The organism is Paracoccus tegillarcae (assembly GCF_002847305.1).
GTDB lineage: Bacteria > Pseudomonadota > Alphaproteobacteria > Rhodobacterales > Rhodobacteraceae > Paracoccus > Paracoccus tegillarcae.
Map to the genome: position 1 here is coordinate 2464966 of NZ_CP025408.1, position 113971 is coordinate 2578936.

At 63.2% G+C, this 113971-nt stretch carries 108 protein-coding genes and 1 other RNA gene (2 of these 109 running past the window's edge); 66 read left to right on the top strand and 43 right to left on the bottom strand.

Going from position 1 to position 113971, the window contains the following annotated elements; all coding sequences use genetic code 11:
• The 9 genes from CUV01_RS12050 to CUV01_RS12090 form a co-directional block, all read right to left on the bottom strand.
• Positions 1-1169, bottom strand: partial view of an ABC transporter permease gene (locus CUV01_RS12050; RefSeq protein ID WP_101460694.1) — the 5' portion only. Its footprint begins 583 nt before the window's first position; the window shows 1169 of its 1752 coding nt (coding positions 1-1169); the start codon lies at positions 1167-1169; the stop codon falls past the left edge of the window.
• 119 nt (positions 1170-1288) lie between these two features.
• Positions 1289-2611, bottom strand: coding sequence for an extracellular solute-binding protein (locus tag CUV01_RS12055; RefSeq protein WP_101462056.1), 1323 nt, complete (start codon positions 2609-2611; stop codon positions 1289-1291).
• Between the two features lie 137 nt (positions 2612-2748).
• Positions 2749-4050 (bottom strand): sigma-54-dependent transcriptional regulator, encoded by a 1302-nt coding sequence (locus CUV01_RS12060; protein ID WP_101460695.1) that lies wholly within the window; start codon positions 4048-4050, stop codon positions 2749-2751.
• Positions 4043-5998 (bottom strand): sensor histidine kinase, encoded by a 1956-nt coding sequence (locus CUV01_RS12065; RefSeq protein ID WP_101460696.1) that lies wholly within the window; start codon positions 5996-5998, stop codon positions 4043-4045. The genes CUV01_RS12060 and CUV01_RS12065 overlap by 8 nt, the downstream gene beginning before the upstream one ends.
• A complete protein-coding gene (locus CUV01_RS12070; protein WP_157994843.1) occupies positions 5995-7272 on the bottom strand; it encodes an ABC transporter substrate-binding protein in 1278 nt (425 codons plus the stop codon). Before CUV01_RS12070 ends, CUV01_RS12065 begins: the two co-directional genes overlap by 4 nt.
• Positions 7273-7476: 204 nt before the next feature.
• On the bottom strand, positions 7477-10833 hold the full coding sequence (locus CUV01_RS12075; RefSeq protein WP_101460698.1) for an error-prone DNA polymerase: 3357 nt from the start codon (positions 10831-10833) through the stop codon (positions 7477-7479).
• Positions 10830-12308 carry a Y-family DNA polymerase gene (locus CUV01_RS12080; protein ID WP_101460699.1) on the bottom strand — a complete coding sequence of 493 codons (1479 nt, stop codon included), beginning with the start codon at positions 12306-12308 and terminating at the stop codon, positions 10830-10832. The genes CUV01_RS12075 and CUV01_RS12080 overlap by 4 nt, the downstream gene beginning before the upstream one ends.
• Positions 12250-12810: an ImuA family protein gene (locus CUV01_RS12085; RefSeq protein WP_101460700.1), complete on the bottom strand. Its 561-nt coding sequence runs from the start codon at positions 12808-12810 to the stop codon at positions 12250-12252. Before CUV01_RS12085 ends, CUV01_RS12080 begins: the two co-directional genes overlap by 59 nt.
• A 78-nt stretch (positions 12811-12888) precedes the next feature.
• On the bottom strand, positions 12889-13644 hold the full coding sequence (locus CUV01_RS12090) for a GNAT family N-acetyltransferase (RefSeq protein WP_101460701.1): 756 nt from the start codon (positions 13642-13644) through the stop codon (positions 12889-12891).
• Between the two features lie 89 nt (positions 13645-13733).
• On the opposite strand from CUV01_RS12090, the gene msrB reads away from it, so the two are divergent.
• The gene (gene msrB / locus CUV01_RS12095) at positions 13734-14135 is read left to right on the top strand and encodes a peptide-methionine (R)-S-oxide reductase MsrB (protein WP_101460702.1); all 402 of its coding nucleotides are present in this window, start codon (positions 13734-13736) and stop codon (positions 14133-14135) included.
• Here the strand turns inward: msrB and CUV01_RS12100 are convergent.
• Positions 14132-15289 (bottom strand): AI-2E family transporter, encoded by a 1158-nt coding sequence (locus CUV01_RS12100; RefSeq protein WP_101460703.1) that lies wholly within the window; start codon positions 15287-15289, stop codon positions 14132-14134. The two genes, msrB and CUV01_RS12100, sit on opposite strands and share 4 nt — an antisense overlap.
• A 220-nt stretch (positions 15290-15509) precedes the next feature.
• Here CUV01_RS12100 and ndk point away from each other — a divergent pair, with 220 nt between their 5' ends.
• The 7 genes from ndk (at position 15510) to CUV01_RS12130 (ending at position 22147) form a co-directional block, all read left to right on the top strand.
• A complete protein-coding gene (ndk, locus tag CUV01_RS12105) occupies positions 15510-15932 on the top strand; it encodes a nucleoside-diphosphate kinase (RefSeq protein WP_101462057.1) in 423 nt (140 codons plus the stop codon).
• A 258-nt stretch (positions 15933-16190) separates the two neighbouring features.
• A complete protein-coding gene (locus CUV01_RS12110) occupies positions 16191-17357 on the top strand; it encodes a peptidoglycan glycosyltransferase FtsW (RefSeq protein WP_101460704.1) in 1167 nt (388 codons plus the stop codon).
• On the top strand, positions 17357-18442 hold the full coding sequence (gene murG / locus CUV01_RS12115) for an undecaprenyldiphospho-muramoylpentapeptide beta-N-acetylglucosaminyltransferase (protein ID WP_101460705.1): 1086 nt from the start codon (positions 17357-17359) through the stop codon (positions 18440-18442). Before CUV01_RS12110 ends, murG begins: the two co-directional genes overlap by 1 nt.
• The gene (gene murC, locus CUV01_RS12120) at positions 18439-19872 is read left to right on the top strand and encodes a UDP-N-acetylmuramate--L-alanine ligase (protein ID WP_101460706.1); all 1434 of its coding nucleotides are present in this window, start codon (positions 18439-18441) and stop codon (positions 19870-19872) included. The genes murG and murC overlap by 4 nt, the downstream gene beginning before the upstream one ends.
• Positions 19872-20132: a DUF2484 family protein gene (locus CUV01_RS19650; protein WP_157994844.1), complete on the top strand. Its 261-nt coding sequence runs from the start codon at positions 19872-19874 to the stop codon at positions 20130-20132. The genes murC and CUV01_RS19650 overlap by 1 nt, the downstream gene beginning before the upstream one ends.
• The gene (locus tag CUV01_RS19655) at positions 20129-20476 is read left to right on the top strand and encodes a hypothetical protein (protein WP_157994845.1); all 348 of its coding nucleotides are present in this window, start codon (positions 20129-20131) and stop codon (positions 20474-20476) included. Before CUV01_RS19650 ends, CUV01_RS19655 begins: the two co-directional genes overlap by 4 nt.
• Before the next feature lie 48 nt (positions 20477-20524).
• On the top strand, positions 20525-22147 hold the full coding sequence (locus CUV01_RS12130) for a hypothetical protein (RefSeq protein ID WP_157994846.1): 1623 nt from the start codon (positions 20525-20527) through the stop codon (positions 22145-22147).
• 12 nt (positions 22148-22159) lie between these two features.
• Here CUV01_RS12130 and CUV01_RS12135 read toward each other — a convergent pair whose 3' ends face one another.
• Entirely contained in the window at positions 22160-23107 is a 948-nt protein-coding gene (locus CUV01_RS12135) for an AEC family transporter (RefSeq protein ID WP_101460708.1), read from the bottom strand.
• A gap of 79 nt (positions 23108-23186) precedes the next feature.
• Positions 23187-24110, bottom strand: a complete 924-nt coding sequence (locus tag CUV01_RS12140) for an AEC family transporter (RefSeq protein ID WP_157994847.1) — start codon at positions 24108-24110, stop codon at positions 23187-23189.
• Between the two features lie 63 nt (positions 24111-24173).
• On the opposite strand from CUV01_RS12140, the gene gatC reads away from it, so the two are divergent.
• The 7 genes from gatC to rnpB all read left to right on the top strand — a co-directional run bounded on the left by gatC (position 24174) and on the right by rnpB (position 28542).
• Entirely contained in the window at positions 24174-24461 is a 288-nt protein-coding gene (gatC, locus tag CUV01_RS12145) for an Asp-tRNA(Asn)/Glu-tRNA(Gln) amidotransferase subunit GatC (protein ID WP_101462058.1), read from the top strand.
• Positions 24458-25942: an Asp-tRNA(Asn)/Glu-tRNA(Gln) amidotransferase subunit GatA gene (gatA, locus tag CUV01_RS12150; RefSeq protein WP_101460710.1), complete on the top strand. Its 1485-nt coding sequence runs from the start codon at positions 24458-24460 to the stop codon at positions 25940-25942. The genes gatC and gatA overlap by 4 nt, the downstream gene beginning before the upstream one ends.
• 33 nt (positions 25943-25975) lie before the next feature.
• On the top strand, positions 25976-26554 hold the full coding sequence (locus tag CUV01_RS12155) for a hypothetical protein (RefSeq protein ID WP_101460711.1): 579 nt from the start codon (positions 25976-25978) through the stop codon (positions 26552-26554).
• Positions 26551-26997, top strand: a complete 447-nt coding sequence (locus CUV01_RS12160) for a cupin domain-containing protein (protein WP_157994848.1) — start codon at positions 26551-26553, stop codon at positions 26995-26997. The genes CUV01_RS12155 and CUV01_RS12160 overlap by 4 nt, the downstream gene beginning before the upstream one ends.
• On the top strand, positions 26994-27674 hold the full coding sequence (locus tag CUV01_RS12165; RefSeq protein WP_101460713.1) for an N-acetylmuramoyl-L-alanine amidase: 681 nt from the start codon (positions 26994-26996) through the stop codon (positions 27672-27674). Before CUV01_RS12160 ends, CUV01_RS12165 begins: the two co-directional genes overlap by 4 nt.
• Complete coding sequence (locus CUV01_RS12170) at positions 27671-28105, top strand: GFA family protein (RefSeq protein ID WP_232962208.1); 435 nt, start codon at positions 27671-27673, stop codon at positions 28103-28105. Before CUV01_RS12165 ends, CUV01_RS12170 begins: the two co-directional genes overlap by 4 nt.
• Before the next feature lie 57 nt (positions 28106-28162).
• Positions 28163-28542: RNase P RNA component class A (gene rnpB / locus CUV01_RS12175), an RNA gene on the top strand.
• Positions 28543-28619: 77 nt separating this feature from the next.
• Here the strand turns inward: rnpB and edd are convergent.
• On the bottom strand, positions 28620-30422 hold the full coding sequence (gene edd / locus CUV01_RS12180; RefSeq protein WP_101460714.1) for a phosphogluconate dehydratase: 1803 nt from the start codon (positions 30420-30422) through the stop codon (positions 28620-28622).
• A 177-nt stretch (positions 30423-30599) separates the two neighbouring features.
• On the opposite strand from edd, the gene CUV01_RS12185 reads away from it, so the two are divergent.
• The 5 genes from CUV01_RS12185 (at position 30600) to pgi (ending at position 36189) form a co-directional block, all read left to right on the top strand.
• Positions 30600-31796: an RSP_2647 family RNA methyltransferase gene (locus tag CUV01_RS12185; RefSeq protein ID WP_101462060.1), complete on the top strand. Its 1197-nt coding sequence runs from the start codon at positions 30600-30602 to the stop codon at positions 31794-31796.
• Positions 31793-32341 (top strand): RSP_2648 family PIN domain-containing protein, encoded by a 549-nt coding sequence (locus CUV01_RS12190; RefSeq protein ID WP_101460715.1) that lies wholly within the window; start codon positions 31793-31795, stop codon positions 32339-32341. The genes CUV01_RS12185 and CUV01_RS12190 overlap by 4 nt, the downstream gene beginning before the upstream one ends.
• Before the next feature lie 65 nt (positions 32342-32406).
• Positions 32407-33864 (top strand): glucose-6-phosphate dehydrogenase, encoded by a 1458-nt coding sequence (gene zwf, locus CUV01_RS12195; protein WP_101460716.1) that lies wholly within the window; start codon positions 32407-32409, stop codon positions 33862-33864.
• 2 nt (positions 33865-33866) lie between these two features.
• Positions 33867-34538, top strand: coding sequence for a 6-phosphogluconolactonase (pgl, locus tag CUV01_RS12200; RefSeq protein ID WP_198731931.1), 672 nt, complete (start codon positions 33867-33869; stop codon positions 34536-34538).
• A 37-nt stretch (positions 34539-34575) separates the two neighbouring features.
• Positions 34576-36189 carry a glucose-6-phosphate isomerase gene (pgi, locus tag CUV01_RS12205; protein ID WP_101460718.1) on the top strand — a complete coding sequence of 538 codons (1614 nt, stop codon included), beginning with the start codon at positions 34576-34578 and terminating at the stop codon, positions 36187-36189.
• Here pgi and CUV01_RS12210 read toward each other — a convergent pair whose 3' ends face one another.
• On the bottom strand, positions 36190-37242 hold the full coding sequence (locus tag CUV01_RS12210; RefSeq protein WP_101460719.1) for an alkane 1-monooxygenase: 1053 nt from the start codon (positions 37240-37242) through the stop codon (positions 36190-36192).
• Between the two features lie 122 nt (positions 37243-37364).
• Between CUV01_RS12210 and ftsY the strand changes: the two genes are divergently transcribed.
• The 4 genes from ftsY to CUV01_RS12230 all read left to right on the top strand — a co-directional run bounded on the left by ftsY (position 37365) and on the right by CUV01_RS12230 (position 40702).
• Positions 37365-38615, top strand: coding sequence for a signal recognition particle-docking protein FtsY (ftsY, locus tag CUV01_RS12215; protein ID WP_101460720.1), 1251 nt, complete (start codon positions 37365-37367; stop codon positions 38613-38615).
• A gap of 76 nt (positions 38616-38691) precedes the next feature.
• Entirely contained in the window at positions 38692-39477 is a 786-nt protein-coding gene (gene xth, locus CUV01_RS12220; protein ID WP_101460721.1) for an exodeoxyribonuclease III, read from the top strand.
• A 93-nt stretch (positions 39478-39570) separates the two neighbouring features.
• The gene (locus tag CUV01_RS12225) at positions 39571-39912 is read left to right on the top strand and encodes a hypothetical protein (RefSeq protein ID WP_157994849.1); all 342 of its coding nucleotides are present in this window, start codon (positions 39571-39573) and stop codon (positions 39910-39912) included.
• A 70-nt stretch (positions 39913-39982) separates the two neighbouring features.
• A complete protein-coding gene (locus CUV01_RS12230; protein WP_101460723.1) occupies positions 39983-40702 on the top strand; it encodes a L,D-transpeptidase in 720 nt (239 codons plus the stop codon).
• Between the two features lie 80 nt (positions 40703-40782).
• Here the strand turns inward: CUV01_RS12230 and CUV01_RS12235 are convergent, their stop codons facing one another.
• Complete coding sequence (locus CUV01_RS12235; RefSeq protein ID WP_101460724.1) at positions 40783-41106, bottom strand: hypothetical protein; 324 nt, start codon at positions 41104-41106, stop codon at positions 40783-40785.
• Positions 41107-41233: 127 nt separating this feature from the next.
• A complete protein-coding gene (locus tag CUV01_RS12240) occupies positions 41234-43093 on the bottom strand; it encodes an extracellular solute-binding protein (RefSeq protein ID WP_101460725.1) in 1860 nt (619 codons plus the stop codon).
• Between the two features lie 312 nt (positions 43094-43405).
• Here CUV01_RS12240 and CUV01_RS12245 point away from each other — a divergent pair, with 312 nt between their 5' ends.
• Positions 43406-44188, top strand: coding sequence for a 3-hydroxybutyrate dehydrogenase (locus tag CUV01_RS12245; protein ID WP_101460726.1), 783 nt, complete (start codon positions 43406-43408; stop codon positions 44186-44188).
• A 231-nt stretch (positions 44189-44419) separates the two neighbouring features.
• Here the strand turns inward: CUV01_RS12245 and CUV01_RS20090 are convergent, their stop codons facing one another.
• From CUV01_RS20090 to CUV01_RS12295, 10 genes are all read right to left on the bottom strand, one after another.
• Entirely contained in the window at positions 44420-45703 is a 1284-nt protein-coding gene (locus CUV01_RS20090) for a TFIIB-type zinc ribbon-containing protein (RefSeq protein ID WP_232962212.1), read from the bottom strand.
• A 1-nt stretch (position 45704) separates the two neighbouring features.
• Complete coding sequence (locus CUV01_RS12255; RefSeq protein WP_101460727.1) at positions 45705-46829, bottom strand: SPFH domain-containing protein; 1125 nt, start codon at positions 46827-46829, stop codon at positions 45705-45707.
• 128 nt (positions 46830-46957) lie between these two features.
• The gene (locus tag CUV01_RS12260; RefSeq protein WP_101460728.1) at positions 46958-48013 is read right to left on the bottom strand and encodes a DUF2927 domain-containing protein; all 1056 of its coding nucleotides are present in this window, start codon (positions 48011-48013) and stop codon (positions 46958-46960) included.
• A gap of 7 nt (positions 48014-48020) precedes the next feature.
• Complete coding sequence (locus tag CUV01_RS12265; protein ID WP_101462061.1) at positions 48021-49202, bottom strand: toxic anion resistance protein; 1182 nt, start codon at positions 49200-49202, stop codon at positions 48021-48023.
• 217 nt (positions 49203-49419) lie between these two features.
• Positions 49420-51606: a 3-hydroxyacyl-CoA dehydrogenase NAD-binding domain-containing protein gene (locus tag CUV01_RS12270; RefSeq protein WP_101460729.1), complete on the bottom strand. Its 2187-nt coding sequence runs from the start codon at positions 51604-51606 to the stop codon at positions 49420-49422.
• A 15-nt stretch (positions 51607-51621) separates the two neighbouring features.
• Entirely contained in the window at positions 51622-52833 is a 1212-nt protein-coding gene (locus CUV01_RS12275) for an acetyl-CoA C-acetyltransferase (protein ID WP_101460730.1), read from the bottom strand.
• Complete coding sequence (locus tag CUV01_RS12280; protein ID WP_101460731.1) at positions 52830-53471, bottom strand: glutathione S-transferase family protein; 642 nt, start codon at positions 53469-53471, stop codon at positions 52830-52832. The genes CUV01_RS12275 and CUV01_RS12280 overlap by 4 nt, the downstream gene beginning before the upstream one ends.
• A gap of 269 nt (positions 53472-53740) precedes the next feature.
• Complete coding sequence (locus tag CUV01_RS12285; RefSeq protein WP_101460732.1) at positions 53741-55516, bottom strand: acyl-CoA dehydrogenase C-terminal domain-containing protein; 1776 nt, start codon at positions 55514-55516, stop codon at positions 53741-53743.
• Between the two features lie 11 nt (positions 55517-55527).
• Positions 55528-55917 (bottom strand): MerR family transcriptional regulator, encoded by a 390-nt coding sequence (locus CUV01_RS12290; RefSeq protein ID WP_101460733.1) that lies wholly within the window; start codon positions 55915-55917, stop codon positions 55528-55530.
• Positions 55918-56042: 125 nt separating this feature from the next.
• The gene (locus CUV01_RS12295) at positions 56043-56423 is read right to left on the bottom strand and encodes a MerR family transcriptional regulator (protein WP_101460734.1); all 381 of its coding nucleotides are present in this window, start codon (positions 56421-56423) and stop codon (positions 56043-56045) included.
• 148 nt (positions 56424-56571) lie between these two features.
• On the opposite strand from CUV01_RS12295, the gene CUV01_RS12300 reads away from it, so the two are divergent.
• The 3 genes from CUV01_RS12300 to CUV01_RS12310 are packed head-to-tail and all read left to right on the top strand — an operon-like array spanning position 56572 to position 58850.
• A complete protein-coding gene (locus tag CUV01_RS12300; RefSeq protein WP_101460735.1) occupies positions 56572-57018 on the top strand; it encodes a PaaI family thioesterase in 447 nt (148 codons plus the stop codon).
• A complete protein-coding gene (locus tag CUV01_RS12305; RefSeq protein ID WP_101460736.1) occupies positions 57011-57514 on the top strand; it encodes a PaaI family thioesterase in 504 nt (167 codons plus the stop codon). Before CUV01_RS12300 ends, CUV01_RS12305 begins: the two co-directional genes overlap by 8 nt.
• Positions 57507-58850, top strand: coding sequence for an MATE family efflux transporter (locus tag CUV01_RS12310; protein ID WP_101460737.1), 1344 nt, complete (start codon positions 57507-57509; stop codon positions 58848-58850). Before CUV01_RS12305 ends, CUV01_RS12310 begins: the two co-directional genes overlap by 8 nt.
• Positions 58851-58978: 128 nt before the next feature.
• On the opposite strand, the gene CUV01_RS12315 is transcribed toward CUV01_RS12310, so the two are convergent.
• Positions 58979-59296: a DUF1476 domain-containing protein gene (locus tag CUV01_RS12315; RefSeq protein ID WP_101460738.1), complete on the bottom strand. Its 318-nt coding sequence runs from the start codon at positions 59294-59296 to the stop codon at positions 58979-58981.
• 129 nt (positions 59297-59425) lie between these two features.
• Between CUV01_RS12315 and purC the strand changes: the two genes are divergently transcribed.
• From purC to CUV01_RS12355, 8 genes are all read left to right on the top strand, one after another.
• The gene (purC, locus tag CUV01_RS12320) at positions 59426-60190 is read left to right on the top strand and encodes a phosphoribosylaminoimidazolesuccinocarboxamide synthase (RefSeq protein WP_101460739.1); all 765 of its coding nucleotides are present in this window, start codon (positions 59426-59428) and stop codon (positions 60188-60190) included.
• Positions 60191-60204: 14 nt separating this feature from the next.
• Positions 60205-60444: a phosphoribosylformylglycinamidine synthase subunit PurS gene (gene purS / locus CUV01_RS12325; RefSeq protein WP_101460740.1), complete on the top strand. Its 240-nt coding sequence runs from the start codon at positions 60205-60207 to the stop codon at positions 60442-60444.
• A 94-nt stretch (positions 60445-60538) separates the two neighbouring features.
• On the top strand, positions 60539-61330 hold the full coding sequence (locus CUV01_RS12330; RefSeq protein ID WP_101462062.1) for an ABC transporter ATP-binding protein: 792 nt from the start codon (positions 60539-60541) through the stop codon (positions 61328-61330).
• 26 nt (positions 61331-61356) lie between these two features.
• Complete coding sequence (locus tag CUV01_RS12335; RefSeq protein ID WP_101460741.1) at positions 61357-62094, top strand: transporter substrate-binding domain-containing protein; 738 nt, start codon at positions 61357-61359, stop codon at positions 62092-62094.
• Between the two features lie 53 nt (positions 62095-62147).
• Positions 62148-63026 (top strand): ABC transporter permease, encoded by an 879-nt coding sequence (locus CUV01_RS12340; RefSeq protein WP_101460742.1) that lies wholly within the window; start codon positions 62148-62150, stop codon positions 63024-63026.
• A complete protein-coding gene (locus CUV01_RS12345; RefSeq protein WP_101460743.1) occupies positions 63023-63847 on the top strand; it encodes an ABC transporter permease in 825 nt (274 codons plus the stop codon). Before CUV01_RS12340 ends, CUV01_RS12345 begins: the two co-directional genes overlap by 4 nt.
• Positions 63848-63896: 49 nt before the next feature.
• Positions 63897-64703 carry a molybdate ABC transporter substrate-binding protein gene (locus CUV01_RS12350; RefSeq protein ID WP_101460744.1) on the top strand — a complete coding sequence of 269 codons (807 nt, stop codon included), beginning with the start codon at positions 63897-63899 and terminating at the stop codon, positions 64701-64703.
• Positions 64704-64712: 9 nt separating this feature from the next.
• Complete coding sequence (locus CUV01_RS12355) at positions 64713-66044, top strand: glutamine synthetase family protein (protein ID WP_101460745.1); 1332 nt, start codon at positions 64713-64715, stop codon at positions 66042-66044.
• Positions 66045-66199: 155 nt separating this feature from the next.
• Here the strand turns inward: CUV01_RS12355 and CUV01_RS19660 are convergent, their stop codons facing one another.
• Positions 66200-67090 (bottom strand): alpha/beta fold hydrolase, encoded by an 891-nt coding sequence (locus tag CUV01_RS19660; protein ID WP_157994850.1) that lies wholly within the window; start codon positions 67088-67090, stop codon positions 66200-66202.
• Between the two features lie 120 nt (positions 67091-67210).
• On the opposite strand from CUV01_RS19660, the gene CUV01_RS19665 reads away from it, so the two are divergent.
• A complete protein-coding gene (locus CUV01_RS19665; protein WP_157994851.1) occupies positions 67211-68281 on the top strand; it encodes an autoinducer binding domain-containing protein in 1071 nt (356 codons plus the stop codon).
• On the opposite strand, the gene nadC is transcribed toward CUV01_RS19665, so the two are convergent.
• From nadC to CUV01_RS12390, 5 genes are all read right to left on the bottom strand, one after another.
• Positions 68278-69135: a carboxylating nicotinate-nucleotide diphosphorylase gene (nadC, locus tag CUV01_RS12370; protein WP_101460748.1), complete on the bottom strand. Its 858-nt coding sequence runs from the start codon at positions 69133-69135 to the stop codon at positions 68278-68280. The genes CUV01_RS19665 and nadC overlap by 4 nt on opposite strands.
• A gap of 1 nt (position 69136) precedes the next feature.
• Complete coding sequence (locus CUV01_RS12375) at positions 69137-70681, bottom strand: L-aspartate oxidase (RefSeq protein ID WP_101460749.1); 1545 nt, start codon at positions 70679-70681, stop codon at positions 69137-69139.
• Entirely contained in the window at positions 70678-71610 is a 933-nt protein-coding gene (gene nadA, locus CUV01_RS12380; protein ID WP_232962214.1) for a quinolinate synthase NadA, read from the bottom strand. The genes CUV01_RS12375 and nadA overlap by 4 nt, the downstream gene beginning before the upstream one ends.
• A gap of 103 nt (positions 71611-71713) precedes the next feature.
• Positions 71714-72541 carry an NUDIX hydrolase gene (locus tag CUV01_RS12385; RefSeq protein ID WP_232962216.1) on the bottom strand — a complete coding sequence of 276 codons (828 nt, stop codon included), beginning with the start codon at positions 72539-72541 and terminating at the stop codon, positions 71714-71716.
• 177 nt (positions 72542-72718) lie between these two features.
• Complete coding sequence (locus tag CUV01_RS12390; protein ID WP_101460751.1) at positions 72719-73534, bottom strand: lysozyme family protein; 816 nt, start codon at positions 73532-73534, stop codon at positions 72719-72721.
• A 182-nt stretch (positions 73535-73716) separates the two neighbouring features.
• On the opposite strand from CUV01_RS12390, the gene CUV01_RS12395 reads away from it, so the two are divergent.
• From CUV01_RS12395 to CUV01_RS12430, 8 genes are all read left to right on the top strand, one after another.
• Positions 73717-74820 (top strand): ABC transporter ATP-binding protein, encoded by a 1104-nt coding sequence (locus CUV01_RS12395; RefSeq protein ID WP_101460752.1) that lies wholly within the window; start codon positions 73717-73719, stop codon positions 74818-74820.
• Positions 74821-74875: 55 nt separating this feature from the next.
• A complete protein-coding gene (locus CUV01_RS12400) occupies positions 74876-75949 on the top strand; it encodes an ABC transporter substrate-binding protein (protein WP_101462064.1) in 1074 nt (357 codons plus the stop codon).
• A 111-nt stretch (positions 75950-76060) separates the two neighbouring features.
• A complete protein-coding gene (locus CUV01_RS12405; RefSeq protein WP_101460753.1) occupies positions 76061-77134 on the top strand; it encodes an ABC transporter substrate-binding protein in 1074 nt (357 codons plus the stop codon).
• A 116-nt stretch (positions 77135-77250) separates the two neighbouring features.
• Complete coding sequence (locus CUV01_RS12410) at positions 77251-78327, top strand: ABC transporter substrate-binding protein (RefSeq protein ID WP_101460754.1); 1077 nt, start codon at positions 77251-77253, stop codon at positions 78325-78327.
• Positions 78328-78387: 60 nt separating this feature from the next.
• Complete coding sequence (locus tag CUV01_RS12415) at positions 78388-79686, top strand: ABC transporter permease (RefSeq protein ID WP_101460755.1); 1299 nt, start codon at positions 78388-78390, stop codon at positions 79684-79686.
• Between the two features lie 6 nt (positions 79687-79692).
• On the top strand, positions 79693-80646 hold the full coding sequence (locus CUV01_RS12420) for an ABC transporter permease (protein WP_101460756.1): 954 nt from the start codon (positions 79693-79695) through the stop codon (positions 80644-80646).
• Between the two features lie 11 nt (positions 80647-80657).
• Complete coding sequence (locus CUV01_RS12425; protein ID WP_101460757.1) at positions 80658-81278, top strand: LysE family translocator; 621 nt, start codon at positions 80658-80660, stop codon at positions 81276-81278.
• The gene (locus tag CUV01_RS12430) at positions 81275-81835 is read left to right on the top strand and encodes a hemerythrin domain-containing protein (RefSeq protein WP_101460758.1); all 561 of its coding nucleotides are present in this window, start codon (positions 81275-81277) and stop codon (positions 81833-81835) included. The genes CUV01_RS12425 and CUV01_RS12430 overlap by 4 nt, the downstream gene beginning before the upstream one ends.
• Before the next feature lie 74 nt (positions 81836-81909).
• Here the strand turns inward: CUV01_RS12430 and CUV01_RS12435 are convergent, their stop codons facing one another.
• Genes CUV01_RS12435 through CUV01_RS12460 form a run of 6 tightly spaced genes read right to left on the bottom strand, consistent with a single transcriptional unit; the run spans position 81910 to position 87363 of the window.
• Entirely contained in the window at positions 81910-82854 is a 945-nt protein-coding gene (locus CUV01_RS12435) for an AEC family transporter (RefSeq protein WP_101460759.1), read from the bottom strand.
• The gene (locus tag CUV01_RS12440; RefSeq protein ID WP_101460760.1) at positions 82851-83681 is read right to left on the bottom strand and encodes an MBL fold metallo-hydrolase; all 831 of its coding nucleotides are present in this window, start codon (positions 83679-83681) and stop codon (positions 82851-82853) included. Before CUV01_RS12440 ends, CUV01_RS12435 begins: the two co-directional genes overlap by 4 nt.
• Positions 83678-84493 carry a TatD family hydrolase gene (locus CUV01_RS12445; RefSeq protein ID WP_101460761.1) on the bottom strand — a complete coding sequence of 272 codons (816 nt, stop codon included), beginning with the start codon at positions 84491-84493 and terminating at the stop codon, positions 83678-83680. Before CUV01_RS12445 ends, CUV01_RS12440 begins: the two co-directional genes overlap by 4 nt.
• A 1-nt stretch (position 84494) precedes the next feature.
• The gene (locus CUV01_RS12450; RefSeq protein WP_101460762.1) at positions 84495-85598 is read right to left on the bottom strand and encodes a DNA polymerase III subunit delta'; all 1104 of its coding nucleotides are present in this window, start codon (positions 85596-85598) and stop codon (positions 84495-84497) included.
• Positions 85595-86206, bottom strand: coding sequence for a dTMP kinase (tmk, locus tag CUV01_RS12455; RefSeq protein WP_101460763.1), 612 nt, complete (start codon positions 86204-86206; stop codon positions 85595-85597). Before tmk ends, CUV01_RS12450 begins: the two co-directional genes overlap by 4 nt.
• Positions 86206-87363 carry a D-alanyl-D-alanine carboxypeptidase family protein gene (locus tag CUV01_RS12460; protein ID WP_101462065.1) on the bottom strand — a complete coding sequence of 386 codons (1158 nt, stop codon included), beginning with the start codon at positions 87361-87363 and terminating at the stop codon, positions 86206-86208. Before CUV01_RS12460 ends, tmk begins: the two co-directional genes overlap by 1 nt.
• A gap of 115 nt (positions 87364-87478) precedes the next feature.
• Here CUV01_RS12460 and CUV01_RS12465 point away from each other — a divergent pair, with 115 nt between their 5' ends.
• Positions 87479-87937: an SRPBCC domain-containing protein gene (locus tag CUV01_RS12465; RefSeq protein ID WP_101460764.1), complete on the top strand. Its 459-nt coding sequence runs from the start codon at positions 87479-87481 to the stop codon at positions 87935-87937.
• Positions 87938-88032: 95 nt separating this feature from the next.
• Here the strand turns inward: CUV01_RS12465 and CUV01_RS12470 are convergent, their stop codons facing one another.
• Both CUV01_RS12470 and CUV01_RS12475 read right to left on the bottom strand, forming a co-directional pair.
• Complete coding sequence (locus CUV01_RS12470; protein WP_232962218.1) at positions 88033-88707, bottom strand: DUF2270 domain-containing protein; 675 nt, start codon at positions 88705-88707, stop codon at positions 88033-88035.
• Between the two features lie 64 nt (positions 88708-88771).
• Positions 88772-89344 (bottom strand): thymidine kinase, encoded by a 573-nt coding sequence (locus tag CUV01_RS12475; RefSeq protein ID WP_101460765.1) that lies wholly within the window; start codon positions 89342-89344, stop codon positions 88772-88774.
• 297 nt (positions 89345-89641) lie between these two features.
• On the opposite strand from CUV01_RS12475, the gene CUV01_RS12480 reads away from it, so the two are divergent.
• Together CUV01_RS12480 and rpmG are read left to right on the top strand one after the other, a co-directional pair.
• A complete protein-coding gene (locus CUV01_RS12480) occupies positions 89642-90835 on the top strand; it encodes a multidrug effflux MFS transporter (protein WP_101460766.1) in 1194 nt (397 codons plus the stop codon).
• Positions 90836-90949: 114 nt separating this feature from the next.
• Complete coding sequence (rpmG, locus tag CUV01_RS12485; RefSeq protein WP_011750518.1) at positions 90950-91117, top strand: 50S ribosomal protein L33; 168 nt, start codon at positions 90950-90952, stop codon at positions 91115-91117.
• A 159-nt stretch (positions 91118-91276) separates the two neighbouring features.
• On the opposite strand, the gene CUV01_RS12490 is transcribed toward rpmG, so the two are convergent.
• Together CUV01_RS12490 and CUV01_RS12495 are read right to left on the bottom strand one after the other, a co-directional pair.
• Entirely contained in the window at positions 91277-92026 is a 750-nt protein-coding gene (locus CUV01_RS12490; protein WP_101460767.1) for a Bax inhibitor-1/YccA family protein, read from the bottom strand.
• Positions 92027-92163: 137 nt separating this feature from the next.
• Positions 92164-93129, bottom strand: coding sequence for an NADPH:quinone oxidoreductase family protein (locus CUV01_RS12495; RefSeq protein ID WP_101460768.1), 966 nt, complete (start codon positions 93127-93129; stop codon positions 92164-92166).
• A gap of 178 nt (positions 93130-93307) precedes the next feature.
• Between CUV01_RS12495 and CUV01_RS12500 the strand changes: the two genes are divergently transcribed.
• From CUV01_RS12500 to mraY, 18 genes are all read left to right on the top strand, one after another.
• Complete coding sequence (locus CUV01_RS12500; protein ID WP_101460769.1) at positions 93308-93667, top strand: helix-turn-helix domain-containing protein; 360 nt, start codon at positions 93308-93310, stop codon at positions 93665-93667.
• Positions 93668-93779: 112 nt separating this feature from the next.
• On the top strand, positions 93780-94568 hold the full coding sequence (gene hisN, locus CUV01_RS12505; protein ID WP_101460770.1) for a histidinol-phosphatase: 789 nt from the start codon (positions 93780-93782) through the stop codon (positions 94566-94568).
• A gap of 40 nt (positions 94569-94608) precedes the next feature.
• Entirely contained in the window at positions 94609-95997 is a 1389-nt protein-coding gene (gene mgtE / locus CUV01_RS12510) for a magnesium transporter (RefSeq protein WP_101460771.1), read from the top strand.
• The gene (locus CUV01_RS12515) at positions 95994-96527 is read left to right on the top strand and encodes a 5-formyltetrahydrofolate cyclo-ligase (RefSeq protein WP_101460772.1); all 534 of its coding nucleotides are present in this window, start codon (positions 95994-95996) and stop codon (positions 96525-96527) included. The genes mgtE and CUV01_RS12515 overlap by 4 nt, the downstream gene beginning before the upstream one ends.
• A gap of 503 nt (positions 96528-97030) precedes the next feature.
• A complete protein-coding gene (locus tag CUV01_RS12520; protein ID WP_101460773.1) occupies positions 97031-100675 on the top strand; it encodes a vitamin B12-dependent ribonucleotide reductase in 3645 nt (1214 codons plus the stop codon).
• A 17-nt stretch (positions 100676-100692) separates the two neighbouring features.
• On the top strand, positions 100693-101226 hold the full coding sequence (locus CUV01_RS12525) for an ImmA/IrrE family metallo-endopeptidase (RefSeq protein WP_157994852.1): 534 nt from the start codon (positions 100693-100695) through the stop codon (positions 101224-101226).
• Between the two features lie 237 nt (positions 101227-101463).
• Complete coding sequence (locus CUV01_RS12530; protein ID WP_101460775.1) at positions 101464-102162, top strand: type 1 glutamine amidotransferase; 699 nt, start codon at positions 101464-101466, stop codon at positions 102160-102162.
• On the top strand, positions 102162-102770 hold the full coding sequence (locus tag CUV01_RS12535; RefSeq protein ID WP_101460776.1) for an FMN-binding negative transcriptional regulator: 609 nt from the start codon (positions 102162-102164) through the stop codon (positions 102768-102770). Before CUV01_RS12530 ends, CUV01_RS12535 begins: the two co-directional genes overlap by 1 nt.
• Positions 102767-104128, top strand: coding sequence for a glutamine synthetase family protein (locus CUV01_RS12540; RefSeq protein ID WP_101460777.1), 1362 nt, complete (start codon positions 102767-102769; stop codon positions 104126-104128). Before CUV01_RS12535 ends, CUV01_RS12540 begins: the two co-directional genes overlap by 4 nt.
• Positions 104125-105336 carry a hypothetical protein gene (locus CUV01_RS12545; protein ID WP_101460778.1) on the top strand — a complete coding sequence of 404 codons (1212 nt, stop codon included), beginning with the start codon at positions 104125-104127 and terminating at the stop codon, positions 105334-105336. Before CUV01_RS12540 ends, CUV01_RS12545 begins: the two co-directional genes overlap by 4 nt.
• A complete protein-coding gene (locus tag CUV01_RS12550) occupies positions 105314-106624 on the top strand; it encodes an NAD(P)/FAD-dependent oxidoreductase (protein WP_101460779.1) in 1311 nt (436 codons plus the stop codon). Before CUV01_RS12545 ends, CUV01_RS12550 begins: the two co-directional genes overlap by 23 nt.
• A gap of 645 nt (positions 106625-107269) precedes the next feature.
• The gene (mraZ, locus tag CUV01_RS12555; RefSeq protein ID WP_101460780.1) at positions 107270-107782 is read left to right on the top strand and encodes a division/cell wall cluster transcriptional repressor MraZ; all 513 of its coding nucleotides are present in this window, start codon (positions 107270-107272) and stop codon (positions 107780-107782) included.
• A gap of 4 nt (positions 107783-107786) precedes the next feature.
• The gene (gene rsmH / locus CUV01_RS12560; protein ID WP_101460781.1) at positions 107787-108755 is read left to right on the top strand and encodes a 16S rRNA (cytosine(1402)-N(4))-methyltransferase RsmH; all 969 of its coding nucleotides are present in this window, start codon (positions 107787-107789) and stop codon (positions 108753-108755) included.
• Positions 108755-109141: a cell division protein FtsL gene (gene ftsL, locus CUV01_RS12565; protein WP_198731816.1), complete on the top strand. Its 387-nt coding sequence runs from the start codon at positions 108755-108757 to the stop codon at positions 109139-109141. The genes rsmH and ftsL overlap by 1 nt, the downstream gene beginning before the upstream one ends.
• Positions 109138-110967 (top strand): peptidoglycan D,D-transpeptidase FtsI family protein, encoded by a 1830-nt coding sequence (locus CUV01_RS12570; RefSeq protein ID WP_101460782.1) that lies wholly within the window; start codon positions 109138-109140, stop codon positions 110965-110967. The genes ftsL and CUV01_RS12570 overlap by 4 nt, the downstream gene beginning before the upstream one ends.
• Positions 110968-110979: 12 nt before the next feature.
• Positions 110980-112464: a UDP-N-acetylmuramoyl-L-alanyl-D-glutamate--2,6-diaminopimelate ligase gene (locus CUV01_RS12575; protein WP_101462067.1), complete on the top strand. Its 1485-nt coding sequence runs from the start codon at positions 110980-110982 to the stop codon at positions 112462-112464.
• Complete coding sequence (locus CUV01_RS12580; RefSeq protein ID WP_101460783.1) at positions 112461-113846, top strand: UDP-N-acetylmuramoyl-tripeptide--D-alanyl-D-alanine ligase; 1386 nt, start codon at positions 112461-112463, stop codon at positions 113844-113846. The genes CUV01_RS12575 and CUV01_RS12580 overlap by 4 nt, the downstream gene beginning before the upstream one ends.
• A protein-coding gene (gene mraY, locus CUV01_RS12585; protein WP_101460784.1) for a phospho-N-acetylmuramoyl-pentapeptide-transferase crosses the window boundary here: on the top strand, positions 113846-113971 show its start. It continues 957 nt past the right edge of the window; 126 of the gene's 1083 nt are visible here — the first part of the coding sequence; it begins with the start codon at positions 113846-113848; its stop codon lies off the right edge, out of view. The genes CUV01_RS12580 and mraY overlap by 1 nt, the downstream gene beginning before the upstream one ends.

The window sequence follows — 113971 nt, forward strand, 5'->3', positions numbered from 1 at the left end:
ATCGCCGTGCCCAGGATCACGTCACCCAATGCGGCGATGCCGGCATAAAGCAGCGTATTGATGATGTATTGCTGCGAGCCTTCCCACATGCGGATGTAGTTGGCCCAGGTATAGCCATCGGGCAGGGGGGCAAAGCTCCAGATCGTGCTGAAGGACAGCAGCAGCAGCCCGATATGCGGCGACAGCACCAGCAGCAGGATCAGCAGCACGGCGCCATAGGACAGTATCTTTTCGCCCCGGCTCAGGTCGCGCTTGGACAGACCGCCGCCACCCTTTTGAACGGTTGCATAGTCCTTGCCACGCATGACCAGAAAGGATGCCCAGAGCGACAGGATCGAAAAGGCCACCAGAATGACGGAGATGACATACCCCATCGGATCGCTGATCCCGACCGAGGTGATGCGCAGATAGGCCTGCGGCGCCAGCATGTTGTTGACGTTGAGCAGCAAGGGCGTGCCCAGATCGTCGAACACCTTGATGAACACCAGAACCGCACCGGCGATATAGCCCGGCATGGCCAGCGGAAAGACGATGCGCCGGAACAGCCGCATCCCTGATGAGCCCAGGTTCTGCGCGGCCTCTTCCATCGAGCGGTCGATATTGCGCAGCGATGCCGACAGGTTGATCAGGATGAAGGGAAAATAGTGGATCGATTGAACCAGAATGACGCCGTTCAGCCCCTCCATGAAGGGGATGGTAAAGCCGAAATTGTCGCGCAGCAGCAGGTTCACCGTGCCGTTGCGACCAAAGATCAGTGACATCGCCACCGCGCCCACGAAGGGCGGCATGATCAGCGGGATGAAACCCAGGCTCTGGATCAGGGCCGAGCCGCCAAAGTTGAAACGGGTCGTGATATAGGCCAGCGGCAGGGCAATGATCGTCGCCACCACGACCGACATGGCCGAGACGTAGAACGAATTGAGAAAGCTTTCCCTGAACAGGCTGGTCGAAAAGAAATCGACAAAGTTCTGCAGGGTCAGCCCGCCACTGCGCGGGTCGATAAAGGCGACATAGATCACCTGCAGGACCGGAAAGATCAGAAAGCCCATCAGGAAGATTGCGATGAAGATGGCTGTGAGGGCAGTGCCGCTGAGCCGCGGAAACAGCGCTGAGGGCAGGCGAGCGGCCAAAGAGGTCCCGGCCGCCGGGGGCGGGGTGTCATGAGACATGGTTTTGGGTTCCAGATGTCAGGGTGTCGTCGTGGCGGGGGGCGACCGAGCCGCCCCCGCGCCGATCACGGGTCTGGCAGACTGCGCAATGAGAGGGAGGCGCAGCGCCAGGTCGCGATTCACATGGCGGCGGCTTTCTCGGCCAGTTCCTTGGCGTTGCGATAGTTTTCGGTCACCGTCGCATCCCATTGCTGCTCGATTTCGGCCTGACGGGCCTCGATCTCGTCGCCGGCCTCTTTGCGCACGCCGGTAAAGGCGGCGTTGAAGGCGGGATCAAGGCTTTGCTCTTCGGTGATCGGCACCGCCACAATCAGGGCGCGGGCCTCGTCGATCAGCGCCTTGGCCTCGGCATTGCTGCCATCGGCATGTTTGGCTTCGGCGTCCTGCAGGGCCTTTACCGCAGCTTTCAGATCGTCCAGCCGATAGGTGATCATCACGTCAAACAGCGAGCTGACGACGTAATACCGCGCGCCCGAGGTGTCGACGTCGAACTTGACCTCTGCCCCGATCGAGCTGTCCTCGAACGGATTTGGCAGGCCCTCTGGTGCCTCTGCATAAACCTCGGGGTTCACCGGCAGACGCATGATTGCCGGGTCAAACAGCAGCTTTTGGCCATCCGTCGACAGCAGGTATTCGACAAAGGTGGTGGCGCCAGCCTCGTTCGGCGCATTGGCGATGACCCCGATATTCGCGGGCACCAGTGCCGTCACCTTCGGATACGAGAACTCGACCGGAAAGCCCGACGCCTTGGACGAGAACGCGAAAAAGTCGATCACGATGCCCAGGCCGAAGCTGCCGGTATTGACCCCGTCAGGCACGCCAAAGCTGCGCTCGGTGACGGATGCGAAATTGCCGCCCATCAGTTTCCAGTCGGCCCAGCCCTGATCCCAGCCTTCGCCTTGCAGAACCGTTTCCACGGTCAGGTGCGTGGTGCCCGAACGCGACGGCGCCGACATGCCGACATGACCGTGATATTCCGGCTTTTCCAGATCGACCCATTCCTTCGCCGGCTCGAGGCCGTTGCCCTCGAGATAGCGGGTGTTCCACATGATGCCGTAACCCGAGGCGGCAAAGCCGAAATAATACCCCTCGTCGTCATTCATCGGATAAGCGCCGATCATGTCGGGGATGCCGGCCACATTCGGCGTGATCTGGGCCAGCTTGTCGTCGGATTTCAGCACCTCGAAGGCATCGGGTGCCGAGGCCCAAAAGATGTCGGCGGTATTGGCCGATGCGATCTCCTGGACATATTTCACGCCCGACGAGGTGCTCTTGTTCAGGATCTCCAGATCATATTCGGGATGTGCGCCCTCGAATGCGGTTTCGATCACCGAGGTCATCTCTTCGGGGAATGATGTCACGACGACGACTTTTTCTGCGGCCAATGCGCCGCTGGCCATCAAGCCGGACATGGCGACACTGCTGATCAGTAGTTTTTTCATGGTTGGTCTTCCTCCCTGTTCGGTCCGCAGCATGGCGGATCAGGGCAAAGCCTGCCTAGACTTGGAAATCTTATCAAGCCTTTGTATAAAAAAGAAAAAACAACGCAAATCGGGTCAGGATCGACCCGGCTGATGGGTCAGTCCTGACCCGCAGGCAGCAATCCGCAGGCCTTCATTCGCAGATAAAGCCGCTTGCGCGGTACGCCCAGCACGGTGGCCGCTTCGGCCTTGCGGCCTCCGGTCTTTTGCAGCGCCGCGCGCAGCAGTGACGATTCGAAATCCCGCATCGCGTCGTCATAGCTCAGGTCATCGGCCAGCCGGGCGCCGATGGCAGTGGGGGCGGCGGGTTGCAGCGTGACCTTGAGCCCGATGACCAGCTTTTCCGCGACATTGCGCAATTCCCGCAGATTGCCCGGCCAGTGATAGCTGCGATAGGGGCGCAGATCCTGCTGGGTCAGTTCGGGAAAGCGGCGATCGTGGCGCTGTGCTGCCTCGCGCAGGAATTGCGCCAGCAGCAGATAGATATCGCTTTCACGCTCGCGCAGCGGCGGCAGTTCGACCTCTGCCAGGCTGAGGCGGTAATACAGATCGTCGCTCATCGCGTCGGTCTGGCGCAGCTGCTCGATGCTGCCATGGGCCGAGGCAATGACGCGGAACCGGGCATCGGACCGGCGCGCCTCCATCAGGGCCAGCAGCCGGTTCTGCAAGGGCGGGATCAGCGCATTGACGCGTTCCAGATACAGCGTTCCCCCGTGCGGCATCGGGGTGGTGACGGGCGCATCATCGCCTTGGCCCAGCATCACCGCTGCGAAATTCGCCTCGGTCAGGGTGGCGGCATCGACCTGGACGAAATCACCGTTCAGACCCGAAAAATCATGCAGCGCGCGGGCCGCCAGTTGCTTGCCCGTTCCCGGCTCACCATACAGCAATACGTCTATATCCAGCGGTGCCACCGCCGCCAGCTCGCGCCGGCAATTGCGCATCGCGACCGAACGACCCAGCAGTCGCGCCCTCAGATCGGTGCCGCGTGCGATCCGTTCCTTGAGCCGGCGGTTCTCCAGCAGCAGTCGCCGGGTTTCCAGCGCGCGGCGAATGACGGCCAGCAGATATTCGGGCGGGGCGGGCTTTTCGATGAAATCAAAGGCACCGCTTTGGATGGCCTGGACGGCGCTGCGCACATCGCCATGAGCGGTGATCAGCAGAAATGGCACGCCCGGCGCCATCGTCCGCGAATGAGCCAGCAGTTCCAGCCCTGACATCTCGGGCATGCGGATATCCGACAGGATCACCCCGTCCCATTCCGGATCCAGTTCCGCCAGCATCGCCCGCCCGCGCGAGAAGCCGCGCACCGGCATTCCTGCCGCCTCGATGATCTCGACCATGGCCGACAAGAGATCGGCATCGTCATCGACGACATATATTTTTGGCTGATTATTCATGTGTAACTGCGGGCAGGCGCAGACGCGCCACAACGCCCCGGTCGGGCGCTGCGGCCAGCGTCAGATCGCCACCCATATCCTTTGCAATATTATAGGAAATCGACAGGCCCAGCCCCATGCCGCGACCCGCCTCTTTCGAGGTCACAAAGGGGTTCACGGCCTCTTCGGGCGACAGCGCGCCCAGACCGATGCCGTTGTCGCGTACGGTCAGATCGACCCAATCCTCGCCCTCGCTGGCATCCAGCACGATCCGACCGTCGGATTGTCTCTCGACGATGGCATCCAGCGCGTTGGTCAGAAGGTTGATGATGATCTGTTCGGTCAGCAGCGGATCGCCCATCACGCGGGCCTTTGTCGCGTCTTCGCTGACGGTGATCGTGCCGGCGCTTTCGTCGATGCGACCTTGCAGCAACGTGAAGGCAGCCTCGATCTGGTTACCCAGTTGCAGCGGCTCGCGCCGGTTGTCGGCCCGCCGGGCAAAGCGGCGCAGATGCGAGATGATCGCCTGCATCCGGTCGGTCAGATCGGCGATGCGGTTCATCTGGCGGCTGATCTCTGGCTCGTTTCCGGCCTCTTGCGCGCTTTCAAGCAGCACGATCCGATAGCGCAGGGCGGCAAGAGGCTGGTTCAGTTCATGACTGATCCCGGCCGACAGGTTGCCCAGTGCCGCCATCTTGCCGGCCTGCACCAGTTCGGCCTGCGTTTGCCGCAACTTGTCGATGGCCTGATCACGCGCGGTGATGGCGCGGCCAAAGGCGTTGACGGCGCCGCGGATGCGCCCGATCTCATCGCCGCTGTCCGCGTCGGGCAATGCGGCCTCGGCCCGATCGGCGATGACCAGCATGCGCCCGGTCAGCGCACGCAGCGGCGCGATGATGCGGCTGCGCATGACGCCAAAGACGATGGCCAGACCCGCGCCGCCCAACAGCAGGGTCAGCGCGACCATCCAGGTCATCGTGCGCCGCGCCGCGTCCGCCGTGCCCTCGATCGAGCCAAGGACGGTTTGCTTTTCCGTGATGGCCAGGCCGGCCAGATAGTCCTGCAACCGCGCCACGCCGTCCTGGACCGACTGGATATTGCCATAGATGTGCGCCTGCAGCGCCACCCCGGCCTTGCGCCGCGCGATCAGCCCGTCATCGGTTTCGACCAGGATGCGCAAGCGTTCGACCGATTGGCGCAGGGTCAGAAACTCGGTCCGCTGCGGCAGGTTTGCGACCTGTTCGCCCAAGCGGGCCAGCAGGTCATGGGCCAGTTCGGACAGTTGATCGATCTGTCGTTCATCGCCCGAGACGGCGATCTGCAACAGCAGCGTGACCGCCGAGCCGGCGTCGCTGCCCAGTTGAAACACCCGGTCGCGCAGTTGCCGGTCCTGCGCCAGTCGCGTTGTCAGCGCGCTGCGGGCGTTGCGATCATCCTGATCCCTCAATTCCAGCATCCGGGCGCGGATGTTGAAGTCATAGTCGTTCAGCAGCGGATCGACCTCGTCCTGAATGTCGACATTCAGCCAGCGCAGCAGGTCGATATCGCGGGCAATGCTGTCGGCCAGTTCCGCGCGGCGCTCATAAAGTGGCGGCAGTGCCGCCAACTCGCGCCGCAGGGTGTCGATGGCGATGGCGTTGCGCATCTCGGGGGGCAGTTCCAGCGCCGGATCGTTCAGTGCGGTGTTCAGCCGCGAAGCTATGGCGGTCAGTTCGTCCGGCCGGGGCTGATTTTCGCCCTCGCCCCCGATGATGCGGGTCGAAAGGCCTGCCAGTTGTGCCGAATAACCGGCCAGTTCCCCGGTCAGCGCGATGCGCGGCACCTGCGAGGCGGCCAGACTGGAAAACTGGGTCTGAAACCGCGCGAATGTCACGCTGGTCAGCGCCAGTGCCAGCCACATCAGCGTCACGGTGCCGCCGATGAGCAGCATCAGCCGCTGCCACAATCCCAGTTGCGCGCCGATCCTCACGGCGTGGCCTCAAGCCTGCTCAGCGCCGCGTCGGCCTGATCCAGCAGATCGTGGGAGGCCTTGGTCCAACGGTCATGCAGCGCCTTTTGCTGATCGGTCAGAACGGTGAAATCGGTGATCCGGCCCGGCAATTCGTTCAGGTCATGGCCGATTGCCTCGGCCTCGGATACCGGCAGCGTGGTCAGCAGACGTTCGATCCGGGCCGTTTCCGCCGCCATATCGGGTGCCTCTGGGGTGGCCTCCAAAGCCCGCAGCCGTGCCCATAATTCGCGTCGCCGCGGCAGATGGTCCGAGATAAAGAGATCAAAGATCGCATTCACTGACCAATAGCGCTGCTTTGCCAGATCGGCGTTATAGGGCTGCCATGACAGTTTGATCGCGTGACGCATCAACTCGGGGACTGCATCGCCTGCCTGCGCGCGCAGGGCGGCAGAGACCGGGATGCGCCCGACCGAGGGCGTCAGCAGCAGGCGCTGGCCGTCATCCGACAGCACAAAGCGGATGAAATCGCAGGCCAGATCAGGTGCCCCGCCCGCGGCCAGAAGACCGATCTGCGCGGGAAAGATCATCACCGGGCGGCCATATCGAAAAGCCAGGTCAGGCTCGGTCACTGCCAGGAAATCAATGGTCAGCCCGATGTCAAAGCGGTCGGATTTGACTCCGTCGAGAACCCCGAAACTGCGTGATGTCAGCGTCGACAGGTTCTCGCTGAGGCTCATGAAATAGGCCCAGCCCCTCTGCCAGCCACGCACCTGCAACAGACGTTCGACCGTCATATGAGAGGTGCCCGAACGCGAGGGCAGGGCCATCCCGATCCGTCCGCGATAGGCCGGCATCAGCAGGTCGTCCCAATCGCCGGGCATGAAGAGCGTGGAATCCTTGCGCCGTGTCCACCCGATGGACGACAGCGCAAAGGTCGCGTGACCCTCGGGGGGCAGGGCCGGACAGCCGGTTGCGGCAAAGCCCTGATGCTCGCCGACCAGCACGAAGGCTTCGGGCGATGAGGCCCAGAAGATGTCAAAGCCGCGCGGGTTGCCGCGCACGATCTCATCGACGCCGGAATTGGTGTTCTTGTTCAGAACCAGCACCTCGGCGGTGGGATAGCGCTGGCGAAAGCTGGCAATGAAGGCATCGGTCAGCGGCGGTGGCATCGAGGTCAGGATGCGCAGCGGCTCGGCCAGCGCCGGGCCGCCCGTCAGCGTGGCCGCCGTGATCATGCCGATGCAGGCAGCAGCCAGCGTTTGTCGCGCATGCGCCATGATCTTGCGGATCATCGGCATTGCGGTTCGATTTTGCGCAGGTGGCTGCAGCAGGCATCTGTCCGCAGGTGTCCGGTTGCTGGCATCGTTGCGATTCCTCTCTTGCGCTGATGGTTGTTGGCCAGAGCAAGTGCTTAGCACAATCAAAACCCATAGCGTGAAGGTGAATGCGTCAGTTTTGACACGTTACGTTGAGCCGCCCGGAAATGCGACTGGTGATCAGTGGAAATCCCGGCTGGGAAACAACCGTTTGGCCTGTTCGCGCGGATGCGTGGCGCGCGGTGGGGTCGGGCTGCGCGGGGCGCTGTCGGTCTGCGGCGTCGTCTGGCCGACCGCGGCCTCCAGCGGATGGCCCAGACTGCCCAATTCGGATGAGACATCCTCGATTTGCTCTGCGATCAGATGGACCACGATCCCTTCGCGCTGCAGCCGGCCGGTGACGCGCAGCAGGCGCCCGCCCATGACCGCTCGGCGGTGGGTTTCAAAGACCTTGCGCCAGACGACCACATTGCTGACCCCTGTCTCATCCTCAAGCGTCAGAAAGATCACCCCCGAGGCGGTGCCGGGCCGCTGACGGGTGATGACAAGCCCGCAAACGGTGGTGCGCTGCAAGGGCGCGTCGGCCAGCTTGTCATGCGGGGTCAGGCCGGCCATCGAGGGGCGCAACAGCTCCATCGGATGTGCGCGCAGCGTCAGGCGGGTGGCGACGTAGTCCTCGACCACCTCTTCGCCCAGATGCATGCCGGGCAGCGTCACCTGCGGTTCCTGGATCGCCTCGCCGTCGATCGGGTCGTTGAACAGCGGCAGCGGTGCCTGTCCGCGAATGGCGCGCACCTGCCACAGCGCATCGCGCCGGGTCAGCCCCATGCCGGCAAAGGCATCCGCCTCGGCCAGCCGTTCCAGCACGGCGGGGGCCGTGCCGGCGCGCAGCCAGACCGATTCCGGGTCCTGATAGCCATTGCCGCGCGCCGCAGCGATCCAATCGGCATCCTCTTCCTTGAACCCCTTTATCTGTCGAAAGCCCAATCGCAGGGCCAGTGATCCATCGACCCGGCGTTCCAGACGGTTGTCCCACGCGCTTGCATTGACGCAGATCGGTCGGGTTTCGATCTGGTGATCGCGTGCATCGCGGACGATCTGGGCCGGGGCATAGAAACCCATCGGCTGGCTGTTGAGCAATGCGCAGGCAAAGACCGCCGGATGATGGCGTTTCAGCCAGGCCGAGACATAGACCAGCAGCGCGAATGCCGCCGCATGGCTTTCGGGGAAACCGTAATCGGCAAAGCCTTCGATCTGCGAAAAACAGCGGCTCGCGACCTCGGGGGAATAGCCGCGCGCCAGCATCCCGCCGATGAATTTGTCGCGATGTTCGCCAATGGTGCCCATGCGCCGGAAAGAGGCCAGCGCCCGGCGCAGATGATCGGCCTCTTCTGCGGTATATCCGGCGCCGACCACCGCGATCTGCATCGCCTGTTCCTGAAACAGCGGCACGCCAAGGGTGCGCTTTGTGACCTCTTCCAGTTCGGCGCCGAAAGGTTCGGGTTTTTCCAGCCCCTGACGGCGGCGGATATAGGGCTGGACCATGCCACCCTGGATCGGGCCGGGGCGCACGATGGCGACCTCGATCACCAGATCATAGAATTCGCGCGGCTTCATGCGCGGCAGGAAATTCATCTGCGCCCGGCTTTCGACCTGAAACACCCCCACCGCATCGGCCACCTGCAACATCTGATAGGTTCGCGGGTCTTCGGGCGGCACGGTGGCAATGGTCAGGCGCTGTTTTTCGTGTTCATCCAGCAGATCAAAGGCCTTGCGGATACAGGTCAGCATCCCCAGCCCCAGCACATCGACCTTGAGGATGCCAAGCGCGTCGATATCGTCCTTGTCCCACTCGATGACGGTGCGGTCCTCCATCGCGGCGTTCTCGATGGGACACAGCTCGTCCAGCCGCCCCTTGGTGATGACAAAACCGCCGACATGCTGCGACAGGTGGCGCGGAAACCCGATCAATTCGCCGATCAGACGCAGCGTCTGGGCAAGACGGCGATCACTGGGGTCAAGGCCCAACTCGCGGATGCGGTCCAGATTGGGACCATCCTCGGAATGACCCCAGATCTGTCCTGACAGCCCCGTCGTGATATCCTGGCTGAGGCCCATCACCTTGCCGACCTCGCGGATCGCGGCGCGGGACCGGAAATGGATCACCGTGGCGCAAAGGCCCGCGCGATGACGGCCGTATTTCTGATAAATCCACTGAATCACCTCTTCGCGGCGTTCATGTTCGAAATCGACGTCGATATCAGGCGGCTCGCCGCGATGGCGCGATACGAAACGTTCGAACACCATGCCGATCACGTCGGGCGAGACATCGGTGACGCCCAGCAGATAGCACAGGATCGAATTGGCGGCCGAGCCGCGCCCCTGACACAGAATGCCCTGACTGCGGGCATATTGGACGATGTCATGCACGGTCAGGAAATAGGCCGGAAAGCCCAGTTCGGCGACCACCGCCAATTCCTTTTCCATCAGGTCCAGCGCCCGCTGACCCGCGCCTTGCGGATAGCGGCGGGCCAACCCTTCCTGGGCCAGCCGCCGCAACCGGTCCATCGGCGTTTCACCCCCCTCGGCGATCTCGTCGGGGTATTGATAGCTCAGCTCTTGCAGGCTGAAGCTGCAGCGCGCGGCGATTTCCAGGGTCCGGCGCAGCGCTGCGGGGTGATTGCGAAACACCCGCGCCATATCCGCATGACCCTTGAGCCGGCGTTCGGCATTCGGCAGTGCGCGGGTGCCGATATCGTCGATGGTGCAGCCTGTGCGCATACATGTCAGCACATCGGCCAATTGACGGCGACTGGCCCGGTGCATCAGCACGTCGCCCACCGCAACCATCGGTGTCGAGCAGCGCAGGGCCAGTCTTGCGCAGCCGTTCAGATAGGCCTGATCCGAACCGTCATAGCGTGGCGCGGCGCCCAGAAAAACAAAACCCGGAAAGCGCCGTTGCACCCGCTGAATATCGTGCAGGGCGGCGTCCGGCCCGGCTTGTGGCAGGGCAATCAGGATCATGCCGGTGCCGCCCGCCAGCAGATCGGGCAGGTCCAGGTGGCATTGTCCCTTTTCGGCCCGACGCTTGCCCAGGGTCAGCAGGCGGGTCAGCCGCTGATAGGCCGCCAGATCGGTGGGCAGGGCCAGCCATTCCACCGCGCTGTCGCGCAGGACAAGCCGGCAGCCGGTGATCAGCTGTGGCAGATGCGATGCCTTGGGGCGGATGATGTCCTCGGGCGTGCCGATCTCTAGCCGCGAGCATGCGTCGGTCCGATGCTGTGATCGAATGCGCAGGGCATCATCCGCCTCGCGCTGCAATTCCTTCAGCGCGGCATAGGCCCGCACCACCCCGGCCACTGAATTGCGGTCGGTGATGGCGATGGCGGCAAGACCCAGTTCGGCGGCGCGGGCGACAAGTTCCTCGGGATGCGAGGCACCGGTCAGAAAGGTGAAATTCGTGGTAACGCAGAGTTCGGCATAATCGCCCGTCTGCTGTTGCTGTTGCTGCTGTTTGTGGTCATGTGACGGGGTCATGGAAATTCCCCCTGCACGAACCAGCCGGGCTCTTGCGGGGTGTAAAACAGCCACAATCGACGGCCCTGCCGGGTCTCGACCCGCCAGTAATCGCGCATTCCGCTGCGCCAGTTCTGATCATCAAGCCACCATTCCGGCGCGATCCGTTCCGGTCCGGTCGCGCGCAGGGTGGTCAGCGGCATCCGGCGCCAGCGAAACTGCTGTGGGGGTTGCGGGCCGGTTGCGCGGATGGATTCGGGCGGGAACATGATCAGCGGCCGCGCGCGCGGGTCCGATGGAAAGCTTTCGGGGCTGGAATAGGCCGCCGGCGCGATGAGAAAGCTGCGCTCGGGGATATGGCTGTCGGCGGGCAGAAACCGGCGGATATTCTCCAGCCCGATGCGGGTGCCGATGCGGGTGATCAGATCGTCCAGCTGGCCCGGCGAGGTGTCATCGCTGTGGCTGGTCTGTTGGGTCGGCAAGGCCTCGACCTGTGTCGCCTCAAGGCGCAACTGGTCGATCCCGTAGCCGGCATCCACCTCGGCGATGCCCCGCGAGAAAAGTGGCAGGATGCGTGCCGGATCGCGCATCGGACGGGCCAGCCGCAATTCCACATGCTGCCCCTGCTGGTCGACGCGCCGCAGGGTCAGGTTCAGCACGCGCACGCCGGTTTCCTGTGCCGCCAGCTTGTCGCAAAGCCGTTCCAGCAGACGTGTGGTGGCGGCCATCACATCGGCCTCCAGTCCGATCGGCTCGGGCAGGCTGATCCGGACCCCGTAATGCGGCGGATCGCGCAGCGGCGAGATCTGCTCGGGCTGCAAACCCGCCGCCTGATCCAGCCGCATCAGCAAGCCCGACCCGAACCGGCGCGCAAGCGGGGCGCGGGCCGTATCGGCCAGTTGTCCGATGCTGCGCAGCCCCAGTCGCTGCAAGGCGGTGACGGTTTCGTCGTCCAGCCGCAGCGCCGCCACGGGCAGGGGGGCAAGTGCCGCCATCGCCTGACCGGGTTGCGCGACACCTTCGCCGTGATGCGCCAGCGCCCAGGCCGCGCCGCGTGTATCGCCCAGCCCGATCTGTGCGGTCAGCCCGGCATGCGAGAACTGTTGGCGCAGATCGCCCAGCATTTCCGCCTCGCCCCCTGACAGATGCGCCGAGCCGGTGATGTCCATGACCAGCCCGTCATCCCCCTCCAGCCCGACCCAGGGACAATAGCGTGTCGCCCATCGCCGCAACCCGATCAGGAACCGCCGGTCGGTCATCAGATCCGCCATGCGGCTTTGCAGGTCCGGGCAAAAGGCGCGGGCATCGGACAGGGCCATGCCGCGATACAGCCCCTGCTTTTCTGCTGCGGCGTTCAGGCAATGGATGTGGTTGGTATTGTCCTCTTTCAGCGTCAGCACGAAAGGTCCGCTGACGGGGTGCCGCCGCAGGGCCCGGTCACTCGCGAGCCGGGGAAACCATAGTGAGACGACGCGCCGATTGGCTCCATCGAACATGCCAGACACCCAGTGTTCCTGATTTGTTCTTGATAAGCTGCCACCGCTGCAGAGTCGAGTCCTCGGCGGGCTGTTCCGGATCTGGCAGCGGGCTGCACCGCCATCGCGTTTCCGCTGCATTGCTGCCCATGCCGTCCTGAATGAGACACAGTCCAGTGCATTTTCCTGCCTGCGCCGCCAGTTGCAGCCTGCGCCCGGCGGTCAGGCTGAGCGGCGCGGACAGTTCCATCACCACCAACGGCAGCGCGCCGTCGCGCAGGCCCAGTTCCGCGACTGTCAGGGTTTCTGTCTGGTCCTTGGCCTCTGCCAGCAAAAGCCGCGAGGGGTCGAGATAGGCGGCCAGCCCGATCGGGCTGATCGCCTCGGGGCGCCAGCTTTCGCGCACCCACAGCACCCCGCCGGCCTCGGCTGCGGCGGCTGCGGCCAGACCAGCCGCCAGCGGGCCGCATGCCTCGTGGACACGGGCGGAGCGCAAGGGAAAGGCGGTGATCTGCGGCAACATGGGACGAAAATACCCTCACCTGCTGTCAGGTTCAAACTGTCGGAAAGACAGGGCTGGAACACAAAGCCGTCGGCGGCCCTATCCCGGACTGCCGCGCAGCAGCCGTTTGCGCGCGGGTGGAATGGCACTGATTTCCAGCCCGGTAAAGACATGCAGCGTGTTCAGTTGCTGATCCACGACAGCGTGATCGCTGACCCAACCGCCCATGGCCAGATAGCTGCGCAGCAAGGGCGGCATCGCGGCCAGGGCCTTGCGCGAATCGGCACGGCGCAGGCGCAAGGCGCGGGCAAAACGAAAGACCTGCGGCGCCTTGACCCGTGGCAGCCAGCGTTTCGGCGCCAGATGACGTTCGCGCAACATGGCGAAGGCGTCGGCGTAAGCGCCGGGATCGGTGCCGATAAAGCTGGAACAGCCGAACAGCAGTTCCACGCCTTCGGTCTCGACGTAATCGGCCAGTGCGGCCCATGCGACGCGCAGAATGTCGGGATCGTGCCATTCGGGATGGATGCAAAAGCGGCCCATCTCGATCAGCTTGCCGTCATATCCGGCCAGTGAGGACAGGTTGTAATATTGCGCCGAATAGCTGCGCGCGATCTCGGACCCGCACGATAGCGGGAGTATCCGAAAGCAGCAGACCAGGGTGCCGCTCTGCTTGTCCTCGATCAGCACATGGCGGCAGATCTCGTCATGGGCATCGCTGTCGAGTGCCTCACCATGATCGGTGCGGTCCGAACCGTGGTCGCGGGGCAGAAAACACAGCCCGCGCAGACGCTGCGCCGCGCGAATATCCGGGGCAGTTTCGGAGAAGCGGATGGTATAGTGGCCCTGGCGCATCTGATCACCTGCTGCGATTGCCTTTGCGTTCTTGCCTATGTCTACCCATATGCTGTGACAGAAACGCAAAAGTGCAAGCCGAGGATAGCATGGCTCCGAAGATTCAGAAATCCGATGCAGAATGGCGACAGCAACTGTCACCCGAAGCCTATCACGTCACCCGCGAGGGCGGAACCGAGCGGCCGTTTTCCCATGAGGGCTTTCCCAAGGGGCCGGGGCATTATGTCTGCGTTGGCTGTGGCGCGCAGTTGTTTGACGGCGATCAGAAATTCGAAAGCCATTGCGGCTGGCCCAGTTTTTCAAAGGCGGGCGGTGCCATTGATGAACATAGCGACACCACCCACGGCATGAGGCGCACCGAAGTCCGTTGTCATGATTGCGACGCGCATCTGGGTCATGTCTTTCCCGATGGCCCGCCACCGACGGGCCTGCGCTATTGCATCAACGGCGTGGCGCTGCGCTTTGAGCCGGAAACGGATGCGGGCGCCTAGTCGGCATCCCTGATCGGTTTCGTGGGCGGCGCCGCGGTGTCGCCCAGGATACCCTCGATATACAGCCGCTTGGTCAGCACGATGATCACCAGAACCATCGGTGTGGCCAAGAGGATGCCGGCAAAGCCGAACATGCTGCCAAAGGCCACGATGCCCATCACCGTCAGCACCGGCGGCAGGTCCGAGGCATATTTCTGGATCAGCGGCAGCAGCACATTGCCCTCGAACTGTTGCACGAAGATGAACAGCAGCAACACATAGACCGCCATGTCAAAGCCCTGCGTCAGCCCGAACAGCACGGCCGGCGCGCCCGACAGGAACGGGCCGACATAGGGGATGATATTGGTCAGCCCCGCGATCAGCCCCAGCACCATCGCCAAGGGCATTCCCAGCAGCCAGAGCCCGAACCCGGTCATCAGCGCGACGGCGACCATGTCCACGGCCTGACCCGCCATCCAGCGGCCAAGCGAGGTGCCCAACTCATCCGAGATGAACCGCGCCTGCGGGCGATAGGGGATCGGCACCAGACGCAGCGCGCCATTGCGGTATTCCGGCCCGTCCAGCGCCAGAAAGATCGCGATGGTGATCATCAGCACCAGATTGGCGACGCCGCCAAAGACGCTGGTGATCGTGCCGGTGAGGAACCCGAAGATCTGCGGCAGGCCGTTCGTGGCACTGGCCGCGGGCGCATTTTCGGTGTCCAGCTGACGCTCGATAAAGTTTCCAAGGCTGCTGTTGTCCAGCCAGTTGGTGACTTGCTCCCACGCTGCGGGCAGGCCGTTTAACAGCTGTGTGAACTGCGCGCCGATGGCCGGGCCGATGCTTTGCGCCAGAATGACCATGACAATGACGATCAGCACCACCGTCAGCAGAATTCCCAGCTTTATATTGATCTTGAGCAGCCGGTGCAGCAGCCGTCCGCCACCGCGCAGCGCGATCGCGACAAGGATGGCGGCAAAGCTCATCAGGATCAGTCCCTTCCAGGACCAGAGCGCCGCCAGCAATATGGCGATGCCGAAAAAGGTCAGGATGGCGGCCAGAGGGACCGGTCGCAGCGGTGCCAGCGGTCCATGGGCCACATGCCCGTCAGATGGGCCATGAGACGCTTGATCCGATGTCGATTTCTGCGGGGCGGCATTGTCTGTTTCGTTCATTGGCGACCTCCGGCACAACTAGGGCGAATATGCCCGTCTCGCTAACGCACCAATATCACGGCATCGTGTCTGATGTCAGTGTCAAAGCACAGGGGCATCTGTCCTCGGCGGTTTGCCTATCGCTCGGGCGCGGCTTGCCCAAGCTGGCCAAGCCTGTTAACCGGGCGCGAATTTTCTCGGGTTCCGCCGCATGGTGGCCCCTTATGACAGGATCCAAGACATGGCGACCGAACGCACGCTTTCCATCATCAAACCCGATGCGACCACCCGCAACCTGACCGGCAAGATCAACGCCAAGTTCGAGGATGCCGGCCTGCGCATCGTCGCCCAAAAGCGCATCCACCTGACCCCGGCACAGGCGGGTCAGTTCTATATCGTCCACAAGGATCGCCCCTTCTTTGGCGAACTGACCGAATTCATGGCCTCGGCCCCGGTCGTCGTGCAGGTGCTGGAAGGCGAAGGCGCCATTGCCAAGAACCGCGAAGTGATGGGCGCAACCAACCCCGCCGACGCAGCCCCCGGCACCATCCGCAAGGAATTCGCGGAATCGGTCGGTGAGAACTCGGTCCACGGCTCGGACGCCCCGGAAACCGCAGCGGAAGAAATCGCCTTTTTCTTCAGCGGCCTGGAACTGGTCGGCTAAGCAATCTCAGCAATTTACGGGAAAGGGGGCCGCGAGGCCCCTTTTTCTATGGCGCACGGCGCGACTCGCCCCGGCCATCAGCGCCTTGGCCCATTAAGTGCGCCATCGCATGTGGCAGCTTACATATGATCGCATCCGATGTCGCGATCATATGCGGGCAGGGCCATTCCACAGTAGCGCGCGCGATTCTTTCGCGCTATGCTGTCAGTTAGATCCGGGAAAACCGGACGAATGAGAGGCAGTGAAGGCGGTACTCCCATGACCGAGATGGTCTTTGGCACCACGTCCGTAAGGGCGGGTGATCCGATTCTTCCACGTTGGTGGCGGACGGTAGATAAATGGTCCCTGGCCTGTGTGCTGGGACTTTTCGCGATGGGCTTGCTTTTGGGCTTGGCGGCGTCAGTGCCGCTGGCTGAAAAGAACGGGTTGCCGCGATTTTATTATGTGCAGCGTCAGGCGATCATGGGCGGTTTCGCTATCGTCGTGATGCTGGTGATCTCGATGCTGTCGCCGCGGCAGGTGCGCAGGCTGGGTGTGCTGGGGTTCCTGTGCGCCTTTGTCGCGATTCTCGCGCTGCCGGTGATCGGCACCGATTTCGGCAAGGGTGCCACCCGCTGGCTGTCCATCGCCGGCATGTCGGTGCAGCCCTCGGAATTTCTCAAGCCCGGCTTTGTCGCACTCTGCGCCTGGTTCATGGCCTCCAGCCAGGAGGTCGGTGGTCCGCCGGGCAAGATCTATTCGTTCTTCGCGGCCTCGATCATCGTCGTGCTGCTGGCATTGCAGCCTGATTTCGGCCAGGCCTCGCTGGTGCTGTTCTCCTGGGGCGTGATGTATTTCGTCGCCGGCGCGTCGATGGTGCTGCTGGTCCTTGTGGCCGCGCTGACCGTGTGCGGCGGCGTCTTTGCCTATGGCGCCTCTGAACACTTCGCCCGCCGCATCGACGGGTTCCTGTCACCCGAGGTCGATCCGCGCACCCAGTTGGGCTATGCCACCAATGCCATCCAGGAGGGTGGCTTCTTCGGCGTGGGCGTCGGCGAAGGCACCGTCAAATGGTCGCTGCCTGACGCGCATACCGATTTCATCATCGCCGTGGCAGCCGAGGAATACGGGCTGATCATGGTGCTGGCGATCATCACGCTTTACTGCGTCATCGTCACCCGTTCCCTGTTGCGCCTGCTCAAGGAAAGCGACCCGTTCGTCCGCATCGCGGGCACCGGCCTTGCCTGCGCCTTTGGCGTACAGGCGCTGATCAACATGGGCGTCGCGGTGCGCCTGCTGCCGGCAAAGGGAATGACCTTGCCGTTCGTCAGCTATGGCGGCTCATCCGTCATCGCGTCTGGTATCGCCATGGGCATGCTCCTGGCGCTGACCCGCACCCGCCCGCGCGGCGAGATCGCCGAAATCCTGCGCAGGGCAGGTCGCTGATGGCTGAACGACTGGCCCTGATCGCGGCCGGCGGTACGGGCGGACATATGTTTCCCGCGCAGGCACTGGCCGAGGTCTTGCTGGCCGAGGGTTGGCGTGTGCGCCTGTCCACCGATGATCGTGGCGCGCGCTATGCCACCGGCTTTCCCGAGGCGGTCGAGCGCAGCGTCGTATCCTCTGCGACAACCGCGCGCGGCGGGCTGGCGGGCAAGCTGGCAGCGCCATTCAGGATTGCTGCGGGCGTGCTGGCCGCGCGCAAAAGCTTTCGTACAGACCGCCCCGATATCGTTGTGGGCTTCGGCGGCTATCCGACCATACCGGCGATGGCCGCGGCGCTGACAAGCCGCGTGCCGCGGATGATCCATGAACAAAACGGGGTAATGGGCCGGGTCAACACGGCCTTTGCCCGCCGCGTCGATGCGGTCGCCTGCGGCACATGGCCGACCGAATTGCCCGATGGGGTCGACGGCGTCCACACCGGCAACCCGGTCCGCGCCACCGTGCGCGACCGCGCCGCTGCGCCCTATGTGCCGCCCGGCGCGGGGCCGATCCATATCACCATCATCGGCGGCTCACAGGGGGCGCGCGTTCTCTCGGATATCGTGCCCGCGGCGATTGCCGATCTGCCCGCCGATCTGCGGCCCCGGCTGCGCATTGCCCATCAGGCCCGCAAAGAGGATCACGACCGGGTGGTCGCCGCCTATTCACAGGCCGGTGTCACCGCCGAGGTCCGTCACTTCTTTGACGACGTGCCCGAGCGGTTCGCGCGTTCGCAGCTGATCGTGGCGCGCTCGGGCGCCTCGACCATCGCTGATCTGACGGTCATCGGCCGTCCCTCTATCCTGATCCCGCTGCCGACCGCGACCGGCGATCACCAGACCGCCAATGCGCGCCCTCTGGCCGATGCCGATGCCGCGCTGATGCTGCCGGAATCGGTGCTTGACGGCGAAAGCCTGACGCGCGACATGCTTTCGATCATTTCCGATCCCGCCCGCGCGTCCCGCATGGCCGCCGCCGCCCTTTCGCTTGGCCGCCCCGACGCGGCCCGCCGCCTGTATGATCTCGTCACGGAGTTGTCCGCATGAATGCCGCCGCCGCAACCAAGCTGCCCATGGAACTGGGTCCCATTCATTTCGTCGGCATCGGCGGCATCGGCATGTCGGGCATCGCCGAAGTGCTGCTGACCCTCGGCTACCGCGTGCAGGGCAGCGATCTGAAACGCTCGAAAATCACCGACCGGCTGGAAAAGCTGGGCGCGACCGTGTTCGAGGGCCAGCGCGCCGAAAACATCGGCGAGGCAGGCGTGGTCGTCATCTCGACCGCGATCAAGAAGGGCAACCCGGAACTGGAAGAGGCGCGCCGCAGCGGCCTGCCCGTCGTGCGCCGCGCGGAAATGCTGGCCGAACTGATGCGGATGAAATCCAACATTGCCATCGGCGGCACCCACGGCAAGACCACCACCACCACCATGGTCGCCACGCTGCTGGATGCGGGCGGCATCGATCCGACCGTCATCAATGGCGGCGTGATCCATGCTTACGGGTCCAACGCACGCGCGGGCGAGGGCGAATGGATGGTCGTCGAGGCCGACGAATCCGATGGCAGCTTCAACCGCCTGCCCGCCGATATCGCCATCGTCACCAATATCGACCCCGAGCATATGGAGCATTGGGGCGATTTCGACGCGCTGCGCAAGGGTTTCTATGATTTCGCCTCCGGCATCCCGTTTTACGGCCTCGCCGTCTGCTGCACCGATCATGCCGAGGTTCAGGCGCTGGTCGGCAAGCTGACCGACCGCCGCGTGGTGACCTTTGGCTTCAACGCGCAGGCCGATGTGCGCGCGTTGAACCTGACCTATGAGGACGGCATCGCGCATTTCGACGTGGCGTTGCAGGGCGAAGGCCCCACCGAAAACGGCGATATCGAGATGATCGAAGGCTGCACCCTGCCGATGCCCGGCGATCACAACGTCTCGAACGCGCTGGCCGCCATTGCCGTCGCCCGTCATCTGGGCATGAAAAAGACCGAGATCCGCGAGGCGCTGGCCAATTTCGGTGGCGTCGGTCGCCGCTTTACGCGCGTGGGCGAGGTGAACGGCGTCACCATCATCGACGATTACGGCCACCACCCGGTGGAAATTGCCGCCGTGCTGAAAGCCGCGCGGCAATCGACCAGAGGCCGCGTGATCGCCGTGCACCAGCCGCACCGCTATAGCCGCCTGTCCAGCCTGTTCGAGGATTTCTGCACCTGTTTCAACGAGGCCGATGTCGTCGGCATCACCGATATCTATGCGGCTGGCGAAGACCCCATTCCGGGCGCGGGCCGCGACGATCTGGTCGCGGGCCTGATTGCCCACGGCCACCGCCACGCCCGCGCGGTGATCGACGAAGAGGATCTGGCCCGGCTGGTGCGCGAACAGGCCCGGCCCGGCGATATGGTCGTCTGCCTCGGTGCGGGCACCATCAGCGCCTGGGCCAATGGGCTGCCCGAGCGCCTGCAAGGAAAGGCCGCGTGATGCTGGATGCCGCCCAAGGCGCATTGGTGCTGGCGGCCCTTTGGCTGATCGTGGCGCTGTTTGCGCCGCTGATTTTTCCGCGCCGTGGCACGGTGGCGGTCTGGACGCTGATCGCGGTGGGCATCCCGGTGCTGGGCTGGCTGACGCTGCATTGGGGGCCTATGGCCGGGGTCAGTGCCCTGGCGGCTGGCGCCGTGCTGATCTCATCGCCGCCCCTGGCCCGCCGCCCGCGCGCGCCCGAACGGAGCCCGGCCGAATGAGCCCCTGGCCCATTGCGCTGGCCTGCCTGCTGGGTGCGATCTTCATCGCCGGCTGGTGCTCCATGCGCCGCCTCTGGTGGCCCTATATGGTGCTGGCAGTCCTGACTGCGGTGATCGCGCTGCAACTCTTTTACGCCTTCCGCGGCCATGCCGGTTACCACGACCTGTCCGCCCTGACCGCGATGAAAGCCACCGTCATGCCGGCGCTTGTCGGCACAGCCATCGGCACCCTTGCGGGCGAGCGTCTGGGCACCGGCCTCAACTGGCGCAGCTGGCAAGGGGCGGTAGCGCTGATCGCGCTGGCCGTGGCGTTGGGCGCGGTGGTGCGGGCGTTGTTGATCTAGGCGCGTTCGCCGGTTGCTCTGACGCGCCAAACGGGCAATTCTGCGCGAATGAGTGATCTGCCGAAAATCCACGACGACGACTCGCTGAGAGCATGGCTTGAAACGCGCCCGCCCGAGGACGCCGTCATCATCGCCCACCGCGTCGCGATGCGCGTCACACCGATCTGGTGCGCAGAGATGGGGGAAGGATGGGCGCGGCAAAGTGAATTGACGGCTATACTGATTGCGCGGTTGAATCTGACCTCTGGGGTTGCGTGCAAATATCCAACCCCAGAGGTCACCCGCGCCGCCGACTCCGCCTTCGTTGCCGCCTTCGCCGCCAACGCCGCCGACTCCGCCTTCTCCGCCGCCAACGCCGCCGACTCCGCCTTCTCCGCCGCCAACGCCGCCGACTCCGCCTTCTCCGCCGCCAACGCCGCCGACTCCGACTCCGCCTTCGCCGCCGCCGCCCGCTCCGCCGCCGCCGCCCGCTCCGCCGCCGCCGACTCCGCCCGCTTCGCCGCCGCCGCCAACGCCGCCCGCGCCGCTTTTTGGACGCAAATCGAGCAGGATGCTCACGCAGTTCTGGCAGAGACTGACCTGCTTGCAGCACCCTTGTGGCAACAGGAAAACCCGCTTGCCCAGATATGGCAAACCGCGCAACCTGTCCTGCGTGAAAGCCCCGGCGGCGCGTTCTGGATCGACTGGTATCAACGCACCCTCGACGGTCGCCCGCAGAATTGGCCGCTGCTGCGCGATGTTGCGCTGATCGACAATGCGCTGTGGGACGAGGGCGGCGAGGCGCTGGATCGGGAAATCAAGCGTTTGGTTGCCACACATCGGTCGGGCGATGGGACGGCGCTTTCTCGTGCCTCGCCGGTCGATTTTGATTTCGATGAACATTTGCAACAGATGCAAATCGTCGGCTTTGCTGAGGATGTCGCGCATCTTGACGATCCGGCAGCGGTTGCGGCTTTTTCTGCCGACGCTGAAGAATTGCAAGAGGGGTTGCAGGACTTTCTGGATTTCGCGGCAGATGCAGGGCGAAGCTCGAACCAAGCCTTTCGCAGCGCGCTGGCGGCAGAAAAGCTGTTGAAAGAGTTGGGCCGCTGCAACGATGCCGAATCCATTCGTGCCCGTCGACTGATCATGCTGGGCAAGACATTTGCTGATATGGCCCTTGACGATCACGAGCGCGCAAGGCTTGGCGAGGCGCTGACAAACATGATGGATAGTCAGGTTAGCCTGCTGCGCACGATCTACCGCAAACATCTGGCCCTGGCGTTGGAACGGCTGCGGCCCTTGATGACGCTAGAACTAGGTGAGCAGGATCCCGACGAACTGTTGGCCGCCGCAGAGAAGCTGGCGGAAATGCTGGAGAACGCCGACAATAGAGAGTTGGCCCGTTTGTCGCCCGAGGCCCGCGCCGTGATCGAAGACTTCGTGGACGAACTTCGCCAACAGCGAGGTGCACTTGGCGACGCCTCCTCGCCCGAAAGAGAAGCGGCGTTGAGTAAGAGGTTTGCCGAAGCCTACGGCGCTGTCGCGGTGGCTTATGGTCGCTTACTCGAAAAAGGTAAGCCGCATGTTGAACGTGCCAGCGAAGGCGTTGATTGGGTGATCAGGCAATACAAGCGCTGGGATAGCTTGGATAAGATTGCAGATACGATCAAGGATTGTTCCTGCTATTGATCCAATGCCCGCTTAACCCGCCAGCGATGTGGCCAGCAGCAGCCAGAGCGGCAGGCTTAGTGCCGAGAGGACGGTTTGCCAGGTGAAGGTGTCGGCGTAGAACTCGGCGTCTCCGCCCATTTGCCGCGCCAGGATATAGCCGACCGAGGCGCCGGGTGCGGCGGTCAGCAGCAGGCCCGAGGCGATCTGGTTGCCGGGCAGTTGCATGGCCAGTGCCAGCAGCAGGAACAAGAGCGGGCAGACCAGCAGGCGCAGGCTGACGGCGATCCACAAGGCGGCGTCGGTTTGCCACAGCCGGCGCAGCTCGATCCCCGCGCCGACGGTCAAGAGGCCCACGGCAAGCGCGCCCTGGCCCAGCCAGTCCAGCGGTGCCAGCACGGCGGCTGGCAGCACGGTGCCCGACAGGTTGAGGATCAGCCCTGCCGCGCAGCCAAGGACCAGCGGGTTGCGGATGATCTCGGCGGTGATGCGGCGGCTGACCTGGGCGCGGGTCGGCTTGGTGGCGCCCGGTGTTTCAGGCGGAAACGCCGTCAGCGCGACGATGGCGCTGATGTTGAAGGCGGGGATCAGAAAGGCCATCGCAACCGCCAGATCGCTGACCGCAGCCGGCCCCAGCCCCTGCGCCGCGACCGCCAGCACCAGCAGCGAGTTGAACCGCATCGCAGACTGAAAGAACGAGGTCAGCCGCGGGTTCGACAGCCGCAACGGACGGCGCAGCGCAAATGCGGTCAGCCCGATGGCCAGAAAGGCCAGCGACACGGCCAGCACATAGGGACCGACCCGGCCAAGCGACAGGTCCGAGCGATAGATCGAGGTCAGCAGGATGGCAGGGAACATCAGGCGAAAGCCCAACTGCTCGACCCCCGGCCAGTTCTGCGGCGCAATGATGTTCGCGCGCCGTGCGGCGTAGCCAAGGGCCACCAATGCGATGACAGGCAGGATCGACAGGGCGGCTTGCATCGTGGTCTCTTGCTTGGGTTGGCCGTGGCTTCACTGCCATTGTGTTAGCGACAGGCGCCCGCAAGGAAAAGCCGCCATCTCACCCCGGCAGGGCGAGCCACAGCCAAAACGGAATGGTCAGCGCGGACAGGACGGTCTGCCAGGTCAGGATGTCTGCGTAAAGCTCGGCGTCGCCGTTCATCTGCCGGGCCATGATATAGCCGTTTGCGGCCGCCGGAACCGCCATTGCCAGCGTGCCTGCGACCAGGGCATCAGTGCCCAGCCCGACCAGTTTGCCGGCGATCAGAAACAGCCCCGGCATCCCGATCAGCCGCAACCCGACCCCGGCCCAAAGCACCGGCGCGATGCTCAGCAGCCTGCGCGGCTGGATCGCGGCGCCCACCGCCATGATCCCGACGGCCAGTGCCGCGCGCCCGATCATCTCCAGCGCCTGCATGACCGCATCTGGCAGCGGATTGCCCGCAAGATTCAGCGCAATGCCGATCAGACAGCCCTGCACCAAGGGGTTTCGCAGCACCTCGGCGGCAATCTGCGCAGCCGTGCGCTGCTGCGGGCCGTAGGCGGCGAGAATGATGATATTGGCGACGTTGATCGTGGGGATCATCACCGCCATCCCGACCGAGATCAGCGTGATCCCCTGCGACCCCGTCAGCAGCGCCGCGATGGCCAGCGCGATAAAGCCGTTCCATCGTGTCACCGCCTGAAACAGGCTGGTAAACTGCGGATTTGGCAGGCGCTCAGGCGGCAGCAGCCAGCGCATCGCCATCAGCGCCAGAACCGCCAGCGCCAGCACGCCCAGCAGCGTCAGGCCAAACCGGCCGATTGTGTCGCGGCCCAGATCGGCGGGCGCAATGGCCGAGATCAGCATGGCGGGGAACAGCAGGCGATAGGCCAGTCTCTCGACCCCCGACCACGCGTCGCGCGGCACCAGCCCGCCCGCACGGACAGCATAGCCTGTCGCGATGACCAGTATGACAGGCAGAACGGCAGAGATAATCGGCATCCGGGTCTTCTTGCAGCGCGGCTGCGGCCACGATAAACCCCGGCTCAAGCGAAAGGAAACCCCATGTCGATCACTCAAGACGAGGCCCGCAAGGTCGCGCATCTGGCGCGGATCAAGGTCGAGGATGAGGCGCTGCCCGCGCTGGCGGCCGAGTTGAACAACATCCTGCATTTCATGGAGCAACTGAACGAGGTCGACGTCGAGGGGATCGAGCCGATGACGGGTGTCACGTCCATGCGCCTGAAGCGCCGCGAGGATGTGGTGACGACGGGCGAGATGGCCGACAAGATCCTGCACAACGCCCCCGACGCGCGTGAGGGCTTTTTCGCGGTGCCGAAGGTGGTGGAATGAGCGATCTGAACAAACTGACCATCGCCGAGGCGCGCGACGCGCTGGCCAAGGGCGACGTGACCTCGGTTGATCTGACCGAGGCCTGCCTTGGCGCTGTCGAAGCCGCCGGCGCGCTGAATGCCTTTGTCCACAAGACGCCCGACATGGCCCGCGACATGGCCCGCGCAGCCGATGAACGCATCAAGGCAGGCAACGCCGTGCCGATGACGGGGATCCCGCTTGGAATCAAGGATCTGTTCTGCACCACAGGCGTGGAATCGCAGGCGGCCAGCCGCATTCTGGACGGGTTCCGCCCGGAATATGAATCGACCGTGACCCAGAACCTCTGGGATGCGGGCGCAGTGATGCTGGGCAAGCTGAACATGGACGAATTCGCCATGGGCTCGTCGAACGAGACCAGCACTTATGGCAATGCGGTCAATCCGTGGAAGGGCAAGGATGGCGCTGAACTGACGCCGGGTGGATCGTCGGGTGGGTCCTCTGCCGCAGTGGCAGCCGATCTGTGTCTGGCTGCGACCGGCACCGATACCGGCGGCTCGATCCGCCAGCCCGCGGCCTTCACCGGCACGGTCGGGCTAAAGCCGACCTATGGCCGGGTCAGCCGCTGGGGCACGATTGCCTTTGCCAGCAGTCTGGATCAGGCCGGGCCCATGACCAAGACCGTGCGCGACGCGGCGATCATGCTGGGCGCGATGGCCTCGGTCGACGACAAGGACTCGACCAGCGCCGATATCCCGGTGCCCGATTTCGAGGCTGCGCTGACCGGCGACATTCGCGGCAAAAAGATCGGTATCCCGCGTGAATACCGCATCGACGGCATTCCCGATGAAATCGACGCATTGTGGCGGCAGGGTGCCGAGATGCTGCGTGATGCCGGCGCAGAGATCGTCGATATCAGCCTGCCGCATACCAAATACGCGCTGCCGGCCTATTACGTCATTGCACCGGCAGAGGCATCGTCGAACCTGGCGCGCTATGACGGCGTGCGCTATGGCCGCCGCGCCAAGCTGGGGCAGGGCGACGGCATCAACGATATGTACGAAAAGACCCGCGCCGAGGGCTTTGGCCCCGAGGTACAGCGCCGCGTGATGATCGGCACCTATGTGCTGTCGGCAGGGTTTTACGATGCCTACTACAACCGCGCCCGCAAGGTGCGTGCGCTGATCAAGCGCGACTTCGATCAGGTTTACGCCGATGGGGTCGATGCGATCCTGACGCCGGCCACCCCGTCCAGCGCCTTTGCGCTGGGTTCGATGGCCAAGGCCGACCCGGTCGAGATGTATCTCAACGACGTGTTTACCGTGACGGTGAACCTTGCCGGTCTGCCGGGTATCTCGGTGCCCGTCGGGCTGGACGGGCAGGGGCTGCCTTTGGGCCTGCAACTGATCGGACGGCCCTTTGACGAGGGCGAATTGCTGAACGTCGCGCAGGTCATGGAAGGTGCTGCGGGATTTGTGGCCAAGCCGGATCGCTGGTGGTAGGCTGCCCGGCAAAGGGACAGGATCGGGAACGGTATGATGCATAAGATGGTGTTGGTCGGTTTGCTGGCCCTGGCGGGCTGCAATGAGCATCAGGGCGGCAATCCCAATTACCAGATGAGCGACAGCCGCTATGGCCAGTATCTGCGCGACCGCGAGGTTGCTCTGATGACCGGCTCGCAGCCGCCCGCGACCATTCCCGTCGCCCTGCCCGCCGAGGCGCCGACCGCGGCCCAGATCAAGGGCCCGACGCTGATGCAGATCATCGGCGCGAATTATCGCAGCCAGGTCGCCTCGGCGCAGGGTGGCGGCACCGATGTTCCGACCGAGGGCTTGCCGGTGGTGACATCCGGCCCCTATCCGGGCTCGACCCCGGTTCTGGTGCGCTATGCCTTTGCCGCACAGCACGCGCCGGGAACGACGGTCTGGGCGCGTCAGGGTGGCTCGACCGCGACGGCGGCACGGCAATGCGTGACCCATCCTGATGCGGCAGCGGCGCAGACGGCGTTTCTGTCACTGGGTGGACCAGAGCGCGATCCCAGGGGCATGGACCCCGATGGTGATGGCTTTGTCTGTGGCTGGGATCCCGCGCCTTATCGGCAAGACCAACTGTGATCCTGCGCAAGGGCAGCGTCGAGGGTCAGCAGATCTTCGGCTCGGCACCGCGGACCGAGGAACGGTTTGGCGACGTGGCGGGGCTGAAAATTCTGGGCGTCAATATCGTGACGCTGGCGCCGGGTGAACACTCGGCGCAGAAACATTGGCATTCGGGCAGTGATGAATTCATCATGGTGCTGGAAGGCATGGCCACCGTGATCGAGGATGACGCGGCGACCCAGATCGGCCCCGGCGATATGGCGCTGTGGCCCGCGGCCAGCGAAATCGGTCATCAGATCGTCAATCGCAGTCAGGCGCCGCTGCGCTATCTTTGTGCCGGGACCAACCCGGATGCGGAAACCGTGCGCTATCCCGATCAGGGCGAAACGCTGCACTGGATCAGGCCGGACTGGCATGTGCAGGGCGATGACGGCACCGTCCGGCGTCGCGGGACGGAATGAGCGCCGCCTATCCGTCGCCCAATCATGGCGACCGGCGCGGGCATTCTGTCGAACTGATCGTGTTGCACTATACCGCAATGCAGGATGGGCCGTCAGCCCGCGATCGCCTGTGTGATCCCGATGCAGAGGTTTCGGCGCATTGGCTGGTCCATGAGGACGGCAGCCCCGAAGCACTGGTCCCCGAGGATCGCCGCGCATGGCATGCCGGTGCGGGGTCGTGGCAGGGCCGCGAGGATGTGAATTCGCGCAGCATCGGGATCGAGATCGTCAATCCCGGCGACCACCCCTTTCCCATGGTCCAGATGGACGCGGTGGTTACGCTGGTCCGCGAGATTGCCGCCAGACACGGGCTTGGCCCTGCAGCAGTGATCGGCCATTCCGACATGGCACCCGGACGCAAATCCGACCCCGGCCCGCGCTTTGACTGGGGGCGTCTGGCACGCGAAGGGCTGGCCCTTGCGGCCGGTCAGGGCGAGGATCGCCCGCTTTGCGACAGTCTCGACGCCATCGGTTATCCCGCTGCTGATCCCGACACCCGGCTTGCGGCCTTTCGGTTGCGGTTCCGGTCCTGGGGGCGCGGCCCGGAAACAGAGGCCGATCGTCGCGCTGCCGCCTCGCTGGCTAAGCAGCAGGATGCTGCCGCCGTGCCTGCCGCGCGGGGATCCGGGTCAGAATGAGCGGGCAGGACATGGATCCTGATATGCGACAGGCAGATGGGGCCTGCCATTGTGGGGCGGTCAGGTTCCAGGTGCAGTTCAGCGACGGGCTGCGAACCGCACGGCGCTGCGATTGCAGTTTTTGCCGGATGCGCGGCGCGGTTGCGGTCAGTGCCCCGCTGGATGGGTTGATCATCACCCAGGGCCAGGACGATCTGACGCTGTATCGGTTCGGGACAAAATCCGCCCGGCATTATTTCTGCCGTCATTGCGGCATCTACACGCATCATCGCCGCCGCTCGAACCCCAGCCAGTTGGGGATCAATGTCGCATGCCTTGAGGGCGTGAGCCCGTTCGACTTTGCCAGGGTTCCGGTGATGGACGGACACAATCACCCCAGGGATGGCGGCGGCGGTGTGGTGGGGGCGCTGACTTATCTGCCCGCAGGGTAAATTCCTTGGTATGACCGCCATTGACCCGGCAGCGCATCCCGGCCATATGCCCCTTGCGCGGATGGCCGGATGACCGCGTGGGTGCGTGCACTCGCGAGGAAAGTCCGGACTCCACAAGGCATCGGTGCCGGGTAACGCCCGGCGGGGGAAACCCCAGGGAAAGCGCCACAGAGAACAGACCGCCCGCCCTGCGGCGGGTAAGGGTGAAACGGTGGGGTAAGAGCCCACCGGGGGGCTGGTAACAGACCCCGCATGGCAAGCCCCACCGGGAGCAATGCCGAATAGGGACCTTGTGCCCCGGCAACGGGGCAGGGCGGCCTTGCCTGAAAGGTCCGGGTTGGCAGCTAGATCCCGTCAGCAATGGCGGGCCCAGAGGAATGGTCATCCAGAGGGGGCAACCCCTTGGACAAAATCCGGCTTACAGGCCATCCGCGCGCTTGGCACCGGTGAAGGGGCAAGGGGCAAGGGGCAATATCGCCCGCTTGCCCCTGTATCCGCAGCGCCAGCCGTCAGGTCAGACGACGCAGCCTGCCCCTTCCGTCGCCAGCCCGGCATTGTTGCGGAAGAACGCGAACATCTCGCGGCCCATGCCCTCGGCATTGGCGCTGAGGTCGGCCTGCGCCGGTTTGCGAACGTCGAAATCATCGGCCAGACAATCGATCGTTCCCATGGTCGCATCCAGCCGGATCACGTCGCCATCGCGCACCCGCGCCAGCGGTCCGCCGACCGAGGCCTCGGGTGAGATATGGATCGCTGCCGGCACCTTGCCAGATGCGCCCGACATGCGGCCATCGGTGAGCAAAGCGACCTTGAGCCCGCGATCCTGCAAGACGGCCAGCATCGGGGTCAGTGAATGCAGTTCCGGCATCCCGTTGGCGCGCGGCCCCTGAAAACGGACCACAACGATGGTGTCTTCGGTGAATTCACCCGCCTGAAACGCGGTCTTGACCTGATACTGGTCGGTAAAGACGCGGGCCTTGGCCTCGATGATGTGGCGTTCGGCGGCGACGGCGCTGACCTTGATCACGCCACGCCCCAGATTGCCCTCTAGCTGCTTGAGACCGCCGGTCTGGGCAAAGGGATCGCTGGCGGGGCGCAGGATCTTGTCGTTCAGCGTCTCGCGCGCACCGTCCTCCCAACGCACCCGTTCGCCATCCAGCTTGGGCTCGGCGGTGTAGCGTTCCAGCCCGTCGCCGACGATGGTCTTGACGTCAGGATGCAGCAGGCCTGCCTCGAGCAACTGTCCGATCATATAGCCAAGACCGCCAGCGGCGTGGAAATGGTTCACATCGGCCAGACCATTGGGATAGACGCGCGCCATCAGCGGCACGGATTCGGAAATGTCGTGGAAATCCTCGATATCCAGCAGCACGCCCGCCGCCCGCGCCATGGCGGGCAGGTGCAACACCAGATTGGTCGATCCGCCAGTGGCCATCAGCCCGACCATGCCGTTGACGAATGCCTTTTCATCCAGGATTTCGCCCGCCGGACGATAGTCATTGCCCATCCGGGTGATCGCGGCGGCGCGTTCGACGGCACTGACGGTCAGCGCGTCACGCAGCGGCGTGTTGGGGTTGACGAAGCTGGAACCGGGCAGGTGCAGGCCCATGAACTCCATCAGCATCTGGTTGGTATTGGCGGTGCCGTAGAAGGTGCAGGTGCCCGCGCCGTGATAGCTGGCCATCTCGGCCTTCATCAATTCGTCGCGCCCGACCTCGCCGGTGGCAAATTGCTGGCGGACCTTGGATTTTTCGTCATTGGGCAGACCCGAGGGCATCGGGCCCGCAGGCACGAAGACGGCGGGGATATGGCCGAACGTGGCCGCGGCGATGATCAGGCCCGGCACGATCTTGTCGCAAACGCCCAGATACATGGCTGCGTCGAAACAGTCATGCGACAGTGCTACACCGGATGCCAGGGCGATCACATCGCGCGAGAACAGCGACAGCTCCATCCCCGGACGGCCCTGCGTGACGCCATCGCACATGGCAGGCACGCCGCCCGCGACCTGCACGGTGGCGCCGGCCTGTTTGCCGGCCCGGCGGATCAGCGCGGGGTAGGATTCGAAGGGCTGATGCGCCGACAGCATGTCATTATAGGCGGTGACGATGCCGATATTGGGCATGCGCGTATGGGCCATGTCATCCTTGTCATCCATCGCCGCATAGGCATGGGCCTGGTTGCCGCAGGACAGATGTGCGCGGCGCGGACCCTCCTCGGCGGCGCGGGCGATCTTTTGCAGATAATGTGCCCGGCTATCGGCGCTGCGCTCACGGATACGGTCGGTCACACGGGAAATCGTTGCATTGAGGGTCATGCTGGCCTCCTGAGGGTTTGGATCTGGTATACAGTGTTAGCGATAACGCATCAAGTAGATGGACGGCGCAGGCCGCTCTGATGGTGCGATTTGAATGGATATTTATATGAAGAAGAAAGTGAGCGCGCTTGTTCCTGCCCACGCGCCATGTCAGATCGGCGGCGAAAGGAATATTTCATGTCCGACCTACCCGTTATCCGGCTGCGGCCGAAATCCAAGCCGCAGGCGATTCGCCACGGTTTCCCCTGGGTTTTCGCCGATGAGGTGGTCGCCGATCGCCGCACGCGCGCGATCCCGCGCGGCAGTTTTGCGGTGCTGGAGGATGCCGAGCGGCGGCCCTTGGCGCTGGTGACGGTGAACCCGGACAGCAAGATCATCGGGCGGGTGATGGATGCTGATCCGCAAGCCGTGATCGATGGTCAATGGCTGCGCACGCGGCTGACCCGCGCGCTGGCCATGCGCGAGCGGCTGTATGACGCGCCGTACTACCGTCTGGTGCATGCCGAGGCGGATGGCTTGCCCGGTCTGATCATCGACCGATTTGGCGATGCGGCTGTGATGCAGCCCAATGCGGCCTGGGCGGATGGAATGGCGGCTGAAATAGCAGAGGCGCTGGTCGATGTGGCGGGCGTCAGCACCGTGATCCTGAACGGTCAGGGGCGTACGCGCGGCCTCGAGGGGCTGGACGAACGCATGGAGGTGCTGCGCGGCACCGCGCCCGGGGCGCCGTTGCAGGTGCCGATGAATGGCGCGACCTATCTGGCCGATCTGATGGGCGGGCAAAAAACCGGGCTGTTTCTGGACCAGCGGCCGAACCATGCGTTTGTGCAGCGTCTGGCCAAGGATGCGCGGGTGTTGGATGTGTTTTCCCATGTGGGTGGTTTCGGGCTGTCTGCGCTGGCAGCCGGTGCCAGTCACGCAACCTGTGTAGATGGCAGCGCGGCGGCGCTGGAACTGGCCAAGGGCGGTGCCGAGGCGATGGGCATGACCGAACAGATGACCATCATCCAGTCCGATGCCTTCAAGGCGATGGAGCAACTGGCCGAAGAGGGCGCGCAATTTGACGTGGTGGTTTGCGATCCGCCAGCCTTTGCCCCATCCAAACCGACGCTGGAGGCGGGGTTGCGCGCTTATGAACGTGTGGCCAAGCTGGCCGCGCCGTTGGTGGCGCCGGGCGGCTATCTGGCCCTGTGTTCTTGTTCCCATGCTGTCGATCTGAGCGCCTTTCGCAATGTCAGTGCGCGCGGGATCGGGCGCGGCGGGCGGCGCGGGCAGTTGATCCATTCGGGGCAGTCCGGTCCTGATCACCCGACTTTGCCGCAATTGGCCGAGACCGGCTATCTCAAGGCGCTGTTCTTTCGGCTGGACGGATGAAGGCGGCTCTGGACGCCAATGTCCTTTATCCGACCGTCCTGCGCGAGATCCTGACCGATATCGCGGCGGCGGGCCTCTACCAGCCTGTCTGGTCGCAGCGCATTCTGGATGAGTGGCGCCATGTTGCCACGCGCCACGGCGCCGATCAGGCCTTGGTTGCGGGGGCCGAGATCGCCTTGCTGATCGACCGCTTTCCCGATGCGCTGGCCGATGGTTGGGGCAACCGCACCGCCGGTCTGGATCTGCCCGATCCCGCCGATGCCCATGTGATCGAAGCCGCGCTGAATGGCGGAGCGGATCGGATCGTGACCGCGAACTTGCGCGATTTCCCCAGACCCGCCATGTCGGCGGTCGGTTTGCGGGCGGTTCATCCCGATGTTTTTCTGACCGATCTCTGGGCGAAAGACCCTGATCCGGTCGCAGAGGCCGCGCGTGCCGCACATGCCAAAGCCGAGCGGATTGGCGGTGCGATGTCATTCAAGGCCTTGATGAAGCGCGCGCGACTGCCCAGACTGGTGCGGGCGATAATGCGTGATGCGGGTTGATGTTAACGCTAACGCGAGATAAGACGCGGGCAAAGAAATAACCTGCGACGCAAAGGAGGCTGAGCATGGTTTCACGGGTAATTCCGGTCGAAGATTTCGACCTCGTGATCTTTGGTGCCACAGGTGATCTGGCGCGGCGCAAGATATTGCCCGGGCTTTATCGCCGGTTTGTCTCGGGGCAGATGCCCGATGGCGCGCAGATCATCGGTGCGGCGCGCACCGATCAGGATGACGCTGCCTTTCAGGCCGAAACCAGGGCCGCGATCATCGAATTCGGCAAGGTGACCGAAGGCGATGCCGATCTGGACCGCTTTTTGAAGCACTTGCACTACGTGGCCATTGACGCCAAGGGCGAGGGCGGCTGGAAAGAGCTGAAATCGAAGATGCGCGAGGGTGTGGTGCACGCCTTTTACTTCTCGGTCGCGCCTTCGCTGTTTGGCGATATCGCGGAACGTCTGGCCAAACATGACATCGCCGATGATGACAGCCGCATCGTGGTCGAAAAGCCCTTTGGCCGCGATCTGGAAAGTGCGCGGGCGCTGAACAAGGTGCTGTCGCAGCATTTCGATGAGCAGCAGATTTACCGCATCGACCATTATCTGGGCAAGGAAACCGTCCAGAACCTGATGGCCGTCCGCTTTGCCAACATCCTGTTCGAGCCGTTGTGGAACGCCCAGTATATCGACCATGTCCAGATCACCGTGGCCGAGACCGTTGGCGTCGGCGGCCGCGGCAGTTATTACGACAATTCGGGCGCGATCCGGGACATGGTGCAGAACCATATGATGCAGCTTTTGTGCCTGATCGCGATGGAGCCGCCCTATCATTTCGATCCGGATGCAGTGCGCGACGAAAAGCTGAAGGTGATCCGCGCGCTGGAGCCAGTCGCGCCCACCGAAATCGTGCGTGGCCAGTATCAGGCCAATGGCGAGCCGGGCTATCTGGAGGATGCCGAGAACCCGCAATCGCGCACCGAAAGCTATATCGCGATGAAGGTCCGCGTTTCGAACTGGCGCTGGCAGGGCACGCCTTTCTATCTGCGCACCGGCAAGAAACTGCGTGCCCGCACCAGCGAGATCGCGATCACCTTCAAAGAGCCGCCGCATTCGATCTTTGAGGATGCCGGCGCGGCGGGTGAGCCAAAGGCAAACGAGTTGATCATCCGGCTTCAGCCCAACGAAGGTATGGATCTGAAGGTCATGATCAAAGAGCCGGGACCGGGCGGCATGCGCCTTGTGCAGGTGCCGCTGGACATGACCTTTGCCGATGCGCTTGGTCCGGATGCGGCCGATGTGACGGACGCTTATGAGCGGTTGATCATGGACGTGATCCGGGGCAACCAGACCCTGTTCATGCGCGGCGACGAGGTCGAGGCGGCATGGGCCTGGACCGATCCGATCATCCAGGCTTGGGATGAGGGCAAGGCACGGCCAGAGCCCTATGATCCGGGCTCGTCGGGGCCGGATGAGGCGCTTGGCCTGATGCATCGCGATGGTCGTCGCTGGCGGGAGATCAGATCATGAATATCGACTTTGTAGAATACCCGGACCGGGAAATGCTGGCGCTGGTTCTGGCCGACAAGCTGGCCAGCCAGTTGGGTCAGCACTTGCGCACCAGCGATGCCGCCAGCCTGTGCGTGCCCGGAGGCACCACGCCCGGCCCGGTGCTTGAATCGCTCAGCGCCACCGATCTGGACTGGGACCGCGTGACCGTCTGTCTGGGTGATGAGCGTTGGGTTGATGGCGATCACAAGCGCAGCAATTCGCGGCTGCTGCGGCGGCACCTGCTCAAGGACAAGGCCAAGGACGCGGCCTATATCGACCTTTATACCGGCGATGCAGAGCCCGATGATGCCGTGACGACGCTGAACACGCGCTTGCAACCGATCTTTCCGATCACGGTTGCGCTGCTGGGGATGGGCAATGACATGCACACCGCCAGCCTGTTTCCGGGCGCCGATCATCTGGCCGCCGCGCTGGCGCCCGATGCGCCGCCGGTGATGGCGATTCGCGCCGACGGTGCCGAAGAGCCGCGCATCACCCTGACCGCGCCGTACCTGCGCAACGCCATCAATCTGCACCTGCTGATCACCGGCCCGGAAAAGCGCGAGGCATTCGAGCGCGCGCAGAAACTGGACCCGCAAGAGGCGCCGATCCGCGCCATGATGGACAATCTTACCGTGCATTGGGCCGAGTGACGGCCCGGCACCCTTTCCACCGATAAAGGGACCGGCCATGAGCGACTGGAACAAGCTGAAATCATACCGCGCAGCGCAAGGCGATCTGCGGATCACCGAGCTTTTCGATGCCGACCACACCCGCGCCACCGGCTTTTGCGCCGAGGCCGAGGGCATGGTCTTTGACTATTCCAAGACCCTGATCGACACCGAGGCGCGCGATCTGTTGCTGGCGCTGGCCGATAACGCCGATCTGGCATCGCGGCGCGAGGCCATGTTCACCGGCGAAAAGATCAACGAAACCGAAGGCCGCGCGGTGCTGCACACGGCGCTGCGCAACCTCAGCGGCTCGGTCACCGTTGATGGCGCCGATGTCATGCCCGAGGTCCGCGCGATCCACGAACGGATGTCCGATTTCGCACGCGCGGTTCGCAATGGCAGCTTTGCCGGGCAGGGCGGCGCAATCACCGATGTCGTGAATATCGGCATTGGCGGGTCCGATCTTGGCCCGGCGATGGCGGCACTGGCGCTGGCGCCCTATCATGACGGACCGCGCGTGCATTTCGTCAGCAATGTGGACGGCGCCGATATCCATGACACGCTGGACGGGCTGAACCCAGAAACGACGCTGGTGATCGTGGCGTCCAAGACCTTCACCACCATCGAGACGATGACCAATGCGCAAACCGCACGCGACTGGATGGCAGGCAAGGTCTCTGATCCCGGCGCGCAATTTGCAGCACTGTCCAGCGCCGTCGAAAAAACGGCCGAGTTCGGCATCGACCCCGCCCGCGTCTTTGGCTTTGAGGATTGGGTCGGCGGTCGCTATTCCATGTGGGGACCGATCGGACTGTCTTTGATGATTGCCGTCGGGCCGGAAGGGTTCGATCAGTTCCTTTCGGGCGGCGCGGCGATGGATACGCATTTCCGCCGCGCGCCTCTTGCTGAAAACCTGCCTGTGTTGCTGGCGCTGACCGGCATCTGGCACAATCAGGTCTGCGGCTATCCGACCCGCGCCGTTCTGCCCTATGACAACCGGCTGATGCGGCTGCCGGCCTATCTGCAGCAGCTTGAAATGGAATCGAATGGCAAGGGCGTGGCCATGGATGGCAGCGACCTGGAGGTCGCCTCGGGGCCCGTGGTCTGGGGCGAGCCGGGCACCAACGGTCAGCACGCCTTTTACCAACTGATCCATCAGGGCACGGCGGTTGTTCCCTGCGAGTTCATGCTTGCCGCGCGTGGCCATGAACCGGATCTGGCGCATCATCATATCCTGCTTTGCGCCAACTGTCTGGCCCAGTCCGAGGCGCTGATGCGCGGACGTTCGCTGGACGAGGCGCGCGCCCTGATGCAGGCCAAGGGGCTGACCGGTGCCGAGTTGGACCGTCAGGCCCGCCATCGCGTCTTCAAGGGCAACCGTCCCTCGATCACGCTGCTTTTCAATCAACTGACGCCGTTTGTTTTGGGTCAGATCGTGGCGCTCTACGAGCATCGGGTCTTTGTCGAAGGCGTGATCCTGGGGATCAACAGCTTTGATCAATGGGGGGTCGAACTGGGCAAGGAACTGGCGCTGAAGGTCGAGCCGCTGTTGAAGGGCCAGGACATGCCGGGCCACGACGCCTCGACGCTGCATCTGGCCGCAGAGGTGCGGCGTCTGCGCGGCGAGGCCTGATCAGCCGCCCATCATCCGTGCCGCCCGGCGGTCCATCACACGCCGCCACAGGGGCGGGATCAGCGCCAGCCCTGCCATGACCGCCAGCGGATATGGCAGCAGCGGACGCGGCTGCCCCGTGCGCTCCAGCTGCAGGGCAGGATAGGCGCGGTTCGGATGGGTGTGGTGGTCGGAATGGCGCGGAGCATTGACCAGCGTCAACGAGGACAGCGCGTGCGGGCTGTCCCAGCTGTGTCGCGGTCCGACAGGCTCGGTCTTGCCGCCCGCGGTCATCTGCCGGCGCAACCCGTAATGCTGCACGTAATCCGACAGCATCAATTGCATCTGCGCATAAAGACATAGCGCCAGATAGTCAGCCAGCGCACGCGGCCCAAGCATCAGCCCCACCGCCGCCGCCAGTCCCAGCCCGCCACCGACCCAGATCGCATAGGGGTTCAGACGACCGGGTTTTCGCGCCGAAAGATCACGCTCGGCCGCCAGTCCGGCCCGAAACGATCCGATCCAGGCACGGGGAAAGAACCGCCAGAAGCCCATGCCAGCGGGCGCAGAGTTCGGGTCTGCGGCTGTGGCGACATGGCGGTGATGGACCAGACGGTGCGCGCTGGTGTGATGGCCAAACAGCAGGCTGACATAGGCCGCGGCACCCAATCGAAACGGCCAGCGACCTGCGCGGTGGATCAACTCATGCGCGGTGGCGTTGGTGACCTGCCCGAAATACATCCCCGCGCCCAGAAACAGCGCGACCCGTTCCGCGCCGCCAAGCCTATCACCGGCAAAGCCCGCCAGGGCTGCCGCCAGCAGCGCAAAATGCAGCCCGATCAGGATCACCAGCGCGGCCTCGGTCGCGCGAAACCGTGCCTGCGGATCGGCATCGGGAAAGGATCGTGACAGCGCCACATCGGCAGCGGGCGCGGCCAGCGCCATCCAGAGCAGCCCCGCCCAGAGCGCCCAGCCACCCCAGAGAGCCCCCGCGATCAACAACAGCGCCGGCGCCGCGCCAAAGGCTGCGAAGGCCAGGGCCGGGGGTGCGGTGGTAAACAAGCGGTCGAACATGGTGCCTCATGCGGATGCGCCGGATGATAGAGCCGCGTGCTGTCCTGCGCCAGCCGGGCTTTTCCTTCCGGCGTTCCATGATTAGGTTGCGCGCAGCGATCCTTGAGGCAACGGGACATCACATGTCGTTCTTTTCCAAACTGCGCGAGCGGCTGACCCGTTCTTCTTCGAAGATCGGCGACGGGCTGGATGAAATCGTGGGCGGCAGCGATCAGGCGGACGCGGCGGCCCCATCCGCGCCGGTCGATGCGCCCGTGCCCGAACCCGAACCCGCGCCGAAGCCTGCAGCACCCGAACCCACCGCCGCCCCGCAGCCGGCGCCTGATCCTGCACCCGCGCCGCCGCCCGTGACCGAACGCCGGCCGGCCCCCGCGCCGCAACCGCGCCCCGATGCGACGCCGCGCTCGCAGCCGGCACCAGCCCCCGCACCGCAGCCGCAACCAGATCCGGCGCCGCGTCCGGCAACGGCCACGCCTGAACCCGCTGCCCAGAAACCGGGCCTGATGGGACGCATCTTCGGGCGCGAGGCCGTGCCTGCCGAACCGCGCCGGGCGCTGGACGACGAGATGCTGGAACAGCTGGAGGATATGCTGATCCAGGCCGATATGGGCGTCGAGACCGCGCTACGCGTCAGTGCCAATATCGCCGAAGGGCGGATGGGCCGCCGGGTGTCCTCGACCGAGCTCAAGGAACTGCTGGCCTCTGAGATTGCGCGGATCATGCAGCCTGTGGCGCGCCCCCTGCCGATTTATTCCAAGACGCCGCAGGTGGTGCTGGTGGTAGGGGTCAACGGCTCGGGCAAGACCACGACCATCGGCAAGCTGGCCAGTCAGTTCAAGGCGGCAGGCAAGAATGTCATCATCGCGGCGGGCGATACCTTTCGCGCCGCCGCCGTCGAGCAGTTGCAGGTCTGGGGCGACCGTGCCGGGGTTCCGGTGATGACGGCGCCGGAAGGGTCCGACCCGGCCAGCCTGGCCTTTGACGCGATGACCCGCGCCGAGGCCGAAGGCGCCGATCTGCTGATGATCGACACCGCCGGGCGGTTGCAGAACCGTGCCGATCTGATGGAGGAACTGGCCAAGATCGTCCGCGTGATCCGCAAAAAGGACAGCACCGCGCCGCATAACACCCTGCTGGTTCTGGATGCGACCACGGGACAGAACGCCCTGAACCAGGTCGAGACCTTTCAAAAGCTGGCCGATGTGTCCGGGCTGGTGATGACCAAGCTGGACGGCACGGCGCGCGGCGGCGTGCTGGTGGCGCTGGCAGATCGGTTCGGGTTGCCGATCCATGCGATTGGCGTGGGCGAGCAAATCGACGATCTGGATGCCTTTGACCCCGAAGAATTCGCCCGCGCTCTGGTCGGTTTGTAGGCGTGGGCGCGCGTGCGCATCGTCATGCCGCGACCCATCGGTTGCCAATTGCCCCCTGATTGCTAAGGATGCCCGGATGAAAATAGCGACATTCAACATCAACGGTATCAAGGCTCGGATCGAAGCCCTCACCGCCTGGCTGGAAGGCGCGGGCGCGGATGTGGTGGTCCTGCAGGAAATCAAATCGGTCGACGAAGGTTTCCCGCGCGAGCATTTCGAAGACCTGGGTTGGACGGTCGAGACGCACGGCCAAAAGGGCTTTAACGGCGTGGCGATCCTGTCCAGGCTGCCGCTTGAGGACGTGATGCGCGGGCTGCCGGGCGATGAGGGTGACGAACAGGCGCGCTATATCGAGGCAACGGTGATCGGCGAACAGGCGGTGCGGATCGCGGGGCTTTATCTGCCAAATGGCAATCCCGCGCCGGGGCCGAAATACGATTACAAGCTGGCATGGATGGACCGGTTGCAGGCGCGGGCCGCACAATTGCTGACCGAGGAAATCCCGGTGGTGATGATGGGCGATTATAACGTCATCCCGCAGCCGCGCGATGCGGCCCGTCCCGAGGTCTGGGTGGATGATGCACTGTTTCGCCCCGAAAGCCGCGCGGCGTTTCGGCGGATCGAATTTCAGGGCTGGACCGAGGCGGTGCGCATGGCCGATCCCTACGCTACACGCGGGCCGTTTACCTTCTGGGATTATCAGGCCGGTGCCTGGCAAAAGGATAACGGCATCCGCATCGACCATCTGCTGCTGAGCCCGCAGGCCGCCGATCTGGTCGAGGAAACCGGCGTGGACCGCGAGGCGCGGGCCGCCGACAAGCCAAGTGATCACGTCCCGGTCTGGGTACGGCTGGCCGCCTGAGGGCCTGACGCGCCTGATGGGCTGACTCGAATGTGAAGCGACGTGTACCCTCCGGTGCTGGACCCGTCGCCGGCGATCGGCAACAAGGCTTTGGTGAGACCTGTCCGGCATATCCTCTTGTCGCTGCTGCTGATCGCGGCGGTACTGCCCTGGGGCGCCTATGCCGCAGTCTGGGCGAACCCCACGCCTGTCGCCGCCTCGGCCGAGGTTGGGCTGACAGCCCCCACTGATCCTGCCGCCGATTTTGTCATGTCGCCACGGCGGTGCCATGGGCCTGCGTTGCCGGGCGCGGTTTGCGTGGGCGATGGCCTGATGCTGCCGGGCGCGTCACTGCCCGTAAGCCGCGACACAAGTGGACGGTTGCGGCCCGGCGGCGACTGGCATTCGCAGGCCGTTTCGGGCTTTGGGCTGCTGGACCCGCCGCGGGCGGGCTGATTGCAACATCTGTTGCCGTGCCGGAATGATCCGGTGCGGCAGATAGCCATCAGCCCGAAAGGATATTCTCATGCTGAGCCGACGTCTGTTCGTCGCGGCCGCCCCGGTCGCAGCCCTTGCTGCCTGCGCGCGGCCATCATCCCGCAACCCTGCGCCGGTTGTCGCCCCTGCCACCGAGGCTGCGGCACCTGTCGCGCCGATACCGCCCCTGCCAGCGCGCTATGGTGCGATCAACGGCGAGCCGCATCCCGTGCCTGCCGTCCCCGAAGGCGTGGTGCCACCCGAACTGTGGCGCCAGCCCATCGCCAATCCCTATGCGCAGCGCAGCCCCGGCGATATCGTGGTCGATCCCGACAACGCGTTTCTTTATCTGATCGAGCCTGACGGTCAGGCCCTGCGCTATGGTGTCAGTGTCGGCCGCGCTGGCTTTGCCTGGGAAGGCGATGCGGTGGTGCAGTTCAGCCGCGATTGGCCGCGCTGGAAGGTGCCCGAAAGCATGATTGCCCGGCAGCCGGAACTGGCGCCCTATTCGGTCAATAACGGTGGCATGGCCGGTGGGCCGGGCAATCCGTTGGGGTCCCGCGCGCTGTATCTGTTCCAGAACGGTCAGGATACGCTCTACCGGATCCATGGCGGCTGCGAACCCCGGTATCTTGGCCAGGCGGTATCGTCTGGCTGTATCCGAATGCTGGATCAGGACGCGATCGACCTGGAAACCCGCGTGCGCCACCATGCCAAGGTGATGGTGCTGCCATCCTTCAACAACGGCAACCGGACGATCATGTACTGACCGGCCGAGGCGGGACTTAAGAAAACGGGCGGGCGCTGGCTGCACCCGCCCGTTGTAGCCCGGCGTTGCGACCTTGGGGGTCAGCCGGCCGTGTCATCCCCGAAACGCGCGTCGTCGTCATATTCGTCCTCGCCTTCCGGGACGAATTTGGACGACAGCGCAATCGAGTGATTGTCGTGGGTCGGGTCCATCACCACATCCGCCGGGATCTCGCCGATCAGCCACTCCCGGATCTCTTCGCGGGCTTCGCGAGGATCCTGATCGGTCAGCTCGGCGATATAGGCGACAAAGGCGCGCTGGTCGCCGTCGATCTCGTCAAGCTCGGCCTCGTCGGCGTCGTCCCATTTATCCAGAATTGCCTCGTAAAAGGCAGACCAGTTTTCCTGAACATGATGCCATTTCATTAGTACCCCCCCGGCATACCACCTTGGACAGAGCGGGCGGCGCCAGTGATATCCTCGCCTACGCCCACGATCGTGTTGCATCCGGCCAGAAGCGTGCCGACCAGAACCAATGAGCAAACCGTCCGTATCATTGGCTTGCCTCCCACCAGGTTTCGGGCATGAAGCCGGGCCAATCGCCATAGGCCGGTATCTGTTCAGGATAATGCAGGCTGACATCATGCGCCAGTCGTGAGACGGGCGAATAGCTGACCGGAATGACATAGCGCCCGGCGGTCAGGATGCGGTCCAGCGCGCGCACAGCGGCGGTGAAATTCTCGGGGCCGTCAGCGTTCAGCATTTCGGTCACCATCGCCTCGGCTGCCGGGCTGTTCATGCCCATCCAGTTGCGGCTGCCCGGCTCGGTCACGCCATTGCTGCCCCAATACAGCATCTGTTCATTGCCCGGCGACAGCGACAAGGCGCGTTCATACCAGGTCATGTCGAAATCATAAGCATTGGTGCGGGCAACATATTGCGCCGAATCCAGCAGGGTGATTTCAGGGGTGATGCCCAGATTGCGCAGGCTTTCGACATAGATATCCACCATCTGCTGCATTTCCGAGGAATTGCGCATGGCGCTGCCTGACTGATTCAGCAGGATCTCGAAATCAAAGGGCTGACCCTCGGCATTTTGCAGCACGCCGTCCTTAACGGTCCAACCGGCCTCTTCCAGAAGGGCCAAGGCGCTGCGCAGCGAACGGCGGTCCAGCGCCCGTTCCGAGCCCTCGGGCAGGGTATAGCCGTCAATCGTTCCGGGCAGCAGATCCGCCTCGAAAGGGGCCAGCAACTCGGCCACCCGTCCCTCGGCTGGGCCGGGGCGCATGGCCAGTTCCGAGTTCGAGAAATAGGACGTGATCCGGGGTTCCTTGCCGCCGTTCAGCGTGTTGTTGATGAACTGGAAGTTGAACGCCTCGGTCAGCGCCTGACGCACCCGCCAATCGGCAAAGATCGGATTGCGGGTGTTCATCACCAGACCCATGATCCCCGAGGGGCGATCGTTATCGATCTCGGATTTCACCACCTCGCCCGAGGTGACACGCGGAAAATCATATTCGCTGTCCCATTTGGCCGGCGACAATTCGCGCCAGGCATCGACCTCGCCGGCGCGAAAGGCCTCGAACATGGCATTGGCATCGCCGAAATAGTCGTAGCGGATCGTGTCGAAATTGTTGCGGCCCGCATTCACGGCCAGATCATTGCCCCAGTAATCGGGATTGCGCTTGAAGGTGATCGAGCGGCCGGGGTCGGCACGTTCGACCGTATAGGCGCCCGAGCCGATAGGAACCTCCAGCCCGGATTCACTGAAATCCTGTCCCTCCCACTGGGCCTTTTTGAGGACCGGGCGCATACCCATCAGCAAGGGCAATTCGCGATCTTCGACATTGAAGGTCAACCGCACGCTGCGCTCGCCCGTCTGTTCGATCTTTTCGACCTTGCTCCAGGCGCCCAGATAGCGCGGATGGCCCTGCGTGCCGAGTGTCTCATAGGACCAGATCACATCCTCGATAGTGACCGGGGTACCGTCCGAAAACGCCGCTTCGGGGCGCAGTGTAAACTCGATCCAGCTGCGGCTGTCATCGACCTCGACCGACTCAGCCAGCAGACCGTATAGGGTGAACGGCTCATCGATGCTGCGATACATCAGCGACTCGGTGACCATGCCCATGGTGCCGTAAAAGACCGGATTGCCCTTCAGCACCCAGGACTTCAGCGAATCGAACCCGCCGGGTTCCGCGAACCGAATCGTTCCGCCTTTCGGCGCGTCGGGGTTTGCATAGGGCAGCGATGTGAATCCGGCATCAAGCGCAGGTTCTCCATACATTGCAATGCCATGGCTGGGCTCTGCATGGGTTGCCAGCGGCATTGCTGCAACAGTTCCTGCGGTGGTCAAAGCCAGGCAGAACGCCGTTCTGATCGCGGAATCGTTAGGTTTTTTGAAGATTTGCATGGTTTGGTGTCTGCCTCTTGGTGGTTTTCCAGTGATTTCAATCGACAGTAGAGGGGCGCGTCAACCAAGCTGGCAACTTCTACCTTGGACTCCGGCGGTCTATCGCGTATAAATAACTCACTGCTCGATAGGTTTCTTGCCTGTATGAAACCTGCCTCATGACTTGCGCCCGCCTTGTGCGGGCGCTTTTTTTGTGGTGATCGCGGTCGATCCCTTCTCCGTGAACACGGCATGTCCGCCGCAAATTTCGTGCTGCGCCGGCCGGCCGGGTTCATTATGCTGCGCCTGCAAATACGGTGAATTGGAGATACCATGTTCGACACTTTCCTGACAGGCAAGACAGCGGTGATCACCGGATCGAATTCCGGCATCGGCCTTGGCGTGGCGACCGAACTGGCGCGTGCGGGCTGCGATGTTGTTCTGAACAGCTTTACCGACCGCGACGAGGATCACGCTCTGGCCGAAAAACTGGGCAAAGAGCATGGCGTGACGGCGCGCTACATCAAGGCGGACATGTCGAAAGCCGACGAATGCCGCGCGCTGATCGAACAGGCTGGTGCCTGCGACATTCTCGTCAACAATGCCGGTATCCAGCATGTCGCGCCGATCCAGGATTTTCCGACCGAGAAATGGGATGCGATCATCGCGATCAATCTCAGCTCGTCCTTTCACACCACCGCGGCGGCGCTGCCGCTGATGCGCAAAGCGGGCTGGGGGCGCGTGGTGAACGTCGCCTCGGCGCATGGTCTGACCGCCTCGCCCTTCAAATCGGCCTATGTCGCGGCCAAGCACGGCGTCGTCGGGCTGACCAAGGTGACGGCGCTGGAAACGGCGGAAGAGCCGATCACCTGCAACGCCATCTGCCCGGGCTATGTGCTGACCCCGCTGGTTGAGGCGCAGATCCCCGACACGATGAAGGAATACAAGATGAGCCGCGAGGACGTCGTTCGCAACGTGCTGCTGACGCGCCAGCCCTCAAAGCAATTCGCCACGGTCGAAGAGATCGGCGGCACCACCGTATTCCTGTGCAGCGATGCGGCGTCGCAGATCACCGGAACCACGATCTCTGTCGATGGCGGCTGGACGGCGCTTTAAGCGGGACATTGATGTGAAACAGTCTGGCGGCTTCGGCCGTGCGTGCTCACAGAATGAGCTTATTGCGCAGCAGAGCATGTAGGGCGGCGCTTCAGGGATTGGCAGCCAGCCCCAGGCGCCCGGATCGTGTTGCGGCAGAGATCAGTTCAAGATGGTCGGCAAACATTCCAGTGTGCGTCGCAGCACAAGGAACGATTCGCCTATATTTGCCTAGGCTCTACCGTAACCCTGCTAATAGCCCTGGATCACATAGCCGCCCGGTATCGCGTCCAGCGGGATATCGATGCTGCCCGAAGGATCGAACTGCACATAGCCGCCGGCATTGGCCAGGTAGAGCATGACCAGCAGCGCGATCGCAGCGGCGATCACGGCAAGGGCGATCTTCCAGGCGGAGTAGGGGCGTTCGCCCTGCACCCGCCCCGACTGGCCGTTGACGACAAAGCGAAAGCTCTTGCCGTTGTATTTATAGGCAGCCGTCCAGACCGGCAGCAGGACATGCTTGAAGGTCTCGCCCGAGAAATCCGTGCGGACCTGTTCAACGCGCTGCTCATCACCGCCGATATCGCGGCGCGCATCCATCATGATGACGCCGGCCATTTCCTGCCGGGCAATCCCGTGCCCGTCTGCCAGCGGGATGGTATAGCGCTCGGCCTCGAACCCGGCCAGATATTCGGGCCGGTAATCGGCCATATGAGACAGATCCCACGGGGTCAGCCCATCGGTAAAACGGCGCGGTAGTGACGATGAGGCCAGCACCAGCACGTCGTTGAAATCCCGCGCCACCTGACCGCTGCTGCGTCGCCAGCGGATGCGGCGCACCTGTGTTGGCACGCGTTCGCTCCGGCCGTTCACCTCGCGGGTGACATAGACCGTTTCGTAATAGTAATCGCCGCGCTGGCCGGAATAATCGGACCTCGTGCGCGAATCAAAGGTCCAGAATGGGGAATAGACCCCCGTCATCCGCCGCCCACGCCTTGCATAGGCCAACAGCCCGTTCGGCGCGAACCACAGCCGGCCCATCCAGTCTTCCATCGCTGCCCGTGCCTGTTCCTCGCCAAGCACAAAAGGCAGTACGCCCTGCGGTTTCAACTGCCGGGTGACGCCGGTATCGGTGACCACCGGGGTCGCGCAAAAGGGGCAGTCTGTGGCGTGGCTGTCGGCGTCCAGTTCGATCTTGGCGCCGCAATTTGGACAAGACAGCGTGCGCACTTCCTCGACGAAATCGCTGGACTGATCCAGTCGCAGCCCCTTGTCCAGGGGGATCTCGACCAGTTCGGGCGATTTGTGCTGGGCGTCCCATTGCAGCGCACGCCCGGTTGTCGGGTCCAGCAGGATCGCCGCCTCGCCATCCGCGCCGCCTTGTTTCTGCCGGGCAGGGGCGCGGGACTGGCCTTTGCCGATGCGCTGTTCATGCCCGCAATAATCGCAGACCAGCACCTCCTGGCCGGGCTGAAAGCGCAGGCTGGCCCCGCAATTCTCGCAGGGATAGCGATATTCGGATTGCGGCGTGGGCATCTTAGCCTTGGGTCGGGACCGGAGGCGGCATCATCGTAAACAGCTGCGCCAGTTCGGCCACATCATCGGCGGTTTTCCAGCCATCCTGGCCAGGCGTCCAGACCAGCGTCTCGCGGGTAAAGCTGCCATCGGCGGCCATCCGGCCCAGATGACCGCGCCCGTATGGGCCCTGCGACTGGCCATCTGCTGCGATATGCCACACGGTTTCCGCGGATTTCGGTGGCAGCGGTGGCGGTGTCGCGCCGGCTTGTGCGGCTGGCTGCGCGCCCCAGGGACCCATGCGCATGCCGCCCATCGCCATGCCCATGCCGGCACCCAGACCGGCACCCATGCCCGCACCTGCGCCGCCGGGGTTCTGGCTGGCATTCAGCATCGCCTCGCCGGCGGCATATTGGCTGAAGCGGTCCAGATCGCCGATGATGCCCATGCTGGTCCGCTTATCCAGCATTTTCTCAACTTCATCAGGCAAGCTGATGTTCTCGACATAAAATTCCGGAATCGTCAGGCCGTATTCTGCCACCGTGGGCGCAATGGCCTTGGCAACCATCTTGCCCAGTTGATCGGTATTGGCAGCCATATCCAGAACCGGAATGCCGCTGCCCGCGATCATCCGCGAGAATTCCTGCACGATGATGTTGCGCAGTTGAAAGCTGATCTCATCGCTGGTGAATTCGCCATCGGTGCCAACGATCTCTGCCATGAATTTCGCAGGATCGGTCACACGCATGGAATAGGTGCCATAGGCGCGCAGCCGGACGGGGCCGAATTCCGGATCGCGCGCGATGATCGGATTTTTGGTGCCCCATTTCTGGTTGTTGAAGCGCGTGGTGTTGACGAAATAAATCTCGGATTTGAACGGGCTCTTGAAGCCGTGATCCCAGTGTTGAAGGCTGGTCAGGATCGGCAGGTTGTTCGTTTCCAGCAGGTAAAGGCCGGGGCCGAACACATCGGCCAGCTGCCCCTCATGGACAAAGACAGCCGCCTGTCCTTCGCGCACGGTCAGCTTGGCGCCGTATTTGATTGCGTGGCCCTGACGTTCAAACCGCCACACCATCGTGTCGCGGGTATCATCGGTCCATTCGATAACGTCGATGAACTCACCGGAAAGAAAATCGAGAATGCCCATCCATGTCTCCTGTGTCGGCGTTGCCTTGACCGGGCAACAGTAAATCAATGTAGCGACCATTCGCGGCGCGGCCAGTCATTTCACTTCGCAGGCCGCTGCTGCCGCGATCTTGCGCGTCAGGCTGCGCATCAGATGCCCGTTCCGACCAGTTCGCGCGCAATTTGGCGGACGATGGGTGTGGCCTCGGCCTCGGACATGCCGGGGCGCAGCCGGCGGTCGTAAAGGATACGCAGCAGCAATTCGTCATGCTGGGTGAGCAGGGCGAACTCTTCGTCATCGTTGAAGATAGAGGGGCGCGCACCGGGGCTGTCATTGGCCAGACCCATGCCCTGCGCCAGTTCCTCATGGATACAGGACGACCGCAGGCGGGGCGGCAGCTCTGCCCGGATCAGCGCCACGGCGTTGACATAGACCGCACTGGGACCGCGTGAATAGGCAAAGACCGCGCAGAAATTGCCGGCATCCAGATCGCGCAGTGCGGCGATGTCAGAGCGGGGGATGCCGGGGACCAGTTGTTGCAGGCGCGGGCCAATCGCGCGCCGCTCTGCCTCGGTCAGGATCAGGACGGCAAAGTTGCCCTCTGCGCCCACCAGGCCAACCTCATGGCCGGACAGCCGGGCCAGACGCGCGGCAAAGGACGCGATCTCGGCCCGGTCGCGGCGCTGTGCGGCGATGTCGCTGGACGGCCCCCATTCGATCTGCATTCCGATCGGCCTTTGCCAACGGCGCAGCGGTGCCGCGTGGTGATCGGCAACCAGACGTTGGCCGTCGCGGCCATATTCGTCGCGCAGGGCAATCTGGATGAAATTGCGGGCCAGATCGTCGGCGGTAAAAGGCGCGTCACCCGGTACCCGGTCCGTCCGCAACTTGCCGCGCGCGATCAGATCGGCCTCTACGCCTTGCAGATAGCGGCCCATATTGCCGGCGCCGTCGCTATCGACCGCGTTTGCATTGGTCGCACGGGCACGGTCGGCGCGGGCCTGCCGGATCTCGGCCTGCCGTTGCGAGGCCAGCTCTGCCTCGGTCGGGCCCGAGGGTTCCGGCTGCACCTCTGGTGAGGGCTCGGTCCTGGGCGTATCCGGCTGAGTGTCGGTGCAGGCCGCCAGACAAAGGGTCAGCAGCAGCAGAGCAGCCGTGGCGCACGAAGCGAGGTGAGTGTGAGTATGCAGGCCGGGCAGGGTCATCGGCGGCTCAGGCGCCGGGTCGACCGATGGGGGTGTTGCTCTGCCGTGCGCTGGCCGAGGCCAGGGTATCGCGCAAATCGCCCTCCATCTGCTGCAACTCGTTTTCGGCGGCGGCACGGCGGGCCTTGCCCTCATCGGCGATGCGCAGGCTGTCCTCGATCGTGGCAATCAGTTCGGCATTGGCCGAGCGGACGGATTCGATGTCAAAGACGCCGCGCTCCATCTCGGTGCGGATCTGGGCATTGGCCTGACGCAGGTTTTCGGCGTTGCGGGTCAGCAATTCGTTGGTCAGATCGGTGGCCTCGCGCACGGCGCCGGCGGCTTCGGCGCTGCGCTGAATGGTCACTGCCTGCGCCAGTTGGGTTTCCCACAGCGGCACGGTGTTGACCAGCGTGCTGTTGATCTTGGTCACCAGCGACTTGTCGTTTTCCTGAACCAGCCGGATCGAAGGCAGGGATTGCATCGTCACCTGACGGGTCAGTTTCAGGTCATGCACCCGCCGTTCCAGATCGTCGCGCAGGCCGCGCAGATCACGCAGTTCCTGCGCCTGCATCACCTGCTGGCTTTCGCCCGCCGCATTCACCTCGGCCTCTTTCGCGGGGATGGTGGTGGTGTCCATCTCGCGCAGCTTTTCCTCGCCCGCGGCAATATACAGCGCCAGTTCGTCATAAAAGGTCAGGGTGCGCTCATACAGCACATCCAACGACTTGATATCGACCAGCAGGCGCTGTTCGTGACTTTCCAGATCCGACGTGATGTTGTCGATCTGGGTCTGCACCTCTTCGTAATTGGCGACAAAGCGGGCGAAGGGCGCGGTGCGGCCCAACAGCTTTTCCCACCAGCTCCGCTTGCGGCGCATGTCGAGTTCGCTGACGGAAAAGCCGCGAATGGTGGTGACGATATTGCGCAAGGATTCGCCCGCCGGCCCGACATCCTTGTTCTTGACGTCGGCCAGCATCTTTTGGCTGATTTCCTGCAATCCCGCCTGTGCGCGGCTGCCGAAATGCACCACCGAGCCGGTATCGCTGATATTGATTTCGTCCATCCGCTTGCGGATGCCTTCTGCCACCGGGGTTTCGGCCTGATCAAGCGGCACGATGTCCGGTGTCGGCTCTGGCAGCACGACGGCGGTCAGCTTTTCGATCTCTTTCAGATTGGCTTCCGCGCGCTTCTGGGTTTCGTCGGTCATCAACGGTTCCTTCGTGATGCAGGTGCATTCGGGCCGCAGCATACGGTCAAATGCCGTCGGTTCAACATGAAGCGCGGCGTAAAGTTCCTGCCGAGGCGATTGCGACCGCTTTGGCGCGCTATTCGGGCAGCCCCGCGTGATCCAGGCCTGCGCATAAAATAAGACCCGAGGCGGCTGCGCCCCGGGTCTCGCTTCTGGCATATCGCCGACAGTCTGCTCAGGCGGCCTGTTTCTTCTGACCAAAGCGGCCATAGAAGGTCTGATCCTTGCTGGCCATGTCGCGCAGCAGGTCAGGGGCCCTGAAGCGGTCGCCATGTTCCGCTGTCAGCTTGTCGCAGATCTCGACCGCACGGGCGGCGCCCAGCATATCCAGCCAGCCGAACGGACCACCCGACCACGGCGCAAAGCCCCAGCCAAGGATCGCGCCGACATCGCCTTCGCGGATGTCCTCCAGCACGCCTTCTTCGAGGGCGCGCACGGCCTCCAGCGACTGGGCGAACATCAGGCGGTGCTGCACTTCGGTCAGTTCCGGCTGATCGTCGCCTTCGGGCCAGTTCTGCTCGACGCCATCCCAGAAGCCCTGACGCTTGCCCTTGTCGTCATAGTCATAGAAGCCCGCGTTGGATTTGCGGCCAAGGCGGCCTTCATCGGCCATCCTGAACAGCACCTCATCGACCGCGCCATCGGGATAGGCATCGCCCATCGCAGCCTTGGTCGCCTTGGCGATCTTCACGCCCAGATCAATCGAGGTTTCGTCGACCAGTTGCAGCGGGCCAAGCGGCATCCCCATCATCTTGGCCGCATTTTCGACCAGCGTCGGGTTCACACCCTCGGCGACCATGCGGATGCCCTCGTTGATATAGGGGATGATGCAGCGGTTGGCGTAGAAGAAGCGCGCATCATTGACCACGATGGGCGTCTTGCGGATCTGGCGCACGAAATCCAGCGCCTTGGCAACGGCGCGCGGGCCGGTCTGCTTGCCCTTGATGATCTCGACCAGCAGCATCTTGTCCACCGGGGAAAAGAAGTGGATGCCGATGAATTGCTCGGGGCGCGACGACGCCTTGGCCAGCTCGCTGATCGGCAGGGTCGAGGTGTTGGTCGCAAAGATTGCATCCTCGGGGATAACGGCCTCTGCCTTGGCGGTGACATCTGCCTTGACGCCGGGGTCTTCGAACACGGCCTCGACGATCAGGTCGCAGCCTTCCAGCGCGGCATAATCAGTGGTGGCGGTGATGCGGTCCAGCACCTCGGCCTTCTTGTCTTCGGTCGATTTCTTGCGGCTGATCGCCTTGTCCAGCAGACCGGTGGAATAGGATTTGCCCTTATCCGCCGATTCCTGCTTGGCGTCGATCAGCACCACCTGAATGCCGGCCATGGCCGACACATAGGCAATGCCCGCGCCCATCATGCCCGCGCCCAGAATGCCGACCTTGCTGACTTTCTGATCGGGTGCGTCGGGACGGTTCGCGCCTTTTTCCAGCGCCTCTTTATTGATGAAGAGGCTGCGGATCATCGCGGTGGAGGACGGGTTCATCAGCACATTGGTGAACCATCGCGCCTCGATCTTCAGCGCCTGATCAAAGGGCACCATCGCGCCTTCGTAGACGGCAGACAGCAGCGCCTTGGCGGCGGGATAGACGCCCATGGTCTTGCCATGGACCATCGCCGATGCGCCAACAAAGGTCATGAAGCCGGCGGGATGGTAAGGCTCGCCGCCGGGCATCTTGTAGCCCTTGGCATCCCACGGCTTGACGATATCGGCGTCGGTTGCGTTCAGCACCCATTCGCGCGCGGCGGCGACCGGGTCTGCCACGACCTCGTCGATCAGGCCGGCGGATTTGGCCTTGGCCGGGTCCGACAGCTTGCCCTCCAGCAGGAAAGGCGCAGCCGCCATGGCGCCCATCTTGCGCGCCAGACGCGTGGTGCCGCCGCTGCCGGGGAAGATGCCGACCATGATTTCCGGCAGGCCGATCTTGGCCTTGGGGTTTTCGGCAGCAAAGATGCGATGCGTCGCCAGCGGCAGTTCCAGCCCGATGCCAAGCGCGGTGCCGGGCAGGGCGCTGGCAATCGGCTTGCCGCCCTTGTTGGTCTTGGGGTCCATGCCTGCGCGCTCGATCTTGCGCAGCATGTGGTGCAGCGACATGACGCCGTCAAAGACGCCCTGCGCGCCGCCCTGTTCCTTCATGCCAGCGATGACATTCAGGTCCATGCCGCCGGCAAAGTCCTTCTTGCCGCTGGTGATGACGATGCCCTTGACGGCCTCATCGGCCAGCGCGTCGTCGATCAGGCCGTCCAGCGCAGTTGCGCCGTCCATCGACAGCACGTTCATCGATTTGTTCGGGACGTCCCAGGTGATGATGGCGACGCCGTCGGCGTCTTTCTTCATGGTGAAATCGGTCATTGGATCGGCCCTCCCTTACACGCGTTCGATGATCGTGGCCGCGCCCATGCCGGACGCGATGCACAGGGTCGCCAGACCCACATTCTTGTCCTGACGCTCCAACTCATCCAGCAGGGTGCCGATGATGATCGCGCCGGTCGCGCCCAGAGGGTGACCCATCGCGATGGAGCCGCCATTGACGTTGACCACTGCCGGGTCGACCTGAAACGCCTGCATGAAGCGCAGCACGACGCTGGCGAAGGCCTCGTTCACCTCAAACAGGTCGATATCGCTGATCGACATGCCGCTGTCGGCCAGGATCTTTTCGGTCACCGGCACCGGGCCGGTCAGCATGATCGTCGGATCGGTGCCGATCTTGGCGGTGGCGCGGATGCGGGCGCGGGGCTTGAGCCCGAACCGTTCGCCGAATTCCTTGTTGCCGATCAGCACGGCCGCCGCGCCATCGACGATGCCCGAGCTGTTGCCCGCATGGTGGATGTGATTGATGTGATCCAGATGCGGGTATTTCAGCATCGCGACCTTGTCAAAGCCGGGCATGACCTCGCCCATATCCTTGAAGCTGGCATTCAGCTTCGCCAGATCCTCGACGCCGGTGCCGGGGCGCATATATTCGTCGCGGTCCAGAATGGTCAGGCCGTTCTGGTCAAGCACCGGCACGATGGATTTGGCAAAACGATTATCGGCCCAGGCCTCGGCGGCGCGGCGCTGCGATTCAACGGCCAAAGCGTCGGCCTCTTCGCGGGTAAAGCCGTATTCGGTGGCGATAATATCGGCCGAAATGCCCTGCGGCACGAAATAGGTCTTCATGGCGATGCCGGGATCGACGGCAATGGCGGCGCCATCGCTGCCCATGGCCACACGGCCCATCATTTCGACGCCACCGGCGATATAGCCGTTGCCAGCCCCGCCCTTGATCTGGTTGGCGGCCAGGTTAACGGCCTCCATGCCCGAGGCACAAAAGCGGTTGATCGCCAGACCGGGGATGGATTCGTCCAGATCAGAGGCCAGCACGGCGCTGCGCGCAAGGCAGCCGCCCTGTTCCTTGACCTGCGTGACGTTGCCCCAGATCACGTCCTCGACGGCGTGACCTTCCAGATTGTTGCGTTCCTTGACGGCATTCAGCAACCGCGCCGACAGCGCCAGCGAGGTGACTTCGTGCAGGCTGCCATCCGGGCGGCCCTTGCCGCGCGGGGTGCGGGCGGCGTCATAGATATAAGCTTCGGTCATGTGTCCTCCTTGGGCGCCCGGTCCGACGGATTGCCGGGCATCAGATCATAGGGTTTCTTCCAACCGGGCAGGGCGGCGATTGCGTCCAGCCAGCGGTCAATATGCGGCCATTCGGCACGATCAAAGCCGAACGGCTCTGGGTAATACAGGTAGCCGCAGCAGGCGAAATCGGCGACGGTCGGCGCGCTGTCGGCGACCCATTCGCGGCTTGCCAGATGGCTGTTCAGCACCTTGTAGGCGGCGCTGGCCCGACCTTGCAGCCAATCGATGGCGGCCTGCGGGCGTTTCTCGGCAGGCAGAAAGTTCATAAGGAACCGCAAGGGGCCAGCCTGCGCCGACAGTTTGTGATTGTCGAACATGATCCAGCGCAGGGTCTCATTGCGGTCGCTGCCCAGGAACTTGCCCGTCTTTTCGGCGATATGCAGCTGGATCACGGCGGATTGCGTCAGCGTCAGATCACCCTCGCGGAAGACCGGCACCTCGCCCATTTCGTTCAGCGCCTGAAATTCAGGGCTGCGCGCCTCGCCATTGAAGAAATCGACATAGACGGGCTGCCAGTCATAGCCGGCCAGTTCCATCGTCAGCGCCGCCTTATAGGCATTGCCGCTTTCGCCAAAGCACCAGAGTTGTGCGGTCATGTCACGGTCCTTTCCGACGCCGGGGGCTTCGCGCCCCCGGACCCCCGCGGGATATTTCTATGAAGAAGAAAACGCGCGTTAACCTAAATGCAAGGTTTCCTCTTCAGGTTGTGTCTTGCGGTACAGGCTGGGAAGCCGATGACCGCTGAAGGAGAAAGCCCCGGTTCGCGCCATTGATGCCCATGGCCGCGCGTGGGTCGGGGCCGCCCCTTTCTTCTTCAGTAAAATATCCCCGCCGGAGGCATCCACGTTTCGGCAGAGACTGGTTTTCAGAACTGCTCGGCGCTCAGCGCCATGACCGGATGGGCGCCGCTTTCGATGCGTGCCAGATGGGTCGCCGTCATCGGCAATTGCCGTTTCATGTAATAGCGCCCGGTGGCCAGCTTGGTGTTGAGGAAACCGGCATCGCCTTGTCCTGCATCCAGTGCCGCCTGTGCCGCGACCGCCATTTGTGCCCACATCAGGCCAAGCGCGGTATGACCGAACAGGTGCATGAAGTCATAGCTGCCCGCCAGCGCCGCATTGGGGTTCTTCATCCCGTTCTGCATGAAGAACATCGCCGCTGCCTGCAGATCCTTTGAGGCGGCCTTGAGCGGTTCTATGAAATCGGCAGAAAGGGCTTCGTTGCTGCTGTTTTCCTTGCAGAAGGATTTTATCATCTCGAAGAAGGCCATGACATGCTTGCCGCCGTCTGCGGCCAGTTTGCGGCCGACCAGGTCCAGTGCCTGTACGCCGTTCGCGCCCTCATAGATCATCGTAATGCGGGCGTCGCGAACGAACTGGCTCATGCCATGTTCCTCGATATAGCCGTGGCCGCCATAAACCTGCTGGGCGAGAACCGCCATGTCAAAGCCCTTATCGGTCAGAAAGCCCTTGATGACAGGCGTCAGCAGTGAGATCCGGCCTTCGGCTTCTTCGTCGCCAGCGTTGGCCTTGTCGATCTCATGGGCGCCCCAGAAGGTCAGCATCCGTGCGCCTTCGAGAAAGCTTTTCTGATCCATCAGCGAGCGGCGGATATCGGGATGGACGATCAGCGGATCGGCGGGTCCGGAGGGGTTTTCGGTGCCTGTCACAGCCCGTCCCTGCAGACGGTCAACGGCATAGGCCGCCGCGTTCTGGTAGGCCGGCACGGCTACGGCATAGCCTTGCAGGCCAACGCCCAGACGTGCCTCGTTCATCATGGTGAACATTGCCCGCATGCCCTTGTGCAGGTCGCCCAGCAGCCAGCCTTGTGCGCTGTCATAGTTCATCACGCAGGTGGAATTGCCGTGGATGCCCATCTTTTCTTCGATGCTGCCGACGCTGACCGCATTGCGATCACCAAGCGATCCGTCCTCTTTCACCAGAAACTTCGGCACGATGAACAGCGAGATACCCTTGGTGCCTTCGCCGCCGCCGGGGGCTTTGGCCAGGACCAGATGGATCACGTTCTCGGACATGTCGTGATCGCCGGCAGAGATGAAGATCTTTTGTCCGGTGATCAGATAGCTGCCGTCATCCTGCGGTTCTGCCTTGGTGCGCAGCATGCCCAGATCGGTGCCGGCATGCGGCTCGGTCAGGTTCATGGTGCCGGTCCATTCGCAGCTGACCATCTTGGGCAGATAGGTGGTCTTTTGGTCGTCGGTGCCATGCGCGTGGATCGCCGAATAGGCGCCATGGGTCAGGCCCTGATACATGTTGAAGGCCATATTGGCGGAAACGAACATCTCGCCCGTTGCCACGCCCATCAGATAGGGCATCCCCTGACCGCCATATTCGGGGTCACAGTCCAGCGCGGTCCAACCGCCCTCTTTCATCTGATCAAAGGCTGCGTGGAAGCCATCGGGCGTGCGCACGACGCCGTTCTCCAGCGTGCAGCCCTGCTGGTCGCCCACCGTATTCAGCGGTGCCAGCACCTCTTCGGCCAGCTTGCCGGCGGCGTCCAGCACGGCCTCGGTGAATTCGCGGTCCAGTTCATCATGGCCGGCCAGCCCGGATTCGGACAGTTTCAGCACGTCATGAAGGATGAATTGCATGTCGCGGGTCGGGGCGTTGTAAATGGGCATGTGTCTGTCCTTTAATCCTTGGCATGCATGGCCGACTGCCGGGCTTCGGCGTCGACCAGCTGGCCTTTGAGTTCGAGAATGGCGTCCTGCAGTTCCGCATGCTGCCGCTCCATGTCACCAAGACGCTCGCGCGCGGCGCTGATGGTGGCGGCGATCTGGGCGCTGTTGCTGCCTGATGCCTCGTAAAGTTCCAGCAACTGCCGGATCTGTTCCAGGCTAAAGCCGAAGCGCTTGCCTCGCAGGATCAGCGTCAGCCGGCCCCGGTCGCGCCGGTCATATAGCCGGTGCTGGCCACGGCGCTCGGGGAAGATAAGCTCTCGTGCCTCGTAAAAACGCAGGGTGCGCGGCGTAACATCATACGCGTCGCACATCTGGCGGATGGTCATTAACTGGTCTGACATGTTTTGCGGCCTTTCGCGGGCTGCGGCTCCTCAACGCCTCTATAGCTGCAAGTTTACGTTCGCGTAAGCATAACGCCACGTCACAGGGAGGCGTGTTCCCCGGCGTGTCTCGAATGCCTGGGCGGTCAGTCCTGATTTTTCAGCGTTTCTGCGCTTTCGTCGCGCAGGGTTTTCAGTTCGGACCTTGCTGTCTGCAAATCGGCGATCTGCTGATCCAGTCCGGCCAATTGCTCATCCGCCCTGCCGATCCAGACCTGCAACTGTTCGCGCGTGCCCTGCTGCTCATAAAGCTGCAACCACTGGCGGATGTCTTCGAGGCTGAAACCAAAGCGGCGACCGCGCAGGATCAAGGTCATCCGCGCGATCTCGCGCGGGCCGTAATGCCGCGCGCGCCCTATTTTCTTGGGGCTGAGCAATTCGATATATTCGTAATATCGCAGCGTCCGAGGCGTCACGTCGAAACGCGCGCACATCTCCTTGAAACTCAGTAATGTTTCATCAGACATTCGCGTCCTCCGAACACCATGCAGGTAAAGACTAGGTAACTTCTTCCAATATCACAATAGTTCCGTGCAGCACGAGTTCCTTGCGACTGGGCTTGTCGTGCGCCGGCCTGTCCGGTTAAGCCGGTGCAACAGCAAGGAAAGCGCAAGCATGACGGAACTGGAAAACAAACCCGAATTCGCGCAGCAGGCGCAGAAGTTCATGCAGGCGCTGCCTTATGCGATGGCATTGGGGATGGAAATCGAGGAACTGGCGGGCGGGGTTGCGGTGGTCACCATGCCCTGGGCCGAGCATCTGGTGGGCGATCCGCGCACGGGCGTGATCCATGGTGGCGTCGTCTCGGCGCTGATGGATACCTGCTGCGGGGCGGCGGTCCTGTCTCATCCGCTGGTGCAGTCGGGCACCGCGACGCTGGATCTGCGAATCGACTATATGCGCGCGGCCAAACCGGGTCAGCGATTGCGGGCGCGTGCGGAATGTTATCATCTGACACGCTCGGTCGCCTTTGTGCGCGCGGTGACGACCGACGAAGATGCAGACAATCCCGTGGCCAGCGCAACCGGCGCTTTTACAATCGAGAAACCCGCCAATGGCTGATCGCAATGAACCGCTAGAGCAGATCAAGGCACGCCGCGATGCCGCGTTGCAGGCCCTGGTCGTGGGCGTGCCGTTCATCCGCTGGCTTGGCATCTCGTTTGACCGGCGCGGCAATGAACTGACGGCTGTGCTGCCGTTTTCGCCCAAGCTGATCGGCAACCCGATTCTGCCGGCGCTGCACGGCGGCGCCACGGCGGCCTTTCTGGAAATCACCGCAATCATCGAACTTTCATGGACCGCCTCATGGGCGGATTTCGAGGCGGGCCGGATCGTGCCCGACCCCGAAGACCCCACCAGCATGCCACGGCTGCCCAAGACGGTGGATTTCACCGTCGACTATCTGCGTTCCGGCCTGCCGCGCGATGCCTATGCGCGGGCACGCGTCGTGCGGTCGGGGCGGCGCTATTCCAGCGTGCAGGTCGAGGCGTGGCAGGATGACCGCATGCGTCCCTTTGCGCAGGCGACCGGGCATTTCGTGATGCCGCAAGATGGCTGAAACCGGTCCGGCGTCGTCGGCGGAGATCGCACCGCTGACCCATCGCCGGGTGCTGGCCATCGCGCTGCCCATCGTTCTGGCCAATGCAACGATCCCATTGCTGGGGCTGGTCGATACCGGCGTTGTCGGACAAATGGGCGAGGCTGCACCCATCGGTGCGGTTGGTATCGGCGCTGTGATCCTGACCTCGATCTATTGGGTTTTCGGCTTTTTGCGCATGGGAACGTCGGGGCTGGTGGCGCAAAGCCATGGCGCCGGCGACACGCCCGAGGTCGGCGCGCATCTGTTGCGGGCGCTGGCCATCGCGGCGGCTGCGGGGCTGTTCTTTATCCTCTTTCAACTGCCGCTGTTCTGGGCGGCGTTCAAGCTGGCCCCGACCACGCCCGAGGTCGAGGGGCTCGCCCGCGACTATCTGGCGATCCGCATCTGGGGGGCGCCGGCGACCATTGCCCTTTATGCGATCACAGGCTGGCTGATCGCCGTTGAAAGGACACGCGCGGTTCTGGTGCTGCAACTGCTGCAGAACGGGCTGAATGTGGGTCTGGATGTCTGGTTCGTGCTGGGATTGGGGCTGGGCGTGCCGGGCGTGGCCTGGGCCACGCTGATCGCGGAATGGGCCGGGGTCGCCTTTGGCCTGTGGCTGGCGCGTGATGTGCTGCGGGCAGCCATCGTGGCGGCAGGCAGCGCCGCCACGCTGTTTGCGCGCGACAAGGTGAACCGGCTGGCGCGGGTGAACGGCGATATCATGATCCGCTCGGTCGTGCTGCAGGCCAGTTTCACCAGTTTCATGTTCCTGGCGGCGGGATACGGCGATGTGACGCTGGCCGCCAACCAGGTCCTGATCCAGTTTCTCAGCATCACCGCCTTTGCGCTGGATGGCTTTGCCTTTGCCGCTGAAAGCCTGGTCGGTCAGGCCGTAGGTGCGCATCGGCCCGGAAGGGTGCGCAGGGCCTCTGTCCTGACCTCGCAATGGGGTGTTGCCGGCGCGGCGGTTCTGGGGCTGGTTTTTCTGCTGGCCGGACCCTCGATCATCGACCTGCTGACCACCTCGCCCGAGGTGCGCGCCGAGGCACGGATCTATCTGCCGTGGCTGGTGATCGCGCCGCTGATCGGGATCGCCAGCTGGATGCTGGACGGGATCTTCATCGGCGCCACGCTGACCCGCGAGATGCGCATCGCCATGCTGCAATCGGTCGCCGTCTATCTGGTGGCGCTGCTGATCCTGCCGCCTGCTTTCGGCAATCACGGTCTCTGGGCGGCGCTGATGGTGCTGAACCTGACCCGCGGCCTGACCATGGCGCGGCGTTATCCAAGGGCCGAGGCTGTGGCGGCCTGATCTTATCGCAGCCCTCAAATGATCGCCGCAATGCCTGCGATGCCGGCCCGGTGATCCTCTGCCTCACCTGAACAGCAACAGGGGACCCAGAGGCCCCCTGCAGTATCTTCGGAAGGGAAAAAGGCGGCTTAGCGCGCTTCGTCGATGATCTGGCGTTTCGCCTCGATCATCATTTCTTCCATCTTGGCGCGGATCGTTGCCTCGGCAGCCTTGCCTTCGAGGTCGCCGGCCAGCTTGCGATAGACATCCTCGTCGCCCGGCTCTTCGAAATCCGAGGTGACAACGGTCATCGCATAGGTCCGGGCTTCTTCGCCGGATTTGCCCAGCAATTCCGCCGCCCATTCGCCCAGCAGGCGGTTGCGGCGCGCCTCGGCCTTGAAGCGCAGCTCGGCATCGAGTGCGAACTTGGTCTCATAGGAACGTTCGCGGTCGTCAAAGGTGGTCATCGTGGCCTCCTGTGGAAAGTTGGCATTGATATGCCCATTGCTGCGCCCTGCCGCAACCCTTATTGCCCCGGACCCCGGCAATGCCCTATAGCGCATGGCAGGGGCGATACGCGAAAGGACAGGTGACGCATGGCACCGCGGCGCAAGAAGATCTATGAGGGCAAAGCCAAGATCCTTTACGAAGGCACCGAGCCCGGCACCCTTATCCAGTATTTCAAGGATGACGCCACCGCCTTCAACGCGCAGAAGAAAGCCGTGATCGAAGGCAAGGGAGTGCTGAACAACCGGCTGTCCGAATTCTTCATGAACGGGCTGACCAATATCGGCGTGCCCAATCATTTTATTCGCCGCATCAATATGCGCGAACAATTGATCCGCCAGGTCGAGATCATTCCGCTGGAAGTGATCGTCCGAAACTTCGCCGCCGGTTCGCTGTCCAAGCGTCTGGGACTGGAAGAGGGCACCGCCCTGCCGCGCCCGATCGTCGAATACAGTTTCAAGAATGACGAACTGGGCGATCCGATGGTCAGCGAGGAATATATCGTGGCCTTCGGTTGGGCCACGCAGCAGGATCTGGACGATATCGTGTCGCTTGCGCTGCGGGTGAACGATTTCCTGTCGGGCGTATTCTTCGGCGCCGGGATCAAGCTGGTCGATTTCAAGATCGAGATCGGCCGCGTCTGGGATGGCGATTTCATGCGCCTGATCGTGGCCGACGAAATCAGCCCCGACAGTTGCAGGCTGTGGGATGTGAAAACCGGCCAAAAGCTGGACAAGGACGTGTTCCGCCGCGATCTGGGCGATCTGACCGATGCCTATACCGAGGTCGCCCGCCGTCTGGGCCTGATGCCGACCAATACCGCCAATCTGACCAAGCCGACGCTGATCAACTAAAAGGACTGCCGCCGATGAAAGCCCGTGTCACCATCATGTTGAAAGACGGCGTTCTTGATCCCCAGGGCGAGGCGATCCGCCACGCTTTGGCGGGTCTTGGCCACAAGGGCGTCGGCGGCGTCCGCCAGGGCAAGGTGATCGAACTGGACCTGGGCGAGGGCGACAAGGCCGCCGCCGAGGCCGAAGTCACCCGCATGTGCGAAGGGCTTTTGGCCAATACGGTGATCGAAAAATACAGCATCGAGATTATTTGACGGGCAGAAAGGGCGAATTGTCTCTACACGATGACGCCGCGTCGGCATTGTGACCGTTGCAATTGGCAAAATAATGCCGCCCTATGCCCGGACGATGCAGACGAACGAAGCGACAGATTCCGCGCCGGTTATTCAGATCCGGGACCTTCACAAGGCCTATGGCACGTTGGAGGTGCTGAAGGGTATTTCCCTTGAGGCGCCACGTGGGCATGTGCTCAGCCTGATCGGCAGTTCGGGGTCGGGTAAATCCACCCTGCTGCGATGCTGTAATCTTTTGGAAAACAGCCAGCAGGGCGAAATCCTGTTCAATGGCGAGGCCGTGCGCTGGAAGGGTCAGGGCCTGTCCCGCCATCCCGCCGACCGCGCCCAGGTGACGCGGTTTCGCACCAACCTGTCAATGGTGTTCCAGCAGTTCAACCTCTGGGCCCATATGACCATCCTGCAAAACGTGATGGAGGCGCCGCTGACCGTGCTGGGCGAAAGCCCGGCCGAGGTCGAACCACGCGCGCGCGCCTTGCTGGAAAAGGTCGGTATTGGCGACAAGGCTGATAACTGGCCCGCCCAGCTATCTGGTGGCCAGCAGCAGCGGGCCGCCATTGCGCGGGCCCTGTGCATGCAGCCCACCGCGCTGCTGTTTGACGAACCGACCAGCGCGCTGGACCCGGAATTGCAGCAGGAGGTGGTCAAGGTGATCAAGGATCTGGCGGGTGAACACCGCACCATGATCATCGTGACCCATGACATGCGCCTTGCCGCGGATGTCAGCGACCACGTCGTGTTCCTGCATCAGGGCCTGATCTGTGAAGAAGGCCCGCCAGACCAACTGTTTGGCGCACCAAAGACGGAACGTCTGCGCCAGTTCCTCAGCGCCACCATGGCGACCTGAGATTTTACCAACAGGAGAAAGAAAAAATGAAAAAACTTATGCTTGCAGTCGCCACACTGACCCTGGCCACAACTGGGGCAATGGCGCAAGACACGGTTCGCATGGGCACCGAGGGCGCCTATCCTCCGTATAACTTCGTCAATGACAGCACCGGTGAGGTTGACGGCTTTGAGCGCGATCTGGGCGACGAGTTGTGTGCCCGCGCCGAACTGTCCTGCACCTGGGTCAAGAATGACTGGGATTCGATCATTCCGAACCTGGTGTCGTCGAACTATGACACGATCATGGCCGGCATGAACATCAACGAGGAACGCAAAGAAGTCATCGATTTCACCCAGCCCTACACGCCGGCCATGCCGTCGGCATATGTCGCGCTGGCCGCGGATGCCGATATCGAAGGCGGTGTCGTGGCCGCCCAGACCAGCACCATTCAGGCGGGCCATGTCGCTGAATCCGGTGCCACGCTGCTGGAATACGCGACCCCCGACGAAACCGTCGCCGCCGTCCGTAACGGCGAGGCCGATGCCGTCTTCGCCGACAAGGACTATCTCGTGCCGCTGGTCGAACAGTCGGGCGGAGAACTGGTCTGGGTCGATGGCTTTGACACAGTGCCTTTGGGCGAAGGGATCGGCATGGGCCTGCGCCAGTCGGATGCCGAGCTGAAGGAAAAGTTCGACACAGCGATCACCTCGATGAAGGAAGATGGCAGCCTGAACGAGCTGATCAAGAAATGGTTCGGCGAAGAGGCCATGCTTTTCGAATGATCTGAAACTGCCGCCGCTGCCCTCTGGGTGGCGGCGGCCAGCAGGTTTGCAGCATGTTTGCCTATTGCGCCGATCCATCCACGCTTGAGGGCTTGCCCTGGCTGATGTGCTATCTCACATCGGGCACCCATCTGCTGTTTTACAGCAGTTTCGGGACGGTGCTGCTGTTGCTGGCGATCACGGCGCCGATTGCGCTGTTGTTCGGATTTGCGGGGGCGATTGCCTCGCGCTCGGGCTTTGCGCCGCTGCGTTGGCTTGGCAAGCTTTACACCTCGATGGTGCGCGGCGTGCCCGATATCATCTTTTTCCTCTTTGTGCCCATCGCGCTGGATCAGGGTCTGGAATGGCTGCGCCACCAGATCAAATGCGACAGTGGCCAGCCGGTTTGGCAGGGCAACGATTTCGTCGTCTGCGCGGCAGCCAAGCTGCCGCTGTCGACCAGCCCGCAATGGGTGCATCAAAGCTATGGCTTTGCCACGGCGGTCGTGGCCTTTGCCGTCGTGTTTGGCGCCTTTGCGGCCAATGTCCTGTATGGCGCGATGCAGGCGGTGCCGCGCGCGCAACTGGAAACGGCCGAAGCCTACGGCATGTCGCAGCGTCAGGTGACGCGCCGGGTGCTGATCCCGCAGATGTGGGCCTATGCGATCCCGGGCCTGTCGAACCTCTGGATGATCCTGATCAAGGCGACGCCGCTGCTGTTTTTGCTGGGGGTCGAGGATATCGTCTATTGGGCGCGCGAATTGGGCGGCACCAAGACAAACGCCTTCACATATCCGCATCCTGACTGGCGGCTTTATTATTTCCTGGCGATCCTGGTCTTTTATCTGCTGATGACCTGGGGCTCGGAACGGATCATCGGGCGTTTGACGCGCCGGCTGTCACAGGGTCAGGCCACACTGGCCGGTGAGACGATGCGAAAGGCCAATGGGTGAGCTGTTCTCAGACCTTTTCGGATTACGCCCTGCGCGCCATCGGTATCGGCGAACGCCTGCTGCCGCGCAGCGATTTTGATCTGTGCCAGCAATTCGTCCTGATCGGCTCGGGTCTGATCTGGAACCTGTATTTCGGCATCTTCGCGCTGCTGATCGGCTTTTTTCTGGCAAATGCAGTGGCACTGGCCAAGGCCAGCGCGAATCCGTGGCTGCGTAAACCGGCGAATGGCTTCATCTTCCTGTTCCGCGGCAGCCCGCTGTTCATCCAGTTCTTTCTGGCCTACGAGACGCTGGTTCTGCTGCCCCGTGCGGGGATCGAGATCTTTGGCTTTACCGTTGCGACCAGTTGGCTGACCAAGGCCTGGGCAGGTGCGCTGATCGTGCTGGTCCTGAATACGACGGCTTATTCCGCGCAGATCTTTTACGGCGCGCTGCAATCCGTGCCCAAGGGCGACCTCGAGGCTGCGGATGCCTACGGCATGACCGGGTGGAAGCGGTTTCGCCATATCGTCTGGCCCACGATGATGCGGCTTGCCTGGCCGTCCTATACCAACGAGGCGATCTTTCTGTTCCACGCCACGACGCTGGTGTTCTTTTCCAGCTTTCCCGCGTTCCAGCAGCAGGGCGACAGCCTTTATTATGCCAGCTATTTCGCCGACAAGACCTTTAACCCCTTTGTGGCCTATCCGATCGCGGCGGCCTACTTCATCCTGCTGACGCTGCTGCTGATCACCCTGTTCGGACTGGCCAACCGGCGCCTGAACCGGCATCTTCCCGGCGCGACCAAGCGGACGAAATACCGCCCGCAAGTGATGCGCTAGATCCGACGAAACAAGCAAACACGGTCCCGCAGGGAGAAGGCGAATGCGAATGCAAAAGCGATGGATCGTGGCGGCGGCATGGCTCTGTGCCAACGCCTCGGGACCCGGGGCAGGGGCGGCGATGGCCGAGGATGTGACACTGTTGGCGGCCGGTAGCCTCAAATCCGCCCTGTCGCAGATCGCCACCGAATTTCATGACGCCACCGGGATCACCGTGGCGACCGATTTCGGGCCATCCGGGTTGATGCGCGAACGCATCGAGGCAGGCGGGACTGCCCACGTTTTCGCGTCGGCCAACATGACCCATCCGCAGCGTCTGGAACAGGACGGGCGCGGCGGTCCGGTTGTCATGTTCGCCCGCAACCGGCTGTGCGCGCTGGCCCGGCCCGGCCTGCAGGTGACGCCCGAGACGCTGCAGGATGTGATGATGGATGACGCGGTAAGGCTGGGGACATCGACACCGCAGGCCGATCCGTCCGGTGACTATGCATTCGCGTTGTTCGACAAGACCGCCCATGCCGATGCGTTGAAGGCCAAGGCGTTGCAACTGACCGGCGGGCCCGACAGCCCCGCACCGCCCGAGGGGCGCAATGCCTATGCCTGGGTGCTGGACAGCGATCAGGCCGACCTTTTTCTGACCTATTGCACCAATGCCGTCCTGGCCAAGGCCGAGCTTGCCGACCTGCAAATCATCCAGATCCCGCCTGACCTGTCCGTCGGGGCCGATTACGGTCTGATCGTCATGCAGGATGCGCCGGTCGCGGCATGGCAATTGGCCATGTATGCCCTTTCGCCCGCCGGTCAGAACGTGTTCAAGGAACACGGCTTTGACACTGTGGCGCTGCCGCAGGAATAGGATCGAAAGATGGAATGGCTGAGAGAACACCCCGAGGTTAAGACGATCCGCATCGCGGCCGCCGATCTGAACGGCGTGGCACGCGGCAAACGTCTGCCGGCGCGGTTTGCCGACAAGGTGATGACCGAGGGAACCAAGTTTCCCTATTCGGTGCTCAATCTGGATATCTGGGGCGAGGATATCGAGGACAGCCCGCTGGTCTTCGAAAGCGGTGATCCCGATGGCATGCTGATGCCGACCGAGCGTGGCTTTCTGCCGATGCCATGGCTGGATGCGCCGACCGCGCTGCTGCCCCTGTGGATGTTCCACCCCGATGGCCGCCCCTATGAAGGCGATCCGCGTCAGGCGCTGGCCCGCGTGGTCGAACGCTATGACGCCGCCGGTCTGGTGCCCGTTGTCGCGACCGAGCTGGAGTTCTTTCTGATCGACGATTCGGGTCGCACCCTGCGCGTGCCGCCCAGCCCGCGTTCCGGCAAGCGCCGCACGGGGGGCGAGGTGCTCAGCTTGCGCGCGCTGGATGCGTTCGACCAGTTCTTCACCTCGCTTTATGACGCCTGCGAGTCGATGGATATCCCTGCCGACACTGCCATTTCCGAGGCGGGGCCGGGCCAGTTCGAGATCAACCTGATGCATCAGGCTGATCCGCTGAAGGCCGCCGATGACACCTGGATGTTCAAGAATATGGTCAAGGGCGTGGCGCGCCAATACGGCTTTGCCGCCAGCTTCATGGCCAAACCCTATGAGGCATGGTCGGGCAACGGCATGCATATGCATTTCTCGATCCTGACCAAGGACGGCACCAATATTTTCGACAATGGCGGGGACGAGGGCACCGCCGCCCTGCGCCATGCCGTTGCCGGTTGCCTGCGCGCCATGCCGGGGTCTACCCTGCTGTTTGCACCGCATGAGAACAGCTATGACCGGCTGGTGCCCAATGCCCATGCGCCCACCGGGATTGGCTGGGCCTATGAAAACCGCACCGCTGCAATCCGCATCCCGTCATCCGGCCCCAAGGCGCGGCGGATCGAACATCGCGTGGCCGGTGGCGACGTGAACCCCTATCTGACGGTCGCCGCAATTCTTGGCGCCGCGCTGAACGGGTTGGAAGACAAGCTGGAACCGCCCGCGCCGTTCAAGGGCAATGCCTATGACAAGCAGTTGGCGCAATTGCCCGGCGACTGGCAGCAGGCCATCGACGCCTTTGCCGAATGCCCTGACATCAAGCGGATTTTTCCCGCTCATCTGGTCGAGAACTACCTGATGACCAAGCGGCAGGAGCTGCACTACATGGCCGAATTGTCGGACGAGGAAACGGTGGAACTGTATCTGGAAACCGTCTGATTTCTCGGGCCAGACATAGGGTGCGGTAACGTGGATTCCTCAGCCACGAGACGCCCGGTGGGCATCGGCGATGATCGTCAAGCCGTGCGTAATGCGCAAAAATGCAGGCGCCGGACTGCCGCCCTGCAAGGCAGCCCCGCGCCGCGCCGTCAGCCCTATTGCGTGATGGCGACAAAATTCTCGATCATGTCACCGAACCTGTCCGGATCGCGGTAAGGGCCATCATGATTGACGCCCTGCATCTCGACGATGATGGCGTTGGACAGGCAGCGCGCGGCTGTTTCTGACATCATGGCGTCATAATCCAGCGTGTTGGTGCCCCGCACGATCATGCTCGGGCCATCAATACCAGAGAGGTCTTCGCAGCTTGCAATATCGCCAGGCTCGGCGCTGACGAACGGGGGGATCGTTCGGCTGTTTTCGCGCCAGACCGCCTGCCATTCGGCCGGTTCTTGCGCCGCACCCCCTTGCGGCAGATCAAAAACCCCGTCGATGAAACCAAGCGCCGCGTCTTCGGGACGGCCGTCTTCGAGCGCTACGAAGGCCGGACCCAAACGGTCGTATAGCATTTGGGTCGACTCGTCCGCGCCGGGCAATCCGTCGATCAGGCCCCTGATATCCGGCTCGTAGAATATCAGCGCGTGGAACAGCTCAGGTCGCGCCACGGCGGCGCGCGCGGCCACGTCACCACCATAGGACCATGACACCAGGCTGACCGGACCCGTATCCAGCGTCTCGATCAGGGAAATCAGGTCAGCTGCATGGGCATCGGCCGAAAAGCCCGCGCCGTCATCCGGCCAGTCGCCAAGGCCGAAATACCGCTGGTCATAGGCAAGAAATCGGTTCGAACGGGCGATCCGCTCTCGGTAGGGCGCCCAGACCCTGTGGTCTGAAATTGCACCATGGACGAAAAGGACGGCCGGTCCCTCGCCGTCGCTGACCATGGTCAGATCGGCGCCATTGATGCTGATCGTTTCTGCCGAGGTTGCAAAAGCCAAGGGCCAGACGGCGCATGCGATCACGGCTGCGGCGAGTGGATTTGTCATGGTGATATCTCCGTCCTTTCCGGTGTCCGGCCAATTATCCCACCGCTGTGATATGATGCCTATGGGCCGATCGACCGTTTTAGGTTCGGAATCCCGCATGATCTTGGGAAAGGATCTGACATGCGGACATATGTGTCTGATCGCAGCAGACCGCGGGACCTGTCGCGCAAGGAACTGTGCAGTCTGGATTGTGTGGCGCGCGGGATGACCGCTGACGAGGGCGCAGTGCTGCTGGGGATCGGTCGCTCGACCTTTGCCAAACATCTGGCCAATGCCCGCGCCAAGCTGCAGGTCTCTCGCACCGTCGAGGCGGTCGCGCTTTGCACGGCGCGCGGACTGATCGGTGCGGGCGCGTCCGTCGATCCGATCGGCCCGGAGCGGGGCAAGGACGCTGTCCGGGCGATTGAAGACCTTGAATGCGACCTGCAGTCCTGCCTGAGCTTTCGTCAGGCATGGACGGTGATGACCCGTCACACAGGTCGTCTGGGTGTTGCCTCTGTGCATTTCGCCGTGTTGGCCGAACCGCGTGGCCAGTTCACAAATGGGGGCCGCATGGTGTCGATGTCGCTTCCGTCGGAACTGGCACGTCTTTATGCGTCTGCGGGCGGTATCAATGCGGACCCGTTCGCCGCCTGGGTCGCCCGGCAAGGTGGCGCCATGATCCTGACATTGGACCGGGTTCCGCCCGGGTTTCGGTCTGGCTTCTCGCCAGCGATGCGCAGGTTTGCCACCGCCATGCCGGATCACGGCTACCGGATTGCCTATGGCACCGCGCTGCGCGACCCGTGGACGGGGGCGGGCTTTGCCATGCCCTTTGGCGTTCGCAGTCAGGCGGGGAAGGATATGCAGCGGCACACCGCACATTTCATGGGTCTGCAGCGCGCCCTGAGCCAAACCTTCTGGACCTTTCTGCAGGACCGTTCGCTTTTGGCCGATCTTGTGCCGCTGAGCCCGCGAACGCGAGCGGCGTTGCAGGATGCCGCGCGCGGCCTGAATGCGACCGAAAGTGCCGAACGGATGGGCATTTCGCGCCGTTCGGTTGAGATGCTGCTTGCGAAAGGGAGTGACGTGTTTGCTGCGCCAACCACTTCCGCAGCGATATACCGGGCCTGCGTATATCGCGCCTTGACCTGGATCGAACCGCGCTCGCCGACGATGCCTTTACCTGTGCGAAAGCCGCGCGCGGGCTAGTCAGCCGACACAAAATCAAGCCCGATATCCAGCGTCGGCGCGCTATGGGTGATCCAGCCGACGGCCAGCAGATCGACGCCAGAGGACGCAATTGCGGCGGCGGTGTCAGGCGTGATGTTGCCCGAGGCTTCGGTCACCGCGCGGCCTGCGACGATGGCGACCGCCCGGCGCAGGGTTTCAACCGTCATATTGTCCAGCAGCACCACATCGGCGCCTGCCTCCATGGCGTCGCGCAACTGCGCCAGCGTGTCGACTTCGACCTCAATCTTGACCATATGACCGACGCCGGCGCGCGCGTGTTCGATGGCCCTGCGGGTGCTGCCGGCAATGGCAATGTGGTTGTCCTTTATCAGCACCGCATCGGCCAGCGAGAACCGGTGGTTCCGCCCACCGCCCGCGCGCACGGCGTATTTTTCCAGCGCGCGCAGGCCGGGCGTCGTTTTGCGGGTGCAGGTCACCGAGGCGCCGCTGTCACGGATCGCATCCGCGATGCGGGCGGTCACGGTGGCGATGCCCGACAGGTGGCCGAGGATGTTCAGCGCCGTGCGTTCGGCGCTTAGCAGGCTGCGCGAGGGGCCGGTGATGGTGGCGATGCGCGTGCCGGGACTGACCCGGTCACCGTCATTTACATGGGCTGTAAACGCGCAGCCCGGATCGGTCAGTTCAAAGGCCAGCCGGGCAGCGTCCAGCCCCGCGATCACACCGTCATGGCGTGCAGTCGCGGTCACGGTAGAGCGATGATCCGCGGGGATCACGGCGGTCGAGGTCAGGTCACCCGCGAGGCCCAGATCCTCGACCAGCGCGGCGCGGATCACGGGTTCGATCATCAGGCGGGGCAGGGGGGCAAGATCCATGTCAGGCGCTCCGGATAAGGGCGGTTTCGGGGGCGATCAGGTCGTGCGCCAGACCCAGGATCTGCGGCAGGGTGAATTGCTGGCGGCTGCTGGCGGACAGGGTGGCCGGGCAATCAGTGCGCGCATGGGCGCCGCGCGATTCCTGCCTCAGCCGGGCGAAGACGGCGACCGACAGGGCAACCAGCGCCGGATCGGCGGCGGGGCTGTCAGACTGGGCCAATGGCAGCAGGGCCTCGATCGCGGCGTCCAGCCCTTTTGCGTCGCGCAGCACGCCAAGGTGGCGCGAGACCAGCGCGCGGACAGGTGCCGGATCGGCGGCCGCGATGGATTGCGCGATCTGGGGCAAGGGCTGCGCTGCGCCCTGATCGCGGATGTCGCGGGCTGCGGCCATGCCCATGGCGCCGGCCTCTAGCAGCGAATTGCTGGCCAGCCGATTGGCACCGTGCAACCCGGTCGAGGCGCATTCCCCGACCGCCCACAGGCCCGGTACGCTGCTGCGTCCTCGCGCGTCGGTCAGAACGCCGCCCATGTGATAATGCACCGCCGGGCAGACCGGGATCAGATCGCGGGCCGGGTCGATGCCCGCATCGGCGCACAGCCCCGCAATACCGGGAAACCGTGTGGCAAAGCGGTCGCCAAGCGCCGTCCGCGCATCCAGAAAGACCCGCCGCCCGGCCGTGATCTGGGCGTGTATCGCGCGCGCCACCACATCGCGTGGGGCCAGTTCAGCGCCCGGAATGTCAGCCATGAAACGCTGGCCAAGATCGTTCAGCAGGATCGCACCTTCGCCGCGCACGGCCTCGCTGATCAGCGACAGCGGCTGTCGGGCGGTGGCCAGCGCCGTGGGGTGGAATTGCACGAATTCCATATCGGCAAGCGCGGCACCGGCGCGAGCAGCCATGGCAAGACCAGCGCCGTAATTGTCGCTCGGGTTGGTTGTCGCCTCATATAGCCCGCCGATCCCGCCGGTCGCCAGCACCACGCATGCGGCGGCAATATGACGCGCGCGGCCATCCTGCAGCACCGTGACGCCGGTGATCCGGCCATCGGCGGAGGTCAGTCTGCGGGCTTCGGCGCCGGTCAGCACCGTGACCGACGGACAGGTGCGCAGGGCCGCAGTCAACGCATCCACCAGCGCAGCGCCGGTGCCGTCGCCGCGTGCGTGCAGGATGCGGCGCCGGGAATGTGCGGCCTCCAGCCCCAGGGCGATGTGGCCGTTTTCGTCGCGGTCGAACGTCATGCCATGGCGGGCCAGCATCGAGATGACCTCGGGGGTCTGGTCCAGAATGGCGGTGGCCATGCCGGTGTCGCAGAGCCCGTCGCCCGCCGCGATCGTATCGGCAAGGTGCAGCGCGGCAGTGTCGTCCGGGCCCACGCTGGCCGCAATGCCGCCCTGCGCCAAGGCGGTAGAACTGCCTTCGCCCAGCCCGTCGCGGGTCAGCAACAACACGGGCCGCGGTGCAAGGGCCAGCGCGGCGCTAAGCCCGGCAATGCCGCTGCCGATGACGATGACCGGAGCATCCGCACCCTGGGCCAGCCTGTTCATACGTCCAGCATCCGCTGCACTGCGCGCCGTGCGGGTTCGACAATCGCGGGGTCGATGGTGACCTCGTGCTGGTTCAGTTCCAGCGCCGCGCGGATGTTCGACAGGCTGATCCGCTTCATATGCGGGCAGAGGTTGCAGGGGCGCACGAACTCTACATCCGGGTGATCGACGGCGACATTGTCGCTCATCGAGCATTCGGTCAGCAGCACCACGCGGGCCGGTTTCTGCTGCCCGACATAGTCGGACATGACGGCGGTCGAGCCGGAAAAATCGGCCTCGGCCACCACATCGGGCGGGCATTCGGGATGGGCAAGAATGGTGACGCCCGGCCAGCTGTCGCGCAATTCGCGCACATCGGCGGCGGTGAACAATTCGTGCACCTCGCAGCGACCGTGCCAGGCGATCAGTTCGACATCGGTTTCCCTGGCGACGTTCTTGGCCAGATATTCGTCGGGCAGCATCAGCACGCGCGGCACACCAAGCGATTCGACCACCTGGCGGGCATTGCCCGAGGTGCAGCAGATATCCGAGGCCGCCTTGACCGCCGCCGAGGTGTTCACATAGGTCACCACCGGCACACCGGGATGCGCCTCGCGCAACAGCGCGATATCGGCGGGGGTGATCGAATCGGCCAGCGAACAGCCTGCCGCAAGATCCGGGATCAGCACGGTCTTGTCCGGGTTCAGCAGCTTGGCCGTCTCGGCCATGAAATGCACGCCGGCCAGCACGATGACATCGGCATCGACCTCGGCGGCCTTGCGCGCCAGCGCCAGACTGTCGCCCACGATATCGGCGACGCCGTGAAAGATCTCGGGCGTCTGGTAGTTATGCGCAAGGATCACCGCATTGCGATCGCGTTTCAGCCGCAGGATGGCGTCGATATCGTCCTCGTACAGCATCCAGTCGGGGGCGGGAATGATCTTGCGCACAGGTTCGTAAAGCGCGAAAGCGAAGCTGTGTGTTCATGGCTGGCTCCTTTATACTCTGAATGAGTATATGATGCAGCCTATTTATACTCGATCTGAGTTTATGTCAATCACGAGAGATCGGCAGGCGCGATCCTGCCAAGGCGCGGGCCTCGACCACCTCGCGCCGATAACGGAACAGCTTGGCCGGCCGGCCCCGCGATTCCTGCGACATTTCTCCGGTCTCCTCGATCAGCGCGTGCTGGTCGATCTGGCGGCGAAAATTCGACTTGTGCAGGCGCAGCCCGGCGATGGCCTCGACCGTTTGCTGCAGATGCAGCAGGGTGAAGCTGTCGGGCATCAGTTCGAACATCACCGGCTGATACTTGATCTTGGCCCGCAGCCGGGCAATGCCGGTGGCCAGAATGCGGCGGTGATCGGCCATCATCGGACGACCAAAACCTTGCGGCTGACCGGATTCTGCGACCAGCCCGGCCTCGTACATCAGTTCATAGCGCTGCAAGACAAGATCTTCGTTCCATTCCGCCCCGTTGGTGCCAAAGGCATATTGCACCCGGCGCAGACGTTCATCGCAAAGCGCGGGCGCGGTGGCTGCCCAATCGTTCAGGCGGGTGACGATCTGGTCCAGCATCCCCGCGCGGCCGTCGCGATAATCTTCCCACGGGAAATAATCGTACCAGTCCTGCCATTCGGCTCGTGCGGTGCCCGCCGACGACTGTTCGTGGACCAGACCCAGATAGCTGATCGAAATCCGGCGCGCGCCCGGGGCGGCGTCCGGCCCGCGGCCATGATCGGCAAAGGTATAAAGCTGCTCGAGATAGCCGACGGGATGATGGGTCTGATCCTCGACCCAGGCCCGCAAACCCGCCTGCAGGCTGTGATGACCGGATTCGAGATTGCCCGAGGGCAGGCTGCCACCCAGTTCGATCGTCATGACCCGAGGACTGCCCGCCGTGACGGCGACAAGCACGGCGATCAATTCAGCTTGGTTGAAACCGGTGGGCAAGCAGGGCTCTCGTTCAATGTATGCTTGTCAGCTATCACGAAACCTGAACGCTTCCAATCCGCTGAGCACAGGCCAAGTGGCGTCTGATCCAGAACGATCGGCATGTCACGGCGTAAACGCACTGACCCAAAGCGAGGGCTGCCCCGGCACTGATGCGACGCCGCCCTCAGGCCCAAGCAGCGATCCACGCGAATCGCCGATGACGGCGAGCGACCCCACCATGCCGTTGGGCGCGGTCCCGATCGGCGCACCCAGCAATGTCAGCTTTTCGCGGGCGGCGCGCACCTTTTCCTCGGGCATCGGTGCGGCCATGGCGAATTGATTATAGGTCTCGGGCGAGTTGGTCAGACCCAGGGGACCGCGTTCGCGCAGCAGCGCGTGCAATTCGTCAAAGCGCCTCAGGTATTTCTGCGCGTTCTCCGGCGTGCGCGAATGAAATGCGCCAGCCGCCGCACGCCAGTCGCCGGTTTCCTGATAAAGATCGCGAACAAATCGCGCGGCATATCGGGCATTGGTCATCGGATCGAACATCGCCGCGACCGAGGGGAAATTCTCGCCATGCCAGCGATAGTTGATCTGAAAGCAGCCGATATCGACATTGGGCCGGCCCAGGGCAACGCGCTCTTCGGCGAATGCAAGGGCGCTGGCCGGCTCGTCGAACCAGGACCCGGCCCCTTCGGCATTCACGCTCCAGGCCCAGGGGCGGACCGCGTCCCCCAACCGCCTGCCGGTTTCTGTCAGGGTCAGTGCGCCCAATATTTCGGGTGGGATGCCAGCCTCTGTCGCTGCCGTCATCGCCGCATATTCGCAGGTTTCCGCCGCGTGCAACGCCTCTGCCGATGGCAGGGCGGCCAACACAGGCCCGGTCAGCAGTCCTGCCAGCCAGCACCACAACACAGCAATGCGAATAAGAAGCGACATGAATCCCCTTGGGGTGAACTCTGTCCTTAAACTAGCTTCCCTGGCTTAATATTTGGTGAGTCCGTGCCCGGATCATGGCGGACTGCTAAAAAGGCAATAAAAGTCAGTTGCATTGCGAACCGCCACGCGCGTAACCTCTGCCTTGCGCAACCAACGAGAAACATAATCAGGGAGAGCGCAGATTGCTGGATAACAGCTTGGACGAAGGTTTCGTCGTCTTTGAGCATGTACAGAAAAGCTATGACGGTGAGATACTTGTCGTCAAAGATTTGAATCTGAATATCGGTCAGGGCGAGTTCCTGACCATGTTGGGGCCATCGGGTTCTGGCAAGACCACCTGCCTGATGATGCTGGCAGGGTTCGAGCAGGCGACCCATGGCGAGATCCGCCTGAACGGCCGCAATATCAACGACGTCCCCCCGCACAAGCGTGGCATCGGCATGGTGTTCCAGAACTATGCGCTGTTTCCGCATATGACGGTGGGCGAGAACCTGTCCTTTCCGCTGGAAGTGCGCGGGATCGGCAAGGCGGAGCGTGAAACCCGGATCAAACGGGCGCTGGACATGGTGCAGATGGGCGCGTTCGCGAATCGCCGCCCGGCGCAATTGTCGGGTGGCCAGCAACAGCGTATCGCGCTGGCCCGTGCACTGGTCTTTGACCCCGAACTGGTCCTGATGGACGAACCGCTTGGCGCGCTGGACAAACAGCTGCGCGAACATATGCAGTTCGAAATCAAGGAACTGCACGAACGCCTTGGAATCACGGTCGTTTACGTCACCCATGATCAGGGCGAGGCGCTGACCATGTCGGACCGGATCGCGGTGTTCAATGACGGCCGCGTCCAGCAGCTTGCTACCCCGTCGCAGCTTTATGAGCAGCCCGAGAACAGCTTTGTCGCGTCCTTCATCGGCGAAAACAACGCGTTGGAAGGGGTGATCGAACAGCTGAACGGCAGTGATGCGGTGGTGCGCCTGCATAGCGGCGAGGCAATCGACGCCACTGCGGTGAACATCACCGAGGTCGGGCAGCCCACCATGGTTTCGATCCGGCCCGAGCGGGTCGAATTCAAGGCCGAACAGATGCCGCCCGGTGCCCATACCGTCGAGGCCGAGGTGATCGACGTGATCTATATGGGTGACATCCTGAGAACGCGGCTGCGTGTTGCGGGCAGCGAGGATTTCGTGATGAAATGCCGCAACACGATCGGACAGACGCGGCTGACGGAAGGCCAGAAGATCCGTATCGGCTGGCACCCGCAGGATGCCCGCGCGCTGGATCCGGTCTGAGGCCCGGTCTGAGGATGGAACGCATTCCACATCTCACAAGGAAGAGGACGCGATCATGAAACGGACTATTCTTATCTGCAGCGCGCTTGTCGCGCCGTCACTGGCGATGGCCGAGGGCAGCGTCGAGGTGATGTCCTGGGGCGGTGCCTATTCGCAATCGCAGGTCGACGCCTATAACCAGCCCTTCGAGGCCGAGACCGGCATCAGCGTGAACATGACCGATGTCGACAACCCGGCGACGCCGATCAAGGCGCAGGCACAGGCGGGCAATGTCACGGCCGATCTGGCCAGTATGGGCTATTCCGACGCGACGCGGCTGTGTGACGAAGGGGCGCTGAAGCCGATTGATCCAGCCGATTTGATGCCCGCAGAGGATGGCACGCCTGCTGCTGATGATTTTCTGGAGGGCGGGCTGTCGGATTGCTTCGTTGCAACCGATGTCTACGCCACGATCATCGCCTTTGACGAAAGCAAGTTCACCGATAATCCGCCCGGCAGCATCGCTGACTTCTTTGATATCGAGACCTATCCGGGCAAGCGCGGCGTGCTGAAAGAGCCGCGCTTCAACATGGAAATGGCGCTGATGGCCGATGGCGTCCCCGCCGATGAGGTCTATGACGTCCTGTCCACGCCCGAGGGGCTGGACCGCGCCTTCGCCAAGCTGGACACAATCAAGGATCATGCCGTATTCTGGGAGGCTGGGGCGCAGCCGCCGCAATTGCTGGCCGATGGCGAAGTGGTGATGACGCAGGCCTATAACGGTCGTATCTTCAATGCCTCGGTCGATGAGGGACAGCCGTTCAAGATCATCTGGGATGGCCAGATCTACGAAATGGAGGGCTGGGTGCTGCCCGAGGATGGCCCGAACCCCGAAAACGCCATGGCCTATCTGAAATTCTCGACCAGCGCTGAATCGCTGGCGCGGGCTTCGATGCAGATCAGCTATGGGCCGCCGCGCAAAAGCTCGGCCGCGCTGGTTGGAAACTACAAGGACACGGATATTCCGATGTCGCCCAACCTGCCGACCTCGCCCGAAAACATGGGCAATGCGCTGGCCTTCGACAATGATTTCTGGGTCGACCACATGTCGCAGTTGAACGAACGCTTTGCCGCCTGGCTGGCTTCGTGACAATCCTGCCGGTCCTTTTCCGGACCGGCAGCTTCGCCCGATCAGGGCCACGAAGGCGCGCAAAAGCGCCGCATTGAAATCGGTGAACGACGTTTATTTACAGAGGTTTGAATGAAACACAGACTGATCCTGACCACCGCGCTTGTCGGCCTGGCACTGCCCGCCGCCGCGCAGGAAATCGAACTGCTCAGCTGGGGCGGCGCCTATGGCAACAGCCATCTGGAAGCCTATGCCAAACCCTTCGAGGCCGAGAGCGGTATCAAGGTCAATATCCAGGACTCCGACAACCCCGCCACGCCGATCAAGGCCATGGTCGAGGCTGGCAATATCAGCGTGGACGTGGCCTCGGTCGAATATGCCGATGCCGTGCGGCTATGCGACGAAGGATTGCTGGAGATGATCGATCCGGCAATTCTGGCGCCGACCGAAGACGGCATGGACGCGAGCGAGGATTTCATCGACGGCGCGGTGACCGACTGTTTTGTCGGTACGGATGTCTATTCGATGGTGCTGGCTTATGACGACGGCCAGTTCGCCGACGCCAAGCCCGCCGCACCTGCCGATTTCTTCGATCTGGAGGCTTTCCCCGGCAAGCGCACCATGCGCAAGGGCGCCAAGTTCAATCTGGAACTGGCGCTGATGGCGGATGGCGTGCCCGCAGCCGAGGTCTATGACATGCTGGGCACTGCCGAGGGCGTCGACCGGGCCTTTGCCAAACTGGATTCGATCAAGAACGACGTGATCTGGTGGGAGGCCGGTGCTCAGCCGCCGCAATTGCTGGCTGACGGCGAGGTCAGCATGGCCTTCGCGTTCAACGGCCGGATCTTCAACGCGGCGCAGGAAGAGGGCAAGCCCTTCAACATCATCTGGGATGGCCAGATTTACGAGATGGAAGGCTGGGTCATCCCGAAGGGCGCACCCAATCTGGAAGACGCGCTGCAATTCGTGACCTATTCGACCTCTCCGGCACCGCAGGCCCGTGCTGCTGAATTCATCAGCTACGGCCCGCCGCGCAAATCGGCGGCTGCACTGGTCGGCAATATCGAGGGCACCGAAACCCCGATGGGCCCGAACCTGCCGACCTTTGAAGAGAACATGACCAATGCGCTTGGCTCGAACCTGGATTTCTGGGTCGATCACGATGCCGAGCTGAACGAACGCTTTAACAGCTGGCTGGCCGGCTGACGAAAGCTTGCAGCGGGCGGACAACAGATCCCGCCCGCTGTTTTCGGTTGTTAAATAGCCGAAATAAGTGAAATAAAACAATATACTAAAAAACGATCATCCAACAGGGAAACAACATGAAAACGCTTCTTATTGCCACCACCGCCCTTGCCGGTGTCGCCAGTGCCGCGCTGGCCGAAGGTGAAGTCAACGTCGTCTCATGGGGCGGCGCCTACGAGGTCAGTCAGGTCGAGGCTTACAACAAGCCCTTCACCGCAGAGACCGGCATCACCGTCAACATGATCGCCGCCGATAACCCGGCAACGCCGCTCAAGGCGCAGGTAGAGGCCAACAACATCACGGGCGACGTCTTTGACGTCGAAGTCAGCGACGCGATCCGCCTGTGCGACGAGGGCGCCCTGGTCGAGATCGACCCGGCAATGCTGCCTGCCGCACCCGATGGCACACCGGCCGCCGAAGACTTCATCGACGGCGCACTTCTGGATTGCGCCGTCGCGAATATCTTCTGGGGTACGGTCATTGCCTTTGACACGACCAAGTTCGAAGGCGATGCGCCTGCCACGGCAGCCGATTTCTTCGATCTCGAGAAATTCCCCGGCAAGCGTGGCCTGCCCAAGAACCCGAAACGCACGCTGTATCTGGCGCTGATCGCCGATGGCGTCGCCGCGGATGAAATCTACGACGTGCTGTCGACCGAAGAGGGCGTCCAGCGCGCCTTTGCAAAGCTCGACACCATCAAGGGCGACACCGTCTGGTGGGAGGCCGGCGCTCAGCCTGTGCAACTGCTGGCCGATGGCGAAGTGACCATGGCCACCGGTTATAACGGTCGTTTCTTCGACGCCATGGTGGCCGAGGGCAAACCCTTCGAGATCATCTGGGACGGGCAATACATGGATCTCGACATGTTCGTGATCCCCAAGGATTCGCCCAATCCCGAGGGTGCGATGGAATATCTGAAATATGCCACCGACACGCAGCGTCTGGCCGATCAGGCGAAATACATCGCCTATGGTCCGGCCCGCAAATCTTCGGCGGCTCTGGTTGGCATGTATCAGGACGGCACGACCGAAATGGCGCCTCATATGCCGACCAACCCGGACTATCTGACCACCGCGGTCATGGATGATCCGGAATTCTGGGCGGATCACGACGCCGAACTCAGCGAGCAGTTCAACGCCTGGCTGGCAAGCTGATCCAAGAAATGGCCGCCGCGCGATTTGCGCGCGGCGGCCCCTCGACCTGCAAGAGGCACCATGGCCCAGGCTCTCGACCCTCATGCCGCCATCGTCACCGCCGCCGGTGGCGTCGATGATGGCCCGCTGACCACCGCTGACGGGCAGCCGCTTGGCCGCGCCTTGCGCCGGTCGCAGCGCCGCGCCAAACGCCGCGCCTTTCTGCTGGTGCTGCCGCTGCTGGCCTTTGTGGTCATCACCTTCGTGGTGCCGATCGCGCAGATGCTGCAGCGGTCCTTCTACAATGACGGGTTTTCCGCCAACATGCCGGAAATCTCGGCCTGGTTTGCCGAGAACCCCCACGGAACCGAGCCTGACGAAGCCGCCTGGGCGGCGCTGGCCAATGATCTGGTGGCATCGGCCGAGGCCCGCAGCATTGGTGTTGTCGGCACGCGCATCAATTACGACGTACCGGGCACGCGTTCGCAATTCACCTCGACCGGGCGCAAGGTGCGCGACGGGATCGAACCGCCCTATCGCGAGGCGCTGCTGGAGATCGACGAGGATTGGGCCGATCCCCAGTTATGGGGTGCCATGCGCGAGGCCTCGACCCCGTTTACCACGAATTTCTACCTTGCCTCGCTGGACCGCACCCGTGCCGATGATGGCAGCGTTGTCATGGTGCGCGAAAGCCAGCAGGTCTACGTGATGCTGTTCCAGCGCACGTTGTGGCTGTCGCTGCTGATCACCGCGATGACCTTTCTCCTAGGTTTTCCGATCGCGCATCTTCTGGCGACGCTGCCGATGCGCAAATCGAACCTGCTGATGATCCTTGTGTTGCTGCCCTTCTGGACCTCGCTTCTGGTGCGCACGACCAGTTGGATCGTGCTGCTGCAGCAGCAGGGCGTGGTCAATGATCTGCTGGTCTGGATGGGCGTGATCGGCGGCAGCGAGCGGTTGCAGATGATCTATAATCAGACCGGCTCAATCATCGCCATGACGCATATCCTGCTGCCGTTCATGATCCTGCCGCTTTACTCGGTGATGCGCACGATCAACCCGTCTTATGTGCGCGCCGCGCGCAGTTTGGGCGCGACCAGTTGGACAACGTTCCGACGCATCTATTTCCCGCAGACGCTGCCGGGGCTGGGGGCAGGGGCCTTGCTGGTGTTCATTCTGGCGGTTGGCTACTACATCACGCCTGCACTGGTTGGCGGCGCGTCGGGACAGTTGATCTCGAACATGATCGCCATGCACATGACCGATACGCTGAACTGGTCCATGGCCGCCGCGCTGGCCGCGCTGCTGCTGGCCGGAGTTCTGATCCTTTACTGGCTCTATGACCGCATCGTCGGCATCGACAATCTCAAGCTGGGGTGACGCAACATGGCACTTCCCAATTACGCCTCGCCGCTGGAACGTGTCTGGCACTGGACCTATCTGGTGCTCTGCACGCTGATCTTTATCTTCCTGATCGCGCCGATCCTGGTGATCATTCCACTGTCCTTCAACGCCGAACCCTATTTCACCTTCACCGAAAAGATGCGCAGCTTTGACCCCGAGGGGTACTCGATGCGCTGGTATGACAGCCTTCTGACCTTCGGGATGCAGGCACCCGACGGGCCGCGCGATGCAAGCTGGTGGTCCGATGCCTGGAACAATGCGAAATGGGTGAACGCGGCCAAGAACTCGCTGATCATCGGATTCTTCTCGACGATTCTGGCTACCGGATTGGGCACCTTGGCCGCACTAGGCCTGTCGCGTCCGGAAATGCCGTTCCGCCGGGGGATCATGGCGATCCTGATCTCGCCCATGATCGTGCCACTGATCATCACCGCAACGGGGATGTTCTTTTTCTACTCGAACCCCTGTTCGCTGCTGACATGGATCGGGCTGTCGGGCAATTGCGGACGTCTGGCGGGCACCTATCTTGGCGTGATCCTGGCCCATGCCACGCTTGGCATTCCCTTTGTCATCATCACGGTGACGGCCACGTTGGTCGGCTTTGACCAATCGCTGAACCGTGCCGCCGCCAGCCTTGGCGCCAACCCGCGCACCACGTTCTTTCGTGTGACCATGCCGCTTATTCTGCCCGGCGTGATCTCGGGCGCACTGTTTGCATTCGTCACCTCGTTCGACGAGGTCGTCGCCGTTCTGTTCATCGCCGGCCCCGACCAGCAGACCATTCCGCGCCAGATGTGGAACGGCATCCGCGAACAGATCAGCCCGGCGATCCTCGCCGTTGCAACGCTGCTGGTCCTGTTTTCGATTGCCCTGCTCACCACGGTAGAGCTGCTGCGCCGCCGGTCCGAGCGGATCCGCGGCGTGACCCCGCGTTAGAAAAACCGCCGATGGATCTGCTTCTCTGGCTCAGCTTTGTCGCCGCGTCGACCGCATTGTTGTTGATCCCCGGCCCGACGGTCCTGCTTGTGCTGTCCTATGCGCTGACGCAGGGGCGGCGTGTGGCGCTGGCCATGGCGGCAGGCGTCGCGCTTGGCGATCTTGTGGCCATGACGGCATCGCTGGTCGGTCTGGGCGCGTTGGTGCTGACCTCGGCCACACTGTTCGTTGCTCTGAAATGGGCAGGCGCCGTCTATCTGGTCTATCTGGGGATCAAGCTGATCCGCAGCGCGCCCGCCCGGGTGAACCTTGCTGACACGACACCCGTTGCCCCACGCCGCATTTTCATCCATGCGGCAGGTGTCACGGCGCTGAACCCGAAAAGCATCGCATTTTTCATCGCCTTCGTGCCGCAATTCATCCGTCCCGAGGCTGCACTTGCCCCGCAATTCGCCATCCTGATCGCAACTTTCGTGGGCCTCGCCGCGATCAATGCGCTGGCCTATGCGCTGCTGGCTGATCGGCTGCGCGCGCGCATCACCCGCCCATCAGTCACCATCTTGTTGTCCAGAATCGGCGGCGGCGCGTTGATCGCAATGGGGGTCGCCACGGCTGCCCTGCGCCGCCAATGACACCCGACGAACTGGAAGACGATGACGCGCGACCCAAGGCCCCGCCGATCCCGGGGCTGACCCCGCAGCAGCAGAGCAGTGGTCAGTATCTTGCCGCGATCCACCGAATGCATCTGGGCAATCTTGAGGGCGTGGGCCGTCTGATGGCGGCAATCCGCGAGGGGCTCGCCGACCCGGCCAGTCTGGCCCCGGCACTGTCCGAGATGCCGATGACCCAGAACCTTGCGGCCTTTGGCACGGTTTGCGGTCGAGAATGCACCGTGTTGCAGGGCCATCACGATATCGAGGAATACTCGCTGTTCCCGGCCCTGCAGCGCGCCGCCTCACCGGCCCTCGCAGCGGTGATCGACCGGCTGATCGCCGAGCATGAACTTATTCATCAGCAAATCCAGGATCTTGCAGAAGCCGCCGAAATGCTGGCGCGTGAACCGGGCCCATCCAGTTTCGCCGCCGTCGAAGCCGCCTATGCGCCACTGCACCGCAGCATCCGCTCGCATTTCGGCTATGAAGAAACCCAGATCGGCGATGCCCTCGGCGCTCTGGGCTTGCTGGGCTAATCCTTAGGCTTCTTCTTCATCCAAATATCCGCGGGGGAGGCCGTGCGCCAGCACGGACGGGGGCGGCAGCCCCCTCAAGGCAAGACGCTCAGCCACATCCAGATGCTCAGCACCGACACCGCCGTGCCGATCAGAACGGCAGAGGCCGCCACGCGCCGCGCCGCGCCATAGATATTGGCAAACAGATAGGCGTTCACACCCGGTGCCATGGAGGCGGTGACCACGGCCGAGCGCATGCCATCGACATCCACGCCCAACCCGCGGCCCAGCCCATAGGTGACGGCGGGGTGCAGAATCAGCCCGATCGCGCAGCACATGGCGATCGTCGCCATGTCGCCCTCGGGACGATAGCGATAAAGCACGCCCCCCAGACCGAACAGCGCGGCAGGCAGTGCGGCGCGGGCAATCATGTCAACGGCGGCCCAGAACCCCTCGGGCATGACCAGCCCCGCGCCCATCAGCGCGTTCACCACAAAGCCCAGCAGAATGCCGATCACCATTGGCGTCCGCACAACGCCGCCGAGCGCACGCAGCGATACCGCGCCTACTGACAGGTCAGTCCCCCGGGCGCGGGTGAACTCCATCATGGTGATGCCGAACGTATAGATCAGCGGTGAATGGATAGAGATGATCGCCCAGTTGCTGACCAGCGCATCGGCACCATAGGCGCGCTCGGTGATCGGGATACCCAGCAGCAGGCTGTTGGAAAACAGGCAGACAAAGCCGATGGCCACGCAATCCGACGGGTTGCGCTTGAAGATGTATTTCGCGCCAGCCCACCCCGCCAGATAGCCGGCGAACGCGCCGCCATAAAACGCCAGCATCAGGTTGACGCGAAAACCCGCGCCCAGATCAAGCCGCGCGATCGAGGCAAACAGCAGCACCGGCACCGCGAAACTTTGCGCAAACCGCATCAGCCCGTCGACATGGGTTTCGGAAAACCAGCCGCGCCACGCGACCAGATAGCCAAAGCCGATGACCAGAAAGACCGGCAGGATGACGGTGAAGAGATCGCTCATGAGGCTGCCTCGGTCTGGGGGCCGGGGGCAGGGGCGGTCAGCCCGGCCTCGACCACCAGCCCGTCATGGGCCGGCACCACATGATCAGGCGTGCTGGCCATGACCGTCGCGTAATCCATATCCAGATGCATGTTCGTGATGACGGCGCGTTCGGGCATGGCGCGTGCGATCCAGTCAAGTGTCAGCGACAGATGCGCGTGGCTGGGATGGGGTGTCATGCGCAGCGCGTCGCAGATAAAGACATCGGCCCCGTCGATCAGGGGCCAGGCGGCATCGGGGATCGTCGACACATCGGGCAGATAGACCAGCCCGCCGATGCGAAAACCAAGGGCCGTGATCTCGCCATGATGGACCCGAAAGGGCAGCAATTCCAGAATGCCGCCCGCACCATCGATGCGCACCGGCCCCTCGATCGGGTTGAGAACCGCAACCGGCGGATAGCCAGAGCCGGCGGGTGTTTCAAAGATATAGCCAAAGCGTTCGATCAACGCCGCGCTGGTCGGTGCATCGGCCCAAAGCTGCATCTTCTGATGGGCGTTATAGGCAAGCTGGCGAATATCATCGATGCCGTGGACATGATCGGCATGGGCATGCGTATAGACGACCGCGTCCACGGTGGTCACACCGGCATCCAGCAACTGCCAGACCATATCCGGCCCGGTGTCGATCAGCACCTGCGTCACGCCCTGATCACCGATGCGCTCGACCAGCAGCGAACAGCGGCGGCGGCGGTTCTTGGGGTTTGTCGGGTCGCAATCGCCCCACCTGTTGCCGATCCTCGGCACGCCCCCGGAAGAGCCGCAGCCAAGAATCGTCGCCCGGATCATGCCCCCGCGCCCGCTGCCGCCTTCCAGAACAGGCGATCGAAATTCTGCGATGTGGCGCGGGCGAATTCTGCGTAATCAAGCCCAAAGACCTCGGCCCCGACGGCGGCGGTCTTGGCGGTATAGGCGGGCTCGTTCCGTTTGCCGCGATGGGGCGGCGGCGCAAGATAGGGGCTGTCGGTTTCCACCAGAATGCGGTCCAGCGGCGCGGCGGCAAAGATATCTCTCAGCGCCTGCGATTTAGGAAAGGCGGCGATCCCTGACATCGACAGGTAAAACCCCAGATCCAGCGCCGCCTGTGCCAGCCCGGCTCCGCTGCTGAAACAATGCATGACGCAGCTATAGGCGCCTGCGCGATGTTCCTCGGTCAGGATACGGGCCATGTCCTCATCCGCGTCGCGGGCATGGATGATCAGCGGCAGGCCGGTCTGCCGCGCGGCCTGAATGTGGATGCGCAGGCTTTCGGCCTGTGCGGCGGCGCTGTCGGCGGTGTAATGGTAATCCAGCCCGGTTTCGCCAATGCCCACGAATTTCGGGTGATCAGCCAGTGCGATCAGCTCGTCCAGCGTCGCCATGGGTTCCTCGGCCACGCTCATGGGGTGGGTGCCGGCGGCATAGAAAACGCCGTCATGCGCCTCGGCCAGCGCGCGGACCTTGGGTTCGTTGCGCAGGCGGGTACAGATGGTCACCATGCGCGTCACGCCAGCCGCCCGCGCGCGGGTCAGCAGGTCGTCATGTTCGCCGTCGAAATCCGGGAAATCCAGATGGCAATGGCTGTCTACAATAGCGGGGATGGCAGTCGGCGCATCGGTCATGTCAGGATACCTTTGCTGATTGCGCGGGTGGCAGATGCGCCAGCCCGGTCAGCATATCCATCACCAGTGCGGCGGGGTCAAGGTTCACCGCCCGGCCCGCCCGCGCCCGTGCCGACAGTTCCGCCTGTGCGCCCGCCCAATCCCGCGCGGCGCGATCATCGGGCGACAGCCGCGCCATCAGCTTGCCCTCGCCCTCGGCAGCCTGTGGCAGCGGCGCGCCCATCAAGCCGGCGCGCGCCAGCCGTGTCAGCAGTCGGTCCAGCAGCGTGATCAGCAGATCAAAGGGATCGCCATCGGCATTGGCCCGACCGGCGGCACGTTCCGCCAGTTTCAGGGCCATTTGCCGGTCCATCGCGGGCAGGGTGGCCATCAGATCGACCAGATCCTGATAGCGCGCCAGCCCGTCCTGACCGGACAGCCGCAGTGCCTCACCGACCGAGCCGCCGGCCAGCGCGGCCAGCTTTTCTGCATCCGCCTCGCTGCCCAGACTGTCCAGCACGCCGGCCATATTGTCAGGCGACAGCGGCGTCAGACGCAATTCGCGGCAGCGCGAGCGGATCGTCGGCAGCAGACGCGCCGGTTGATGGGCCACCATCAGGATCAGCGCGTCCTGTGGCGGTTCCTCCAGCACCTTCAGCAAGGCGTTGGCGGCAGCCGGGTTCATCTCATCGGCGGCGTCGATGATTGCGATGCGCCGCCCGCCTTCGGTCGCGCTCATATGGAAAAAGGACAGCAGCTTGCGGACCTCATCCACGGTGATCTCGGCGCGCAAGTGCTTGGTCTTGTCATCCCAGGGGCGGCGGATCAGCATCAGGTTGGATTCCGACAGTGCCGCCAGCCGTCGCGCCTCGGGCGCATCCATCGGCGCGGTCAGGTCGTCGGCGTCGCTGCCGGTCAGCAGCCAGCGGGCGATGGCCCATGCCGTCGTCGCCTTGCCCACGCCGCGCGGTCCGGTCAACAGCCAGCCGTGATGCAGACGCTGGCTGCGCGCGGCCTGAATGAAATCAGCGATGGCGGATGGCTGGCCAATCACACGCGGCGCCATGCGCGGATGCGGCGCACCGGGAACCCGGTCGGGTTCGGGGATATCGTCGGGATCACTCATGCAGGCATCGCGGGCAGGGCGCGGCGGACGCGGGCCGCGACCTGATCGGCGCTGCCCGATCCGTCGATCAGGCGCACGCGGTCGGGGTACTCGGCAGCAAGCGCACGAAACCCGGCAGCCAGCTTTTCCTGAAATGCCAGCCCCATGCTTTCAAAGCGATCCTCGCCGCCGCCGCGCGCCGTTCCGCGCCGCAGGCCGGTGGCGGCGTCGATGTCGATGACCAGCGTCAAGTCAGGCTCGACCCCGATCATCACCTCATGCAGCCGGTCGACCATGGCGCGCAAATCGCCGCGCGTGGCGCCCTGATAGACCCGCGTGCTGTCGGCAAAGCGGTCGGTGATGACGGTTTGGTTCGCGGCAAGTGCCGGGCGGATCAGACGTTCCAGATGGTCGCGCCGCGCGGCCGTGAAAAGCAGAGTCTCGGTCTCGGGCGACCAGCGTTCGCCCGTGCCTTCGACCAGCAACCGGCGGATTTCCTCGGCGCCCGGACTGCCACCCGGTTCGCGGGTCAGCACCACGTCGCGGCCCTCGTCGCGCAAAGCCTCGGCCAGCAGGCGGGACTGGGTGGATTTGCCGCAGCCGTCGATGCCTTCGAAGCTGATGAACATCAAAGCCCTGCGGCTTCGACCGCGCGACCGCCCAGTTGCATCGCCGCACCCTTGATGCGACCGAGGAAACCGGCCTCGGCCACGTCGCTTGCGGCCAGCAGCGGCATCCGCGCCTCACCCGTGCCCGGAATGGTCACGATCAACTCGCCCAGTTGTTGACCAGCCGTGATCGGGGCCGAGATGGGCGAGGTATAGACGGCCTCTGCGGTGACGCGATCACCTGCGCCGCCGGGGATCAGCACGTTCAGCCCGTCCTTGGTGGTCAGCGCCACGCGTGAGGCCGATCCCAGCCAGACCGGTGCCTCGACCACGGTTTCGCCCTTGGGCACCAGCGTTTTCATGGTGAACTGGCGAAAGGCCCAGCTGACGATACGCTCGGCCTCTTCGGCGCGTGCGGCCTCGGTCTGCAGGCCGGTGACGACAAAGATGATGCGGCGGTTGCCCTGTACGGCGCTGCCGGTCAGCCCGTAGCCTGCCTCTTGAGTATGGCCGGTCTTTAGTCCGTCAGCGCCGATACCAAGGGTCAGCAGCGGGTTGCGGTTAAAGCGGTTCGAGGGCGCACGGTTGTCAAAGGGATATTCGGTCAGCGCGAAATACGTATAAAGCTGCGGAAAATCCTGGATCAGGTGCTGTGCGAGGACGCCCAGATCGTGTGTCGACATGCGATGCCGGGGATCGGGCCAGCCCGAGGCATTGGCAAATGTCGAATTCGTCAGCCCCAGGGCCTTGCCCTTTTCGGTCATCTGGCGGGCAAAGGCATCCTCGGTCCCGGCCAGACCTTCGGCCACCACGACGCAGGCATCATTGCCCGACAGCACGATGATGCCCTTGATCAGTTCCTCGACCGTGGGACGATCCTGTTCATTAAGGAACATGGTAGAGCCGCCCATCTGCCGCGCCTTGGTCGAGACCGGCAGGCGCGTATCCATCTGGACCCGGCCCTCGCGCAGAGCCTCGAACAGCATGTAGACCGTCATCAGCTTGGACATGCTGGCGGGCGGCAACGGCTCATCGGCGTTCTTTTCCATCAGAACCGTGCCGGTCGCGACATCATAGACCCAGGCCGAACGGGCGTTGGTGTCAAAGCCCTGCGCGTAGGTCAGGCCGGGCAGGGCGATCAGCACGATGGCGGTGATGCGGAACAAAAGCGCGCGCATGGGGTTTCCTTTGCCTGTTTGGCAATTGGTTACATCAAGCCCCGCCGCCTCGCAACGCAGCCGGTGGCCACAGACGCGATTTTGAACCGCGAAAGGTTCATGAAAGGTTGACGATATGAGCATCTCTGACAGCGATATGGATTTCACCGTCTGGGCGATCATCGACAAGCCGCGTGAACAGGTGTTCGACGCGGTCGTGGACCCCGACAAGCTGGCGGCCTATTTCACCACCGGCGGGGCCAGGGGCCGGATGGATCGCGGGGCCAAGGTCAGGTGGGAATTTGCCGATTTCCCCGGCCCCTTCGATGTCGATGTGCTGGTCGCCGATGCGCCCGAGCAGGTTCAGTTCGACTGGCCCTCGCCTCTGGGCAAGGGGATGAGCCGCGTTACCTTTCGCTTCGGCGCGCTGACCGAGGCGCGGACCAAGGTCGAAGTCACCGAATCGGGTTGGCCCGCGACGCCTGAGGGCCTGCAGGCGGCTTATGGCAACTGCATGGGCTGGTCGCAGATGCTGGCGGCGATGAAGGCCTGGCTTGATCATGGCGTGGTGCTGCGAACGGGGATGTACAAATAGCCCAAGGGTGAGGGTGGCGGCGATTGCAGGTTTTACACCTGAATCATTGTTATCAGCCGATGCTGTGACGCATGCGCCTGTTGGGACCGCAGCACCTATCCCATGCCCAGAGGATCGCGCCGCTTTTGCGCGCGCTTGGCGTCGGTGCGCTCGCTCCAGATGGCGATCACGCCCCAACTGAGGCAATAGACCCCCCCGATGGTCAGGATCAGCCAACCGGGAAACGGCCCGATGGCGGCGCGGCCAAGCAGTTCTTCGGTCGAAGTGACGGGCAAGGGGTGAACAATCAGCTTGCCGATATAGGCGACGGTCTGGATCAGCAGGATCCAGAAGTAATTGCGCCGGATGCGTCGCCCGACGGCGGTCCACATGCTGACGTGATATCGGGGATGCATGTAGTCATTGGCGAGGCGGTCCTGCCAGTGTTCCTCGAGGTGCAGATCGCCCTCTTTCAGCATCGGCGCCATGAAATGCAGTTCCAGCCAGCGGCAGCGGGCGCGCCAGACGTTGAAATAACGATAGCGCCGTGCCTCGAGCATCAGGAAAAAGACGATCAGGATGCCCACCAGAATAAGCGGCAGCGGCGAGGCTTGGGGCGAGGCGAAAGTGATCGACAGCGCGACACCAAGCGTGACCACCGACCAGTTCGTCGTGGTATCCAGCCGCGTGCGCCAGATGGTCGAGCGGTAAACCTCTCCGCGATAGAGATGGGCGATCACACCCATTTCGGCGGAATCGAGCTGTTTGCGCTCTTTGACCGGTCCGTCCATCGCTGCCTCCATCCCTATGGTCAGCTTGCACTTTTCGGTCTGTCCTCGCAAGGATTGCGGGCGCTTAGCGGCCCACTGCCTCGCGCCAGTGACGCCTGCAAAGCGAGACATAGGTTTCGTTGCCGCCAACCTGCACCTGGGCACCCTCGGTGATGGCGCGGCCATCCTCGCCACGACGGATCACCATGGTCGCCTTGCGCCCGCAATGGCAGATGGTGCGGACCTCGCGCAGATCATCGGCCAGCGCCAGCAACGCGGCGCTGCCCGGGAACAACTCGCCCCGGAAATCGACCCGCAGCCCGTAACACATGACCGGTATGCCCAGATCATCGGCCACGCGGGCCAGTTGCCAGGCCTGATCCCTGGTCAGGAACTGCGCCTCATCGATGAAGATGCAGGCCAGATCCGTGCCCTGGCTGCCGATCAGCGCAAAGAGATCGGTGGCGCTGTCAAAGGTCAGCGCGTCGTCAGAGATGCCGATCCGGCTGGCGATGCGCCCGGTGCCGGCGCGATCATCCAGCGCGGCGGTCAAGAGCAGCGTCGCCATCCCGCGTTCGCGGTAGTTGTAAGAGGCCTGCAACAGCAAGGTGCTTTTGCCGGCATTCATGGTCGAATAGTGGAAATAAAGCTTGGCCATGAACGCAGCAGATAGCGCCGCCAGCGCGGGGCGACAAGATACCAGGGTGCAGGCAAGCGTTTCCCCCCGCGCGCGACCAGCCGTGCGATGACCGAAACCGGGGAAGGATCGTCCTGTCGGACGATCCTGTCGCTGCCGCCCGGCGTTAACCGCGCGGTGTCGCCACCATGCGGAGGGCCCCAACCATCGCGTTGCGGCCCCCGGGCATTTCTGGCATAAGATCCGCATGGCGGCGGTCTGATCCGTTTCGCGCAATGCTGCGACGCCTTTTTCGATACTCACATTTCAGGTTATACGATGCGTGACCCATTGTTCCGCATGGCCCTTGTTTTGGGCGTGCTATCCGCCGTCGGTCCTTTTGCGATCGACATGTATTTGCCGGCCATGCCGCAGGTCGCCGCCGATCTTGGCACGACCGAGGCCGGCGCTGCGCTGACGCTGACATCCTATTTCATCGTCTTTGGTCTGGCGCAGATGATCTATGGCCCCATGTCCGACGCGATCGGGCGCAGAACGCCGATGATCATCGGCGTCACCATATTTTTGGTGGCGACCATCGGTGCAGCGCTGGCCCCCGACATCGGCTGGCTGATCGCCGCACGCGCGGGGCAGGGGCTGGGTGCGGCCACGCTGATGGCGGTGCCGCGCGCCGTGATCCGCGACAAGGCGACGGGCCCTGCGGCGGCAAAGATGATGGCTGCGATCATGATCGTGATCGCGGTCTCGCCCATGCTGGCGCCGCTGACCGGGTCGATGGTGATGCTGTGGGGCGGCTGGCGCGAGATTTTTGTCGTGCTTGCCATCGCGGCACTGGTCAGCCTGTGCCTGATCCTGTTCGTGCTGCCCGAAACGCTGGCGCCGGAAAGCCGGCGCCCGGTGCGGGTGGCACCATTGCTGAGGGGGGCGAAGCGACTGCTGAGTGATCGCCGCTTTATGGGGCTGACCATGATCGGCGGCTTTGGCATGGCCAGCTTTTTCGTCTTTCTGTCCAGCGCCAGCTTTGTCTATACGCGGCAATATGGCCTTAGCCCCACTGGGTTTTCACTGGCCTTCGCGGTCAATGCGATCGGCTTTTTCACGGCCTCGCAATTCGCCGGCTATCTCGCAGAACGTTACGGGATGGAGCGGGTCATCTCGCTGGCGATCACCGGCTTTGCCGGGTTCGCGCTGCTGCTGACGGCGGTGGTCTGGCTGGGTGTCGATCACCTGCCCGTGGTGATGGCGGGTCTGTTTCTGGCCAATGCCTGCCTGGGGTTGGTGATGCCGACCGCGATGGTCATGTCGCTGGACCCGCATCCCGACATCGCCGGGCTGGCCTCGTCCCTGGGCGGCACGATCCAGATGCTGACCGGCGGGATCATGATCGCGCTGACCGGGCCGATCATGGATAATACCGTCAGCACCATGGTTCCGGCGATTGCGCTTTGCGCGTCTTTGGCATGGGGCGCGGCGGCTGTCTCTTTGCCCCGGTTGCGCTGGCGCGCGGCCTAGGCACGCAAGGGCCGGTTTTGCTGTTGACTCTGCTGCTTCGCGCTGTAAAAGGCGGGCTTCAATCGAATTCCACGGGGCCGCGACGCGTGTGCTGCCGTAGCAGGAGCAGATGAAATGGCGAAGCCGACGACGATCAAGATCCGCCTGAACTCGACGGCGGGCACCGGGCACTTCTACGTTACCAAGAAGAACGCCCGCACCATGACTGAAAAGATGACCGTGAACAAATACGATCCGGTTGTCCGCAAGCATGTCGAATACAAGGAAGGCAAGATCAAGTAAGATCACGCCAATTCCTGAATGATAAGAACCGCGCCCATTCGGCGCGGTTTTTTCGTATCCGGGGCTTGGTGATCTTTGCGGGCCGGGCCAGGCGCGACGAAAAAGGCCGGACGCGAACGCCCGGCCTTGTCCTTGATTCGATCTGGTCGCTCGTGGCGATCAGTCGCGCGATGCGCCCAGGAACTGCAGCAGGAACATGAACAGGTTCAGGAAGTCCAGGTACAGTTGCAGCGCGCCCATGATGGCGGCCTTGCCCAGGAAGTCCCGGTTCGAGTTCGCCATCGCCAGATAGGTGTTCTTGATGTTCTGCGTGTCATAGGCCGTCAGGGCCGAGAACAGCAGCACGCCGATGATCGAAATCGCAAACTGCATCGCTGAGGATTGCAGGAAGATGTTCACGACCATGGCGACGATCAGACCGATCAGGCCCATCATCAAGAAGGTCCGCATGCCCGACAGGTCGCGCTTGGTCGTATAACCATAGAGCGACAGGCCGGCAAAGGCGATTGCGGTGATCAGGAAGGTCTGAACCACCGAGGCCGACGTATAGACCATGAAGATCCAGCTGACCGACAGACCGATCAGGGCTGCGAAGCCGTAAAAGATCATCGTCGCCGCCGAGGTCGACAGCCGGTTCAGCATCGCGCCGAAACCAAACACGACCAACAGTGGGGCAAACATGATCACCCAACGCAGCGGCGAGGTATAGATCGCCGCGCCCAGTGCCGTCAGCGTCCCGTCAGGCGAAACAGCCAATTGGCTGATGCCCCAGGCAAAGACTGCCGTGACCGTCATTGCGATGGCCATCAGGCTGTAGACTTTGCTCATATAGGCGCGCAGGCCTTCATCGATCTCGGCCGAGCGGGTTGCTTGCCCCTGCGCGGTTCGGATCGTGTTGTAATCTGCCATCTAAATCTCCCTCGGCAAATGCCAGACGGGCAGCGACGCCACCCGTTTCTCGTCATGGTAAAATATTGGCAGACTCCCCGGTATTTTCAATCCTGTCAGGGCCGAAAACGACTGCAGAAACGCTAAAATCCGCGTCATCACAGCCGAATGATGACCTTTCCGGTGGTTTTTCGGGCTTCCAGCAGGCGATAGCCCTCTGCAATCTGGTCCAGATCCAGCACCTCGCCGGCATGGGGCGCAAGTTTTCCGTCTGCGAACAGCGCAAAACACTGGGCCAGACTGTCACGCAGGGCCTGCCGGTCCAGGTCGCGATAGCCGCCCCAGTAAAATCCGTAAATGGCGATATTCTTGACCAGGGCATGGTTCAGCGGCAGGCGCGGCGGTTTGCCGCCCGCAAAGCCGATGATCAGGAAGCGCCCGCCCCGGCGCAGCGCGCCAAAGGCGGCCAGCCCCGGCTCGGCGCCGACCGGATCGTACACCACGTCGATGGGGCCAAATTCGCGCAAGGCGGCCTTGAGATCGGGGCTGTCGTCGCTGTCGATCAGATCGTCCGCGCCCGCCTCGGCAACGATGCCCAGCCTTTCGGGAACACGCGCCACGCCGATCACCCGCGCACCGATGGCGCGCCCGATCTGCACGGCGGTCAGGCCGACGCCGCCAGCGGCACCCAGCACGGCCAGAGTTTCGCCGGCCTGCAGCCCGGCGCGATGCACCAGCGCCAGATGACTGGTGCCATAGGCGATCTGAAAGCCGGCAGCCTGGTCAAAGGACATGTTGTCCGGGATCTTGAGGCAGGCATCGGCAGGAACCGCCATGACCTCGGTCATGGTCCCCGGCGCCCAGACTGCCACGCGGTCGCCCGGCATCAGCCCGCTCTCTGCAGGGGCGGTGATCACTTCGCCCGCGCCCTCAAGCCCCGGCACGAAAGGAAAGGGCTGAGCCTCCTGATACTGCCCACGGCTTTTCAGGATATCGGCAAAGTTCAATGCTGCCGCGCGCATTCGGACAAGAACGCGCTGGTCGGCGGCGGTCGGTGCCGCAGTGGTTGAAACCACCGGTAGTGATTCGCTTTGGGGAATCCGGGCTATTCGAATGTCTTTCATCGCGTCCTTTCGTGAACTGTCCATTTGGACAATATTTTGCCATCTGGTAGAGAAACAGTTGCAGACTGCGCAATCCGAGACCTGTCTTTTTGGTCAGGAAAGGGTTCCTTTACCATCATCGTTGTCGAAAAGTCAGCCGGGCTGGGTTACTGCCCTCATAGATTGAGTGAGGTGAGTTATGAAGCACGGTGTAGATGTTCATGTGGGTAAGCGTATTCGCCATCGTCGGTGGATGATAGGTATGACCCAACAACAATTGGCAGAAGCAGTTGGAATCAAGTTCCAGCAGATCCAGAAATACGAGACCGGGATGAATCGCGTCTCTGCCTCGCGTCTTTGGGATATTGCGCGGGCGCTGGAAGTGCCTGTCAGCTTCTTCTTCGACGGCTTGCACGAAGACGCGACGGCCACAGAGGTCGAAGGGGATATTCTGGGCGACAAGGAAGCTCTGCAACTGGTGCGTGCATATTACGCCATGCCGGTCGCACAGCGCCGCCAGATTTTCGAACTGGCGCGGGTTCTGTCCGACGCAGCTTGAAAGCGCCGCGGCACATCTGACGAATAGGGCGCGAACCACGGATCGCGCCCCGCGTCTTCCCCGATGTCGCCGCTTGCTTTATGCCTGCCCGCAGATCCTGTAGGGGCCGGGCATGACCGATGACAGAAACGACATCATGGCCACTGCGCATCTGCTGGCAGATGCCGCGCGGGCCGAGATCCTGCCCTATTTTCGACGCAGTGATCTGCATTCCGAAAACAAGCTGAGCACCGGCTTTGATCCGGTGACAGAGGCCGACAAGGCCGCCGAGCGCGCCATGCGTCAGGTTCTGGCAGAACGCCGGCCTGATGATGCGGTGATCGGTGAAGAATACGGCACCAGCGCCGGGACCTCCGGCATCCGCTGGATTCTGGACCCGATCGACGGCACCCGTGCCTTTATCTGCGGCGCGCCCAGTTGGGGCGTGCTGATCGGTGTCGGCAATGACGCCGGTCTGACATATGGCATCATCGATCAGCCCTATACCGGCGAGCGGTTCGAAGGCGGCTTTGGCCGCGCGCGACTGATCGGGCCGCGCGGCGAAGAGCCGCTGCGCACGCGGCGTGGTGTGGCGCTGTCGGATGCAACGCTGATGACGACCTTTCCCGAGGTCGGTACTGCCGAGGATGGCGCGGCGTTTCAGCGCGTCGCCGCCAAGGCGCGGCTGACGCGTTATGGGCTGGATTGCTATGCCTATGCCCTGCTGGCTTTGGGGCATATCGATCTGGTGATCGAGTCGGGGCTGCATGTCTATGATATCGCGGCACCGCTGGCCGTGGTTCAGGCGGCAGGCGGTGTTGTGACCGATTGGCAGGGCGGCTCGGCCGAGGCGGGCGGGCGTGTCATCGCTGCCGCATCGCCGGAAATTCACGCGGCTGCATTGGATTTTTTGCAAGGCTGACGTAAACGGCTGTTGTTCCTACCGGCAAAGCGAGGCGCGCATGTCTGATCAGATCACCGAGCAGCCCGAAGCCGAGGAAGACGAGGAGTTCATCCCTCGTCGCACGGTGCTTCGACAGATTGACGCGGCGCTTGAGGCCGATGATGCCACGCAACTGGAACAGTTGCTCGAGCCGATGCACGCGGCCGACATCGCCGATATCATCGAACGGCTGGACCCTGCCGATCGCCGCAAGTTCCTGCAGCTTTACTCGATCGAGATGGACGGCGAGATCCTCTCGGAAATCGACGAGGCGATCCGCGACGAGGTGATCGAGGCCCTGCCCAAAGAGGTGCTGGCCGAAGCCGTCCGGGAAATGGACAGCGATGATGTCGTCGACCTGATCGAGGACATGGACGAGGGCGAGCGCGAGGAAATCCTTGCCGCGCTGGACGAATCCGACCGTGCCGCCGTCGAACAGTCACTGACCTATCCCGAATATTCGGCCGGCCGTCTGATGCAATCCGAGGTGGTGACCGCGCCGCCGCACTGGACCGTGGGTGAAACCATCGACTTTCTGCGCGCCGAGGACTGGCTGCCCGAGCAGTTCTATCACATCATTCTGGTCGATCCGCGCCGCCATCCCGTGGGCTATGTGGCCCTTGGCAGGCTGCTGGCCTCATCCCGGCCGATCAAGCTGACCGACATCACCGAAGACAGTTTCCGCACCATCAGCGCCACCGCGGATGAGGGCGATGTGGCTTATGCGTTCAACCAGTATCACCTGATTTCCGCGCCCGTCGTGGATAATGATGAGCGTCTGGTGGGCGTCATTACCATAGACGACGCCATGTCGGTGCTGGACGAGGAACACGAAGAAGACATCCTGCGCCTGGCCGGTGTGGGCGAGGATTCGGCAATCACCGATACGGTGATGGAAACGCTGCGGCAGCGCCTGCCGTGGCTGGCGGTGAACCTTGCCACTGCCGTTATCGCCTCGCTGGTCATCGCCATGTTCGAGGATACGATCAGCGCCATTGTCGCGCTGGCCGTGCTGATGCCCATCGTCGCCTCGATGGGCGGTAATGCCGGCACCCAGACACTGACCGTCGCGGTGCGCGCGCTGGCCACCAAAAGCCTGTCGGGCGGCAATGTCATGCGCGTGGTCAGGCGAGAGGCCATCGTGGGCCTGTTGAACGGGCTGGCCTTTGCCATCGTCATGGGCATCGTTGCCTGGATCTGGTTTGGCGGCGTCTCACTGGCCGCTGTGATCGCCATAGCAATGGTGGTGAACTTGGCCATCGCCGCGCTGGCCGGCATTCTGATTCCGCTGGCGCTGGAAAAGGTCGGGGCTGACCCGGCGCTGGCCTCGGGCACCTTCGTGACCACGGTCACCGATGTGGTCGGCTTCTTTGCCTTTCTGGGCCTTGCCGCGACGGTGCTGACATGACCGACAAGGCAACGCTCAGGGCGCAGGCGCTGGCGGCGCGCGGGCAGGGTGGCGATCAGGCCGCGCTTGCCGCCAATCTCATGGCGGCGCTGCGGCCTTTTGCGGGGCAGGTCCTGTCGGGCTATTTCCCGATGCGGGACGAGGCTGATCCGCGCGCCGCGATGGCCGCACATGAGGGCCCTGTCTGCCTGCCGGTCGTGCCCGGCAAGGCCGTGCCGCTGATCTTTCGGCAATGGGATGGCGGGGCGCTGGTCGCGGGTTCTTTCGGGACCTCACACCCCTCCGAGGATGCCGCTGTGCTGACGCCAGAGGTGCTGATCGTGCCGCTGGCGGGCTTTGACCGCGCCGGCAACCGCATCGGCTATGGCGGTGGATATTACGATCGCACGCTGGAACTGCTGCGCAGGGCGGGTCCGGTGACCGCCATCGGGCTGGCATTTGCGACGCAGGAACTGGCTGCGATTCCGGCCGAGTCCTTTGATCAGCCGCTTGATATGGTTGTGACCGACCGCGAAACAATCAAGATATAGCGTCCCGCGCCGCGCCTGCGATTTTTTTCGCCTGCGCGCCGTTACCGTTTCGTCACAATCTCACGGCGCCCATCTGACCACCATTTGGGGGCGGATCAGTGGATAACCCTGTGGAAATCGCGTGAATCCTGCTGGCGAAGCCCGCCATATCATTGAAATTTTTGTCCTTGTTAAGGTTTCATTAAGCTTTCGAGTCGCGGCAATGCAGCATTCTGCCGCGTCGCCGCGATCAAATCTTGTCAACAGAAAAGACTGCTCACGAGATGTAAAAAATCTGTTGAAAGCGACCGAGAGACACGTCAGTTTGTGTTTTGCGGCCAAGGCGCACACAACATATGGTGGCACTCGTTAAGGACCATCAGGCGCGGCACGGCCACTTCAATGATCGAGTTCGGATCAGGCGCGACATCGTCTGAACGGTCCCGCCTTTGCGGGCCGATGGGCCGACTCCGCAACGCGAGACAATCCCGGGAACCGGGAACAGGGACAAGAAGAGGGCAGGCATGAAGATCGAACGTCGTTTTACCACGGAAGACAGCGGCGCCTATGGCGACATCGAATTCCGCAACACCGTCAGCGAAATCCGCAATCCCGATGGGAAGCTGGTGTTCCAGAATGAGCATGTCGAGGTGCCCAAGGGCTGGAGCCAGGTCGCCAGCGACGTCATTGCCCAGAAATACTTCCGCAAGGCCGGCGTGCCGGCCGCAATGAAGCGGGTAAAGGAAAAGGGCGTGCCGGAATTCCTGTGGCGCTCGGTCCCTGATCAGGACGCGCTCTCGGCGTTGCCCGAAGATCAGCGTTTCATCGGCGAAAACAGCGCCCGGCAGGTCTTTGACCGTCTGGCCGGCGCCTGGGCCTATTGGGGCTGGAAGGGCGGCTATTTTACCGATGAGGCCGATGCCAGCGCCTATTACGACGAGATGCGCCACATGCTGGCCCGGCAGATGGCCGCGCCGAACAGCCCGCAATGGTTCAACACCGGTCTGCACTGGGCCTACGGCATCGACGGTCCGGGGCAGGGCCATTTCTATGTCGATTACAAGACCGGCAAACTGGTCAAATCCGACAGCGCCTATGAGCACCCGCAGCCGCATGCCTGCTTTATCCAGTCGGTCAGCGATGATCTGGTGAACGAGGGCGGCATCATGGACCTGTGGGTCCGCGAGGCGCGCCTGTTCAAATACGGGTCGGGCACCGGCACCAACTTTTCCAGCCTGCGTGCCGAGGGCGAAAGCCTGTCGGGCGGCGGCAAATCGTCGGGCCTGATGGGGTTCCTGAAGATCGGCGACCGTGCTGCGGGCGCGATCAAATCGGGCGGCACCACGCGCCGCGCGGCCAAGATGGTGATCTGCGACATGGATCACCCCGATATCGAACAGTTCATCAACTGGAAGGTCATCGAGGAACAAAAGGTCGCCAGCCTCGTCGCCGGATCCAAGGTCCACGAGCAGAAACTGAACGAGATCTTTGCCGCGATCCGCGAATGGGATGGCAGCATCGAGGACGCGACAGATCCCGCCAAGAACGAGGCGCTGAAAGCCGCGATTCGCGCCGGCAAGAAGGCGATGATCCCGGAAACCTATGTGAACCGGATTCTGCAATACGCGCGTCAGGGATTTGATTCGATTGAGTTTCCGACCTACGATACCGATTGGGACAGCGAGGCTTACGTCACCGTCTCGGGCCAGAACAGCAACAACTCGGTCCGCGTCACCGACGCCTTCCTGACGGCTGTGCGCGAAGACGAGCCGTGGGAATTGCTGCGCCGCATCGACGGCAAGGTCGCCAAGACCATCAGCGCACGCGAGCTGTGGGATCAGGTGGGCCACGCCGCATGGGCCTGCGCCGATCCCGGCATCCAGTTCCACGATACGGTCAACGCCTGGCACACCTGCCCCGAAGATGGCGCGATCCGCGGGTCGAACCCGTGCAGCGAATACATGTTCCTGGACGACACCGCCTGCAACCTGGCATCGATGAACCTGCTGACCTTCTTCAAGGACGGTGAATTCGACGCCGAGGCCTATGTTCACGCCACCCGGCTGTGGACCGTGACGCTGGAAATCAGCGTGCTGATGGCGCAGTTCCCCTCCAAGGAAATCGCGCAGCGGTCCTATGACTACCGGACGCTTGGTCTGGGCTATGCCAATATCGGCGGCCTGTTGATGAATATGGGTCTGGGCTATGACAGTGACGAGGGCCGTGCGCTCTGCGGCGCGCTGACCGCGATCATGACCGGCGTCGCCTATGCCACCAGCGCCGAAATGGCGGGCGAATTGGGTGCCTTCCCCGGTTATGCGCGCAACGCCGATCACATGCTGCGTGTCATCCGCAACCACCGCGCGGCTGCCCATGGCGCTGACAGCTTTGAGGGCCTCAACGTCAATCCGGTCGCGCTGGACGCCAAGAACTGCGCCGACAAGCGGCTGGTCGCCATGGCCCGCGAGGCATGGGATGAGGCGCTGGCACTGGGCGAAAAGCACGGCTACCGCAACGCGCAATCCACCGTCATCGCGCCCACCGGCACGATCGGTCTGGTGATGGATTGCGACACCACCGGCATCGAGCCCGATTTCGCGCTGGTGAAATTCAAGAAACTCGCCGGCGGTGGTTACTTCAAGATCATCAACCAGTCGGTGCCTGCGGCGCTGGAAAAGCTGGGCTATGGGTCCGCGCAGATCGAAGAAATCATCGCCTATGCGGTGGGCCACGGTTCGCTTGGCAACGCGCCCGGCATCAACCACACGGCGCTGGCTGGCCACGGTTTCGGCCCGCGCGAGATCGAAAAGGTCGAGGCCGCGCTGGCCACCGCCTTTGACATCCGCTTTGTCTTCAACCAGTGGACGCTGGGCGAGGATTTCTGCAAGGACACACTGGGCATCCCTGCGGCCAAGCTGAGCGACCCCAGCTTTGACCTGCTGCGCCATCTGGGCTTTACCAAGGCGCAGGTCGAGGCCGCCAATGACCATGTCTGCGGCACCATGACGCTGGAAGGCGCGCCTTTCCTGAAGGAAGAGCATTACGTTGTCTTCGATTGCGCCAATGCCTGCGGCAAGAAGGGCAAGCGTTACCTGTCCGTCGACAGCCACATCCGCATGATGGCCGCCGCGCAGTCGTTCATCTCGGGCGCGATTTCCAAGACCATCAACATGCCCAATGACGCCACCATCGCCGATGCGCTGGCATCCTACGAATTGTCGTGGTCGCTGGGGATCAAGGCCAATGCGCTGTATCGCGACGGCTCCAAGCTGTCACAGCCGCTGGCATCCGCGCTGGTCGAGGATGACGAAGAGGCCGAAGAGATCCTGACCAATGGCAGCGCGCAGGAAAAAGCGGTCGTGATTGCCGAAAAGATCGTCGAAAAGATCATCGTCAAGGAAATGGTCCGCACGCATCGCGAAAAACTGCCTCAGCGGCGCAAGGGTTATACCCAGAAAGCCATTGTCGGCGGTCACAAGGTCTATCTGCGGACCGGCGAATATGATGACGGCAATCTGGGCGAGATCTTCATCGACATGCACAAGGAAGGCGCTGGCTTCCGGGCGATGATGAACAACTTTGCCATCGCCGTCTCGGTGGGCCTGCAATACGGTGTCCCGCTGGAGGAGTTCGTCGACGCCTTCACCTTCACCCGGTTCGAGCCGGCAGGGATGGTGCAGGGCAATGACAGCATCAAGAACGCAACCTCGATCCTTGATTATGTCTTCCGCGAACTGGCCGTGTCCTATCTGGACCGCACCGATCTGGCCCATGTCAAACCCGAGGGCGCCAGCTTTGACGACCTGGGCGACGGCGAAGGCGAGGGCCGCCCGAACGTGGCGCCGGTCACCGACCAGTCAGAGCTGAAGTCGCTGACCATGCTGAAACAGATCAGCAGCGCCGGCTATCTGCGCAAGCGTCTGCCGCAGGAACTGATGGTGCTGCAGGGCGGTGTCTCGACCGCCGCCGTGGCAACCGGCATGGCCGAGGCCGCCGCGACCTTCGAGGTGGCCGAACTGTCCACCCTGAAAACCGTCGACGCCCGCACCAAGGCCAAGATGCAGGGTTACGAGGGCGATCCATGCGGCGAATGCGGCAACTACACGCTGGTCCGCAACGGCACCTGCATGAAGTGCAACACCTGCGGCGGCACGTCCGGGTGTAGCTGATGAGTAAGGAGGCTGGTATGAAAACTATTCGCGAACTATTCAAGAAATTGCCTGTGTCAGGCGAAGTTTTGGATGCGATGCGTAGGTTCAATCTGTCTCCGAACGTTGACGGAAAGGCGCGGTCCGTAAAGGACCTCGCCATCAAGCTGGGGTTCGATGTTCGGCTGTGCTCGATGCCGAAGGGCAGAGCAGGAAGACTGGTGCCAGACCCATTCGCGGAAAATGGATACTGCATCGAGATCAGTGAGAAGCAGAGTCGTCAGAGCCAAAGATGGACGGTTCTACACGAGATGGGTCATTTCTTCCTGCACGTGAATCGATCCGATCCATTTGCGTTCGACAAGTATCTGGATCGGTCGTCGGAAGCCTTTTACGAAAATCTAGTTGAAGAGCGAGAAGCAAATCAATTTGCGGCGGTTCTGCTCTTTGGGGACGGCGCGCTGCATGGCGCGTCAGGTATTTACGGTCAGAACATTGAGAAATTGGCCCGTCACTTTGGAGTATCAGAGAAAGTCGTAGAGATTGCGATGAAGCAATTTGGGATCGCGTAAAGAAGGCGCCCCACCAGTTTTGTCAGGCCAAGGTCGCGGGCCACTCCTCCACATCCCGCGCCCCTATCGAAGCAGCCAGCCGCCCGGCAAGAGGCGCAGCCTGACACCAAAGCCCCCCGCCGCGTGGCAGCGCGGCGGGGGGCGGCCGTTTCTGTGGGGCGCGCCACGCGGCATCCCCCTTGCGGCGACCCCGGCGGCGAGCATAGGTTGAGGGCATCGTAATTCAGCAGGGCAGCCATGCGTATCGGCATTCTTCAATGCGGCCAGTCACCCGACGTTTTGAAAGCGTCGCTGGGGGATTACCCGGACATGTTCACAAGGCTGTTGGCCGATCGCGGGTTTGAGTTCCAGAACTGGCATGTCGAGGCGATGCAGTTCCCCGAGCATGTGACCGATGCCGATGGCTGGCTGATCACCGGATCGCGCTGGGGCGCCTATGAGGATCACGAATTCATCCCGCCGCTGGAGGATTTCATCCGCCGCGCCTATGAGGCAAGGGTGCCGCTGGTCGGGATCTGCTTTGGCCATCAGGTCATCGCGCAGGCGCTGGGCGGTAAGGTGATCAAGCACCCCGACGGCTGGGCCGTGGGCGCACAGGATTACGATTTCGGCGGCGAAAAGATCGTGCTGAACGCCTGGCATCAGGATCAGGTGGTCAGCCTGCCCGAGGGTGCCGAGGTCGCTGGCCGCAACGCGTTTTGCGAAAACGCCGCGCTGATCTACAGCGATCGCGCCTATAGCGTGCAGGCGCATCCGGAATTTGACGATGCCTTCGTGCAGGGCCTGATTGACCATCGCGCCAAGGGCAAGGTGCCGCCCGAACTGCTGGACGCTGCAAAGGCGCGGATGGGTCAGTCCAATGACAGCCCGCTGCTGGCCGAACAGATCGAGGCGTTTTTCAAACAGCCCCGCGCCATCGCGAAAGGGGCTGCCTGATGTATCGCCCCGAAGCCTTTGCCGAGGACCGGCTGGAACCGATTGCCTCGCTGATCCAGTCCTATCCTCTGGGTCTGTTGATCACCGTTGGCGCGGATGGCCCGGCTGCCAACCCGGTGCCGTTCGAACTGTCGCCTGATGGTCGCAAGTTGCGGGCCCATCTGGCGCGGGCCAATCCGCAACTGGACGATCTGCGCCGGGGTGAGCCGGTGCTTGTCGTGTTTCAGGGCGAACAAAGCTATATCACACCCAGTTGGTACGCGACCAAACAGGCGACCGGCAAGGTGGTGCCGACCTGGAATTATCTGATGGTTCAGGCGCGCGGTCGGCCCGCGCTGACCAATGATGCCGACTGGCTGCACGACCAGATCGACGCGCTGACCCGGCAGATGGAATCGGCGCAGCCGACGCCCTGGGCGGTGACCGACGCGCCCGACGGCTATGTCGGCGCCATGCTGCGCGGCATTGTCGGCGTCGAGATCGACATTCAGGACCTGCGCGGCAAGTGGAAGGCCGGGCAAAACAAAACCGCCGATGACAGGGCAGGGGTCAGGCAGGGGCTGTCGGCCTCTCATCCCGCGCTGGCGGCAGCGACAGGTGAGGCATGACACATCCCGACTGGATCGCCCGCAGCCCCGAGGCGACGCAGACCTATCTCAAGGATATCCGCCTCGATGAGGTGGAATGTATCGTCGCCGATATCGCCGGCGTGGCGCGCGGCAAGGCGATGCCCGCGTCGAAATTCGCGCGCCAGGAAAAATTCTATCTGCCGAACTCGATCTTTCTGCAGACGATCACCGGCGAATGGGCCGACAACCCGCATGGCGCCTTTACCGAGCCGGACATGGTGCTGACCCCTGATTTCAGCACCGCGACCGCCGCGCCCTGGACAGCCGATTATACGGTTCAGGTCATCCATGACGTCTTTGACCAAAAAGGCGAACCGGTGCCCATCGCGCCGCGCAACGTGCTCAAGCACATCGTGGGCCTTTATCAGGCAAAGGGCTGGAAGCCGGTCGTGGCACCCGAGATGGAGTTCTTTCTCGTCGCGCGCAACATCGACCCCAACCAGCCGATCATCCCGCCCATGGGCCGCACCGGTCGCCGCGCGGCGGCCAAGCAGGCCTATTCGATGAGTGCTGTCGATGAATATGGCAAGGTCATCGACGATATCTATGACTTCGCCGAGGCGCAGGGGTTCGAGATCGACGGCATCCTGCAGGAAGGCGGCGCCGGTCAGGTCGAGATCAACCTGAACCACGGCGACCCCATTGCGTTGGCCGATGAGATCTTCTTTTTCAAGCGCCTGATCCGCGAGGCGGCGCTGCGCCATGACTGCTTTGCCACCTTCATGGCCAAACCCATCGAGGGCGAGCCGGGCAGTGCCATGCACATGCATCACTCGGTCACCGATATCGCCACCGGGCGGAACATCTTTTCCGATGAGGCAGGCCGAGAGACGCCGGAATTCCTGCATTTCATCGCCGGCATGCAAAAGCACCTGCCTGCGGCCGTGGCGTTGTTGGCGCCCTATGTGAACAGCTATCGCCGCTACATTCCGGATTTCGCCGCGCCGATCAATCTGGAATGGGGCCGCGACAACCGCACCACCGGCCTGCGCGTGCCCATATCCGGCCCCGAGGCGCGGCGGATCGAAAACCGCCTGGCGGGCATGGACTGCAATCCGTATCTGGGTATCGCGGCCTCGCTGGCTTGCGGTTATCTGGGTCTGCTAGAGGCAGAAAACCCACGCGCTGAATGCCTGGGCGACGCCTATATTTCCGAAGACGAACTGCCCCTGACCCTTGGTGATGCGCTGGATCTGATGGTCGACAGCGCACCGATGCGTGGCGTGCTGGGCGAGGAATTCGTCGCCGTATACGAATCCGTCAAGCGCAATGAATACAAAGAGTTCCTGCAGGTGATCAGTCCGTGGGAACGGGAACACCTGCTGCTGAACGTATGAGCGCAGGTTCAGGTCGCGGCTGGCGGCGGTTGCTGGTCGGTGTGGCCGTGGCAGGCTGTGCCGTTGCCCTCGGCGTCTATCTGACAGGCCCGTTTTTCGCGACACCCGCAGCGGACAAGGCTGCACCTCATGGCAGCGTGGAGAACCCGGTGCCGCGTTTCTTCCTGTCCGAGCTTGAGGACGATCTGACCGGCGTTACCGTCGTGATCGAAAGCATTGCGTCGGGCCAGCCGTCCGCCATCGGCATCACCGATCCCGCGGTCCTGTCCGCGCAAAGCCAGACCGCCTTTGTTGCCGATAGCGGCAAGGCCTCTTTTGGGGATCTGGCGCTGGCGGTGTTGGCCCGGCCGATACCCTATGCGCCCGCTGTCAGCGCCTATCGCGACGGGCGGCTGCTGCGCAGCTGGGATTGCATCGTCGCGGATTGCGCGAATGGCACCCAGATGGTGCAATCGCTCGCGGCGCTGGTTCAGGCTGGCAGGCCGGTGGTGGATGAACGGCAGTGGTTCGATGATCACGACGCCTATCTGGCCGCCTTGCACCGGATCAAATCATCACCCGACGCCATCACCTATCCCGAAACGCCGTTGGAGCGCGCGCCCTATCCCAATCTTCTCAGCCTGTCGCTGCCTGCGTTTTATGTCGATGCGGCCGTCGATCCTGCATTCGCGCAGGATGGCAATGCCGCGCTGATGAAATGGCTGGCGGGGGAGCTGAGCAGACTGGATCTGCAGGCAGAGCTGCGCGGCGCCAGCCTGACGCGGGTGGACCAGCCTTTGCTGGTCGATCGTTGTGTTGATGGCGCAGTGGTGGCTCCGACGCCGGGCATCAGCATGTGGTCGTCGCTTTATGCGCAGGACGGCAACACCTTGCTGGCGCTGTCGGGCATCACCGCCTGGGAAGGTTTGGCTTCGATCTATATTGCATCGGAGGATATCCCTGAATTGCAGCAGATCGACACGGCAGACCTGCCCGGTCCGCCGTCCGGTAGGCTGACCCCTGATGCCGTTCTGGCGCGGATCGAGGGTACGCTGCGCGACGCCGATGCGCGGTTGGGGCTGGACTGTGTGCGCCCGCTGCTGGTCGAAAACGCCGATGATCTGTCCGGCGGCGTTCGCTTGCTCGACGCGCCGTCCCCTATTACCTATCAGTTGCAATGGACCCAGTTCACAGGCCAGCCCAGACATGAACCTGCTTTACGCCAATGACAGCAAGGGCGCATATCCGCCCAGCCTCTATGCCGCGACCCGCGACCCGCTGGACCCGTTTCCCCAGTTGAAGGGCGAGATCAGGGCCGATGTCGCCGTGGTCGGTGGCGGCTATACCGGCTTGTCCGCCGCGCTGCATCTGGCGCGGGCCGGCTTTGATGTCGCCCTGCTAGAGGCGCATCGCGTGGGGTTCGGGGCGTCGGGGCGCAATGGCGGGCAGATGGGCTCGGGTCAGCGGCAAGAGGTCGACTGGCTCGAGGACAAGCTTGGCCGTGACACCGCACGTCGCCTTTGGGCGCTGGGCGAGGATGCAAAGGCGCTGACCCGCGATCTGGCGGCGCAGTCAGGCGTGCCGGTCCATGCCGGCGTGGCCCATGCCTGCCGATCAAGGGATGAGGTCGATCACGCGCGCAAGCTGGCTGATCTGTTAGCCACGCATTACAACTATGATCAGGTCGCGGCGCTGGATCAGGACGAATTCCGCGCATTGGTGCCTTCGGATGCCTATGTCGGTGGCGCTGTGGATCGCGCGGCAGGGCATCTGCATCCGCTGAACCTGGTCATCGGCATGGCGCGGCTGGCGCAAGAGGCTGACGCACGCATCTATGAACAAACCCATGTCCACCGGATCGAGCACGGCAAGACCGCCGGCGAAAAAAGCATTGTGCGCTGCGACACGGGGCGGGTGATCTGCGATCATGTGGTGTTGGCCGGCAACGGCTATCTGGGCGATCTCAGCGCCCCGGTGGCGCGCCGGGTCATGCCGATCAACAATTACATCGTCGCGACAGAGCCGCTTGGCAATCGCGCGCAAGAGGTGCTGGCCGAGAACATCGCTGTGGCCGATAGCAGATTTGTGGTGAACTATTGGCGCCTGTCCGATGATCAGCGGCTGATCTTTGGTGGCGGCGAGACCAGCGGCTATAAGTTCCCGCGCAATATCAAGGCCAAGGTGCGCCCGCATCTGCTGTCGGTCTATCCGGCGCTGCGCGATGTCGAACTGACCCATGGCTGGGGTGGCACGCTGGCCATTACCATGAACCGGCTGCCCTGTTTCACCCGGCCCGCGCAGAATTGCCTGTCGTCCAGCGGCTTTTCGGGCCATGGCGTCGCCCTGGCGACGCTGGCGGGCAAGCTGATGGCCGATGCGGTGGCGGGGCAGGCGTCGGGATTCGACACCATGGCCGCCGTTCCTTCGCGCAACTTTCCCGGCGGCGGCATGTTCCGCTCGCCGTTGCTGGCTGCGGGCAACAGCTGGTACGCCCTGCGGGACAGGTTGGGATTTTAGGGCATTTCGGCAAACGATCCTGAGGTCATCTCTGGGATCGTCTGGGATCAACGCCCGCTGGCCTCGCCATCACTGGGATCACATGGGAATTGCGTCGATTCTCGAATCAAGCGCCCGTGATTTGTCGTGATTCGCTTTGCGATACGCGTGATTTCTGTGCATGACTTGCTAAATCTGGCTATGGCTGGGATTGCGCGCCAGTTTTTTCGGGACGATCGGTTTGCACTATATGTTGGGTTTTTCTGTAAGGTCAGCGCAATTTATGCGCAATAAGGGCTAATTTTCACGCAATGTTCTTTCGTGGCGAGGCCGCAATTCTGCCGCTCTAACCGCAAAGTCCCGTAAATTTCCATTGCTTCCCATGCTGGCCCATGTCACAACTAACTCACGAAGACGGGCAGTGAAGGGGCGAAAAGACCCCAGAAGGCGAAGCAGACTTCATACAGGCAACCCGTTTTCCAAAATGCCGACCGCATGTGCGAGCAGCACCCCCAAGGTGGCGCGTGACGGTAAGGCCAACCCCGGAAACCGGGGCCCAGTAATGGGAACGAGGGCGGCGGATCGAGCAGTGGCAGCGGCTCGATCCGCCCTTTCTCTTTCGGGTGGTCCGAAAGAGGTGGACGGTGAGGTAAGGAGCGGCACCCGGTGGCGCGTACGTTCAGAGGTTCGGAAGAGGTCAAGGTCGACGCGAAAGGGCGCGTTTCGATCCCGGCCAAGTTCCGTCGGGTCTTTGAACAGAACGACCCCGACTGGCAGCCCGGCAATCGTCCCCAGCTTGTGATCGTCTACGGATCGCGCAAACAGAATCACCTGCGTCTTTTCACCATGCAAGCCATTGAGGAAATCGACCGTGGCATCGCCCGCATGCGGCGCGGCAGCCCCGAGCGTACGGTTCTGGAAACCATGATGAACGGTCAGTCCGAAGAGGCAGAGATCGATGGTGATGGCCGTTTGCTGCTGCCGCTGAAACTGCGCGAAAAGATCGGTCTGGACGACCGCGCCTATTTCATGGCCTCGGGCGATTATCTCAAGGTCTGGAAGCCCGAGATCTACGACGAAGAGGAAGAGCAGCTTGAGGCGTTGATCCCCGATTTCGAACCCGGTGCGGATCCGCTGTCGCTGCTGGACCCCGAGCCCATGGAAGAGGCGGGGGGTTGATCAGATGACCGACCCGCATATACCCGTTCTTCTTCGACCGCTGCTCAGGGCGGTCGAACCCGTTTCAGGCACCTGGGTGGACGGAACCTTTGGCGCGGGCGGCTATGCGCGCGGATTTCTGGAAGCGGGCGCAGATCAGGTCATCGGCATTGATCGCGATCCATCGGTGTTTCGCATGGCCGAGGATTGGGCCAACGATTACGGCGACCGGCTGCGGCTGGTTCAGGGCACATTTTCCGAACTGGACGAACTGGCGGGCGAACCCGTTGACGGCGTTGTGCTGGATCTGGGCGTCAGCTCGATGCAACTGGATCAGGCCGAGCGCGGCTTTTCCTTCCTGCGCGACGGTCCACTGGACATGCGCATGGGCGATGACGGGCCGTCCGCCGCCGATCTGCTGAATACCGCAGAGGAAGGCCAGATCGCGGATGTGCTTTATCATTACGGCGAAGAGCGCGCCGCGCGTCGTATCGCGCGTGCCATCGTCGCGGCCCGCCCGCTTAGCCGCACGGCTCAGTTGGCGGACATCGTCGCAGGCTGTCTGCCGCGCGCCAAGCCGGGCCAGAGCCACCCCGCCACCCGCAGTTTCCAGGCGATTCGCATCTGGGTGAACGATGAATTCGGCCAGTTGATCGCCGGGTTGCAGGCCGCCGAACGGGCCCTGCGCGCGGGCGGCAAACTGGCCGTGGTCAGCTTTCATTCGCTTGAGGACCGGGTCGTGAAACGGTTCATGCAGGCGCGTGCGAATGCCGCAGGCGGGGGCAGCCGCTATGCCCCGCAGGCTGAAACCACGCCCGCCACCTTTACCCTGCCATTCCGCAAGGCCATCGGCGCCGATCCGGGCGAGTTGGACGTCAACCCGCGCGCCCGCTCGGCCCTGCTTCGCGTGGCGATCCGCACCGAAGCGCCAGCCGGGCCTGCGGATGAAACCGGCCTTGGCCTGCCAAGACTGCCTGCCATGGGAGGCGCCTGATGCGCTCTATCATCGTTCTATCCTGCGTCCTGACAGTCATGGGTCTGGCCTTCTGGGCCTACCGCGAGAATTACCGCACACAGGCGGCACTGGATGAGATGCGTCAGGTGCAGGGCCAGATCGGTCAGTTGCGCGAGGATCTGGGCGTCCTGCGCGCCGAATGGGCCTATCTCAACCGCCCGACGCGGCTGCGTGAACTGGTTGATCTGAACTTTGAACGCCTGCGGCTGGTCCCGATCGAATCCGGGCAATTCCTCAGCCTGGCGCAGATTGATTACCCGGCGCCGCCGCCTGTGCCCCCGATGCGCCCGGCTGCGCGTCCGCAATTCATTACCGATCGTGCCGCAGGACTGCTGGTCCCGGCCTCAAGCGAGGTACAACAATGATCCGCACCCCGCTGCGCCCTCTGGCCCGCATCCTGCGCGCGCGCGAAACCGGCGAAAACCCCGATGCCATCGAGGCCGAGAACCGCGCCCGCCGGCACGCCGAAATTCAGGACAAGGCCCGCCGCCGCGCCGAGGGGCGGCTGATCGTCATGGCTGCGGCCTTTGTCCTTGCCTTTGGGACCGTCGGGATGCGCATGGGTTCGCTGGCCGCCAGCGAGCCGACCGAGCCGCAGGGTCAGGTCTCGACCGCGCGCATCATCTCGCAGCGCGCCGATATCACCGACCGCAGTGGCCGCGTGCTGGCAACCAATCTGCTGACCTATTCGCTTTATGCGCACCCGCATCAGCTGATCGACCGTGAGCGCGCGATTTCGGGCCTGATGAAGATCTTTCCTGATCTCGATCCTGACCGGTTGCGGGCCGATCTGACCGGCAACCGCAAATTCCTGTGGATCCGCAAAAAGATCAGCCCCGAGCAGATGCAGGCCGTCCACGATATCGGCGAGCCGGGTCTGCTGTTCGGGCCGCGCGAAATGCGGCTTTATCCCAACGGCCATATCGCCAGCCATATCCTGGGCGGCGCGGCATTTGGCGAAGAGGGCGTCAGCAGCGCCGAAGTGCTGGGCGTTGCAGGCGTGGAAAAGGCCTTTGACGGCTGGCTGCGCGACCCGACCCACGAGGGCGCCCCGCTGTCGCTGTCCATCGACCTGACGGTGCAATCCGCGATGGAGGAAGTGCTGCATTCGGGCATGAAGGTGATGAACGCCAAGGGTGCCGCCGGCATCCTGATGGAGGTCAAGACCGGCGAGATCGTCGCCATGGCCAGCCTGCCTGATTTCGACCCCAACGACCGGCCCCGCCCGCTGCTCAAGGGCGATCCGTCCGATAGCCCGCTGTTCAATCGTGCGGTGCAGGGGCAATACGAGCTGGGTTCGACCTTCAAGATCTTTCCGGTCGTGCAGGCGATGGATCTGGGGCTGATCAATCCCAATACGCAGATCAATTCCAGCACGCCGATGCAGATCGGCAAGTATCGCATCCGCGACTTTCATAACTACGGCAAGAGCCTGTCGGTCACCGATGTGATCGTGAAGTCGTCGAACGTCGCCACCGTGCGGATCGCGCAGATGCTGGGTGCTGACCGGCAGAAGGCGTTCCTGGAAGAACTGGGCTTTTTCGCGCCCACGCCCATCGAGATGGTCGAGGCGCCCACCGGCAAGCCGCTGGTGCCGAAACGCTGGCCTGCAGTGACCTCGGCTACGGTTTCGTTCGGTCACGGCCTCGCGGCCAGCCCGCTGCATCTGGCGGCTGCTTATGCCACCATCGCCAATGACGGCCGCCGCGTGACGCCGACGCTGGTCCATCGTCGGACCCGTCCCGAGGGCGAACGGCTGATGTCGTCGCAATCCGCCGATCTGGCCGTTTCGCTGCTGCGTCAGGTCGTGACCCGCGGCACCGCGCGGCAGGCCGAGGTGGAGGGATATGAGGTTGCAGGCAAGACCGGCACCGCTGACAAGCCACGCCCCGGCGGCGGTTATTACGACAGCAAGGTGGTCTCGACATTCGCCTCGGTCTTCCCGGCCTCTGATCCGGAATATGTGCTGATCGTCACGCTGGACGAGCCCTCTATCCGCAAGGGCGGCGGTGAAAGCCGCACCGCAGGCGCGACAGCCGCACCGGTTGCCGCCGAGGTGATACGCAGGCTTGCCCCGCTGGTTGGCCTCAGCCCGATCACCGACGAAAAGCTGCCGAACATTGCGGCACGGTTCGAACCGCGTGTTGAACCCGGCGCACCCGCTGCTGTAAAGCTCGTCGCAAATAACTGACGGGTGGCAGGGATCGTGACTGACGGAAAGAAGCTCTCTGATCTGGGGCTGAGGGCACGGGATGGGCGCGACCCGCACATTGCCGGAATTGCACTGGACAGCCGGGATTTGAAACCCGGCTATCTGTTTGCGGCGCTGCCGGGATCGGAACGCCATGGCGGCGACTTTATCCAATATGCCCTGCGCATGGATGCCGCTGCCGTCCTGACTGATCGTGAGGGTGCCAAGATCGCCGCCGATCTGCTGAAGGATTGGGACGGCGCCCTGGTGATCGCCGAAGATCCGCGCGCGGCACTGGCCGGCGCCGCCGCGCTGTGGTTCGAGAGCCAGCCCGACCATCTGGTCGCGGTCACCGGCACCTCGGGCAAGACCTCGGTCGCGAATTTCACACGCCAGATCTGGCAGGCACTGGGTTTGAGCGCGATCTCACTGGGCACGATGGGGGTCGAGGGCGATTATCAGGCCAAGCTGGCCCATACGACGCCCGATCCCCTGACCTTGCATCGCGTGTTGGCCGAGGCCGCAGCGGCGGGCGTCACCCATGCCGCGATGGAGGCATCCAGCCACGGGCTGGATCAGCGCCGGCTGGACGGCGTGCGCGTGGCGGCGGGTGGCTTTACCAATTTCAGCCAGGATCATCTGGATTATCACAAGAATTTCGATGATTACTTCGCCGCCAAGGCCCTGCTCTTCAACCATATTCTGGAAGAGGGCGCAGCGGCTGTCATTAATACCGACAGCCCGCGCGGACAGCAGATGGCCGGCGTCGCGCGTGACCGTGGCCTTGCGCTGACCGCCGTCGGGCGGGACGAGGGCGCTGATCTGCGCATCCTCGATCAGCGCTATGATGCGACTGGTCAGGACCTGCGCTTTTCGGTGGCGGGCAAGCCCTATCTGGTTCGCCTGCCGCTGATCGGCGGCTTTCAGGCGGAAAACGTGCTGCTGGCGATGGGGCTGGTCATGGCCGCAGGCAGCACGGCCGAAGATGTGATCCACACGCTGCCGGGTCTGACCACCGTGCGCGGCCGGATGGAACTGGCGGCACGGCGTGACAATGGCGCGACCGTGTTTGTCGATTACGCGCATAAACCCGGCGCGGTCATCGCGGCGCTGCAATCGCTGCGCCCGCATGTCATGGGCCGCATCATCGTGGTGATCGGTGCGGGCGGCGACCGCGATACCGGCAAGCGCCCCCTGATGGGCGAGGCCGCGCGGCAATATGCCGATGTGGTCATTGTCACCGACGACAACCCGCGCACCGAAGATCCCGCGCTGATCCGGGCGGCTGTGATGGCGGGCGCGGGCCCCGACGCGACCGAGGTTGGCGACCGGGCCGAGGCGATCCTGCGCGGCGTCGATGCGCTGCAACCGGGCGACGCGCTGCTGATCGCGGGCAAGGGCCACGAATCCGGTCAGATCGTCGGTCAGGACGTTTATCCCTTTGATGATGCCGAGCAGGCATCGGTCGCTGTGGCTGCATTGGATGGCAAGATATGAGCCTGTGGACCGCCGCCGATGCCGCCGCAGCAACCCGAGGCCGCGCACAGGGTGACTGGGTGGCCAGGGGTGTCAGCATCGATACCCGCACGATCCAGCCGGGGGACTTGTTCGTGGCCTTGCAAGCCGCGCGGGACGGGCATGACTTTGTGGCGCAGGCACTGGAAAAAGGCGCCGCTGCCGCACTGGTCAGCCGCATTCCCGAGGGGGTGTCGCCCTCGGCCCCGCTGCTGATCGTCGATGATGTGCTGTCGGGACTGGAGGCTTTGGGCCGTGCAGGGCGCGCACGTGTCACCGGGCGTGTGCTGGCGATCACCGGATCGGTCGGCAAGACCTCGACCAAGGATATGGCCGTCGCCGCCCTCTCGGCGCAGGGCCGTGTTCACGCGGCCGAAGCCAGCCTGAACAACCATTGGGGCGTGCCGCTGACGCTGGCGCGGATGCCCGCGCATACCGATTATGCGGTGCTGGAAATCGGCATGAACCATCCCGGCGAGATCGAGCCGCTGGCCCGCATGGCCCGCCCGCATGTTGCCATGATCACCACCGTGGCCGCCGTGCATCTTGAGGCATTCGACGACGTGGCCGGCATTGCCCGCGAAAAGGCGGCGATCTTTGCTGGGCTGGAACCCATGGGCGCGGCCATCCTGCCCGAGGATCTGGACGTCACGCCGATCCTGCGCGAGGGCGCGGATCAGGTCGGCGCGATTGTTCTGGGCTTTGGTGAGGCAGGCGCGGCACGACCGCTGAAGGTCAGCGTGGATGGCGACGGCACCCATCTGACCGCCCGTATTCTGGGCGATACGGTTCAGGCCGATCTGGCCAGCGCCGGCGAACATTTCGCCATGAACGCGGTGGGCGTGCTGGCTGCGCTGCAAAAGCTGGGCGCGGATCTGAAAGCCTCGGCCAGGGGGTTGGGGCGCTGGCGGCCCTATCAGGGGCGCGGCGCGGTCGAGCATGTCGGCGGCATTACCTTGCTGGATGACAGCTATAACGCTAACCCGACCAGCCTTGCTGCCGGACTAGCGACGATGGAGCGCCTGGGCCCCGGCCGCCGCGTGGTCATTCTGGGCGATATGCTGGAACTGGGCCCCGATGAGATCCAGTTGCACCGACAGATCGCAGACTGGCCGGTGATGCAGGATGTGGCGCTGGTCCATGCCTGCGGCCCGCGAATGCGTCACATGTTCGATGCTTTGCCCGCAAATAAACAGGGCATTTGGGCGGAAACCGCCGACACGCTTTGCGCCCGCGCGGGCGAGTTGGCGCGCGATGGCGACATCGTTTTCGTCAAGGGGTCGAAATTCTCGCGGGTGGCCTCGGTGGTTGACGCGCTGCGTAAATCCGGGCAAACGCCCACGCCTGAACGAGGGGAAGAGTAATGTTGTATTGGCTGAGCAGCTTGTCCGAAGGGGGCGACCTCTTCAACCTGTTCCGATACATCACTTTCCGCGCAGGGGCGGCGTTTTTCACCGCTCTGATCTTTGGCTTCATGTTTGGGCGTCCG

Bases quoted from the DNA above. Each gene is read 5' to 3' on its own strand.
- CUV01_RS12295 (WP_101460734.1), bottom strand. From the start codon at position 56,423: ATGTCTGATGAAACATTACTGAGTTTCAAGGAGATGTGCGCGCGTTTC.
- CUV01_RS19665 (WP_157994851.1), top strand. From the start codon at position 67,211: ATGCGGACATATGTGTCTGATCGCAGCAGACCGCGGGACCTGTCGCGC.
- CUV01_RS12375 (WP_101460749.1), bottom strand. From the start codon at position 70,681: ATGAACAGGCTGGCCCAGGGTGCGGATGCTCCGGTCATCGTCATCGGC.
- CUV01_RS12060 (WP_101460695.1), bottom strand. From the start codon at position 4,050: ATGAATAATCAGCCAAAAATATATGTCGTCGATGACGATGCCGATCTC.
- CUV01_RS12540 (WP_101460777.1), top strand. From the start codon at position 102,767: ATGACACATCCCGACTGGATCGCCCGCAGCCCCGAGGCGACGCAGACC.
- CUV01_RS19650 (WP_157994844.1), top strand. From the start codon at position 19,872: ATGCTGGATGCCGCCCAAGGCGCATTGGTGCTGGCGGCCCTTTGGCTG.
- CUV01_RS12470 (WP_232962218.1), bottom strand. From the start codon at position 88,707: ATGGACGGACCGGTCAAAGAGCGCAAACAGCTCGATTCCGCCGAAATG.
- CUV01_RS19660 (WP_157994850.1), bottom strand. From the start codon at position 67,090: ATGACAAATCCACTCGCCGCAGCCGTGATCGCATGCGCCGTCTGGCCC.
- CUV01_RS12310 (WP_101460737.1), top strand. From the start codon at position 57,507: ATGGCTGAAACCGGTCCGGCGTCGTCGGCGGAGATCGCACCGCTGACC.
- CUV01_RS12100 (WP_101460703.1), bottom strand. From the start codon at position 15,289: ATGAACGAAACAGACAATGCCGCCCCGCAGAAATCGACATCGGATCAA.
- rpmG (WP_011750518.1), top strand. From the start codon at position 90,950: ATGGCGAAGCCGACGACGATCAAGATCCGCCTGAACTCGACGGCGGGC.
- pgi (WP_101460718.1), top strand. From the start codon at position 34,576: ATGAGCGACTGGAACAAGCTGAAATCATACCGCGCAGCGCAAGGCGAT.
- CUV01_RS12490 (WP_101460767.1), bottom strand. From the start codon at position 92,026: ATGGCAGATTACAACACGATCCGAACCGCGCAGGGGCAAGCAACCCGC.
- CUV01_RS12265 (WP_101462061.1), bottom strand. From the start codon at position 49,202: ATGACCGACGAAACCCAGAAGCGCGCGGAAGCCAATCTGAAAGAGATC.
- CUV01_RS12535 (WP_101460776.1), top strand. From the start codon at position 102,162: ATGTATCGCCCCGAAGCCTTTGCCGAGGACCGGCTGGAACCGATTGCC.
- CUV01_RS12435 (WP_101460759.1), bottom strand. From the start codon at position 82,854: ATGAGCGATCTCTTCACCGTCATCCTGCCGGTCTTTCTGGTCATCGGC.
- CUV01_RS12550 (WP_101460779.1), top strand. From the start codon at position 105,314: ATGAACCTGCTTTACGCCAATGACAGCAAGGGCGCATATCCGCCCAGC.
- gatA (WP_101460710.1), top strand. From the start codon at position 24,458: ATGAGCGATCTGAACAAACTGACCATCGCCGAGGCGCGCGACGCGCTG.
- CUV01_RS12480 (WP_101460766.1), top strand. From the start codon at position 89,642: ATGCGTGACCCATTGTTCCGCATGGCCCTTGTTTTGGGCGTGCTATCC.
- zwf (WP_101460716.1), top strand. From the start codon at position 32,407: ATGGTTTCACGGGTAATTCCGGTCGAAGATTTCGACCTCGTGATCTTT.
- edd (WP_101460714.1), bottom strand. From the start codon at position 30,422: ATGACCCTCAATGCAACGATTTCCCGTGTGACCGACCGTATCCGTGAG.
- CUV01_RS12075 (WP_101460698.1), bottom strand. From the start codon at position 10,833: ATGACCCCGTCACATGACCACAAACAGCAGCAACAGCAACAGCAGACG.
- CUV01_RS12240 (WP_101460725.1), bottom strand. From the start codon at position 43,093: ATGCAAATCTTCAAAAAACCTAACGATTCCGCGATCAGAACGGCGTTC.
- hisN (WP_101460770.1), top strand. From the start codon at position 93,780: ATGACCGATGACAGAAACGACATCATGGCCACTGCGCATCTGCTGGCA.
- CUV01_RS12315 (WP_101460738.1), bottom strand. From the start codon at position 59,296: ATGACCACCTTTGACGACCGCGAACGTTCCTATGAGACCAAGTTCGCA.
- CUV01_RS12235 (WP_101460724.1), bottom strand. From the start codon at position 41,106: ATGAAATGGCATCATGTTCAGGAAAACTGGTCTGCCTTTTACGAGGCA.
- CUV01_RS12410 (WP_101460754.1), top strand. From the start codon at position 77,251: ATGAAAACGCTTCTTATTGCCACCACCGCCCTTGCCGGTGTCGCCAGT.
- CUV01_RS12520 (WP_101460773.1), top strand. From the start codon at position 97,031: ATGAAGATCGAACGTCGTTTTACCACGGAAGACAGCGGCGCCTATGGC.
- CUV01_RS12430 (WP_101460758.1), top strand. From the start codon at position 81,275: ATGACACCCGACGAACTGGAAGACGATGACGCGCGACCCAAGGCCCCG.
- CUV01_RS12420 (WP_101460756.1), top strand. From the start codon at position 79,693: ATGGCACTTCCCAATTACGCCTCGCCGCTGGAACGTGTCTGGCACTGG.
- CUV01_RS12405 (WP_101460753.1), top strand. From the start codon at position 76,061: ATGAAACACAGACTGATCCTGACCACCGCGCTTGTCGGCCTGGCACTG.
- murC (WP_101460706.1), top strand. From the start codon at position 18,439: ATGAATGCCGCCGCCGCAACCAAGCTGCCCATGGAACTGGGTCCCATT.
- ftsY (WP_101460720.1), top strand. From the start codon at position 37,365: ATGTCGTTCTTTTCCAAACTGCGCGAGCGGCTGACCCGTTCTTCTTCG.
- CUV01_RS12305 (WP_101460736.1), top strand. From the start codon at position 57,011: ATGGCTGATCGCAATGAACCGCTAGAGCAGATCAAGGCACGCCGCGAT.
- CUV01_RS12055 (WP_101462056.1), bottom strand. From the start codon at position 2,611: ATGAAAAAACTACTGATCAGCAGTGTCGCCATGTCCGGCTTGATGGCC.
- CUV01_RS12515 (WP_101460772.1), top strand. From the start codon at position 95,994: ATGACCGACAAGGCAACGCTCAGGGCGCAGGCGCTGGCGGCGCGCGGG.
- CUV01_RS12280 (WP_101460731.1), bottom strand. From the start codon at position 53,471: ATGACCGCACAACTCTGGTGCTTTGGCGAAAGCGGCAATGCCTATAAG.
- CUV01_RS12350 (WP_101460744.1), top strand. From the start codon at position 63,897: ATGCAAAAGCGATGGATCGTGGCGGCGGCATGGCTCTGTGCCAACGCC.
- CUV01_RS12570 (WP_101460782.1), top strand. From the start codon at position 109,138: ATGATCCGCACCCCGCTGCGCCCTCTGGCCCGCATCCTGCGCGCGCGC.
- CUV01_RS12545 (WP_101460778.1), top strand. From the start codon at position 104,125: ATGAGCGCAGGTTCAGGTCGCGGCTGGCGGCGGTTGCTGGTCGGTGTG.
- xth (WP_101460721.1), top strand. From the start codon at position 38,692: ATGAAAATAGCGACATTCAACATCAACGGTATCAAGGCTCGGATCGAA.
- CUV01_RS12385 (WP_232962216.1), bottom strand. From the start codon at position 72,541: ATGACGATCGAACTGGGTGGCAGCCTGCCCTCGGGCAATCTCGAATCC.
- CUV01_RS12210 (WP_101460719.1), bottom strand. From the start codon at position 37,242: ATGTTCGACCGCTTGTTTACCACCGCACCCCCGGCCCTGGCCTTCGCA.
- CUV01_RS12400 (WP_101462064.1), top strand. From the start codon at position 74,876: ATGAAACGGACTATTCTTATCTGCAGCGCGCTTGTCGCGCCGTCACTG.
- purC (WP_101460739.1), top strand. From the start codon at position 59,426: ATGGCACCGCGGCGCAAGAAGATCTATGAGGGCAAAGCCAAGATCCTT.
- CUV01_RS12330 (WP_101462062.1), top strand. From the start codon at position 60,539: ATGCAGACGAACGAAGCGACAGATTCCGCGCCGGTTATTCAGATCCGG.
- CUV01_RS12300 (WP_101460735.1), top strand. From the start codon at position 56,572: ATGACGGAACTGGAAAACAAACCCGAATTCGCGCAGCAGGCGCAGAAG.
- CUV01_RS12255 (WP_101460727.1), bottom strand. From the start codon at position 46,829: ATGGGCATTCTCGATTTTCTTTCCGGTGAGTTCATCGACGTTATCGAA.
- CUV01_RS12275 (WP_101460730.1), bottom strand. From the start codon at position 52,833: ATGACCGAAGCTTATATCTATGACGCCGCCCGCACCCCGCGCGGCAAG.
- CUV01_RS12495 (WP_101460768.1), bottom strand. From the start codon at position 93,129: ATGAAAGACATTCGAATAGCCCGGATTCCCCAAAGCGAATCACTACCG.
- CUV01_RS12580 (WP_101460783.1), top strand. From the start codon at position 112,461: ATGAGCCTGTGGACCGCCGCCGATGCCGCCGCAGCAACCCGAGGCCGC.
- CUV01_RS12085 (WP_101460700.1), bottom strand. From the start codon at position 12,810: ATGTTGCCGCAGATCACCGCCTTTCCCTTGCGCTCCGCCCGTGTCCAC.
- CUV01_RS12500 (WP_101460769.1), top strand. From the start codon at position 93,308: ATGAAGCACGGTGTAGATGTTCATGTGGGTAAGCGTATTCGCCATCGT.
- CUV01_RS12070 (WP_157994843.1), bottom strand. From the start codon at position 7,272: ATGATCCGCAAGATCATGGCGCATGCGCGACAAACGCTGGCTGCTGCC.
- CUV01_RS12170 (WP_232962208.1), top strand. From the start codon at position 27,671: ATGAGCGGGCAGGACATGGATCCTGATATGCGACAGGCAGATGGGGCC.
- CUV01_RS12390 (WP_101460751.1), bottom strand. From the start codon at position 73,534: ATGTCGCTTCTTATTCGCATTGCTGTGTTGTGGTGCTGGCTGGCAGGA.
- CUV01_RS12230 (WP_101460723.1), top strand. From the start codon at position 39,983: ATGCTGAGCCGACGTCTGTTCGTCGCGGCCGCCCCGGTCGCAGCCCTT.
- CUV01_RS12340 (WP_101460742.1), top strand. From the start codon at position 62,148: ATGTTTGCCTATTGCGCCGATCCATCCACGCTTGAGGGCTTGCCCTGG.
- murG (WP_101460705.1), top strand. From the start codon at position 17,357: ATGGCTGAACGACTGGCCCTGATCGCGGCCGGCGGTACGGGCGGACAT.
- CUV01_RS12335 (WP_101460741.1), top strand. From the start codon at position 61,357: ATGAAAAAACTTATGCTTGCAGTCGCCACACTGACCCTGGCCACAACT.
- CUV01_RS12270 (WP_101460729.1), bottom strand. From the start codon at position 51,606: ATGACCGATTTCACCATGAAGAAAGACGCCGACGGCGTCGCCATCATC.
- msrB (WP_101460702.1), top strand. From the start codon at position 13,734: ATGGCTCCGAAGATTCAGAAATCCGATGCAGAATGGCGACAGCAACTG.
- ndk (WP_101462057.1), top strand. From the start codon at position 15,510: ATGGCGACCGAACGCACGCTTTCCATCATCAAACCCGATGCGACCACC.
- CUV01_RS12185 (WP_101462060.1), top strand. From the start codon at position 30,600: ATGTCCGACCTACCCGTTATCCGGCTGCGGCCGAAATCCAAGCCGCAG.
- CUV01_RS12110 (WP_101460704.1), top strand. From the start codon at position 16,191: ATGACCGAGATGGTCTTTGGCACCACGTCCGTAAGGGCGGGTGATCCG.
- purS (WP_101460740.1), top strand. From the start codon at position 60,205: ATGAAAGCCCGTGTCACCATCATGTTGAAAGACGGCGTTCTTGATCCC.
- CUV01_RS12290 (WP_101460733.1), bottom strand. From the start codon at position 55,917: ATGTCAGACCAGTTAATGACCATCCGCCAGATGTGCGACGCGTATGAT.
- CUV01_RS12130 (WP_157994846.1), top strand. From the start codon at position 20,525: ATGAGTGATCTGCCGAAAATCCACGACGACGACTCGCTGAGAGCATGG.
- CUV01_RS12440 (WP_101460760.1), bottom strand. From the start codon at position 83,681: ATGATCCGGGCGACGATTCTTGGCTGCGGCTCTTCCGGGGGCGTGCCG.
- CUV01_RS12415 (WP_101460755.1), top strand. From the start codon at position 78,388: ATGGCCCAGGCTCTCGACCCTCATGCCGCCATCGTCACCGCCGCCGGT.
- CUV01_RS12475 (WP_101460765.1), bottom strand. From the start codon at position 89,344: ATGGCCAAGCTTTATTTCCACTATTCGACCATGAATGCCGGCAAAAGC.
- CUV01_RS12445 (WP_101460761.1), bottom strand. From the start codon at position 84,493: ATGACCGATGCGCCGACTGCCATCCCCGCTATTGTAGACAGCCATTGC.
- CUV01_RS19655 (WP_157994845.1), top strand. From the start codon at position 20,129: ATGAGCCCCTGGCCCATTGCGCTGGCCTGCCTGCTGGGTGCGATCTTC.
- CUV01_RS12090 (WP_101460701.1), bottom strand. From the start codon at position 13,644: ATGCGCCAGGGCCACTATACCATCCGCTTCTCCGAAACTGCCCCGGAT.
- CUV01_RS20090 (WP_232962212.1), bottom strand. From the start codon at position 45,703: ATGCCCACGCCGCAATCCGAATATCGCTATCCCTGCGAGAATTGCGGG.
- CUV01_RS12260 (WP_101460728.1), bottom strand. From the start codon at position 48,013: ATGACCCTGCCCGGCCTGCATACTCACACTCACCTCGCTTCGTGCGCC.
- gatC (WP_101462058.1), top strand. From the start codon at position 24,174: ATGTCGATCACTCAAGACGAGGCCCGCAAGGTCGCGCATCTGGCGCGG.
- CUV01_RS12355 (WP_101460745.1), top strand. From the start codon at position 64,713: ATGGAATGGCTGAGAGAACACCCCGAGGTTAAGACGATCCGCATCGCG.
- ftsL (WP_198731816.1), top strand. From the start codon at position 108,755: ATGCGCTCTATCATCGTTCTATCCTGCGTCCTGACAGTCATGGGTCTG.
- nadC (WP_101460748.1), bottom strand. From the start codon at position 69,135: ATGGATCTTGCCCCCCTGCCCCGCCTGATGATCGAACCCGTGATCCGC.
- tmk (WP_101460763.1), bottom strand. From the start codon at position 86,206: ATGTTCATCAGCTTCGAAGGCATCGACGGCTGCGGCAAATCCACCCAG.
- CUV01_RS12135 (WP_101460708.1), bottom strand. From the start codon at position 23,107: ATGCAAGCCGCCCTGTCGATCCTGCCTGTCATCGCATTGGTGGCCCTT.
- CUV01_RS12140 (WP_157994847.1), bottom strand. From the start codon at position 24,110: ATGCCGATTATCTCTGCCGTTCTGCCTGTCATACTGGTCATCGCGACA.
- CUV01_RS12465 (WP_101460764.1), top strand. From the start codon at position 87,479: ATGAGCATCTCTGACAGCGATATGGATTTCACCGTCTGGGCGATCATC.
- CUV01_RS12530 (WP_101460775.1), top strand. From the start codon at position 101,464: ATGCGTATCGGCATTCTTCAATGCGGCCAGTCACCCGACGTTTTGAAA.
- CUV01_RS12080 (WP_101460699.1), bottom strand. From the start codon at position 12,308: ATGTTCGATGGAGCCAATCGGCGCGTCGTCTCACTATGGTTTCCCCGG.
- CUV01_RS12285 (WP_101460732.1), bottom strand. From the start codon at position 55,516: ATGCCCATTTACAACGCCCCGACCCGCGACATGCAATTCATCCTTCAT.
- CUV01_RS12190 (WP_101460715.1), top strand. From the start codon at position 31,793: ATGAAGGCGGCTCTGGACGCCAATGTCCTTTATCCGACCGTCCTGCGC.
- mgtE (WP_101460771.1), top strand. From the start codon at position 94,609: ATGTCTGATCAGATCACCGAGCAGCCCGAAGCCGAGGAAGACGAGGAG.
- CUV01_RS12155 (WP_101460711.1), top strand. From the start codon at position 25,976: ATGATGCATAAGATGGTGTTGGTCGGTTTGCTGGCCCTGGCGGGCTGC.
- rsmH (WP_101460781.1), top strand. From the start codon at position 107,787: ATGACCGACCCGCATATACCCGTTCTTCTTCGACCGCTGCTCAGGGCG.
- CUV01_RS12245 (WP_101460726.1), top strand. From the start codon at position 43,406: ATGTTCGACACTTTCCTGACAGGCAAGACAGCGGTGATCACCGGATCG.
- CUV01_RS12165 (WP_101460713.1), top strand. From the start codon at position 26,994: ATGAGCGCCGCCTATCCGTCGCCCAATCATGGCGACCGGCGCGGGCAT.
- CUV01_RS12525 (WP_157994852.1), top strand. From the start codon at position 100,693: ATGAAAACTATTCGCGAACTATTCAAGAAATTGCCTGTGTCAGGCGAA.
- CUV01_RS12450 (WP_101460762.1), bottom strand. From the start codon at position 85,598: ATGAGTGATCCCGACGATATCCCCGAACCCGACCGGGTTCCCGGTGCG.
- CUV01_RS12425 (WP_101460757.1), top strand. From the start codon at position 80,658: ATGGATCTGCTTCTCTGGCTCAGCTTTGTCGCCGCGTCGACCGCATTG.
- CUV01_RS12460 (WP_101462065.1), bottom strand. From the start codon at position 87,363: ATGCGCGCGCTTTTGTTCCGCATCACCGCCATCGTGCTGATCGCCCTG.